Source organism: Streptomyces sp. CA-142005 (assembly GCF_050942335.1).
Lineage (GTDB): Bacteria > Actinomycetota > Actinomycetes > Streptomycetales > Streptomycetaceae > Streptomyces.
Window position 1 is genome coordinate 8212124 of the sequence record NZ_CP192078.1, and the last position, 115343, is coordinate 8327466.

Annotated in this window: 54 protein-coding genes and 1 pseudogene (2 of these 55 running past the window's edge); 39 read left to right on the plus strand and 16 right to left on the minus strand. The window is 71.5% G+C overall.

The genetic code is table 11. The annotated features are described in order from the left end of the window. From ACQPXS_RS38165 to ACQPXS_RS38175, 3 genes are all read right to left on the minus strand, one after another. Positions 1 to 13342 carry the 5' portion of an SDR family NAD(P)-dependent oxidoreductase gene (locus ACQPXS_RS38165; protein WP_433454002.1) on the minus strand. Its footprint begins 3407 nt before the window's first position, so the window shows 13342 of its 16749 coding nt (coding positions 1–13342); the start codon lies at positions 13340 to 13342; the stop codon falls past the left edge of the window. A gap of 535 nt (positions 13343 to 13877) precedes the next feature. Further along, positions 13878 to 16631, minus strand: a complete 2754-nt coding sequence (locus ACQPXS_RS38170) for a helix-turn-helix transcriptional regulator (RefSeq protein ID WP_433454003.1) — start codon at positions 16629 to 16631, stop codon at positions 13878 to 13880. A 350-nt stretch (positions 16632 to 16981) separates the two neighbouring features. Further along, entirely contained in the window at positions 16982 to 17638 is a 657-nt protein-coding gene (locus tag ACQPXS_RS38175) for an O-methyltransferase (RefSeq protein WP_356318019.1), read from the minus strand. A gap of 348 nt (positions 17639 to 17986) precedes the next feature. Between ACQPXS_RS38175 and ACQPXS_RS38180 the strand changes: the two genes are divergently transcribed. The 10 genes and pseudogenes from ACQPXS_RS38180 to ACQPXS_RS38225 all read left to right on the plus strand — a co-directional run bounded on the left by ACQPXS_RS38180 (position 17987) and on the right by ACQPXS_RS38225 (position 65546). Further along, positions 17987 to 18844, plus strand: coding sequence for a sugar phosphate isomerase/epimerase family protein (locus tag ACQPXS_RS38180; RefSeq protein ID WP_433454004.1), 858 nt, complete (start codon positions 17987 to 17989; stop codon positions 18842 to 18844). Positions 18845 to 18937: 93 nt separating this feature from the next. Then, complete coding sequence (locus ACQPXS_RS38185) at positions 18938 to 23605, plus strand: type I polyketide synthase (RefSeq protein WP_433456149.1); 4668 nt, start codon at positions 18938 to 18940, stop codon at positions 23603 to 23605. A 29-nt stretch (positions 23606 to 23634) separates the two neighbouring features. Continuing rightward, positions 23635 to 34323 carry an SDR family NAD(P)-dependent oxidoreductase gene (locus tag ACQPXS_RS38190; RefSeq protein ID WP_433454005.1) on the plus strand — a complete coding sequence of 3563 codons (10689 nt, stop codon included), beginning with the start codon at positions 23635 to 23637 and terminating at the stop codon, positions 34321 to 34323. A gap of 28 nt (positions 34324 to 34351) precedes the next feature. Beyond that, positions 34352 to 45574: pseudogene (locus ACQPXS_RS38195) on the plus strand (SDR family NAD(P)-dependent oxidoreductase); the annotation flags it as partial. Between the two features lie 335 nt (positions 45575 to 45909). Continuing rightward, entirely contained in the window at positions 45910 to 46809 is a 900-nt protein-coding gene (locus ACQPXS_RS38200; RefSeq protein WP_433454006.1) for a proline iminopeptidase-family hydrolase, read from the plus strand. Positions 46810 to 46839: 30 nt separating this feature from the next. Continuing rightward, entirely contained in the window at positions 46840 to 61218 is a 14379-nt protein-coding gene (locus ACQPXS_RS38205; protein ID WP_433454007.1) for an SDR family NAD(P)-dependent oxidoreductase, read from the plus strand. Between the two features lie 275 nt (positions 61219 to 61493). Further along, entirely contained in the window at positions 61494 to 62726 is a 1233-nt protein-coding gene (locus ACQPXS_RS38210; protein WP_433454008.1) for a cytochrome P450, read from the plus strand. A gap of 25 nt (positions 62727 to 62751) precedes the next feature. Continuing rightward, on the plus strand, positions 62752 to 63525 hold the full coding sequence (locus tag ACQPXS_RS38215; protein WP_433454009.1) for a thioesterase II family protein: 774 nt from the start codon (positions 62752 to 62754) through the stop codon (positions 63523 to 63525). 300 nt (positions 63526 to 63825) lie between these two features. Beyond that, the gene (locus ACQPXS_RS38220) at positions 63826 to 64647 is read left to right on the plus strand and encodes an esterase/lipase family protein (protein ID WP_433454010.1); all 822 of its coding nucleotides are present in this window, start codon (positions 63826 to 63828) and stop codon (positions 64645 to 64647) included. A 29-nt stretch (positions 64648 to 64676) separates the two neighbouring features. Beyond that, on the plus strand, positions 64677 to 65546 hold the full coding sequence (locus tag ACQPXS_RS38225) for a GNAT family N-acetyltransferase (protein ID WP_433454011.1): 870 nt from the start codon (positions 64677 to 64679) through the stop codon (positions 65544 to 65546). A gap of 87 nt (positions 65547 to 65633) precedes the next feature. Here ACQPXS_RS38225 and ACQPXS_RS38230 read toward each other — a convergent pair whose 3' ends face one another. Next, complete coding sequence (locus ACQPXS_RS38230) at positions 65634 to 66632, minus strand: hypothetical protein (RefSeq protein ID WP_433454012.1); 999 nt, start codon at positions 66630 to 66632, stop codon at positions 65634 to 65636. Positions 66633 to 66935: 303 nt separating this feature from the next. Next, entirely contained in the window at positions 66936 to 69413 is a 2478-nt protein-coding gene (locus ACQPXS_RS38235; protein WP_433454013.1) for a PQQ-dependent sugar dehydrogenase, read from the minus strand. A gap of 586 nt (positions 69414 to 69999) precedes the next feature. Between ACQPXS_RS38235 and ACQPXS_RS38240 the strand changes: the two genes are divergently transcribed. Then, complete coding sequence (locus ACQPXS_RS38240; protein WP_433454014.1) at positions 70000 to 70992, plus strand: TIM barrel protein; 993 nt, start codon at positions 70000 to 70002, stop codon at positions 70990 to 70992. Between the two features lie 92 nt (positions 70993 to 71084). On the opposite strand, the gene ACQPXS_RS38245 is transcribed toward ACQPXS_RS38240, so the two are convergent. The 3 genes from ACQPXS_RS38245 to ACQPXS_RS38255 all read right to left on the minus strand — a co-directional run bounded on the left by ACQPXS_RS38245 (position 71085) and on the right by ACQPXS_RS38255 (position 76892). Then, complete coding sequence (locus ACQPXS_RS38245) at positions 71085 to 71318, minus strand: helix-turn-helix domain-containing protein (protein ID WP_351807834.1); 234 nt, start codon at positions 71316 to 71318, stop codon at positions 71085 to 71087. Between the two features lie 263 nt (positions 71319 to 71581). After that, complete coding sequence (locus tag ACQPXS_RS38250; RefSeq protein WP_433454015.1) at positions 71582 to 75574, minus strand: ThuA domain-containing protein; 3993 nt, start codon at positions 75572 to 75574, stop codon at positions 71582 to 71584. Positions 75575 to 75923: 349 nt separating this feature from the next. Next, positions 75924 to 76892, minus strand: coding sequence for a multicopper oxidase domain-containing protein (locus ACQPXS_RS38255; protein WP_433454016.1), 969 nt, complete (start codon positions 76890 to 76892; stop codon positions 75924 to 75926). Positions 76893 to 77666: 774 nt separating this feature from the next. Between ACQPXS_RS38255 and ACQPXS_RS38260 the strand changes: the two genes are divergently transcribed. From ACQPXS_RS38260 to ACQPXS_RS38335, 16 genes are all read left to right on the plus strand, one after another. Further along, the gene (locus ACQPXS_RS38260; protein ID WP_433454017.1) at positions 77667 to 79493 is read left to right on the plus strand and encodes an OmpL47-type beta-barrel domain-containing protein; all 1827 of its coding nucleotides are present in this window, start codon (positions 77667 to 77669) and stop codon (positions 79491 to 79493) included. A 233-nt stretch (positions 79494 to 79726) separates the two neighbouring features. Next, the gene (locus tag ACQPXS_RS38265) at positions 79727 to 80908 is read left to right on the plus strand and encodes an ROK family protein (RefSeq protein ID WP_433454018.1); all 1182 of its coding nucleotides are present in this window, start codon (positions 79727 to 79729) and stop codon (positions 80906 to 80908) included. Between the two features lie 96 nt (positions 80909 to 81004). After that, positions 81005 to 82261, plus strand: a complete 1257-nt coding sequence (locus ACQPXS_RS38270; RefSeq protein WP_433454019.1) for a Gfo/Idh/MocA family protein — start codon at positions 81005 to 81007, stop codon at positions 82259 to 82261. A gap of 661 nt (positions 82262 to 82922) precedes the next feature. After that, positions 82923 to 84434: a sugar ABC transporter ATP-binding protein gene (locus tag ACQPXS_RS38275; RefSeq protein ID WP_433454020.1), complete on the plus strand. Its 1512-nt coding sequence runs from the start codon at positions 82923 to 82925 to the stop codon at positions 84432 to 84434. Further along, positions 84431 to 85492, plus strand: coding sequence for an ABC transporter permease (locus tag ACQPXS_RS38280; protein WP_365323089.1), 1062 nt, complete (start codon positions 84431 to 84433; stop codon positions 85490 to 85492). The genes ACQPXS_RS38275 and ACQPXS_RS38280 overlap by 4 nt, the downstream gene beginning before the upstream one ends. A gap of 133 nt (positions 85493 to 85625) precedes the next feature. Next, complete coding sequence (locus ACQPXS_RS38285; RefSeq protein WP_356310898.1) at positions 85626 to 86690, plus strand: substrate-binding domain-containing protein; 1065 nt, start codon at positions 85626 to 85628, stop codon at positions 86688 to 86690. 41 nt (positions 86691 to 86731) lie between these two features. Continuing rightward, a complete protein-coding gene (locus ACQPXS_RS38290; RefSeq protein WP_365323087.1) occupies positions 86732 to 87535 on the plus strand; it encodes a ThuA domain-containing protein in 804 nt (267 codons plus the stop codon). Between the two features lie 103 nt (positions 87536 to 87638). After that, complete coding sequence (locus ACQPXS_RS38295) at positions 87639 to 88145, plus strand: hypothetical protein (RefSeq protein ID WP_433454021.1); 507 nt, start codon at positions 87639 to 87641, stop codon at positions 88143 to 88145. Positions 88146 to 88219: 74 nt separating this feature from the next. Further along, entirely contained in the window at positions 88220 to 89386 is a 1167-nt protein-coding gene (locus ACQPXS_RS38300) for an inositol-3-phosphate synthase (RefSeq protein ID WP_433454022.1), read from the plus strand. Beyond that, positions 89383 to 90390, plus strand: coding sequence for an SCO3242 family prenyltransferase (locus ACQPXS_RS38305; RefSeq protein WP_433454023.1), 1008 nt, complete (start codon positions 89383 to 89385; stop codon positions 90388 to 90390). The genes ACQPXS_RS38300 and ACQPXS_RS38305 overlap by 4 nt, the downstream gene beginning before the upstream one ends. After that, positions 90387 to 91286 (plus strand): sugar phosphate isomerase/epimerase family protein, encoded by a 900-nt coding sequence (locus ACQPXS_RS38310; protein WP_433454024.1) that lies wholly within the window; start codon positions 90387 to 90389, stop codon positions 91284 to 91286. Before ACQPXS_RS38305 ends, ACQPXS_RS38310 begins: the two co-directional genes overlap by 4 nt. Beyond that, positions 91283 to 91975, plus strand: a complete 693-nt coding sequence (locus ACQPXS_RS38315; protein ID WP_433454025.1) for an EboA domain-containing protein — start codon at positions 91283 to 91285, stop codon at positions 91973 to 91975. The genes ACQPXS_RS38310 and ACQPXS_RS38315 overlap by 4 nt, the downstream gene beginning before the upstream one ends. Beyond that, the gene (locus ACQPXS_RS38320) at positions 91975 to 92841 is read left to right on the plus strand and encodes a TatD family hydrolase (RefSeq protein WP_433454026.1); all 867 of its coding nucleotides are present in this window, start codon (positions 91975 to 91977) and stop codon (positions 92839 to 92841) included. Before ACQPXS_RS38315 ends, ACQPXS_RS38320 begins: the two co-directional genes overlap by 1 nt. Positions 92842 to 92843: 2 nt before the next feature. Continuing rightward, positions 92844 to 94010: a metabolite traffic protein EboE gene (gene eboE / locus ACQPXS_RS38325; protein ID WP_433454027.1), complete on the plus strand. Its 1167-nt coding sequence runs from the start codon at positions 92844 to 92846 to the stop codon at positions 94008 to 94010. Next, entirely contained in the window at positions 94007 to 95404 is a 1398-nt protein-coding gene (locus tag ACQPXS_RS38330; protein ID WP_433454028.1) for an alkaline phosphatase family protein, read from the plus strand. The genes eboE and ACQPXS_RS38330 overlap by 4 nt, the downstream gene beginning before the upstream one ends. A gap of 48 nt (positions 95405 to 95452) precedes the next feature. Continuing rightward, the gene (locus ACQPXS_RS38335) at positions 95453 to 96460 is read left to right on the plus strand and encodes a sugar phosphate isomerase/epimerase family protein (RefSeq protein WP_356310912.1); all 1008 of its coding nucleotides are present in this window, start codon (positions 95453 to 95455) and stop codon (positions 96458 to 96460) included. A 70-nt stretch (positions 96461 to 96530) separates the two neighbouring features. On the opposite strand, the gene ACQPXS_RS38340 is transcribed toward ACQPXS_RS38335, so the two are convergent. Further along, on the minus strand, positions 96531 to 97583 hold the full coding sequence (locus ACQPXS_RS38340; RefSeq protein WP_433454029.1) for a LacI family DNA-binding transcriptional regulator: 1053 nt from the start codon (positions 97581 to 97583) through the stop codon (positions 96531 to 96533). 386 nt (positions 97584 to 97969) lie between these two features. Between ACQPXS_RS38340 and ACQPXS_RS38345 the strand changes: the two genes are divergently transcribed. Together ACQPXS_RS38345 and ACQPXS_RS38350 are read left to right on the plus strand one after the other, a co-directional pair. Beyond that, positions 97970 to 98344, plus strand: a complete 375-nt coding sequence (locus ACQPXS_RS38345) for an ATP-binding cassette domain-containing protein (RefSeq protein WP_433454030.1) — start codon at positions 97970 to 97972, stop codon at positions 98342 to 98344. Positions 98345 to 98457: 113 nt separating this feature from the next. Continuing rightward, positions 98458 to 98931 (plus strand): substrate-binding domain-containing protein, encoded by a 474-nt coding sequence (locus ACQPXS_RS38350; protein WP_433456150.1) that lies wholly within the window; start codon positions 98458 to 98460, stop codon positions 98929 to 98931. Between the two features lie 129 nt (positions 98932 to 99060). Here the strand turns inward: ACQPXS_RS38350 and ACQPXS_RS38355 are convergent, their stop codons facing one another. Next, positions 99061 to 100143 (minus strand): MerR family transcriptional regulator, encoded by a 1083-nt coding sequence (locus ACQPXS_RS38355; protein ID WP_433454031.1) that lies wholly within the window; start codon positions 100141 to 100143, stop codon positions 99061 to 99063. A gap of 160 nt (positions 100144 to 100303) precedes the next feature. Here ACQPXS_RS38355 and ACQPXS_RS38360 point away from each other — a divergent pair, with 160 nt between their 5' ends. Continuing rightward, positions 100304 to 101290, plus strand: coding sequence for a nucleotidyl transferase AbiEii/AbiGii toxin family protein (locus tag ACQPXS_RS38360; RefSeq protein WP_433454032.1), 987 nt, complete (start codon positions 100304 to 100306; stop codon positions 101288 to 101290). Between the two features lie 319 nt (positions 101291 to 101609). Next, the gene (fusA, locus tag ACQPXS_RS38365; RefSeq protein WP_433454033.1) at positions 101610 to 103667 is read left to right on the plus strand and encodes an elongation factor G; all 2058 of its coding nucleotides are present in this window, start codon (positions 101610 to 101612) and stop codon (positions 103665 to 103667) included. Between the two features lie 105 nt (positions 103668 to 103772). Here the strand turns inward: fusA and ACQPXS_RS38370 are convergent, their stop codons facing one another. Continuing rightward, positions 103773 to 105383, minus strand: coding sequence for an ROK family protein (locus ACQPXS_RS38370; RefSeq protein WP_433454034.1), 1611 nt, complete (start codon positions 105381 to 105383; stop codon positions 103773 to 103775). A 301-nt stretch (positions 105384 to 105684) separates the two neighbouring features. Between ACQPXS_RS38370 and ACQPXS_RS38375 the strand changes: the two genes are divergently transcribed. From ACQPXS_RS38375 to ACQPXS_RS38400, 6 genes are all read left to right on the plus strand, one after another. After that, entirely contained in the window at positions 105685 to 107001 is a 1317-nt protein-coding gene (locus tag ACQPXS_RS38375) for an ABC transporter substrate-binding protein (RefSeq protein WP_433454035.1), read from the plus strand. Positions 107002 to 107009: 8 nt separating this feature from the next. Continuing rightward, a complete protein-coding gene (locus ACQPXS_RS38380) occupies positions 107010 to 107999 on the plus strand; it encodes a carbohydrate ABC transporter permease (protein ID WP_433456152.1) in 990 nt (329 codons plus the stop codon). Between the two features lie 34 nt (positions 108000 to 108033). Beyond that, a complete protein-coding gene (locus ACQPXS_RS38385; RefSeq protein WP_433456153.1) occupies positions 108034 to 108873 on the plus strand; it encodes a carbohydrate ABC transporter permease in 840 nt (279 codons plus the stop codon). Between the two features lie 38 nt (positions 108874 to 108911). Beyond that, entirely contained in the window at positions 108912 to 110276 is a 1365-nt protein-coding gene (locus ACQPXS_RS38390; protein WP_433454036.1) for a GH1 family beta-glucosidase, read from the plus strand. Between the two features lie 88 nt (positions 110277 to 110364). Next, positions 110365 to 110631, plus strand: a complete 267-nt coding sequence (locus ACQPXS_RS38395) for a hypothetical protein (RefSeq protein ID WP_433454037.1) — start codon at positions 110365 to 110367, stop codon at positions 110629 to 110631. A gap of 37 nt (positions 110632 to 110668) precedes the next feature. After that, positions 110669 to 111172 carry a hypothetical protein gene (locus tag ACQPXS_RS38400; protein WP_433454038.1) on the plus strand — a complete coding sequence of 168 codons (504 nt, stop codon included), beginning with the start codon at positions 110669 to 110671 and terminating at the stop codon, positions 111170 to 111172. Between the two features lie 64 nt (positions 111173 to 111236). Here ACQPXS_RS38400 and ACQPXS_RS38405 read toward each other — a convergent pair whose 3' ends face one another. From ACQPXS_RS38405 to ACQPXS_RS38415, 3 genes are all read right to left on the minus strand, one after another. Beyond that, positions 111237 to 112142, minus strand: coding sequence for a YceI family protein (locus ACQPXS_RS38405; protein ID WP_433454039.1), 906 nt, complete (start codon positions 112140 to 112142; stop codon positions 111237 to 111239). A gap of 311 nt (positions 112143 to 112453) precedes the next feature. Then, the gene (locus ACQPXS_RS38410; protein WP_433454040.1) at positions 112454 to 113131 is read right to left on the minus strand and encodes a hypothetical protein; all 678 of its coding nucleotides are present in this window, start codon (positions 113129 to 113131) and stop codon (positions 112454 to 112456) included. A gap of 344 nt (positions 113132 to 113475) precedes the next feature. Next, the gene (locus ACQPXS_RS38415) at positions 113476 to 113670 is read right to left on the minus strand and encodes a hypothetical protein (protein ID WP_433454041.1); all 195 of its coding nucleotides are present in this window, start codon (positions 113668 to 113670) and stop codon (positions 113476 to 113478) included. Between the two features lie 22 nt (positions 113671 to 113692). Between ACQPXS_RS38415 and ACQPXS_RS38420 the strand changes: the two genes are divergently transcribed. Continuing rightward, entirely contained in the window at positions 113693 to 114112 is a 420-nt protein-coding gene (locus tag ACQPXS_RS38420; protein ID WP_433454042.1) for a DUF2326 domain-containing protein, read from the plus strand. Between the two features lie 70 nt (positions 114113 to 114182). Continuing rightward, a complete protein-coding gene (locus ACQPXS_RS38425; protein WP_433454043.1) occupies positions 114183 to 114410 on the plus strand; it encodes a hypothetical protein in 228 nt (75 codons plus the stop codon). Between the two features lie 30 nt (positions 114411 to 114440). On the opposite strand, the gene ACQPXS_RS38430 is transcribed toward ACQPXS_RS38425, so the two are convergent. Both ACQPXS_RS38430 and ACQPXS_RS38435 read right to left on the minus strand, forming a co-directional pair. Beyond that, positions 114441 to 114704: a hypothetical protein gene (locus ACQPXS_RS38430; protein WP_433454044.1), complete on the minus strand. Its 264-nt coding sequence runs from the start codon at positions 114702 to 114704 to the stop codon at positions 114441 to 114443. Positions 114705 to 114765: 61 nt separating this feature from the next. Beyond that, a protein-coding gene (locus tag ACQPXS_RS38435) for a PIN-like domain-containing protein (RefSeq protein ID WP_433454045.1) crosses the window boundary here: on the minus strand, positions 114766 to 115343 show its 3' end. The gene runs 715 nt beyond the window's last position; the window shows 578 of its 1293 coding nt (coding positions 716–1293); the start codon falls outside the window, past its right edge; the stop codon is at positions 114766 to 114768.

A 115343-nucleotide genomic window follows, 5' to 3' on the forward strand; every position in this document is an offset into this window, starting at 1 on the left:
GCCTGCGTCGGGGGGTGGGCGCGAGTCGTTTGAGCAGGGTGGGGAGTTCGTCGTGTTGGGCGAGTGTGGTGAGGGTGGTGCGGTTCCAGCGGGCGGGTGCGAGGAGGGGGGTGTCGAGGGTGAGGGCGGTGTCGAGGAGTGCGGTGCCGTCGCTGGTGGTCAGGGGGGTGAGTCCGGTGGCGGTCCAGCGGGCGGTTTCGGTGCTGGTGAGGGTGGAGCCCATGCCGTCGGCCCACAGGCCCCAGGCCAGTGAGGTGGCGGGCAGGCCCTGGGAGTGGCGGTACTCGGCCAGGGCGTCCAGGAAGGTGTTGGCCGCCGCATAGTTCCCCTGACCGGAAGAACCGAGCAGACCGGTGATCGAGGAGTAGAGCACGAACGCCGCCAACGGCTGGTCGAGCGTGGCTCGGTGCAGGTTCCACGCTGCGTCGACCTTGGCCGTGAGAACCGAGGTGAGCTGCTCGGGCTGGAGGCTGCTGAGCGTCGCGTCGGAGACCAGGCCGGCGGAGTGCACCACACCGGTCAGGGGGCCGGAGGCACTGATCTCATCGATCAGTTCACGGACGGCCTGGAAGTCGCTGACGTCGCAGGCGACCACCGTGGCCGGAGTCCCCGCAGCGGTGAGTTCCTCGACGAGTTCCCGGGCGCCGGGGGCCTCCACGCCCCGTCGCGACACGAGGACCAGGCGACCGACGTCCTCCCGCGTGGCCAGGTACCGGGCGGTGACGGCACCGAGCGCTCCGGTTCCGCCGGTGACAAGGACGGCCCCGTTGGCGAAGTCGGTGATGGCGGTGCCGGATTGCTCGGCGCTGACGGCCAGTTGCGGGCTGAGGACGGTGCCGTTGTGGACGGTGAAGTGCGGGGTCTGCGCGGCGATGGCCTGCCCGAGCGCTTCGACGTCGGCGGTGGCCATGGGCCCACGCGGAAGGTCGCCGTACGCGATGGTGTCGGGGTTTTCGGTGTGCGCTGTGCGGAGCAGGCCGGTGAGGGCGGCGTGGGGGAGGTTGAGGTCCTGGTGGGGGGTGGTGGCCGCGGTGGTCAGGACGGTGAGCCGGGTGTGGGTGAGTGCGGGCGTGGCGAGCCAGGTCTGGAGGGTGGTGAGGACGCCGGCGGTGATGGTGCGGGTTACGGCGGGGACGTCGACGGTGTCGTGGCTGCCGTCGGGGTCGGGGGCTTGGTAGAGGACGGTGGCGGGGGTGGGTGTGCCGTTGTCGAGTGCGGTGAGGAGGGTGTCGAGGTCGGGGTAGTGGGTGGTGATGCCCGGCAGGGGGCTCTCGCCGCCGATTTGCGTCCAGTCCTGAGGGAAGCCCTGGAAGGTTTCCGTCCGGGGAAGTCCGACCGGGACCCATTCCACTGCGGGGACGGGCACCGGTGTCTTGAGGGCTTGGCGGTTGGCGGTGGCCAGGGTGACGCCGGTGATGGTCAGGGCGGGGGCGCCGTTGGGGGTGTAGGCGCGCAGGGTGAAGGTGTCGGCCGAGTCGGGGTGTGCGGCGGCGTGGACGCGGAGGCCGGTCAGGGGCTCGGCGATGGGGTGGGTGGTGACGTCGGTGAAGGTGAAGGGCAGGCGCAGGGGGGTGTCGGGTCCGCTGGGGGCGATGAGGGCGTGCAACGCGGCGTCCAGCAGTGCCGGGTGGACGGTGTGGCCTGAGGCGTCGATGTCCTCGCCGAGTGTGATCTCGGCGTAGGTGTCGTCGCCGTGCTGCCAGGCCGCCTGCAGGCCGCGGAAGGCTGGGCCGTACTGGTAGCCGAGGTCGGCGAGGGTGTCGTAGAAGCCCGTCAGGTCGGTCGGTCGGCCCCGGTCCTCGGGCCAGGAGACCGGTTCGGGCAGAGCGGGTGTGGTGTCGGTGAGGGTGCCGGTGGCGCGCAGGGTCCAGGTGCGGTCTTCGTCTGTGTCCGGGGTGCGGGTGTGGACGGTGAAGGTGCGGTGGCCGTCGGTTGGGGGTTCGACGGTGAGCTGGAGTTGTGCGGGCAGGGTGATGGGGGACTGGAGGGTGAGCTCGGTCAGGTGCGGGTGGTTGAGGAATTCGCCTGCGTGGAGGGCTAGTTCGAGGAGGGCGGTGCCGGGGAGGAGGGTGGTGCCGGCGATGGTGTGGTCGGCCAGCCAGGGGTGCTGGGCGGTCGTGAGCGTCGTGGTGAACAGGTGCGAGCCGTCCGGCTGTTCACTTGCCGCGGCGAGCAGGGGATGCTCCGCGGGGCCGAGACCGATCTGCATCGCGTCCGTGCGGGGTTGGGGGGTGAGCCAGTAGCGGGTGTGGGTGAAGGGGTAGGTGGGGAGGTCGGCGGGGGGTTCGTGGTGGGTGGTGGGCCAGGTGAGGCCGGTGGGGGTGGTGGTGTGGAGGCGGGCGAGGGCGGTGGTGAGGGCTTCGGTCTGGCTGGTGCGGGGGTTCTGGATCGGGATGACCGTGGCGAGGTCTTCGCTGTGGTCTGTTTCGAGGGTGGTGTGGGTGAGGTGGGTGAGGGTGGTGTCGGGGCCGATTTCGAGGTAGGTGGTGACGCCGAGGTCGGCCAGGGTGGTGATGCCTTGGTGGTAGTGGACGGCGGTGCGGGCTTGGGTTGCCCAGTGGGCGGGGTCGGTGAGCTGGGCGGTGGTGGCGGGTTGGCCGGTGGTGTTGGTGATCAGGGGGATGGCCGGCGGGTGGTGGGGGAGGCGGCTTGCGATCTGGGTGAGTTGGGTGAGGTGGGGGTCGAGGTGGCGGGAGTGGAAGGCGCCGGAGACGGTGAGGTGGCGGTGGGGGATGCCGGCGTCTTGGAGGTCGGTGGCGAGGGCGGTGAGGGCGTGGGTGGTGCCGGCGAGGGTGGTGTGGCGGGGTGAGTTGTGTCCGGCGATGTCGATGTCGGGGTGGTGGGCGAGGAGGGTGTGCAGGTGGTCGGCGGGGGCGGTGGCGGTGAGCATGCCGGTGTGGGTGGGGAGGTGGTGCATGAGGTGGGCGCGGGTGGTGACGAGGGTGCAGGCGTCGTCGAGGGTGAGGGTGCCGGCGGCGTGGGCGGCGGTGAGTTCGCCGATGGAGTGGCCCATGAGGTAGTCGGGGGCCAGTCCGTGTTCGGTGAGGTAGTGGTAGAGGGCGGTTTCGAAGGTGAACAGGGCGGGCTGGGTGTAGAGGGTGTCGTGGAGCAGGTCGGCGAGCTGCGTGCCGTCCTCGGCCCACATCACTTCCAGCAGGGGGTGGGGGAGGTGGGTGTCGAAGCGGGCGGCGATGTCGCGCAGGAGTTCGCCGAAGCGGGGGTGGGTGTGGGCGAGTTCGCGGCCCATGCCGGGGTGCTGGGCGCCCTGGCCGGTGAAGAGGACGGCGAGTTTTCCGCCGGTGGGGTGTCCGGTGGTGAGTCCGGGGTGGGTGGTGTGGTCGGCCAGGGCGCGGGTCTGGGCGAGGAGGGTGTCGCGGTCGTCGGCGGTGAGTACGGCGCGGTGGGGGTGGTGCCGGCGGCGGGCGAGGGTGTCGGCGATCGCGGTGGCGGTCAGCTCCGGGTGGCAGGCGGCGTGGTCGGCGAGCCGTCCGGCGGCGCGGGCCAGTTCGTCCTCCGTGCGTGCTGACAGGAGCCAGGTGGTGGGGGTGGGGTGGGGTTGGTCGGTGTGTTCGCTGGTGGCGGGGGTTGGGGGTTCTTCGATGATGACGTGGGCGTTGGTGCCGCTGATGCCGAAGGAGGAGACGGCGGCGCGGCGGGGGGTGTCGGTGGTGGGCCAGGGCTGCGGCTCGGTGAGGAGCGTGAGTGACGTGCTGCTCCAGTCGATGTGCGGGGTCGGCTCGGCGGCGTGCAGAGTGGCCGGCAGCTGCTCGTGGCGGAGAGCTTCGATCATTTTGATGATGCCGCCGACACCGGCCGCGGCCTGGGTGTGACCGACGTTGCTCTTCAGACTGCCGAGCCAGAGGGGACGCTCGGCGGAGCGGTCGGCGCAGTACGCCTGCTGGAGGGACTGGGCCTCGATCGGGTCGCCGAGGGTCGTGCCGGTGCCGTGCGCCTCGATGACGTCGATGTCGGCGGGGGTGAGTCCGGCGGTGGCGAGGGCTTGGTGGATGACGCGTTGCTGGGCAGGCCCGTTGGGGGCGGTCAGGCCGTTGGAGGCACCGTCCTGGTTGACGGCGGAGCCGCGGATCACGGCGAGCACGGGGTAGTTGTGGCGCCGGGCGTTCGAGAGGCGGGTCAGGAGGAGAAGACCCGCGCCTTCGGCCCAGCCGGTGCCGTCGGCGTGAGCGGAGAACGCCTTGCAGCGGCCGTCCGAGGAAAGTGCCCGCTGGCGGCTGAATTCGATGAAGGTGTTGGGGGTGGCCATGACGGTGGCGCCGCCGGTGAGGACGAGGTCGCATTCGCCGGATCGGAGTGCTTGTGCTGCTTGGTGGAGGGCGACGAGGGAGGAGGAGCAGGCGGTGTCGATGGTGATGGCGGGGCCTTGGAGGCCGAAGGTGTAGGCGATGCGGCCGGAGGCGATGCTGGGCATGGAGCCGTTGGTGATGTAGCCCTCGAAGCCGGTGGGTGCGGGTCGGAGGCGGGCGCCGTAGTCGTCGTACATGATGCCGGTGTAGACGCCGGTGTTGGTGCCGTTGAGGGTGGTGGGGTCGATGCCGGCGCGTTCGAAGGCCTCGACGGTCAGCTCCAGCAGCAGGCGTTGTTGGGGGTCGATGGTGAGGGCTTCGCGGGGGCTGATGCCGAAGTGGGCGGGGTCGAAGTCTGCGGCGGTGTGGAGGAAGCCGCCGTGGCGGGTGGTGGAGGTGCCGGTGTGGTCGGGGTCGGGGTGGTAGAGCCGCTCGACGTCCCAGCCGCGGTCCGTGGGGAACTCCGTCACCGCGTCCACCCCGTCGGCCACCAGTCGCCACAGTTCCTCGGGTGAGGTCACACCACCCGGATAGCGGCAGGCCATCGACACCACCACTATCGGATCGTCCTCGGAGCCACGGTCGGCCGACCTCACCGGCGCGGGTGCCGTCGAAGTGCCGGTCCGCGCCTGGGTGATGTGGTGGGTGATGTGGGTGGCGAGGGCTTGGGGGGTGGGGTGGTCGAAGATGAGGGTGGCGGGGAGGCGGAGGCCGGTTTCGCGGTTGAGGCGGTTGCGGAGTTCGACGGCGGTGAGGGAGTCGAAGCCGAGCTGTTTGAAGGCCTGGTCGGTGGCGAGGTGGCCGGGTTCGGTGTGCAGGACGGCGGCGCAGACGCGGGTGACGAGGTCGTGGACGGCGGTGGTGCGTTCCAGGTCGGAGAGTTCGGCCATCCGCTCCCGCCAGGTGGCCGCGGACTCGTCCGTGGGCCTGCGTCGGGGGGTGGGCGCGAGTCGTTTGAGCAGGGTGGGGAGTTCGTCGTGCTGGGCGAGTGTGGTGAGGGTGGTGCGGTTCCAGCGGGCGGGTGCGAGGAGGGGGGTGTCGAGGGTGAGGGCGGTGTCGAGGAGTGCGGTGCCGTCGGTGGTGGTCAGGGGGGTGAGTCCGGTGGCGGTCCAGCGGGCGGTTTCGGTGCTGGTGAGGGTGGAGCCCATGCCGTCGGCCCACAGGCCCCAGGCCAGTGAGGTGGCGGGCAGGCCCTGGGAGTGGCGGTACTCGGCCAGGGCGTCCAGGAAGGTGTTGGCCGCCGCATAGTTCCCCTGACCCGGCGAACCCAGCAGACCCGCGATCGACGAGTAGAGGACGAAGTGGGTGAGGGGGTGGTGGCGGGTGAGGTGGTGCAGGTGCCAGGCGGTGTCGGCCTTGGGGGCGAGGACGTGGGCCAGGCGGTGGGGGTCGAGGTCGGTGATCAGGCCGTCGTCGAGGAGGCCGGCGAGGTGGAAGACGGCGGTCAGGGGCCGTTCGCCGGTGTGGGTGTCCAGGAGTGCGGCCAGGGCGGTGGGGTCGGTCAGGTCGCAGGCGGCCAGGTGGACGGTGGCGCCGAGGGCTTCCAGGTCGGTGGCGAGTTGGGGGGCGCCGGGTGCGTCGGGTCCGCGGCGGGAGGTGAGCAGGAGGTGGCGGGCGCCGTGGCGGGCGACCAGGTGGCGGGCGAGGAGGGCGCCGAGGCCGCCGGTGCCGCCGGTGATCAGGACGGTGCCCTCCGGATCCAGCTCACGCACCTCCGACACGGCAACCGTCCGCGTGGTGAGTTGCGGGGTGAACGCGGTGCCGTTGTGGACGGCGAAGTGCGGGATCGCGGTGGTGATGGCTTGGGCGAGGGTCTGGATGTCAGCGTGGGTGAGGGGGGTGGGTGGCAGGTCGGCGTGGGTGATGGCGTGGGGGTGCTCGGTGCTTGCGGTGCGCAGCAGGCCCGTGAGGGCGCTGTGGGCGAGGTTGGTGTGGTGGTGGGGGGTGGTGGCTGCGGTGGTCAGGACGGTGAGCCGGCTGTTGGCGAGGGTGGGGGTGGCCAGCCAGGTCTGGAGGAACGTCAGGACGGTGGTGGCGATGGTGCGAGTGGTGGCGGGAATGTCGGGGTTGTCGGTGTCGTGGCTGCCGTCGGGGTTGGGGGCTTGGTAGAGGACGGTGGCGGGAGTGGGTGCGCCGTTGTCGAGCGCGGTGAGGAGGGTGTCGAGGTCGGGGTAGTGGGTGGCGATGCCCGGCAGGGGGCTCTCGCCGCCGATTTGCGTCCAGTCCTGGGGGAAACCCTGGATGGCCTCGGTCTGGGGGAGGTGGACCGGGACCCATTCGACCGCGGATACAGGTGTGGGGGCCTTGAGCGTCTGGGGGTTGGCGGTGGCGAGGGTGACGGCGGTGATGGTCAGAGCGGGGCTGCCGTTGGGGGTGTACGCACGCAGGGTGAAGGTGTCCGCCGAGTCGGGGTGCGCGGCGGCGTGGACGCGGAGGCCGGTGACGGGCTCGGCGATGGGGTGGGTGGTGACGTCGGTGAAAGTGAAGGGCAGGCGCAGGGGGGTGTCGGGTCCGCTGGGGGCGACCAGCGGGTGCAGCGCGGCGTCGAGGAGGGCGGGATGGACGGTGTGTCCTGAGGCGTCGAGGCCCTCGCTGAGTGTGATCTCGGCGTAGATGTCGTTGCCGCGCCGCCAAGTGGTGCGCATGCAACGGAAGGCGGGGCCGTACTGGTAGCCGTGGTCTGCCAAGACGTCGTAGAAGCCGGTCAGATCCTCCGAGTTCCCCAGCTCATCGGCCGGCCAGGGCCGCGGGGAAGCTGCCGCGGGTGTGGTGTCGGTGAGGGTGCCGGTGGCGCGCAGGGTCCAGGTGCGGTCTTCGTCCGTGTCCGGGGTGCGGGTGTGGACGGTGAAGGTGCGGTGGCCGTCGGTTGGGGGTTCGACGGTGAGCTGGAGTTGTGCGGGCAGGGTGATGGGGGACTGGAGGGTGAGCTCGGTCAGGTGCGGGTGGTTGAGGAATTCGCCTGCGTGGAGGGCTAGTTCGAGGAGGGCGGTGCCGGGGAGGAGGGTGGTGCCGGCGATGGTGTGGTCGGCGAGCCAGGGGTGCTCGGCCGTTGTCAGCGTCGTGGTGAACAGGTGTGAGCCGTCTGGCAGTTCGGTCGAAGCGGCCAGCAGGGGGTGGTCGGTGGTGGTGAGTCCGAGGTGGTGGGCTTCGGTGCGGGGTTGGGGGGTGAGCCAGTAGCGGGTGTGGGTGAAGGGGTAGGTGGGGAGGTCGGCGGGGGGTTCGTGGTGGGTGGTGGGCCAGGTGAGGCCGGTGGGGGTGGTGGTGTGGAGGCGGGCGAGGGCGGTGGTGAGGGCTTCGGTCTGGCTGGTGCGGGGGTTCTGGATCGGGATGACCGTGGCGAGGTCTTCGCTGTGGTCTGTTTCGAGGGTGGTGTGGGTGAGGTGGGTGAGGGTGGTGTCGGGGCCGATTTCGAGGTAGGTGGTGACGCCGAGGTGGGCCAGGGTGGTGATGCCTTGGTGGTAGTGGACGGCGGTGCGGGCTTGGGTTGCCCAGTGGGCGGGGTCGGTGAGCTGGGCGGTGGTGGCGGGTTGGCCGGTGGTGTTGGTGATGAGGGGGATGGCCGGCGGGTGGTGGGGGAGGCGGCTTGCGATCTGGGTGAGTTGGGTGAGGTGGGGGTCGAGGTGGCGGGAGTGGAAGGCGCCGGAGACGGTGAGGTGGCGGTGGGGGATGCCGGCGTCTTGGAGGTCGGTGGCGAGGGCGGTGAGGGCGTGGGTGGTGCCGGCGAGGGTGGTGTGGCGGGGTGAGTTGTGTCCGGCGATGTCGATGTCGGGGTGGTGGGCGAGGAGGGTGTGCAGGTGGTCGGCGGGGGCGGTGGCGGTGAGCATGCCGGTGTGGGTGGGGAGGTGGTGCATGAGGTGGGCGCGGGTGGTGACGAGGGTGCAGGCGTCGTCGAGGGTGAGGGTGCCGGCGGCGTGGGCGGCGGTGAGTTCGCCGATGGAGTGGCCCATGAGGTAGTCGGGGGTCAGTCCGTGTTCGGTGAGGTAGTGGTAGAGGGCGGTTTCGAAGGTGAACAGGGCGGGCTGGGTGTAGAGGGTGTCGTGGAGCAGGTCGGCGAGTTCCGTGCCGTCCTCGGCCCACATCACTTCCAGCAGGGGGTGGGGGAGGTGGGTGTCGAAGCGGGCGGCGATGTCGCGCAGGAGTTCGCCGAAGCGGGGGTGGGTGTGGGCGAGTTCGCGGCCCATGCCGGGGTGCTGGGCGCCCTGGCCGGTGAAGAGGACGGCGAGTTTTCCGCCGGTGGGGTGTCCGGTGGTGAGTCCGGGGTGGGTGGTGTGGTCGGCCAGGGCGCGGGTCTGGGCGAGGAGGGTGTCGCGGTCGTCGGCGGTGAGTACGGCGCGGTGGGGGTGGTGCCGGCGGCGGGCGAGGGTGTCGGCGATCGCGGTGGCGGTCAGCTCGGGGTGGCGGGCGGCGTGGTCGGCGAGCCGCCCGGCGGCACGGGCCAGTTCGTCCTCCGTGCGTGCTGACAACACCCAGGAAATCGGCCCGGTGGACGCAATGCCCAGGGTCTGCAGCGCCTTGGCGAAGCTTTCGGTCTGGGTGGTGCGTGGGTTCTGGGTGGGGATGACGGTGGCGGTGCTCGACTGATCGTCGCCGTCGAGGGTGGTGTGGGTGAGGTGGGTGAGGGTGGTGTCGGGGCCGATTTCGAGGTAGGTGGTGACGCCGAGGTGGGCCAGGGTGGTGATGCCTTGGTGGTAGTGGACGGCGGTGCGGGCCTGGGTTGCCCAGTGGGCGGGGTCGGTGAGCTGGGCGGTGGTGGCGGGTTGGCCGGTGGTGTTGGTGATCAGGGGGATGGCCGGCGGGTGGTGGGGCAGGCGGCTCGCGACGTCGGTGAGTTGGGTGAGGTGGGGGTCGAGGTGGCGGGAGTGGAAGGCGCCGGAGACGGTGAGGTGTCGGTGGGGGATGCCGGCGTCTTGGAGGTCGGTGGCGAGGGCGGTGAGGGCGTGGGTGGTGCCGGCGAGGGTGGTGTGGCGGGGTGAGTTGTGTCCGGCGATGTCGATGTCGGGGTGGTGGGCGAGGAGGGTGTGCAGGTGGTCGGCGGGGGCGGTGGCGGTGAGCATGCCGGTGTGGGTGGGGAGGTGGTGCATGAGGTGGGCGCGGGTGGTGACGAGGGTGCAGGCGTCGTCGAGGGTGAGGGTGCCGGCGGCGTGGGCGGCGGTGAGTTCGCCGATGGAGTGGCCCATGAGGTAGTCGGGGGTCAGTCCGTGTTCGGTGAGGTAGTGGTAGAGGGCGGTTTCGAAGGTGAACAGGGCGGGCTGGGTGTAGAGGGTGTCGTGGAGCAGGTCGGCGAGTTCCGTGCCGTTCTCGGCCCACATCACTTCCAGCAGGGGGTGGGGGAGGTGGGTGTCGAAGCGGGCGGCGATGTCGCGCAGGAGTTCGCCGAAGCGGGGGTGGGTGTGGGCGAGTTCGCGGCCCATGCCGGGGTACTGCGCGCCCTGACCGGTGAACAACACCGCCAGCTTCCCGGCGGGAACGGGCGGCTCTTCGAGGATGACGTGGGCGTTGGTGCCGCTGATGCCGAAGGAGGAGACGGCGGCGCGGCGGGGGGTGTCGGTGGTGGGCCAGGGCTGCGGCTCGGTGAGGAGTTGGATGCCGCTGTCGTTCCAGTCGACCTGGGTGGAGGGGGCGTCGACGTGGAGGGTGGCGGGGAGCAGTCCGGCGCGCAGGGCGAGGACCATCTTCATCACGCCTGCGACACCGGCGGCGGCCTGGGCGTGCCCGATGTTGGACTTGATGGAGCCCAGGTAGAGGGGTTCTCCGGGTCGGGCCTGGCCGTAGGTGGCTGAGAGGGCCTGGACTTCGATGGGGTCGCCGAGGCGGGTGCCGGTGCCGTGGCCCTCGACGGCGTCGACGTCGGCGGGGGTGAGCCCGGCGGTGGCGAGGGCCTGCTGGATGACGCGTTGCTGGGCGGGGCCGTTGGGGGCGGTCAGGCCGTTGGAGGCACCGTCCTGGTTGATGGCGGAGCCGCGGATCACGGCAAGCACCGGATGGTTGTTGCGGCGGGCGTCGGAGAGCCGCTCCAGCAGCAGCATGCCGGCGCCCTCGCCCCAGCCGGTGCCGTCGGCGGCGTCGGCGTAGGACTTGCAGCGGCCGTCGGCCGACAGCCCACGCTGACGGCTGAACTCCACGAGCATGCCAGGCGACGCCATGACGGTGACACCGCCCGCCAGGACGAGGTCGCACTCACCGGACCTCAGCGCCTGTACCGCCTGGTGCAGGGCGACCAGGGAGGAGGAGCAGGCGGTGTCGACGGTGACCGCGGGGCCCTCCAACCCGAAGGTGTAGGCGACGCGGCCGGAGATGACACTCGGTGTGACGCCCGTCAGCAGGTGGCCGGCCGTGTCCGCGGAGGCGTCGGCGAGACGTGGTCCGTAGTCGAGCCCGGTCGCACCGACGAAGACGCCGGTGCTGGTGCCGTGCAGGGTGGTGGGGTCGATGCCGGCGCGTTCGAAGGCCTCGACGGTCAGCTCCAGCACCAGCCGCTGCTGGGGGTCCATGGAGAGGGCTTCGCGGGGGCTGATGCCGAAGTGGGCGGGGTCGAAGTCTGCGGCGGTGTGCAGGAAGCCGCCGTGGCGGGTGGTGGAGGTGCCGGTGTGGTCCGGGTCGGGGTGGTACAGCCGCTCCAGATCCCAGCCGCGGTCGGTCGGGAAACCGCTGATGGCGTCGACGCCGTCGGCCACCAGTCGCCACAGCTCCTCGGGCGAGGTGACACCGCCGGGATAGCGGCAGGCCATCGACACCAGCACGATCGGGTCGTCGTCGGCCGTGCGCGGAGCGGACACCGTCACGGAAGGAGAGGCGCCGGAGCTCAGGTCGGCCAGGTGCCGGGCGAGCGCGGCCGGTGTCGGGTGATCGAAGAGCACGGTGCTGGGCAGCGCTATGCCGGTGTCGGCCTGCAGTGCGTCGCTCAGTTCCACCGCGCCGATCGAGTCGAGTCCCAGGTCACGGAAGGTGAGGTCGGCGCCGACGTCCTCCGCGCGGGCGTGCCCGAGGATCCCCGCCGCGGCCTGCCGCACCCGGTCGAGCAGATCGCGCACGTCGGCGGGCGCCACCGTCACCGACCCCGAATCCACGACCCCGCCGCCGGCAGACGCCTGGGCCGCCTCTGTGGTGTTGCCATCGGCCGACGCCTGGGCCGCCTCTGTGGTGCTGCCATCGCCCGACGCGTGGGCCGCCTCCGTGGTCCCGCCGCCGGCCGGCGCGGGAGCCCCCTCCTCGCCTCCGCCGTCCGCCGAGACCCCGGCTCCCTCCACGGCCGTACGACCGGCCGACGCCCCGGCGCCCGCCGCCGCGCCGTCTTCCGTCGCCCCGTCCGTCGGTGTCCCGGGTGCCACCCCCGGCCAGTACCGCCCGCGGTCGAAGGCGTATCCGGGCAGCGCGACGCGAGCCGCGGTGAGTCCGCTGAACGCCGGTGTCCAGTCGACCGTCTCGCCCTCCTCGAACCGGGCGGCCGACGCCCGCAGTTCCGCGGGCGCCGGTGGCTGGGACGGCCGTACGCCACGGGCCAGCGCGGCGAGTGCCTCGCGCAGTGTGTCGCGGTCCTCGGCGAGTACGACGGCGCGGTGCGCGAAGGTCTCACGGGTGGTCGCCAGGGAGAAGGCGACGTCGGCCAGGCCGAGTTCGTCGGTGTCGAGCGCGGCGTGCAGTCGTCGGGCCTGGGCGCGCAGCGCGGTCTCGGTGCGGCCCGACAGGGGGAACGGCAGCGGGCCGGTGACCGGCGTCGTCGCACGCGGCGCGGGTGCGGGTGCCTCGCCGAGCACCAGGTGGCAGTTGGTGCCGCCCATGCCGAAGGAGCTCACCCCGGCGACGAGCGGTCCGTCGGGCGACGGCCAGGAGGTGAGGGACCGCTGCACCTCCAGCCCGAGCGCGGCGAGGTCGAATTCGGGGTTCGCCGTCTCGAAGTTGAGGCTGGCGGGCAGTCGGCGGTGGCGGATGCTCAGCACCGTCTTGATCAGGCCGGCGACGCCTGCCGCGCCCTCCAGGTGGCCGATGTTGGTCTTGACCGAGCCGACGTGCAGCGGTGCCGGCCGGGACGCCGCGTCGAACGCCATGCCCAGGGCGGCGGCCTCCACGGGGTCGCCTACGCGGGTGCCGGTGCCGTGCAGCTCGACGTACTGCACCTGGTCGGTCGACACGGTGGCCGCGGCGTGGGCGCGTCGCAGCACGTCGGCCTGGGCGTCGGGGCTGGGGACGGTCAGCCCTTCGGTCGCGCCGTCGTTGTTGACGGCGCCGCCGCGGATGACGGCGTGGATGCGGTCGCCGTCGGCGAGTGCGTCGGTCAGCCGCTTGAGCAGCACCACGCCGCCGCCCTCACCCCGCACGAAACCGTTGGCGCGTGCGTCGAAGGTGTAGCAGCGGCCGTCCGGGGAGAGACCGCCGAAGCTCTCGACGGCGGTCGCGGCGGCCGGGTCGAGCAGCAGGTTCACGCCCCCGGCGAGCGCCAGGGAGGCTCCGTGGGCGCGCAGGCTCTCGCAGGCGAGCTGGACCGCCACGAGGGAGGACGCCTGGGCCGCGTCCACGACCATGCTCGGTCCCTGCAGGCCGAGCGCGTAGGAGACGCGGTTGGCGATGAGCCCGCGGCGGGTTCCGGCCAGGGTGTGGCGGGTGACCGACTCGGGGGCGACACGGTGCACGATGGCGCCGAAGTCGTCGGAGAACGAGCCGATGAACACGCCGGTCGAGCTCTCCCGCAGGCTCGACGGGCGGACGGCGGCGTCCTCCAGGGCCTGCCAGCTGAGTTCGAGCACGAGCCGCTGCTGGGGGTCCATGGTGACGGCTTCCCGCGGGGAGATGCCGAAGAAGGCCGGGTCGAAGGTGTCGACGGACTGCAGGAAGCCGCCGAAGCGCAGCGGACCGTCCACGGGTGCCGGGGCGCCCGCCAGCTCGGCGCGTCCGGCCGGCAGGGTGCCGACGGCGCTCCGGCCGGTGCTGAGCAGCCTCCAGAAGGAGGCCAGGTCGGGGGCGCCCGGGAAGCGGCAGGCCATGCCGATGATGGCGATGTCGACCGGTGCGGACTGCGTCGCGTGCGTGTGCTGAGGCTCCATGGCGCCTGGCGGCCTTCCTGCGGGGAGACTGTGGCCGGCCGGACCTGGCGCCTGCGGATCACGGCGCCCTCGGACCGCCCTGCCCGAGAGGAGAGTGTCGTGCCGAGTGCAGCCCTGATCGTGGCCGATGGCCTGCGGACGTCACCACCCGTAGGCACCCCTAGGCCAGGCATCGCCCCGCAGACCGGCGGCGGCGCGGCGGCCGCCACCGGTCGCGGTTGCCCCAAGGGGGCGCCGGTGTTTCCGGGCCGAACGGGCGCAGGCGCGCCGGGCCGAGCGCGCTCGGCCACTGACTATCCACTGACTGCGGATCCACTGACTGCGGATCGAATGACTGCGGATCGAATGACTGCGGATCGAAAGCGCTTCATGGGTGTGCGAGTCGCACCACACGGCGCAGGCACGAGCCGTGCCGGTGCACCGGGCGATGACGACTCGGTGACCGGCACGGCTCGTGCCTGCGATGCTTCGTTACGGTCGTGTTACGCGCGTAGCCGTGGAGCAGGATGACCGGGGGACGGTGTGTGCGGCGGGGTCAGGCGGCGGAGACCCGGAGCTTGACGGGCAGGTCCTCGCGACTGCGTACCTTCATCTTCTTGTAGACGCGGGTGAGATGCTGCTCGACGGTGCTCACCGTCACGAACAGCTCCTGGGCGATCTCACGGTTGGTCAGGCCGCGGGCGGCGAGGGTGGCCACGCGCTGTTCCGACTTGCTGAGCCTGTCGAAGCCGTGGTCCTTCTTCGCGGGCCACTCCTCGGTCGGCTCCAGCGGGGAGGCGGCCACCATCAGTGAGTCGGGGACCGTGTCCGCGTGGCAGACCTTGGCCATCCGGCGGGCCCGCAGTCCGGCGGTGCGTGCCTTGTCCTTGTCGCCGATGGCCCGGTGCGCCGAACTCAGATCGGCCAGGCAGCGCACCAGTTCGTAACGGTCACCGCTGGACTGGAGCAACTGCATGGACTTGTTGAGGATGGTCAGGCGCTCCTTGAAGTCCCGGGTGGAGGCCAGCGCGCGCAGCGCCATGCCCCGTGCGCGGGTGCTGCCGAAGCCGCGCATCGCCAACTGCTCCTCCAGCAGGGTCGATGCCTTGTCCCGCTGGTCCAGGGAGAGCCAGGCCTCGGCCGCGCCGACCCGCCAGGGCACCAGGACGGGAGTGTCCAGGTTCCACTGCTGCATCTGCTCGCCGCAGGTCATGAAGTCGGCCAGGGCCGCGTAAGGGCGTCCGCCCGCCAGGTGGTGCTGGCCGCGGGCGTAGAGGTAGTGCAGGCCGGACCGGGTCTGGAACAGTGCGGGCGCGGCGGCCGTCGCGAAGCACTGCGCGGCCTTGTCGTGGTTTCCGATGGAGGTGTGCGCCTCGGCGAGGGTGGCCAGGGCCAGCCAGCCGTGGGTGTCCAGCGCCTGCGCCGGGTTGTCGGCGACCGCGGCCGAACTGTGCTCGACCGCGACGTCGAGTTCGCCGCGGCGCAGCGCGACCAGGCCCAGCAGGCCGCGCAGTACGGCGGTCCAGGCGCCGAGGCCGTGGTCCATCGCGTCCTTCAGGAAGCGGTTCGCCGCCTGCTGGGCGGAGTCCAGGGACGACGAGTAGACGAGCGTGAGGACGGCGGGCACCACGCACGCGCGGACCGAGCCGTCGAGCAGACTGCCCGTCTGCAGTGACTGCTCGGCCTGGGCGGCGATGTAGGCGTCGCCGTTGCCGGTCAGCACCGACAGCAGCGACTGGTGCGCCTGGAGTCTGGCCCGGACGGCGGGGGAGGCGGTGAGGGACGCGCCCGCGGGCGCCGCACCGGTGGCCGCCCGCAGCACGCCCGGAAAGCTGGAGGCGATCTGGAGTTCGGTCACCTGCATTTCCGCCGCGACATCGGGCCGGGCGACATCCGAGTGCCGGACAACGCTGTCGATGATCTGGACCGCGTCGTGCACCTGGGCGTTCCAGAGCATGGCCTGGGCCACCGGCAGCGCCGTTGCGGGCGCCATCAGGCCGGTCAGGATCGACGTCTTCAGCGACTGGTAGCGCGCGGTCGCCCGGCCGGCCGCCACCATGGAGCTGATCTCGGCGAGTTGGGCCTTGATCTCGTACCGGGTCGTGTCGTCGGTGCACGAGGCGTCGGCCAGCTTGAGGTAGCGCAGGCAGAGATCCACCTGGCCGGCGGCGAGGACGTGACGGGCCGCGTCGCGCAGCACCGGCAGGCCCCACTCGTCCTTGACGGGACCGGCCGCCAGCAGGTGGAAGGCGATCGCCTCGGGCGCGGCGCCGTGGGCGTGCAGCAGCCGGGCGGCACGGTGGTGCATCTCGATCAGCGTGGCGCTCGGGATGGTGCTCAGCACGATGTCCCGAACCCGCTCGTGCCGGAACACGCAGCCCACCACCAGCCCGCTGGCCTGGAGCCGTCGCAGCGCCGAACGGATCAGGCCGAGGGGTGCCTCGCACAATTCACTGAGCTGGTATTCGTCGGAACTCTCGCCGAGCAGTGCCACACCCTGGGCCACGATTCGGGCCAGTCGGCCCATACGGTGCAGGCAGACCTGAACGGCGCGCTGGAAGGCATCGCCCGCGCATGACCCCGTGCCGCAGCCCGGGGGATCGGCGTCGGAAGCGGGAGGCTGTGTCTGTCTGTCCTCCATGAGCGCCGATATCAGCAGCGGATTACCTCCGGTAATTTCGTGGTAATGCGTCGCGAGTCCCGTGTCCACCGGATCCGGAAGCGTTTCGGCAATCATTTCCGCGACCGCATCGGAATTCAAAGGCTCCAGCGAAATACTGCTCACATGGGATTCATAGAGCATTTCCAGGAGAATCGGCGAAGCGGATTCCACGCTCGCATCCCACGACACGAATACCGACAGCGGCAGCGATGCCGTGCGGGCGGTGAGGTGGCGCAGGCAGCGGATGGACTGCGGGTCCGCGTAGTGGATGTCGTCGACGACCAGGACCACCGGGCCGCGCTCGGCCATGCCGGCGAGGGCGAGTTGCGCCCGCTGGGCCACGTGCAGCCAGCCGGAGGCGCCGGAGAGGTCCACCGTGAGGCTCGTCAGAACCGCTTCGTCTCGGGTTTCCTGGGTGAACAGCTGCTGGATGAGGGAAAACGGTTCGTGACGGTCCTCCCTCAGGGCGCGGGCGCCGGAGACCGTGGCGCCCGCGGCCCGGGCCCGCGCGGTGAGGGCCCGCAGCAGCGTGCTCTTGCCGATACCCGTCGGCCCGCTGACCGCGGCCATTGTGCCGACCCCTGCGTCAAGCCGGCGGAGCAAGAAATCGATGTCTATTCGTGTGTAACCGCGACCCAGCAGCGTCATCACCAAACCTCACCTTCCCCGTCGCGTTGCCGGCCCATGTCTCGGGGGTGACCCGGCACACGCGCAGCCTGCCGCTCACGATTTCCCAGTAACCGCGGGATCCGTTGGTCAGTCAGTTCCGTGTGTGACTTCTGTATAGCCTGTACGCATCTTCGGTGGAGAGTCAATCTCTTTAGCCAATGTTTGCGTAACCTTGAATCAGGTCCGCGTTGTAACCTCGCGTATGGCAACCGTTATCTGTCGATCCTGACCTCGGTAAGCGGACAGCCCCCGCCAAAGAATGACGGGGGCTGCATAGGGGTTGTACGGCGAATTCCGGCCATGCCCTGGCATGGCCGGTTCCGCGTGGTTCAGCTCAGGCGGGTGGACAGGACCAGGCCGTCACCGATGGGAAGTTCAACAGTGAAATAGTCGGGTCCGTTGACGTGCTCCAGGTACGGCTCCCACAGCCACCGCGCGAGGTTGACGTCGTCGCCCAGCACCAGGGCGTTCGGGGCCAGCACCGGCTCGAGCATCTTCAGAACGGTCAGGTTGTCGTCCTTCCACGCGTCGAGCAGCAGAAGGTCGATCGGTCCCTCGAGATCCTTCAGCGTCTGCAGGGCGTCGCCCTCACGGATCTCGACGTACTCGCTCAGTCCGGCCTCGGCGATGTTGCGGTGGGCCACCTCGGCCTTGGCCGGCATCACCTCGGTACCGATCACCAGCCCCCCGCCGTTGTCCTTGACGGCGGCGGCCAGGTAGATCGTCGACACGGCGAACGACGTGCCGAACTCCACGGCCCGCCGCACCCCCCGGTTACGGCAGAGAAGGTACATGAGGTTGCCGATGTCCCGGTGAACCGGCAGATAGGCCTCGGCGAACATCTCGTTGAGGGCCTCGTGACCGATCTGCTCCGGCGGCCGCCCGTCGGCGATCAGCTTCTGGATCGGTTCCGCGTCCTTGACCTTCTCGTCCTCGTAGAGGCGATCGAGCAGGGCGCTGACGTTTGCGTCGTTGAGTGTCGTCATGCCACGCCTTTCGGGTGGTGGGGAGCTGGCCGGCGCGGCCAGTCCGGGCGGAGGTCGAATCGAGGGGAACCCGTCCGGGTCCGACCCGGCTGGATCGCATCCGTCTCGGTCAGTCCACCCGAGCGCCGGGTTCGCCGACGAGGCTAGGGCCCCCGAACCCCCACCGGACCTGTCCACGGGTGGTGTTAGGGGGGCCGAATCCCCTGATCTGGGGTCCGGTCCGCTGGCGCCCCCTTCCGCCCGGGTGGCTGAATGACCGTGGCCGGGACCGGTACGTCCGTCCCCGCCTCCCCCCGCATCGGACCCGCCCGGCGATGCGGCTACCGGAGCCGACGATTGGACCAACGAGTGGATCAACTGCGGAGCCGCCGGCTCTTCTTCGCCCACCACCACCTGACCGGATCACCCTGGGGACAACCCGCCGTCCACGCCTTCCCCGAACGCGCCGCCGCCGTGGCCGCGGTCGGCTCCACGGGCATCGGCTTCGACGCCCAGGAACTCACCCAGCTGCTCGCCACCCGCTCCGCCGACTGGGTCCGCGGCGTGCTCGACGAACATGGCCTGCACATCGGCGAACTGGAGGTCCTCACCTGGTGGTGGGGCACCCCCGAGGACGCCGACGCCTCCCTCCCCATGGCGGAGCCGATGTTCGCGCTGGCCGACGAGTTCGGCATCGGCCGGCTCAAGGCGTCCGCGGTCTTCCTGGAGCCCTCGGCCCGCCCGCCGCTGGACCTGCTCGCCGAACGGTTCGCCGTACTGTGCGACCGGGCGGCAGAGCACGGGCTGCGCATCGCGCTGGAACCGGTCGCCGCCTTCCCCCTGTTCACCTACGCCGACGCGGCCCAGGTCGTCCTCGACGCCGGCCGCCCCAACGGCGGCGTCGAGATCGACGCCTGGCACTTCTTCCGGGACCCCACCGGCTTCGCCGCCCTGGAACGGCTGGACGGCACACACATCACCGGCCTGGAACTCTGCGACGGAGTGGCCGAACCCCAGGTCTCCCTCATGGAGGACTCCGCGGACGGCCGACTGCTGCCCGGCACGGGCAGCTTCGACCTGCCCCGGCTGCTGCACGAGATCGAACGCCGGCAACCCGACGTCGACCTCTCGGTGGAGGTGCTCTCCGCCGAACTGCGCACCCTGCCCCCCACCGAGAACACCAAGCAGACGGTGGCGGCGGTGGACGCCCTGCTCGGCAGGCGCTGAACGGCACCCGGCCCGCTCCCCAGCACTCACGTCAGGACGGCTTCCATGACCCAGGAACACCAGCCTCAGCAGGACGACAGGCTCCGTGACTACCTGAAGCGGGCGACCACCGAACTGCAGAGCACCCGGCGCCAGTTGAAGACGCTGAGGGAAGCGGCACGCGAGCCGGTCGCCATCATCGGCATGTCCTGCCGGTTCCCCGGCGACGTCACCACCCCCGCCGAGCTGTGGCAGCTGGTCGCCGAGGGCCGCGACGCCGTCACGCCGTTCCCGACCAACCGCGGCTGGGACCTCGACGGCCTGTACGACCCGGAGCCCGGCGTCGAGGGCAAGACCTACACACGCGCCGGTGGTTTCCTGCACGACGCCGACCAGTTCGACGCCGACTTCTTCTCGCTCAGCCCCCGCGAGGCCATCGAGTCCGACGTCCAGCAGCGGCTCCTGCTCGAACTCGCCTGGGAGGCCTTCGAGGCGGCGGGCATCGAGCCCACCTCGGTCCGCGGCAGCCGCACCGGCGTCTTCGCCGGGCTCGTCTACCACGACTACCCGGGCAACGCGAACATGGGCTCCATCGTCTCCGGCCGGGTCGCCTACACCTTCGGCTTCGAAGGCCCGGCCGTGACGGTGGACACGGCGTGCTCGTCGTCCCTGGTCGCCCTGCACCTGGCCGCGCAGGCCCTGCGCTCCGGCGAGTGCACGCTCGCACTCGCCGGCGGCGTGAACGTCATGTCCGCCCCTGATGCGTTCGTGGAGTTCAGCCGCCAGCGTGGGTTGTCGCCGGACGGCCGGTGCAAGGCGTTCGCGGAGGCGGCGGACGGGACCGGTTGGGGTGAGGGTGCGGGTCTGCTGTTGCTGGAGCGGTTGTCGGATGCGCGTCGGTTGGGGCATCCGGTGTTGGCGGTGGTGCGGGGTTCGGCGGTCAATCAGGACGGTGCGTCCAATGGTCTGACGGCGCCGAACGGGCCGGCGCAGCAGCGGGTGATCCGGGCTGCGCTGGCGAACGGTGGTCTGTCGGCGGCGGATGTGGATCTCGTCGAGGGACACGGTACGGGGACGCGGTTGGGAGACCCGATCGAGGCTCAGGCGTTGTTGGCGACGTATGGGCAGGGCCGGGAGGGCGGGGCACCGCTGTATTTGGGTTCGTTGAAGTCCAACATCGGTCATGCGCAGGCGGCTGCGGGTGTGGCCGGCGTGATCAAGTTGGTGGAGGCGATGCGGCATGGGGTGATGCCGCGGACGCTGCATGTGGATGCGCCGTCGTCTCAGGTGGATTGGTCGGCGGGTGCGGTGGAGTTGCTGACCGAGGCCCGGGAGTGGCCGGGGGTGGGGGACCGGCCGCGCAGGGCTGCGGTCTCGTCGTTCGGTGTCAGTGGCACCAATGCGCATGTGATCGTGGAGCAGGCTGCGGAGGCCGAGGAGGGTGTCGCCTCGGAGGCCGCCTCGGTGGTGGGGCCGGTGGTGGTGGCGTTGTCCGCTCGTAGCCCTGAGGCCTTGACCGAGTCGGCGGGACGGCTTGCGGATTGGTGGTCGGGGCGGGAGGACGTCGAAGTCACCGAGGTGGCTTCGGCGTTGGTGCATGGCCGGGCCGGGCTTGAGCATCGGGCTGTGGTGGTGGCGTCCTCGCGTGAGGAGGCGATCGGGTCCCTGTCCGCTTTCGCAGCGGACGGTACAGCCGCCGTAGTTGGGCGGGTGTCGTCTGGTCGGACGGGGTGGTTGTTCACGGGTCAGGGCTCGCAGTGGCTGGGGATGGGCCGGGAGCTGCACGACGCCAACCCGGTGTTCGCCGAGGCGTTCGACCAGGCGTGCGCGGCCCTGGATGTGCATCTGGAGCGGCCGCTGCGTGAGGTGATCTGGGGCCAGGACGCGTCCTTGGTCGATGCCACCGTGTTCACCCAGGCCGGCTTGTTCGCCGTACAGGCGGCCTTGGTCGCCGTACTACAGCACTGGGACATTCCCGCCGACGTGTTGGTCGGGCACTCGATCGGCGAGATCTCCGCGGCCTATGCCGCCGGTGTCCTCTCGTTGGAGGATGCGGCACATCTGGTGGCGGCGCGGGGGGCGTTGATGCAGGCGCTTCCCGCGGGCGGTGGCATGCTCGCCCTGGCCGCCGGCCCCGAGCAGACCGAGCAGCTGATCGCCGGCGTGCCGGTGGACGTCGCGGCGGTCAACGCCCCGGCCGCGGTGGTGGTCTCCGGAGCGGTGGAGGACTTGGAGACGGTGCAGGCCCGCGCCGAGGAGCAGGGGATAAGGGCGACCCGGTTGTCGGTCTCCCATGCCTTCCACTCCCGGCTGATGGAGCCGATGCTGGACGCGTTTGCGGAAGTGGCCGCCTCTCTCACCTACCGTCAGCCGAACACTGCTGGCGTCTCCAACGTGACCGGTCAGCTGGTGTCGGAGGAGCTGACGGATCCGGCGTACTGGGTGCGGCACGTCCGCCAGCCGGTCCGCTTCGCCGACGGCGTCCGTACCGCCCGCGAGCTGGGCGTGACGCGTTTCGTGGAGGTGGGCCCGCAGGCGGTGCTGACCGCCCTGACCCGCCAGACCCTCGACGAGGAGGCCGGTGAGCTGGTCTTCGCGCCGCTCATGCGCCGCCCCCAGCCGCTCCAGGAGGACACCGCTCCCACCACACTGCTGACCGCTGCCGCCACCCTTCACACCACCGGCGTCCCGGTCGACTGGCACCTGCCCGCCCCCGCCCGTCACCTCGACCTGCCCACCTACCCCTTCCAACGCCATCGCTACTGGGCCGACGCCCCGGTGTCCGCTCAGCAGCCAGACGAGCGTGAGCGGCAGCTCCTCGACGGGTGGCGTTACGAGGTGGGCTGGGAGGAGCTGGCTCCGAAGGGCACTTCGGAGCTGGGCGGTGAGTGGTGGCTGCTCGTACCGGCGGGGAGTGACGACACGGTCGGCTGCCATGTGTTCAACGGCATGGGGCGCCGCGCGGCCCGGCTGACCGTCATCGACGTACCGTCGGCGGACCGTGACGAGATCGCCGGGCTGTTGCGTGCCGAGGCGGCCGAGCGGGGAACACCCGCGGGAATCCTCTCGCTGCTCGGCGGTGAGCGGCGTGCCTGGGACTCCGCCGCGGCCTCGCACGGCCTGCTGGCCACCGTTGCCGCGGTGCAGGCCGTCGTGGACACCGGGCTCACGACTCGGCTGTGGTGCCTGACGACGGGGGCCGTCGCGGTCTCGGGCCCGGAGGAGATCACGGCGGTGGACCAGGCGGCGCTGTGGGGCGTGGCCGTCGGCACCGCCCTCGACCACCCCGACATCTGGGGCGGAATCGTCGACCTGCCCCCCGCGTCCACGGACGCCGAGGTCGGCGCGCTGTGCCGCGTACTCTCCGACGGCGGCGAGGACCAGGTCGCCGTGCGCGAGGGAAAGGTCTACGGGCGCAGGCTGCGGCACGCCCGTGTCGCGGACCCGATCACGTCGGCCTGGCGGCCGCGCGGCACCGTCCTGGTCACAGGCGGCACCGGTGGCGTCGGCGGCGAGGTCGCCCGATGGCTCGCCGCGAACGGCGCCGAGCACATCGTGCTGGCCAGCCGCCGCGGCGGAGCCTCGCCCGGGGCCGCCGCGCTCGCCGACGAACTCACCGCCGCCGGTACACCCGTCACCGTGGCCGCCTGCGACGCCGCCGACACCGACGCCCTGCGGCGGCTGATCGACGGCCTTCCCGACGACCTGCCCCTCACCGCGGTGGTCCACGCGGCCGGCCAGTCGCAGCGCCTGGCGCCGCTGACGGAGCTGGACGCCGAGGAGTTCGTCGACGTGATCCGCGCCAAGGTGGCCGGCGCGCTGGCCTTGGACGAGGCGCTGGGGGACCGGCCGCTGGACGCGTTCGTCGTCTTCTCCTCCGGTGCCGCGGTGTGGGGAAGCGTCAACCAGACCGCATACAGCACCGGAAACGCCTTCCTGGACGGCTTCGTCCAGGATCGGCGGCGCCGCGGCCGGCCGGCCACCGCCCTGTCCTGGGGACCGCTCGACACCGGCATGCTCGACGCCGAGGCCGAGGAGTACATGCGCCGCATCGGCGCACCGCCGATGGCCACCGCCACGGCCCTGCGGGCACTGCGCCACGCCGGCGCCGCGGCCCCCGCCCACCAGGTGGTGGCCGACTTCGACTGGGCCCGGTTCGCACCGACCTTCACGCTCTCCCGTCCGCGCCCGCTGCTCGACGCTCTGCCCGAGGTCGCCGACGCGCTGGGCGGACCGGCCCCCGAGCAGGGCGGCGCCCCCGAACTGGTCGGCAGGCTCGCCGCCTTGCCGCCCGCCGGTCAGCTGAGCGCCGTTCTGGACGTCGTGCGCAGCCAGGTGGCCGCCGTCCTCGCGTACTCCGACCCCGCCACGCTCAACCTCGAACGTCCTTTCACCGACCTCGGCTTCGACTCGGTCGCCGCCGTCGAACTCCGTGGCGGCCTGGGCCGGGCTACCGGTCTGGCCCTGCCCAGCACCCTCGCCTTCGACTTCGCCAGCCCCGCCGCCCTGGCCGAGCACCTGCGCGCACTGCTCTGTCCCGATCCGGCCGAACAGGCCGTCGCGCTGCTCGACGAGCACCTGGCCGGCCTGGAACGGGCGATCGAGGCGGTCTCACCGGACGACCTGGCGACCTCCGGGGCGGTGACCCGGCTGCGGTCCGTGCTCGCACGACTCGACAGCCCCTCCGAAGACGGCGCAGTCGCCGACCGCCTGGAGTCCGCTAGTGCGGACGACGTCTTCGACTACATCGACAGCGAGCTCGGTCTGGGCGCGAGCAACTGACCTGAAGCCTGAAGGAAGCGGCGGAACCGATGTCCACTGACGACAAGCTCCTCGACTACCTCAAGCGGGTCACGGCCGACCTCGCCCGGACCCGGCAGCGCCTGGCCGAGGCCGAGTCCCGGGACCAGGAGCCCATCGCCATCGTGGCGATGGCCTGCCGCTACCCGGGCGGGGTGCGCTCGCCCGAGGACCTGTGGCGGCTGGTCCGCGACGGTGTCGACGCGACCTCCGACTTCCCGTCCGACCGCGGCTGGCAGGTACCCCTCGCGGACCCGGCCGACACCGCGGTGGCGGACGCGGAGACCGATGAGCCGGCGGAAACGGCCGAACCGGCGGCGAGCACGGGGACGAGCTACGTCACCCGCGGTGGGTTCGTCACCGACGCCGCCCTTTTCGAACCCGGTTTCTTCGACATCTCGCCGCGCGAGGCCGTCGCGATGGACCCGCAGCAGCGACTGGTCCTGGAGACGGCCTGGGAGGCCTTCGAACGCGCCGGGATCAACGCCCACACCCTGAAGGGCAAACGAGTCGGCACCTTCATCGGCTCCGGCCTCCAGGACTACGGCTACCTGCTCGAAGGCGCCCCCGAGCTGGCCCAGACGTACCAGACGACGTCGACCGCCGCGTCCGTCCTCGCCGGCCGAGTCGCCTACACCTTCGGCTTCGAGGGTCCGACCCTGACGGTGGACACGGCGTGCTCGTCCTCCCTGGTCGCCCTCCACCTGGCCGCGCAGGCGCTGCGCTCCGGTGAGTGCACGCTGGCCCTCGCCGGCGGCGTCATGATCATGTCGACGGCGGGCGCCTTCGTGGGCTTCAGCAAGCAGGGCGGGCTGGCGGCCGACGGCCGTTGCAAGTCCTTCGCCGAGGCCGCCGACGGGACGGCCTGGTCCGAGGGCGTGGGTCTGCTGCTGGTCGAGCGGTTGTCGGATGCGCGTCGGTTGGGTCATCCGGTGTTGGCGGTGGTGCGGGGTTCGGCGGTCAATCAGGACGGTGCGTCCAATGGTCTGACGGCGCCGAACGGGCCGGCGCAGCAGCGGGTGATCCGGGCTGCGCTGGCCAACGGCGGTCTGTCGGCGGCGGATGTGGATCTCGTCGAGGGACACGGTACGGGGACGCGGCTGGGGGATCCCATCGAAGCTCAGGCTCTGCTGGCCACGTATGGGCAGGACCGCGATGTCCCGCTCTATCTGGGTTCGTTGAAGTCCAATTTGGGTCATGCGCAGGCGGCTGCGGGTGTGGCTGGTGTGATCAAGTTGGTGGAGGCGATGCGGCATGGGCTGATGCCGCGGACGCTGCATGTGGATGCGCCGTCGTCCCAGGTGGACTGGTCGGCGGGTGCGGTGGAGCTGCTGACCGAGGCCCGCGGGTGGCCGGGGGTGGGGGACCGGCCGCGCAGGGCTGCGGTGTCCTCGTTCGGCATTTCCGGCACCAATGCGCATGTGATCCTGGAACAGGCTGCGGAGGCGGAGGAGGGTGTCGCCTCGGAGCCGGTGGTGGGTCCGGTGGCGGTGGCGTTGTCGGCACGGTCGCCGGAGGCGCTGGCCGAGTCGGCTGGACGGCTTGCGGATTGGTGGTCGGCGCGGGAGGACGTCGAAGTCGCGGAAGTGGCCTCGGCGTTGGCGCATGGCCGGGGTCGGCTTGAGCATCGGGCTGTGGTGGTGGCGTCCTCGCGTGAGGAGGCGATCGGGTCCCTGGCGTCGTTTGCGTCGGACGGGACGGGTGCCGTTGTCGGCCGGGTGGGCTCTGGTCGGACGGGGTGGTTGTTCACGGGGCAGGGCTCGCAGTGGCTGGGCATGGGCCGGGAGCTGTATGACGCCGATTCCGTGTTCGCGGAGGCGTTCGACCGGGCGTGCGCGGCCCTGGATGTGCATCTGGAGCGGCCGCTGCGTGAGGTGATCTGGGGCCAGGACGCCTCCCTGGTCGATGCCACCGTGTTCACCCAGGCCGGTCTGTTCGCGGTGCAGGCGGCTTTGGTGGCGGTGTTGCGGCACTGGGGCATTCCCGGGGATGTGTTGCTGGGGCATTCCATCGGTGAGATCTCCGCGGCCTATGCCGCCGGTGTCCTCTCGTTGGAGGATGCGGCGCGTCTGGTGGTGGCGCGGGGGGCGTTGATGCAGGCGCTGCCCGCGGGTGGGGGCATGCTCGCCCTGGCCGCCAGCCCCGAACAAGCAGAACAACTCATCGCCGGCCTGCCGGTGGACATCGCCGCCGTCAACGCGCCAGCCGCGGCCGTGGTTTCCGGAGCGGTGGAGGATCTGGAGACGGTGCAGGCCCGCGCCGAGGAGCAGGGGATAAGGGCGACCCGGTTGTCGGTCTCCCATGCCTTCCACTCCCGGCTGATGGAGCCGATGCTGGAGCCCTTCGCCGAGGTCGCCGCATCCCTGACCTACCGTGAGCCGACTGTCCCGGTGGTCTCGAACGTCACTGGTCAGCTGGTGTCGGAGGAGCTGACGGACCCGGCGTACTGGGTACGGCATGTGCGTCAGCCGGTCCGTTTCGCCGACGGAGTCCGCGCCGCCCGCGACCTGGGGGTGACGCGTTTCGTGGAGGTGGGCCCGCAGGCGGTGCTGACCGCTCTGACCCGCCAGACCCTCGACGAGGAGGCCGGTGAGCTGGTCTTCGCGCCGCTCATGCGCCGCCCCCAGCCGCTCCAGGAGGACACCGCTCCCACCACACTGCTGACCGCGGCGGCCACCCTCCACGCCACCGGCGTTCCGGTCGACTGGCACCTGCCCGCTCCCACCCGTCACCTCGACCTGCCCACCTACCCCTTCCAACGCCACCGCTACTGGGTCGAGCCCACCGTCTCCACCGCCGACGTGGGCGCGGCCGGACTGGAGGCGGTCGGGCATCCGCTGCTCGGTGCGGCGGTGACGGTGGCCGACACCGGGGGCGCGCTGCTCACCGGGCGGCTGTCGGTCGAGACGCAGCCGTGGCTGGCGGACCACCGGGTCGGCGACGAGGTGTACTTCCCGGGGACCGGCCTGCTCGAACTGGTGGTGCGCGCAGGGGACCAGGTCGGCTGCCGACGGGTCGAGGAACTGACTCTGCACGCGCCGCTGGTGCTGCCCGAGCCGGGGGCCGTCCAGATCCAGGTCACGGTCGGTCTGGCCGACGAGCACGGCCTGCACCCGGTCGCCATCCACTCGCGGTCCACCACCCCGGACGCCCCCGAACAGTGGACACGGCACGCCACTGGCACGCTCTCCGCCGCCGCGTCGGCTCCGCGTGAACCGGACGGCGATGCCGAGTGGCCGCCGACGGGCGCCCACCCGATCGAGATCGACGCCCTTTACACCGACCTCGCCGAGTCGGGGCTCCGCTACGGCCCCGTGTTCCAGGGCCTGCGCCGGGCCTGGCGGTACGACGACGAGGTTCTCGCCGAGGTGGCGCTGACGGACGTACAGGACGGCGCCGGATTCGGTCTGCACCCGGCCGTGCTCGACGCGGCGCTGCACGCGGTCGCCCTGTCGTCGGCCAACGGCGGCACCGCCGCGCTGCCCTTCAGCTGGTCGGGTTTCGAGCTGCACAGCAGCGGAGCCGGCGCCCTGCGCGTGCGGATCACGCCGCTGGCTGCCAACGAGGTCGCCCTGCACATCGCCGACCAGTCGGGGCACCCGGTGGCCGTCGCCGACTCGCTGTGCCTGCGTCCACTCGCGAGCCTCGACCAACGGCAGGACGGCGTCCCGCCCCTCTACCAGCCGGTCTGGATGCCGGTGCCGACGCCGCGCGAGCCGGTCACCGTGACGGAGTGGGAGTCGCTCTCCCGGGATGCCGTGGCGCCCGGTGTCGTGGTGCTGCGTGACACCCGCGTCCGTGACGAGGGCAGCGACGTCGACGTTGTGCCGGACCTCCACGCGCGTACGGCGCGCGTCCTCGCCGTCGTACAGCAGTTCCTGTCGGACCCGCGCTTGGCCGAGACCATCCTGGTCGTGGCCACCGAGGGGGCGGTCAGCGTCGCCGGTGAGGCGGTGACCGACCTGGCGGGAGCAGCCGTTTGGGGACTGGTCCGCTCCGCACAGTCGGAGAATCCGGACCGTCTCGTCCTCGTCGACACCGACAGCGACACCGACACCACGGTCGACACCGTTACCGGCACCGCCAACGGGGCCGGAGACGACGGCGTCGGCGCCGATCTGATCGCTCTGGCCGCCGCGGCGGACGAGCCCCAGGTCACGGTGCGCGACGGGCGGCTGTTCGCTGCCCGGCTCACCCCACTCCCCGTCCCCGCCGCATCGGCGCCCGTGTTCACCGAGCACGGCACCACGCTCGTGACCGGAGGATTCGGCGCACTCGGCGGCCGCGTGGCCCGCCATCTGGTGACCGTGCACGGCGTACGCCGCCTGCTGCTGGTCGGCCGACGCGGCGCCGACACCCCGGGCGCCACGCGACTGCTGGCCGAGCTGGCCGAGCTGGGCGCCGAGGTCAGCGCAGCCGCCTGCGACCTGTCCGACCGTGCCGCGGTGGGCCGCCTGCTGGCCGCGATCCCGGACGACGCACCCCTGGCCGCCGTGATCCACACCGCCGGCGTCCTCGACGACGGCGTGATCACCGCCCTGACCCCGGAGCGACTGGACACCGTCCTGGCCGCGAAGGCCGACGCGGCCCTCCATCTCCACGACCTGACCCGCGACGCCAACCTGTCCGCGTTCGTTCTGTTCTCTTCCGCCTCCGGCCTGCTGGGCGCACCCGGCCAGGGCAACTACGCCGCCGCGAACACCCTCCTCGACGCCCTGGCCGAGACCCGGCGCGCCCAGGGGCTGCCCGGTCTCTCTCTGGCCTGGGGCATGTGGGCCGTCGGCGACGGCATGGCGGACACCGACGCACCCGCCGCCGGCGACGCGCTGCTCGGCCACACCGCGGAGCAGGGCCTCGCCATGCTCGACGCCGCCCTGCGCTGCGACCGGTCCCTCGTCGTGCCGCTCCGGCTCGACCTCCCCGCACTGCGCCGCGACGCGGAGTCGCTGCCCCCGATGTTCCGCGCCCTGGCCCCCGTACGGCGCCGCCGGGCCGGTGGCGGCCGGACGACCGGCGTGTCCGCCCTGCGCCGGCTCCTGCAGGACGTGCCCGAGGCCGAATGGGAGCAGACCCTGCTCACGCTGGTCCAGCGGGAAGCGGCCGCCGTACTGGAGTACCCGGACCCCGCCGCCATCGAGGCGACCAAGGCCTTCCGGGACATGGGCTTCGACTCCCTGGCCGGTGTCGAACTGCGCAACCGCATCAACACCGCCACCGGCCTGCGCCTGCCGGCCACCCTCGTCTTCGACCACCCCGAACCCGCGGTACTGGCCCGCTTCCTGCGGGAAGAGGCAGTAGGCACGGCCGCTGCCGCACCCGTCGGTGTACAGGCACGCCGAACCGGCGCCCTCCGAGACGACGACCCGATCGTCATCGTGTCCATGGCGTGCCGCTACCCGGGCGGGGTGTCCTCCCCGGAGGACCTGTGGCACCTGGTCGCCGACGGCCGTGACGCCGTCACACCGTTCCCCGGCAACCGCGGCTGGGACAGCGCCCGACTGGTGGACCCGACCCGCACCCTGCCGGACACCTCCTACGTCGGCACCGGCGGCTTCCTGCACGACGCCGACCGGTTCGACGGCGACTTCTTCGGCATCAGCCCCAACGAGGCCCTGATCATGGACCCACAGCAGCGACTGCTGCTGGAGACGTCCTGGGAGGTGTTCGAGCGGGCCGGTATCGACCCGGTCGGGCTCAAGGGCAGCGACACCGGAGTCTTCACCGGCGTCATGTACCACGACTACCCCCACAACACCGCGACCGGCGCCGTCGCCTCCGGCCGCGTGTCCTACGTCTTCGGTTTCGAGGGCCCGTCGATGACCATCGACACGGCCTGCTCGTCGTCCCTGGTCGCCCTGCACCTGGCCGCGCAGGCGCTGCGCTCGGGTGAGTGTTCGCTGGCGCTGGTCGGTGGCGTGACGGTGATGTCGACGCCGGAGACGTTCGTGGAGTTCAGCCGGCAGCGGGGCCTGGCGGCCGATGGCCGCTGCAAGTCCTTCGCGGACGCGGCCGACGGGACGGGGTGGTCCGAGGGTGTGGGTCTGCTGTTGGTCGAGCGGTTGTCGGATGCGCGTCGGTTGGGTCATCCGGTGTTGGCGGTGGTGCGGGGTTCGGCGGTCAATCAGGACGGTGCGTCCAATGGTCTGACGGCGCCGAACGGGCCCTCACAGCAGAGGGTGATCCGCGCCGCCCTCGCCAACGCCGGGCTGTCGGTCGCGGATGTGGATCTGGTGGAGGGGCACGGTACGGGGACGCGGCTGGGGGATCCCATCGAGGCTCAGGCTCTGCTGGCCACGTATGGGCAGGACCGCGATGTCCCGCTCTACTTGGGTTCGCTGAAGTCCAACATCGGTCATGCGCAGGCGGCTGCGGGTGTGGCTGGTGTGATCAAGTTGGTGGAGGCGATGCGGCATGGGGTGATGCCGCGGACGTTGCATGTGGATGCGCCGTCGTCTCAGGTGGACTGGTCGACGGGTGCGGTGGAGCTGCTGACCGAGGCCCGCGGGTGGCCGGGGGTGGGGGACCGGCCGCGCAGGGCTGCGGTGTCCTCGTTCGGGATCTCCGGCACCAATGCGCACGTGATCCTGGAACAGGCCGCTGAGCCCGAGCAGCCCCCTGGTGAGCCGGAGCCGGTGGTGGGTCCGGTGGCGGTGGCGTTGTCGGCACGGTCGCCGGAGGCGCTGGCCGAGTCGGCTGGGCGGCTGGCAGATTGGTGGTCGGGGCGGGAGGACGTTGAAGTCGCCGAGGTGGCTTCGGCGTTGGCGCATGGCCGGGGTCGGCTTGAGCACCGGGCTGTGGTCGTGGCTGCGTCCCGCGAGGAGGCGATCGGGTCCCTGACCGCTTTCGCAGCGGACGGCTCTGGTGCGGTGACCGGGCGGGTGTCGTCTGGTCGGACGGGGTGGTTGTTCACGGGGCAGGGCTCGCAGTGGCTGGGCATGGGCCGGGAACTGTATGACGCCGACCCGGTGTTCGCGGAGGCGTTCGACCGGGCGTGCGCGGCGTTGGATGTGCATCTGGAGCGGCCGCTGCGTGAGGTGATCTGGGGCCAGGACGCCTCCCTGGTCGATGCCACCGTGTTCACCCAGGCCGGTCTGTTCGCGGTGCAGGCGGCTTTGGTGGCGGTGTTGCGGCACTGGGGCATTCCCGGGGATGTGTTGCTGGGGCATTCCATCGGTGAGATCTCCGCCGCGTATGCGGCCGGGGTGTTGTCGTTGGAGGATGCGGCGCGTCTGGTGGCGGCGCGGGGGGCGTTGATGCAGGCGCTGCCCGCGGGTGGGGGCATGCTCGCCCTGGCCGCCAGCCCCGAACACGCAGAACAGGTGATCGCCGGTCTGCCGGTGGACATCGCCGCCGTCAACGCGCCGGCCGCGGTCGTGGTCTCCGCAGCGGTGGAGGATCTGGAGACGGTGCAGGCCCGCGCCGAGGGGCAGGGGATAAGGGCGACTCGGTTGTCGGTCTCGCACGCCTTCCACTCCCGGCTGATGGAGCCGATGCTGGAGCCCTTCACCGAGGTCGCCGCCTCTCTCACCTACCGTCAGCCGAACACAGCTGTCGTCTCCAACGTGACCGGTCAGCTGGTGTCGGAGGAGCTGACGGATCCGGCGTACTGGGTGCGGCATGTCCGCCAGCCGGTGCGTTTCGCCGACGGAGTCCGCGCCGCCCGCGAGCTGGGGGTGACGCGTTTCGTGGAGGTGGGTCCGCAGGCGGTGCTGACCGCTCTGACCCGCCAGACCCTGGCCGACGACACCAGCGAGCTGGTCTTCGCCCCCCTGATGCGCCGCCCCCGCAAGCCGCAGGAGGACGACTCCGCCACCACACTGCTGACCGCGGCCGCCACCCTCCACACCACCGGCGTTCCGGTGGACTGGCACCTGCCCACCCCCGCCCGCCACCTCGACCTGCCCACCTACCCCTTCCAACGCCGCCGCTACTGGCTGGACTCCATGCCCACCGGCAGTGATCCCCGGCAGATGGGCCAGTCGCCCGGCGGGCATGGGTTGTTGGTGGCGGCGGTCTCCACGGCCGACGGTTCGGCGACGGTGTTGACCGGGCGGCTGGGTGTGGGGCGCCAGGCGTGGCTCGCGGGGCATCGGGTGGCCGGGCGGGTGTTGGTGCCGGGGGCTGCGTTGGTGGACATGGCGCTGCACGCGGCGGACGTGACCGGTTACGACGGCATCGGGGAGCTGGTCGTAGGCCGGCCCTTGGTCTTGCCGGAGGCGGGGGAGGTGGACGTGCAGGTGCAGGTGACGGCCGCCGGTGAGCGGGCGGAGGTGAGTATCCACTCGCGCCCCGCCGAGGCGGCCGCGCAGGCCCCGGGCCCGGACACGTCCTGGACCACCCACGCCACCGGCACCCTCACCACCACGGCCACCACAGCCGGCACCCCGACCACCACCCCCAACCTCACCCCCTGGCCCCCACCCGAGGCAGTCCCCGTAGAAGTCACCGGTGGATACGAGGAATTGAGTGAGCTCGGGCTGGACTACGGCCCCGAGTTCCAGGGGCTGCAGGCGGCCTGGCGGCACGGGGACGACGTGTACGCGGAGATCGCGCTGCCCGAGGACATCGACGTTTCCGCGCACACCGTTCACCCGGCGCTCCTGGACGCCGCCCTGCATGCCGTGGCGCTGCTGGGCGGCCAGGATGGCGGGGCGGCCGTACGGCTGCCGTTCGCATGGTCGGGTGTCGTGTTGCTGGCCGCGCAGCCGACCAGGCTGCGCGTCCGGCTCACCTTCAGTGGTTCGGGGGTGCGACTGCAGGCCTGGGATCCGGCCGGGCAGCCGGTGCTCTCCGTGGACTCGTTGGTGCTGCGGGAACTGGCGGCGGGGTCGCTGGAGGAGGAGGCACCCACCGGCGACAACCTCTACGAGCTGAGCTGGGTCTCGCGCGGACCACTCGCGTTGTTCGGCGGGCCGACGGCCGGGGAGCCGGTGCCGGTGCTCGGCCTCGACGAGCTGCCGGCCGAGGGCGGGTTGCCGGGCGTCGTCGTCCTGCGGGCCGGTGGCGGGGAGCCGCGTGCCGCAGTGCAGGCCGCTCTGGCCTCGGTGCAGGACTGGCTCGCCGACCCGCGGACGGCCGGGACGACCCTGGCCGTCCTCACCAAGGGGGCCGTGCCGGTCGGCGACGAGGACGTACCGGACCTCGCCGGCGCCGCGGTTCGCGGACTGATCCGTTCGGCGCAGGCGGAGAACCCGGGGCGCATCCTGCTGGTCGACCTCGACGAGGACACGGACGTCGACGACCTCCCCTGGGACGCGCTGACCGGACTGGACGAGTCACAACTGGCGGTCCGCGCGGGTGAGGTCTTCGTCGCCCGTCTGCTGCGCACCACCGCGGAACCCGCCCCGCCGCATCCGGTCGCGGGATTCGGCGACGGCACCGTGCTCGTCACCGGCGCCACCGGCAATCTCGGACAGCTCTTCGCCCGGCACCTGGCCACCGAACGGGGCGTACGGCGACTGCTGTTGCTCGGACGCCGGGGCGCGGACGCGCCCGGCATGGCGGAACTCGTCGAGGAGCTCACCGCCCTGGGCGCGCACGTCCGGGTGGCCGCCTGCGACATCACCGACCGTGCGGCGCTCGCCGAGGTGCTGGACACCATTGCGGACGACGCCCCGCTCACCGCGGTCGTGCACTCCGCCGGCGTACTCGACGACGGTGTCGTCTCCTCGCTGTCACCCGAGCGCATCGACACCGTCTTCCGGCCCAAGGCCGACGCGGCCCTGCACCTGCACGAGCTGACCCGGGACGCGAACCTGTCCGCCTTCGTCCTGTTCTCCTCCGCCGCGGGCGTGCTCGGCGCTCCGGGACAGGGCAACTACGCGGCTGCCAACGCCCTCCTCGACGCCCTGGCCGCGCACCGCCGTGCCACCGGGCTGGCCGGCCAGTCGCTGGCCTGGGGCCTGTGGTCGCTCGACGGCGGCATGGCCGGGGAGCTGAGCCAGGCCGACCTCCAGCGGCTCCGCCGCGCCGGGATCGAGCCCCTCTCCGAGAAGACGGGCACCGAACTCTTCGACCGCGCGGACGCACTCGACCGCCCTCTGCTCGTGCCGATGCTGCTCGACACCTCCTCCTCCGGACAAGGCGAGGTGCCCGATCTGCTGCGCGCCCTGATACGGGTACCAGGCCGCCGCCAGGCCGCCGGGGCCGGTGCCGACCACGGAGCCGCGCTGCGCGAGCGGCTCTCGCCCCTCACCGCCGCGGAGCGGCTCGACCGCCTGTCCGAGCTGGTGCGCGGCCAAGCGGCGACCCTGCTCGGCTATCCCGGCGCCCAGGCCATCGACCCCCAACGCCCCTTCGGCGACATGGGATTCGACTCCCTGGCCGCCGTCGAGTTCCGCAACGGGCTCGGTACGGCCACGGGCCTGCGGCTGCCCGCAACCCTCAGCTTCGACTACCCGACTCCGGCCGCTCTGGCCGCCCATCTGGCCGAACAGCTCTTCCCCGAGGGCGCGTCCGACGACGTTGCCGAACGGGACGTGCGGTCGGCCCTGCAGAGCATCCCGCTCGCCCGGTTGCGTGACGCCGGACTGCTCGACACCCTGCTCCAACTCGCCGGCCACTCCGGCACGGACACCACCGCCCCGTCCCCCGACCCCGACGGCACCGATGCCGTGGACGTCGACGCCATGGACGCGGACGCGCTGATCAACCTGGCGCTCGAGGGCGCCGACTTCGACGACGTCGCCGAGGATGTGTGAGGCTCCGATGACCGGAACCGACGAGAAGCTCGTCACTGCGCTGCGCTCCTCCCTCAAGGAGACCGAGCGGCTGCGGGGGCAGCTGCGCATGGTCACCGCGAAGAGCCGCGAACCGATCGCGATCGTGTCGATGGCGTGCCGCTACCCCGGCGGGGTGTCGTCCCCGGAGGACCTGTGGCGGCTGGTCGCCGAGGGCCGCGACGCCGTCACACCGTTCCCGGCCGACCGAGGCTGGGACGTGGACGGCCTGTACGACCCCGAGCCGGGCGCCGAGGGCAAGTCCTACACCCGGGAAGGCGGTTTCCTCCACGAGGCGGCCGCCTTCGACCCGGCCTTCTTCAACATCAGCCCCAACGAGGCCCTGATCATGGACCCGCAGCAGCGGCTGCTGCTGGAGACGTCCTGGGAGGCCTTCGAACGCGCCGGCATCGACCCCGGCACGCTGCAGGGCAGCGACACGGGTGTCTTCACCGGCGTCATGTACCACGACTACCCGTACAACTCCGCGACCGGCGCCATCGCCTCCGGCCGCGTCTCCTACGTCTTCGGCCTGGAGGGGCCGGCGGTGACGGTGGACACGGCGTGCTCGTCGTCCCTGGTCGCCCTGCACCTGGCGGTCCAGGCACTGCGCTCGGGTGAGTGCTCGCTGGCGCTGGTCGGCGGGGTGACGGTGATGTCGACGCCGGAGACGTTCGTGGAGTTCAGCCGGCAGCGGGGCCTGGCGGCCGACGGCCGCTGCAAGTCCTTCGCGGACGCGGCCGACGGGACCGGGTGGTCCGAAGGCGTGGGTCTCCTGCTGGTCGAGAAGCTGTCGGACGCGCGGCGGCTGGGGCACCCGGTGCTGGCGGTGGTGCGGGGCTCGGCGGTCAACCAGGACGGTGCGTCCAATGGTCTGACGGCGCCGAACGGGCCGGCGCAGCAGCGGGTGATCCGCGCCGCCCTCGCCAACGCACGAGTCGGCGCCGACCAGGTCGACTTGGTGGAGGGGCACGGGACCGGCACACGGCTCGGGGACCCGATCGAGGCGCAGGCGCTCCTGGCCACGTATGGGCAGGACCGGGAGGGCCGGGCGCCGCTGTATCTCGGCTCGCTGAAGTCCAACATCGGCCATGCGCAGGCGGCTGCGGGTGTGGCCGGCGTGATCAAGTTGGTGGAGGCGATGCGGCATGGGGTGATGCCGCGGACGCTGCATGTGGATGCGCCGTCGTCGCAAGTTGACTGGTCGGCGGGTGCGGTGGAGTTGCTGACCGAGGCCCGCGGGTGGCCGGAGGTGGGGGACCGGCCGCGCAGGGCTGCGGTGTCGTCCTTTGGTATTTCCGGGACCAATGCGCATGTGATCGTGGAGCAGGCTGCGGAGGCGGAGGAGGTTGTCGCCTCGGAGCCGGTGGTGGGTCCGGTGGTGGTGGCGTTGTCCGCGCGTACCCCCGAAGCCTTGAGCGAGTCGGCCGGGCGGCTGGCGGATTGGTGGTCGGGGCGGGAGGACGTCGAAGTCGCCGACGTCGCTTCGACGTTGGCCCATGACAGGGCTCAACTTGAGCATCGGGCTGCGGTTGTGGCTGCGTCCCGCGAGGAGGCGATCAGGTCCCTGTCCGCTTTCGCAGCGGACGGTACAGCCGCCGTAGTTGGGCGGGTGTCGTCTGGTCGGACGGGGTGGTTGTTCACGGGTCAGGGCTCGCAGTGGCTGGGCATGGGCCGGGACCTGTATGACGCCGATCCCGTGTTCGCCGAGGCGTTCGACCGGGCGTGCGCGGCGTTGGATGTGCATCTGGAGCGGCCGCTGCGTGAGGTGATCTGGGGCCAGGACGCCTCGCTCGTGGATGCGACCGTGTTCACGCAGGCCGGGTTGTTCGCCGTGCAGACGGCGCTGGTCGCCGTACTGCGTCACTGGGGCATCCCGGCCGACGTGCTGCTGGGGCACTCGATCGGTGAGGTCTCCGCCGTGTATGCGGCTGGGGTGTTGTCGTTGGAGGATGCGGCGCGTCTGGTGGCGGCGCGGGGGGCGTTGATGCAGGCGCTTCCCGCGGGTGGGGGCATGCTCGCCCTGGCCGCCAGCCCCGAGCAGGCCGAGGAGCTGATCGCCGGTCTGCCGGTGGACATCGCCGCCGTCAACGCGCCGGCCGCGGCCGTGGTTTCCGGTGTGTTGGAGGATCTGGAGACGGTGCAGGCCCGCGCCGAGGAGCAGGGGATACGGGCGACCCGGTTGTCGGTCTCGCATGCCTTCCACTCCCGGTTGATGGAGCCGATGCTGGAGGCGTTTGCGGAGGTGGCCGCCTCCCTGTCCTACCGTGAGCCGGCTGTCCAGGTGGTCTCCAATGTCACCGGTCAGCTGCTGTCGGAGGAGCTGACGGATCCGGCGTACTGGGTGCGGCATGTGCGTCAGCCGGTGCGTTTCGCCGACGGAGTCCGCGCCGCCCGCGAGCTGGGCGTGACGCGGTTCGTGGAGGTGGGCCCGCAGGCGGTCCTGACCGCCCTGACCCGCCAGACCCTGGCCGACGACACCGGTGAGCTGGTCTTCGCCCCGCTCATGCGCCGCCCCCGTAAGCCGCAGGACGAAACCGCCCCCGTCACTCTCCTCACCGCGGCCGCCACCCTCCACACCACCGGCGTTCCGGTGGACTGGCACCTGCCCGCTCCCACCCGTCACCTCGACCTGCCCACCTACCCCTTCCAGCACCGCAACTACTGGCACCACTCGCTCTCCACCGGCGGCGATCCCCGGCAGGTGGGCCAGTCGCCCACCGGGCATCCGTTGCTCGGTGCGGCGGTCACGGTGGCGGACAGCGGTGGTGTCGTGCTCACCGGGCGGCTGTCCGCGGACAGCCAGTCCTGGCTGGCCGACCACGACATCAACGGAACGATCATCTTCCCGGGCACAGGTTTCGTGGAACTGGCCGTACGGGCGGGCGACGAGGTCGGTTGCACCGTGCTGGAGGAGCTGACCCTACGGACCCCGCTCGTCCTTCCGCGCTCCGGCGGAGTCCAGGTGCAGGTCGGCGTCGGTGTTCCGGACGGTTCGGGGCGGTGCGCCCTGGCCGTCCACTCGCGTCCCGACGACGGTGACGACGCCGGTGAGTGGACGTGCCATGCGCAGGGCGTGCTGTCGACGGCGGAGTCTGCGCCCGACTTCGACCTGGTGGCCTGGCCGCCGGCCGAGGCCGAGCCCATCCCGGTCGACGGCGGCTACGAGCGGCTGGCCGAGCGCGGCTACCGCTACGGACCGAGCTTCCGCAACCTGCGAGCCGCCTGGCGACGCGGTACCGATGTGTTCGCCGAGGTCGTCCTGCCCGACTCGGCCGACGGCGACAGCTACGGACTGCATCCGGCGCTGCTGGACTCCGCCCTGCACATCGACCTGATCGCCGGGGACGAAGAGGCCGAGGGGCAGGCGTTCCTCCCCTTCGCGTGGACCGATGTCACGCTGCACGCTTCCGGATCGCGGGCGCTGCGGGTCATGATCCGACGGCAGGAGGGGCAGCCGGCCTCGGCGGTGTTCGTCGCCGACCAGAGCGGGCGGCCGGTGGCCACGATCGGTGCGGTGGCCTCCCGCCCGATCGCACCCGATCACTTCTCGTCCCCCGCTCCCGCCGCCGACGCTCTTTTCGGCGTGGTCTGGAACCCCGTCACGGTCGGCACCGCGACGGACGCCGAACCGGTCCCGACCGTGGAGCCCGCCCGACTGGCCGACACCGCGGGCCCGATCGTGGTCTGCGACTGCACCCCGCCCCAGGGAGCGGTTCCCGACGCCGCGGCCGCCGCGGCCGGGGGCGCGCTGGAGGCCGTACGGACCTGGCTCGCCGGAGGCGAGGGGACGGACCGCACCCTGGTGGTTCTCACCCGGCGCGCGCTGGGGCCGGACGGCTCGCCCGCTCCGGCGGGAGCAGCCGTCTGGGGGCTGGTGCGGGCCGCGCAGGCCGAGAACCCCGGACGCTTCGTCCTGGCCGACGTCGACGACCCCGCCGCCGTCGACCCCGCCGTGTGGCGGGCCGTCGTCGCTTCCGGCGAGACCGAACTCGCCCTGCGCGACGGCATCTGGTCCGTCCCCCGCATGGAACGCCTCGCCACGTCTGCTTCGGGTGGTGGTGTGGATTGGGGTGGGGGGACGGTGTTGATCACTGGGGGTACGGGTGGTCTGGGTGCGTTGGTGGCGCGGCATGTGGTGGCTGTTGGGGGTGTGGGGCGTTTGGTGTTGGTCAGTCGTCGGGGGTTGGGGGCTCCGGGGGCTGAGGGGTTGGTGGAGGAGTTGTCCCGGGCGGGGGCTCGGGTGGATGTGGTGGCGTGTGATGTGTCGGATCGGGTGGCGTTGGCGGGGGTGGTGTCGCGTATCGGTGATCTGACGGGGGTGGTGCATGCGGCGGGGGTGGCGGACAACGGGATGGTGTCGGGGATGACGCCGGTGCGGTTGGCGGGGGTGTTGGCGGCGAAGGCGGATGCGGCGTGGCATCTGCATGAGGTGACGGCCGGGTTGTCGTTGTCGGCGTTTGTGTTGTTCTCGTCGGTGGGTGGGTCGTTGCTGGCGGGTGGGCAGTCGGCGTATGCGGCGGCGAACGTGTTCCTGGACGCGCTGGCCGCTCACCGGCACGGGCTGGGCCTGCCCGCCACCTCCATCGCCTACGGACTCTGGCTGAACGAGGGCATGGGCAGCACGCTCGGCGAGTCGGACGTGCAGCGGCTCAGGCGCCTCGGCCTGCCCCCGCTCGACACGGACACCGGCCTGGCCCTGCTCGACGCCGCCCTCGGCTCCGGACGGGCGCAGGTCCTGGCCACGCCCGTCGACCCCGCCGCGCTACGACGCCGCACCGACGAGATACCCGCGCTGCTGCGCGGCCTCGTACCCGCCACCCGGCGCAAGGCGGCCCGCGCCGCCGTCCAGGCCTCGTCCGCCCTCGGCACCGAACTGGCCGGGCTGGACCCCGAGGCCAGGCACCGGCGCCTGCTGGATCTCGTCCGCGGCCACGTGGCCGCCATCCTCGGCCACGCCGGAGTGGACGACATCGAGCCCGACCGCCCCTTCTCCGAGCTCGGCTTCGACTCCCTCGCCGCCGTCGAACTGCGCAACCTGCTGACCGCCGCGACCGATCTGCGCCTGCCGGCCACGCTCGTCTTCGACCACCCGAACGCCTCCGCCGTCGCCGCGCTGCTCGCCGAGATGCTCGTGGGCACCTCGCCCGACGACACGCCTGCGGCCGTCGTGCGCACCACCGGTGATCAGGACGACCCGATCGTCATCGTGTCGATGGCGTGCCGCTACCCGGGCGGAGTCTCCTCCCCAGAAGACCTGTGGCGGCTGGTCGCCGAGGGCCAGGACGCCGTCGGGACGTTCCCCGTCAACCGCGGCTGGGACCTGGACGACCTCTTCAACCCCGAGCCCGGCGCACCCGGCAAGAGCTACACCGACCGCGGCGCGTTCCTCCACGACGCGGACCAGTTCGACCCGGTCTTCTTCGGCATCAGCCCCAACGAGGCCCAGATCATGGACCCCCAGCAGCGGCTGTTCCTCGAGGCCGCGTGGGAGGTCTTCGAGCGCGCCGGCATCGACCCGGCCACCCTCAAGGGCAGCCGTACGGGCGTCTTCGCGGGCGTCATGTATCACGACTACGGCGACCTCAGCAGCGGCGGCAGCGTGGTCTCGGGCCGCGTGTCCTACTCGTTCGGCTTCGAAGGGCTGGCGGTGACGGTGGACACGGCGTGCTCCTCGTCCCTGGTCGCCCTGCACCTGGCGGTGCAGGCGCTGCGCTCCGGAGAGTGCTCGCTCGCGGTCGCGGGTGGCGTGACGGTGATGGCCACACCGGCCATGTTCGTCGAGTTCAGCCGCCAGCGAGGCCTGTCCGTGGACGGCCGCTGCCGCTCGTTCGCCGAGGGCGCGGACGGGACGGGGTGGTCCGAGGGTGTGGGTCTGCTGTTGGTCGAGCGGTTGTCGGATGCGCGTCGGTTGGGTCATCCGGTGTTGGCGGTGGTGCGGGGTTCGGCGGTGAACCAGGACGGTGCGTCCAATGGTCTGACGGCGCCGAACGGGCCGGCGCAGCAGCGGGTGATCCGGGCTGCGCTGGCGAACGGCGGTCTGTCGGCGGCGGATGTGGATCTGGTGGAAGGGCACGGTACGGGGACGCGGCTGGGGGATCCCATCGAAGCTCAGGCTCTGCTGGCCACGTATGGGCAGGACCGCGATGTCCCGCTCTATCTGGGTTCGTTGAAGTCCAATTTGGGTCATGCGCAGGCGGCTGCGGGTGTGGCTGGTGTGATCAAGTTGGTGGAGGCGATGCGGCATGGGGTGATGCCGCGGACGCTGCATGTGGATGCACCGTCGTCGCAAGTTGACTGGTCGACGGGTGCGGTGGAGTTGCTTACCGAGGCACGGGAGTGGCCGGAGGTGGGGGACCGGCCGCGGCGTGCCGCGGTGTCGTCCTTTGGTATTTCCGGGACCAATGCGCACGTGATCGTGGAGCAGGCGCCGGAGGCCGAGGAGGGTGTCGCCTCGGAGGCCGCCTCGGTGGTGGGTCCGGTGGCGGTGGCGTTGTCGGCGCGTACGCCCGAGGCGCTGGCCGAGTCAGCGGGACGGCTTGCGAATTGGTGGTCGGGGCGGGAGGACGTCGAAGTCGCTGAGGTGGCTTCGGCGTTGGTGCATGGCCGGGCTGGGCTTGAGCATCGGGCTGTGGTGGTGGCTGCGTCCCGTGAGGAGGCGATCGGGTCCCTGGCGTCGTTTGCGTCGGACGGGACGGGTGCCGTTGTCGGCCGGGTGGGCTCTGGTCGGACGGGGTGGTTGTTCACGGGGCAGGGCTCGCAGTGGCTGGGGATGGGCCGGGAGCTGTATGACGCCGATTCCGTGTTCGCGGAGGCGTTCGACCGGGCGTGCGCGGCGTTGGATGTGCATCTGGAGCGGCCGCTGCGTGAGGTGATCTGGGGCCAGGACGCCTCCCTGGTCGATGCCACCGTGTTCACCCAGGCCGGTCTGTTCGCGGTGCAGGCGGCTTTGGTGGCGGTGTTGCGGCACTGGGGCATTCCCGGGGATGTGTTGCTGGGGCATTCCATCGGTGAGATCTCCGCCGCGTATGCGGCCGGGGTGTTGTCGTTGGAGGATGCGGCGCGTCTGGTGGCGGCGCGGGGGGCGTTGATGCAGGCCCTGCCCGCGGGTGGGGGCATGCTCGCCCTGGCCGCCAGCCCCGAACAAGCAGAACAACTCATCGCCGGCCTGCCGGTGGACATCGCCGCCGTCAACGCGCCGGCCGCGGCCGTGGTTTCCGGAGCGGTGGAGGATCTGGAGACGGTGCAGGCCCGCGCCGAGGAGCAGGGGATAAGGGCGACCCGGTTGTCGGTCTCGCACGCCTTCCACTCCCGGCTGATGGAGCCGATGCTGGAGCCCTTCGCCGAGGTCGCCGCCTCTCTCACCTACCGTCAGCCGAACACAGCTGTCGTCTCCAACGTGACCGGTCAGCTGGTGTCGGAGGAGCTGACGGATCCGGCGTACTGGGTGCGGCATGTGCGTCAGCCGGTGCGTTTCGCCGACGGCGTCCGCGCCGCCCGCGACCTGGGGGTGACGCGTTTCGTGGAGGTGGGCCCGCAGGCGGTCTTGACCGCCCTGACCCGCCAGACTCTGGCCGACGACACCAGCGAGCTGGTCTTCGCCCCCCTGATGCGCCGCCCCCGTAAGCCGCAGGACGAAACCGCCCCCGTCACTCTCCTCACCGCGGCCGCTACCCTCCACACCACCGGCGTTCCGGTGGACTGGCACCTGCCCACCCCCGCCCGCCACCTCGACCTGCCCACCTACCCCTTCCAACGCCGCCGCTACTGGCTGGACTCCATGCCCACCGGCAGTGATCCCCGGCAGATGGGCCAGTCGCCCGGCGGGCATGGGTTGTTGGTGGCGGCGGTCTCCACGGCCGACGGTTCGGCGACGGTGTTGACCGGGCGGCTGGGTGTGGGGCGTCAGGCGTGGCTCGCGGGGCATCGGGTGGCCGGGCGGGTGTTGGTGCCGGGGGCTGCGTTGGTGGACATGGCGCTGCACGCGGCGGACGTGACCGGTTACGACGGCATCGGGGAGCTGGTCGTAGGCCGGCCCTTGGTCTTGCCGGAGGCGGGGGAGGTGGACGTGCAGGTGCAGGTGACGGCCGCCGGTGAGCGGGCGGAGGTGAGTATCCACTCGCGCCCCGCCGAGGCGGCCGTGCAGGCCCCGGGCCCGGACACGTCCTGGACCACCCACGCCACCGGCACCCTCACCACCACGGCCACCACAGCCGGCACCCCGACCACCACCCCCAACCTCACCCCCTGGCCCCCGGCGGACGCCACTCCGATCGACACCCAGGACCTGTACGACGAACTCCTAGACCAGGGTTATGCGTACGGCCCGGAGTTCCAGGGCCTGCAGGCGGCCTGGCGGCACGACGACGACGTGTACGCGGAGATCGTGCTGCCGGAGGACATCGACGTGTCGGCGCACACCGTTCACCCGGCGCTCTTGGACGCCGCCCTGCACGGCCTCCGTTTCGGCGTGCACGGCGACCTGGAGCCGGGCTCGCGGCCGGTGCTGCCCTTCGCCTGGCAGGACGTACGGCTGATCCGTACCGGGATGCGTGAGCTGCGGGTGCGGCTGTCGGCCGGTGCGGGCGACGCCGTGCGCGTCGAGCTGGCCGACCGGAGCGGGCAGCCCGTCGGCGTGGTCGACTCCCTGGTGCTGCGGGAGGCCGGAGAGTCGGTCGTCCAGGCTTCCGAGACGCTCTTCGAGGTGACGTGGGAGCCTGCCGCGGTGACCCCGCTCGCCGGCGCCGAGCCGGTGCCGGTGGTCGCGGCCGCCGCGCTCGATGGCGCCCATGGACCGGTGGTCGTCGCCGACTGCGTACCGACCGGCGACACGGTCCCGGCGGCTGCCTTCGATATGGCGGCCACGGTGCTCGACGCCGTACGCCTCTGGCTGGACGACCCCAGCCGCGCCCAGTCGACCCTGGTGCTGGTCACCCGGGGTGCCGCCGGCCCGCAGGGCGAGGCGCCGACCGACGTGGCGGCCGCGCCGGTGTGGGGACTGGTGCGAGCCGCGCAGTCCGAACACCCCGGACGCTTCGTGCTCGTGGACGCCGACGACCCCGGCGCGGTGGACCCCGCCGTCTGGCGCGGCCTGGCCACCTCCGGTGAGCCCGAGTGGGCCCTGCGCGACGGCCGCTGGTACCACGCCAGGCTCGCCCGCCTCGCCACGTCTGCTTCTGGTGGTGGTGGTGTGGATTGGGGTGGGGGGACGGTGTTGATCACTGGGGGTACGGGTGGTCTGGGTGCGTTGGTGGCGCGGCATGTGGTGGCTGTTGGGGGTGTGGGGCGTTTGGTGTTGGTCAGTCGTCGGGGGTTGGGGGCTCCGGGGGCTGAGGGGTTGGTGGAGGAGTTGTCCCGGGCGGGGGCTCGGGTGGATGTGGTGGCGTGTGATGTGTCGGATCGGGTGGCGTTGGCGGGGGTGGTGTCGCGTATCGGTGATCTGACGGGGGTGGTGCATGCGGCGGGGGTGGCGGACAACGGGATGGTGTCGGGGATGACGCCGGTGCGGTTGGCGGGGGTGTTGGCGGCGAAGGCGGATGCGGCGTGGCATCTGCATGAGGTGACGGCCGGGTTGTCGTTGTCGGCGTTTGTGTTGTTCTCGTCGGTGGGTGGGTCGTTGCTGGCGGGTGGGCAGTCGGCGTATGCGGCGGCGAATGTGTTCCTGGATGCGCTGGCCGTTCACCGGCACGGGTTGGGCCTGCCCGCCACCTCCATCGCCTACGCGCTGTGGCAGACCGAGACCGGCCTCAGCCAGTGGCTCTCGGAAATCGACCTGCAGCGCATGCGCCGCAGCGGCATGCCGCCACTGACCGAAGAGGAGGGTCTCGCCGACCTCGACACCGCGGTGGCCTCCGGACACCCGGCCGTGCTCTCCATGCATCTGGACCTCCCGGCGCTGCGCCGCCTGCCCGACGTGCCGCACCCCATGCTCTGCTCCCTGGTCCCGGCGCCGCGGGTCACCCGCGCGGTCAGCGGACCGGAGCAGGAGGAGACACTGCGCCTGCGGTTGCACGACCTGTCCGGCCCCGAGCAACTGGCCGAGCTCCGCGGCCTCGTGCGCGCCCGGGTCGCCGCCGTGCTCGGCTTCGACGACGCGAACGACGTCGATCCCCACCGGGACTTCCTGGAGTCCGGCTTCGACTCGCTGGCCGCCATCGAACTGCGCAACCAGCTGAACAAGGCCCTCGGTCTGCAACTCCCGGCCATGGCCGTCTTCGACGGGCAGAACCCGGAGCAGCTGGCCGCCCTCATCCAGACCGAGCTGACCCAGTCGGCCCCGGCCGGCAAGGGCGACACCACCACCTCCGCATCCGCCGAACAGTCCACCTCCGCCGAGACCGGCCCCCGCACCTCGACCGAAACGGTCGGCCCCTCCGAGCCGGACGGCGCCGACTCGCTCAGCACGCTGTTCCGCGAGGCGGTGCTGTCCGGCAAGGTCGGCAAGGCGTTCGGCGTGCTGCGCGCGGTGGCCGAGCTGCGCGACACCTACGACGCCGGCGACGCCACGACCGTCCGGCTGCCGTCGGCCAGGCTCGCCGACGGACCGGCAGACCCGCGCATCGTCTGCGTCTCGACGCCCATGGCCGGCGGTGGCCTGCACCAGCACGCGCGGCTGGCCTCGCACCTGCGGGGCACGCGATCCGTCTCGGCGCTGGCCCTGCCCGGATTCGGCACGGGCGAGCCCCTGCCCGCCTCGGCGGAGGCCGTCGTACAGGCCATGGCCGCCAACGTCCTGGCCGCCGCCGAGGACGAGCCGTTCGTCCTGCTCGGCTACTCCTCCGGCGGGCTGATCGCCTACGCCACGGCCCACCACCTCGTGCAGGCGCACGGCGTGGCACCGGCCGGCGTGGTGCTCCTGGACAGCTACCGGGTCCAGGACGAGGCGATGGTGGTCGGCATGGACCGGCTCGCCCGCAGCCTGCTCGAGGTCGAGAGGACCGTCGGCCGGTACGACAGCACGCGGCTGTCGGCGATGAGCCGCTACTTCGACATCCTGCCCGACTTCAAACTCGACGCGGTGCCCGCGCCCGTGCTGTTCGTCGCGGCGACCGGTGACTTCCTCGACCGTACGGAGTACGACGGCGACCCGGCCGAGCTCAAGGCCGAGCCCTGGCATCCGGACCACGAACTGCGCCCGGCGCCCGGCAGCCACTTCACGCTCATCCAGGAGGACGCCGAGACCACCGCGGCCATCGTCGAGGACTGGATCCGCGAGCGCACCGCCCGGAACTAGCCGACCGCCGGGCCCACGGCTCTGCGGGGCTCCGGTTCCGCGAGCCTCCGGCTCGGCGGACCTCGGCTTCGGCGGACCCCCGGTTGGGCGGACCCCCGGTTCGGCGGACCTCCCGGTTCGGCGGACCTCCGTACCCCGGCCTACCCGGTGGCGTCGGGCTCTTGTAGGGGGAGCGCCGCCCCCTACAGGGGGCCGCAGCGGGTCCGCGGGCCCGCCTCCGTCATTACCGTCACATGCGAGGTCGGGCCGGTCGGCCGGCCGGGCGCACCGCGCCGATCCCGCCGATGCCGGCCTCGCCCGTACCGCACCGCATCCCGATCGGAAGGGGAAGTCGTATGGCGCCGGCACCGAGTGCCCGCGGGACCGTGGCCTTCGGCCCGTACCGGACCTGGTACCGGGTGACCGGGGACCTCCAGTCGGCGCGGCCGACGGTGGTGCTGGTGCACGGCGGACCCGGCAGCACCCACGACTACCTGCTGAGCCTGGCCGCACTGGCCGAACACGGCTGGCCCGTCGTCCACTACGACCAGCTCGGCAACGGCGGCTCCACGCACCTGCCGCAGGCGGGCGCCGACTTCTGGACCGTGGAGCTGTTCCTCGGTGAGCTCGACAACCTCCTGCACTCCTTGGGCGTCGCCGACAACTTCGTGCTCCTCGGACAGTCCTGGGGCGGCATGCTCTCCGCCGCCTACGCCGCCCGGCAGCCGGAGGGCCTGCGCGGACTGGTCGTGGCGAACTCGCCGGCCTCCTATCCCCTGTGGACCGAGGAACTCGCCGTCCTACGGAACCAGTTGCCACCCGGAGTCAACGAGACGCTGCTCGCCCACGAGGCCGCCGGTACCACGGACAGCCCCGAGTACCTGGAGGCCATGAACGTCTTCTACGACCGCCATGTCTTCCGGCTGCCGGAGAAACCCACCGAGCTGACGGCGTCGATGATGGAGATCGCCAACGACCCGACCGTCTACTTCACGATGAACGGACCGAGCGAGTTCCACGTCGTCGGCACCCTGCGGGACTGGTCCGTGATCGACCTCCTGCCGCGCATCCAGGTCCCCACCCTCCTCCTCTCCGGACGCCACGACGAGGTGACCGTCGGCGCGGTGCAGCCCTACTACGACCTGATCCCCGACGTGCGCTGGGAGATCTTCGAGGAGTCGAGCCACGGCCCCCACCTCGAGGAACCCGCGCTGTTCATGAAGGTGCTCGTCGAGTACCTGCGTTCGCTGGACTGAGCCAAGACCCCGAGCAGAACACGAGGACCCGTGGACACCCAGGTTGACCAGCTGGTCGAGGCCCTGCGCAACTCCCTGATCGAGAACGAGAAGCTGCGCGAGGCTCACGACGCGCACCTCGCCGCCGCCCGGGAACCGATCGCGATCGTCTCGATGGCCTGTCGGTTCCCCGGCGGTGTGGGCACCCCCGAGGAGCTGTGGCAACTCGTCGCCGAGGGGCGCGACGCCGTCACGCCGTTCCCCGTCAACCGCGGCTGGGACCTCGACGGCCTGTACGACCCCGAGCCGGGCGTCGACGGCAAGTGCTACGCGCGCGAGGGCGGTTTCCTCCACGACGCCGACCGGTTCGACCCGGGATTCTTCAACATCAGCCCCGGCGAAGCCCTCGTGATGGACCCCCAGCAGCGGCTCCTCCTGGAGGTCGCCCAGGAGGCCTTCGAACGCGCCGGCATCCCGCCCCACACCCTCAAGGGCAGCCGCACGGGCGTCTTCGCGGGCGTCATGTACCACGACTACGCCCTCGGCGACGACGACGGCAGCACCAGCGGAGGCAGCGTCGTCTCCGGCCGGGTCGCCTACACCTTCGGCCTGGAGGGGCCGGCGGTGACGGTGGACACGGCGTGCTCCTCGTCCCTCGTAACCCTGCATCTGGCGGTGCAGGCGTTGCGTTCGGGTGAGTGTGGGTTGGCATTGGCCGGTGGTGTGACGGTGATGTCGACGCCGGAGACGTTCGTGGAGTTCAGCAAGCAGCGGGGGTTGTCGCCGGACGGCCGGTGCAAGGCGTTCGCGGAGGCGGCGGACGGGACCGGCTGGGGTGAGGGTGCGGGTCTGCTGTTGCTGGAGCGGTTGTCGGATGCGCGGCGGCTGGGGCATCCGGTGTTGGCGGTGGTGCGGGGTTCGGCGGTCAATCAGGACGGTGCGTCCAATGGTCTGACGGCGCCGAACGGTCCCTCGCAGCAGCGGGTGATCCGTGCCGCGCTGGCCAGTGCCGGTCTGTCCGGTGGTGATGTCGATCTGGTCGAGGCGCATGGGACGGGGACGCGGCTGGGGGATCCGATCGAGGCTCAGGCGCTGCTGGCCACATATGGGCGTGAGCGTGGGGATGGAGCGCCGCTGTATCTGGGTTCGGTGAAGTCGAATCTGGGGCACACGCAGGCGGCTGCGGGTGTGGCCGGCGTGATCAAGTTGGTGGAGGCGATGCGGCATGGGCTGATGCCGCGGACGCTGCATGTGGATGCGCCGTCGTCCCAGGTGGACTGGTCGGCGGGTGCGGTGGAGCTGCTGACCGAGGCCCGCGGGTGGCTGGGGGTGGGGGACCGGCCGCGCAGGGCTGCGGTGTCGTCCTTTGGCATTTCCGGCACCAATGCGCACGTGATCCTGGAACAGGCAGATGAGTCCGAGCAGCCCGCTGGTGAATCGGAGCCGGTGGTGGGGCCGGTGGCGGTCGCGTTGTCGGCACGTACGCCTGAGGCGGTGGCCGAGTCGGCGGGACGGCTTGCGGATTGGTGGTCGGCGCGGGAGGACGTCGAAGTCACGGAAGTGGCCTCGGCGTTGGCGCATGGCCGGGGTCGGCTTGAGTATCGGGCTGTGGTGGTGGCGTCCTCGCGTGAGGAGGCGATCGGGTCCCTGGCGTCCTTTGCCTCGGACGGTACGGCTGCCGTTGTCGGCCGGGTGGGCTCTGGTCGGACGGGGTGGTTGTTCACGGGTCAGGGCTCGCAGTGGCTGGGGATGGGCCGGGACCTGTATGACGCCGACCCGGTGTTCGCCGAGGCGTTCGACCGGGCGTGCGCGGCGTTGGATGTGCATCTGGAGCGGCCGCTGCGTGAGGTGATCTGGGGCGAGGATGCCTCGCTGGTGGATGCGACCGTGTTCACGCAGGCAGGCTTGTTCGCGGTGCAGGCGGCGTTGGTGGCGGTGTTGCGGCACTGGGGTATCCCCGGGGATGTGTTGCTGGGGCACTCGATCGGTGAGATCTCCGCCGCGTATGCGGCCGGGGTGTTGTCGTTGGAGGATGCGGCGCGTCTGGTGGCGGCGCGGGGGGCGTTGATGCAGGCCCTGCCCGCGGGTGGGGGCATGCTCGCCCTGGCCACCAGTATCGAGCAGACCGAGGAGCTGATCGCCGGCCTGCCGGTGGACGTCGCCGCCGTCAACGCGCCGACCGCGGTCGTGGTCTCCGCAGCGGTGCAGGACCTGGAAACGGTGGCATCGCGCGCCGAGGAGCGGGGGATAAGGGCGACCCGGTTGTCGGTCTCGCACGCCTTCCACTCCCGGCTGATGGAGCCGATGCTGGAGCCCTTCACCAAGGTCGCCGCCTCTCTCACCTACCGTCAGCCGAACACCGCTGTCGTCTCCAACGTGACCGGCCAGGTCGTATCCGAGGAGCTGACGGACCCGGCGTACTGGGTACGGCATGTCCGCCAGCCGGTCCGTTTCGCCGACGGAGTCCGTACCGCCCGCGACCTGGGCGTGACGCGGTTCGTGGAGGTGGGCCCGCAGGCGGTGCTGACCGCTCTGACCCGCCAGACCCTCGACGAGGAGACCGGTGAACTGGCCTTCGCGCCGCTCATGCGCCGCCCCCAGCCGCTCCAGGAGGACACCGCTCCCACCACACTGCTGACCGCCGCGGCCACCCTCCACACCACCGGCCTCCCGGTCGACTGGCACCTGCCCACCCCCACCCGCCACCTCGACCTGCCCACCTACCCCTTCCAGCGCCGCCGCTACTGGCTGCCCGCGGCGGAGCGTGGGATCGACGCGGTCAGTCGTGGTCTGATCGCGGTGATCCACCCCCTGTTGGGTGCGGCCGTGTCGGTGGCCGACACCGGGGGGATGATCGTCACCGGGCGCCTGTCGCTCGAAGCGCAGCCCTGGCTCGCCGACCATGCGGTGAACGGCACCGTGCTCTTTCCGGGCACGGCCTTCGTGGAGCTCGCACTGCGGGTCGGGGAGGAGGTGGGCTGCGACCGTGTGGACGAGGTCAGCATGGTCGCGCCCCTTGTCCTGCCCGAGCGGGGCGGGGTCCAGATCCAGGTCGTCGTGGGCGCGGCCGATGAGGAGGGGCGGCGGGAGCTGTCCGTCCACTCGCGCCGGGACGCGGCGGACTGGCTGTGTCATGCGCAGGGGTTCGTGTCGGCCGGGGACACCACGCCACCGGACTTCGACTTCGCGGTCTGGCCACCCGCCGGCTCCGAACCGGTGAACACGGGAGATGCCTATACGGCCCTCGCGGCCGACGGCTACGACTACGGGCCCGTGTTCCAGGGACTGCGGCAGGTGTGGCGGCGCGGCGACGAGCTGTTCGTCGATGTCGTACTCCCCGAAGAGGCGGACGGTGGTGCGTTCGGCCTGCACCCGGCGCTGCTCGACGCGGCGCTGCACGGTGTGCACCTCGGCCGCCCCGAGCCGGCGGACGGGCCCGCCCTTCCGTTCTCCTGGCGGGGAGTCACCCTGTGGGCGGCGGGCGCGTCCCGGCTGCGGGTGGCCGTGGACGCCGCCGGGGGCCTGCGCCTCGCGGACGCGGACGGCCGTCCGGTCGGCGCGGTGGAGGAACTCGTCGTACGCCCGGTCGCGACCGCCGATCTCGTCGGTGCCGACGTGCTGCACCGGCTCGAGTGGCGACCGACCCCGCTGCTCCGGCCCGCGGAGGGAGCGGAGGCCGACCCGGGGGCCGTGGCCGTGGTCACGGCGGACGCCCTCGCGGACGTGAGCGGCTCACCGGTCGTTCTCCGTACCGGGAGGACCGACCCGGTCGTCACCGTCACCGCCGCCCTGCAGCAGTGGCTGGCGGAAGAGGGACGGGAGGATGCCGTACTCGTCGTGGCGGCCGGCGGCACGGCGGACGCGCCGCTTCGAGCCGCCGTGGCGGGTTTGGTCAGGGCGGCACAGGCCGAGCACCCGGGACGCTTCGTGCTGGCCGACGTGGACGATGTGGACGCCGTGGACGACGCGTCGTGGCGCGCCCTCGCGGCTTCCGGTGAACCCGAGTGGCGGCTTCGGGACGGCGTCTGGTCGGTGCCGCGGCTGGTGCGCGCGACACCGCCAGCCGCCGAGCGGCCGGACTGGGGCACGGGTGCGGTGCTCGTCACCGGCGGCACGGGCGGGGTCGGGGCCGAGATCGCCCGGCACCTCGTTGCCGACCACGGTGTCACCGAGATCGTCCTGCTGTCCCGTTCGGGTGCCGACGCGCCGGGCGCGGCCGAACTGGTCGCGGAGCTGACCGCGGCCGGAGCCCGCGCACGGGCCGTCGCGGGCGACGTGGCCGACCGAGCCCGGCTGGCGGAGATCCTGAAGGGCATTCCCGACCTCGGCGCGGTGGTGCACGCGGCGGGCATCCTCGACGACGCCGTACTCACCGAACTGACGCCTCAGCGGCACGAACGCGTCCGCCGTCCGAAGGCGACGGCGGCCGAACATCTCGCCGAGCTCACCCGGGAACGGGACCTGTCCGCGTTCGTCCTGGTGTCCTCCGTGGCCGGTGTGCTCGGCGCGGCAGGACAGGCCAACTACGCGGCGGCCAACGCCTACCTCGACGGGCTGGCCGAACAGCTGCGGCAGGACGGACGTCCCGCCACCTCCGTCGCCTTCGGGCTCTGGCGCGAGGTCGGCATGGGCGCGTCGCTCGACGAGGCCGAGGTCCGCCGCACCGAGCAGGCGGGACTGCCGGCGCTGACCCGAGCAGAGGCCCTGGAGGCCCTCGACCAGGCGGTCGCGGGCGCAGGCGGCGCCCTTCTCGCCGCCCGGCTGCTGCCCCAGCTGGCGCAGCACGCCGGACAGCGCGCGCCGCTGCTCGCCGAGCTCTTCGGCGGCACCGGCCGCCGGACCGCCCGGGCGGCAGCCGGTGACTCCCGTGCGCTCGCCCGCCGGCTCGCCGAGGTCGCCCCCGCCGAGCGGCTCGGCGTCGTGCTCGACCTGGTCCGTACCCAGGCCGCCACTCTGCTCGGATACGACAACGCAGCCGCCGTCGATCCCGAGCGGCCCTTCTCGGAACTCGGCTTCGACTCGCTCACCACGATCGAGATGCGCAACCGGCTGGGCGCCGCCACCGAACTCCGACTGCCCGCCACCCTCCTGTTCGACTACCCCACCCCCCAGGTCCTGGCACGGCACGTGCTGGACGAGATCGGCGGGCGGGTCCAGGCGACGACCGAGGCCGTCCCCACCACCGCCGTCCAGGACGACGAGCCGATCGCCATCGTGTCCATGGCATGCCGCTACCCCGGTGACATCACCACACCGGAACAGCTCTGGCGGCTGGTGGTGGAGGGCCGCGACGCCGTCTCCGGCTTCCCCACCGACCGGGGCTGGGACCTCGACGGCCTGTACGACCCCGAGCCGGGCGTGGAGGGCAAGACCTACTCCCGGTACGGTGCCTTCCTGCACGACGCCGACCGCTTCGACGCAGCCTTCTTCAACATCAGCCCGACCGAGGCCGTGACCATGGACCCGCAGCAGCGACTGCTGCTGGAGACGTCCTGGGAGGCCTTCGAACGCGCCGGCATCGACCCGGTCGCCCTCAAGGGCAGCCGCACGGGCGTCTTCGCGGGCGTCATGTACCACGACTACGGACCGGGAACCAGCAGCGGCGCCATCGTCTCCGGCCGCGTGTCCTACGTCTTCGGTTTCGAGGGCCCGGCCCTGACCGTCGACACGGCGTGCTCGTCATCGCTGGTCGCCCTGCATCTGGCGGTGCAGGCGTTGCGTTCGGGTGAGTGTGGGTTGGCGTTGGCCGGTGGTGTGACGGTGATGTCGACGCCGGAGACGTTCGTGGAGTTCAGCAGGCAGCGGGGGTTGTCGCCGGACGGCCGGTGCAAGGCGTTCGCGGAGGCGGCGGACGGGACCGGTTGGGGTGAGGGTGCGGGTCTGCTGTTGCTGGAGCGGTTGTCGGATGCGCGTCGGTTGGGGCATCCGGTGCTGGCGGTGGTGCGGGGTTCGGCGGTCAATCAGGACGGTGCGTCCAATGGTCTGACGGCGCCGAACGGTCCCTCGCAGCAGCGGGTGATCCGTGCCGCGCTGGCCAGTGCCGGTCTGTCCGGTGGTGATGTCGACTTGGTCGAGGCGCATGGGACGGGGACGCGGCTGGGGGATCCGATCGAGGCTCAGGCGCTGCTGGCCACATATGGGCGTGAGCGTGGGGATGGAGCGCCGCTGTATCTGGGTTCGGTGAAGTCGAATCTGGGGCACACGCAGGCGGCTGCGGGTGTGGCCGGCGTGATCAAGTTGGTGGAGGCGATGCGACATGGGCTGATGCCGCGGACGCTGCATGTGGATGCGCCGTCGTCCCAGGTGGACTGGTCGGCGGGTGCGGTGGAGCTGCTGACCGAGGCCCGCGGGTGGCTGGGGGTGGGGGACCGGCCGCGCAGGGCTGCGGTGTCGTCCTTCGGGATCTCCGGCACCAATGCGCACGTGATTGTCGAGCAGGCGCCGCAGAGCGAGGAGGGTGTCGCCTCGGAACCGGTGGTCGGCCCCGTGGCGGTCACGTTGTCCGCGCGTAGCCCTGAGGCCTTGACTGAGTCGGCTGACCGGCTTGCGGATTGGTGGTCGGGGCGGGGGGACGTCGAAGTCGCGGAGGTGGCTTCGGCGTTGGTGCATGGCCGGGCCGGGCTTGAGTACCGGGCTGTGGTGGTGGCGTCCTCGCGTGAGGAGGCGATCGGGTCCCTGTCCGCTTTCGCAGCGGACGGCTCTGGTGCGGTGACCGGGCGGGTGTCGTCTGGTCGGACGGGGTGGTTGTTCACGGGTCAGGGCTCGCAGTGGCTGGGCATGGGCCGGGAACTGCACGCCGCCAACCCGGTGTTCGCCGAGGCGTTCGACCGGGCGTGCGCGGCGTTGGATGTGCATCTGGAGCGGCCGCTGCGTGAGGTGATCTGGGGCCAGGACGCCTCGCTCGTGGATGCGACCGTGTTCACGCAGGCCGGGTTGTTCGCCGTGCAGACGGCGCTGGTCGCCGTACTGCGTCACTGGGGCATCCCGGCCGACGTGCTGCTGGGGCACTCGATCGGTGAGGTCTCCGCCGTGTATGCGGCTGGGGTGTTGTCGTTGGAGGATGCGGCGCGTCTGGTGGCGGCGCGGGGGGCGTTGATGCAGGCGCTTCCCGCGGGTGGGGGCATGCTCGCCCTGTCCGGCAGTATCGAGCAGACCGAGGAGCTGATCGCCGGTCTGCCGGTGGACGTTGCCGCCGTCAACGCCCCGGCCGCGGTGGTGGTTTCCGCAGCGGTGGAGGACCTGGCGACGGTGCAGGCCCGCGCCGAGGAGCAGGGGATACGGGCGACCCGGCTATCGGTCTCGCATGCCTTCCACTCGCGGCTGATGGAGCCGATGCTGGAGGCGTTTGCGGAGGTGGCCGCCTCCCTCACCTACCGTGAGCCGGCTGTCCCGGTGGTCTCGAACGTCACTGGTCAGCTGGTGTCGGCGGAGCTGACCGACCCGGCCTACTGGGTACGGCACGTCCGTCAGCCGGTCCGCTTCGCCGACGGCGTCCGTACCGCCCGTGAGCTGGGTGTGACCCGGTTCGTGGAGGTGGGCCCGCAGGCGGTGCTGACCGTCCTGACCCGCCAGACCCTGGCCGACGACACGGGAGAGCTGGTCTTCGCGCCCCTGATGCGCCGCCCCCGTAAGCCGCTCGAGGATCCCGCCGCCACCACACTCCTCACCGCCGCGGCCACGCTCCACGCCACCGGCGTTCCGGTGGACTGGCACCTGCCCGCCCCCGCCCCCGCCCGTCACCTCGACCTGCCCACCTACCCCTTCCAACGCGACCGTTACTGGCAGGACTCCATGCCTACCAGCGGCGATCCCCGGCAGGTGGGCCAGTCGCCCACCGGGCATCCGTTGCTCGGTGCGGCGGTCACGGTGGCGGACAGCGGTGGTGTCGTGCTCACCGGGCGGCTGTCCGCGGACAGCCAGTCGTGGCTCGCCGACCATGAGATCAACGGCTCGGTCGTGGTGCCCGCCTCGGTGCTCGTCGACTTCGCGCTGAGGGCCGCCGAGGAGGTGGACTGTGCGGCTGTGGAGGAGTTCACCGTGGGCACCCCGCTCGTACTGTCCGGCACCGAGGGTGTGCCGGTGCAGGTGAGTGTGGGTGCGGCCGACGACTCCGGCAGGCGAGGTCTCAGCGTGCACCTTCTGCCCGCGGGTGGGACCGAGTGGGTGCGGTGTGCCTCCGGGACGCTGAGCGGCGATGGTCCGGCTCTCTCGCCGACGGCGTGGCTGCCGCCGGGCGCCGTATCGCTGGACCTCGACGCCGTGGACGGCGCGTTGGCTGCCCGTGGACAGCACCACGGTCCGGCCTTCCGTACCGTACGGGCCGCCTGGCGGGACGGATCCGATGTGTACGTCGAGTTGGGGCTGCCCGAGCGGGCCGACGGCCGGGCCGCCTCGCCGGCCTTCGCCCTGGATCCGCGCCTGCTGGAGGGCGTCTGTCAGGTGCTCGTCGCGACGAGTGACTCCAGGGAGCCGGCGGACGCGGACACTCCGCTGCTCGCGGCAGCCTGGCGGGGCATCTCGGTGGTGCCGGGCGGTGCGGAGCCGGTACGGGCGGTGGTCCGCGGCGGCCGGCTGGCCCTCCTGGACGCGGAGGGCGTGACGGTCGGCGCGGTCGACTCGCTCGCGCTGCGGCCGATGAGCCGCGCCGAGCTGACCGCGGCCACGGCGGCTGCCGACTCGTTGTATCTGCTGAACTGGGTGGCAACGCCGTTGCCCGACTCCCAGGCGACCGGTACGCTTCCGGTCGTCGGACTGGCGGAGGTCGCCGCCGCCGAGGAAGCCGACGTCGTGGTGTGCGACTGCCCGCTGCCGGCGACGGCGGACGCGGACGCGGCCCGGACCCTGACGGCCGAGGTGCTCGCCGCTCTGCGGGACTGGGTGGCCGACCCCGCCAGGGACGGCGGCACGCTGGTCATCGCGACGACCGGCGAGGACGCGTCGGGCGTCTCGGCACCCGCCGCCGAGGCCGTGGCGGGACTCGTACGGGCCGCGCAGGCCGAGCATCCCGGACGCTTCGTCCTCGTCGGCACGCAAACCGGCGCGGGCACCGTCGACGCGGCGACCTGGACCGCCCTGGCCACCGCAGGCGAGCCGGAATGGCGGCAACGGGACGGTGACTGGCAGGTGCCCCGGCTGGCCCGCGCGTCCCGCGCCGAGTCCGCCCCGGACTGGGGCGACGGCACAGTGCTGATCACCGGCGGAACCGGAGGCCTGGGCGCGCTGGTCGCCCGCCGCCTGGTGGCCGGGCACGGAGTGCGCAGTCTCGTCCTCGTCTCCCGGCGCGGCGGGACGGCCCCGGGTGCGCCGGAGCTCGTGACCGAACTGCGCGCCGCGGGCGCCGAAGTACGGGCCGTGGCATGCGACATCGCCGATCGGGAGGCCCTCGCCGGGTTGCTGGCCGACATCGACGACCTGACCGGTGTCGTGCACGCGGCCGGCGTACTGCACGACGCCGTACTGACCGAGCAGACCGAGGCGCGCCTCGACGACGTGTGGATGCCGAAGGCGGAGGCGGCCTGGCATCTGCACGAGCTGACCGAGCGGCTGCCGCTGCGCGCGTTCGTCCTGTTCTCCTCGGTCGCGGGTGTGCTCGGCTCCGCCGGACAGACCAACTACGCCGCCGCCAACGGCTTCCTGGACGGCCTGGCCCGACTCCGGCGCGCCGCGGGCCTGTCCGCGCTGTCGATCGCGTACGGCCTGTGGCAGGACGCCGGCATGGGCACCGCCCTCGGCCCGGCCGAGCAGGCCCGCACGGCGAGCGTCGGCATGCCCGCCCTCGGCACCGAACAGGGGCTCGCGCTGCTTGACGCCGCGGTCGCCGGAGACGAAGCGGCCGTCGTCGCCACTCCGCTGCTGCCCGCGGTGGTCGACCACGCGGGCCAGCGGGCTCCGCTGCTGTCCGGTCTGTTCCGTGCCGCGACGGCACGCGCCGCGGCACGGCGCGCAGGGGGCGGCCGGCTGGCCCGACGTCTTGCGGATGCGGCCGAGGCCGAGCGAGTCGACATCGCGCTCCGTGCCGTCCAGGAACAGGCCGCCTTGGTGCTGGGGCATCCGGAGGGTACGGTCCTCGAACCCGACCGGCCGTTCACGGAGTTCGGCTTCGACTCGCTCACCACGATCGAGATGCGCAACCGACTCGGCGCGGCAACGGGTCTCCGCCTGCCCGTGGGACTGCTGTTCGACCACCCGACCTGCCGGGCGCTGGCCCGCCACCTGGTCGCGGAGGTCTCCGGCACCGCACCCGCAGCGGCGGCCGTCGTCCACCGGACCGTCGCGGTCGACGAGCCCATCGCCATCGTCGCGATGGCCTGCCGGTTCCCGGGCGGCGTGGGCTCGCCGGAGGACCTGTGGCGGCTGGTCGCCGACGGTGTCGACGCGGTCACCGGCTTTCCCACCGACCGCGGCTGGGACCTCGACGGCCTCTACGACCCCGAGCCGGGCAAACCCGGCCGTACCTACGCCCGCGGGGGAGCCTTCCTGACCGGCGCCGACCGCTTCGACCCCGCCTTCTTCAACATCAGCCCGGTCGAGGCGCTCGCCATGGATCCGCAGCAGCGCCTGTTCCTGGAGACGACCTGGGAGGTCCTGGAACGCGCCGGGATCGACCCCGCCACTCTGGTCGGCAGTGACACCGGTGTGTTCACCGGCACCTCGTACCAGGACTACGGCTCCCGCCTCCCGCACATTCCCGACGAGGTCGCCGGCTACGTCGGCAACGGCACCCTCGGCAGCGTCCTTTCCGGCCGGGTGTCGTACGTCTTCGGTTTCGAGGGCCCTGCGGTGACGGTGGACACGGCGTGCTCGTCGTCCCTGGTCGCCCTGCACCTGGCCGCACAGGCCCTGCGCTCCGGTGAGTGCACGCTGGCCCTGGCCGGCGGCGCCACGGTGATGTCGACGCCGGAGACGTTCGTGGAGTTCAGCCGACAGCGGGGTCTGGCACCGGACGGCCGGTGCAAGGCGTTCGCCGAGGCCGCGGACGGAACCGGCTGGGGCGAGGGCGTCGGTCTGCTCCTCGTCGAGCGGTTGTCGGATGCGCGTCGGCTCGGTCATCCCGTGCTGGCGGTGGTACGGGGTTCGGCGGTCAATCAGGACGGCGCGTCCAATGGTCTGACGGCGCCGAACGGTCCCTCGCAGCAGCGGGTGATCCGCGCCGCCCTCGCCAACGCCGGACTCTCGGCCGCAGACGTGGACGTGGTCGAGGCTCACGGAACCGGCACGCGCCTCGGAGACCCGATCGAAGCACAGGCCCTGCTCGCCACGTACGGACAGGCACGGCGGGATCACGAGCCCCTGTACGTCGGGTCGGTGAAGTCGAATCTCGGGCACACGCAGGCGGCTGCGGGTGTGGCTGGTGTGATCAAGTTGGTGGAGGCGATGCGGCATGGGGTGATGCCGCGGACGCTGCATGTGGATGCGCCGTCGTCTCAGGTGGATTGGTCGGCGGGTGCGGTGGAGTTGCTGACCGAGGCGCGGGAGTGGCCGGGGGTGGGGGACCGGCCGCGCAGGGCTGCGGTGTCCTCGTTCGGGATCTCCGGGACCAATGCGCACGTGATCCTGGAACAGGCCGCTGAACCCGAGCAGCCCGCTGGTGAGCCGGAGCCGGTGGTGGGGCCGGTGGCGGTGGCGTTGTCGGCACGTACACCTGAGGCGCTGGCCGAGTCGGCGGGACGGCTTGCGGATTGGTGGTCGGCGCGGGAGGACGTCGAAGTCGCGGAAGTGGCCTCGGCGTTGGCGCATGGCCGGGCTGGGCTTGAGCATCGGGCTGTGGTGGTGGCGTCCTCGCGTGAGGCGGCGATCGGGTCTCTGGCGTCGTTTGCGTCGGACGGGACGGGTGCCGTTGTCGGCCGGGTGTCTTCTGGTCGGACGGGGTGGTTGTTTACGGGTCAGGGCTCGCAGTGGCTGGGCATGGGCCGGGAACTGTACGACGCCAACCCGGTGTTCGCGGAGGCGTTCGACCGGGCGTGCGCGGCCCTGGATGTGTATCTGGAGCGGCCGCTGCGTGAGGTGGTCTGGGGCGAGGACGCGTCCCTGGTGGATGCCACCGTGTTCACGCAGGCTGGCTTGTTTGCCGTGCAGGCGGCTTTGGTGGCGGTGTTGCGTCACTGGGGCATCCCCGGGGATGTGTTGCTGGGGCATTCCATCGGTGAGGTCTCTGCCGCGTATGCGGCGGGGGTGTTGTCGTTGGAGGATGCGGCGCGTCTGGTGGCGGCGCGGGGGGCGTTGATGCAGGCGCTTCCCGCGGGTGGGGGCATGCTCGCCCTGGCCACCAGTGTCGAGCAGACCGAGGAGCTGATCGCCGGTGTGCCGGTGGACGTTGCCGCCGTCAACGCGCCGGCCGCGGTCGTGGTCTCCGGAGTGGTAGAAGATCTGGAGACGGTGCAGGCCCGCGCCGAGGGGCAGGGGATAAGGGCGACCCGGTTGTCGGTCTCGCACGCCTTCCACTCCCGGCTGATGGAGCCGATGCTGGAGCCCTTCGCAGAGGTCGCCGCCTCCCTGACCTACCGTCAGCCGAACACTGCTGTCGTCTCCAACGTGACCGGTCAGCTGGTGTCGGAGGAGCTGACGGATCCGGCGTACTGGGTGCGGCATGTCCGCCAGCCGGTGCGTTTCGCCGACGGAGTCCGCGCCGCCCGCGAGCTGGGCGTGACGCGTTTCGTGGAGGTGGGCCCGCAGGCGGTGCTGACCGCCCTGACCCGCCAGACCCTCGACGAGGAGACTGGTGAGCTGGCCTTCGCGCCGCTCATGCGCCGCCCCCGCAAACCCCAGGACGAAACCGCCCCCGTCACACTGCTCACGGCGGCGGCCACCCTTCACGCCACCGGCGTCCCGGTGGACTGGCACTTGCCCACCCCCGCCCCGACCCGCCACCTCGACCTGCCCACCTACCCCTTCCAACGCCGCCGGTATTGGCTGTCGGCTCCGGTGGGGTCGGGTGTGGTGGGAGTGGGTGCGGCCGGTTTGCGGGAGGCCGGGCATGGGTTGTTGGTGGCGGCGGTCTCCACGGCCGACGGTTCGGCGACGGTGTTGACCGGGCGGCTGGGTGTGGGGCGTCAGGCGTGGCTCGCGGGGCATCGGGTGGCCGGGCGGGTGTTGGTGCCGGGGGCTGCGTTGGTGGACATGGCGCTGCACGCGGCGGACGTGACCGGTTACGACGGCATCGGGGAGCTGGTCGTAGGCCGGCCGTTGGTCTTGCCGGAGGCGGGGGAGGTGGATGTGCAGGTGCAGGTGACGGCCGCCGGTGAGCGGGCGGAGGTGAGTATCCACTCGCGCCCCGCCGAGGCGGCCGTGCAGGCCCCGGGCCCGGACACGTCCTGGACCACCCACGCCACCGGCACCCTCACCACCACGGCCACCACAGCCGGCACCCCGACCACCACCCCCAACCTCACCCCCTGGCCCCCCCAAGAAGCCGAACCCCTGGACCCGGACGAGCTCTACAACCGCCTCGCGCGGCAGGGCCACCGCATCGCGCCGCAGTTCCAGACCGTCCAGGCGGCCTGGCAGCGCGAGGGTGAACTGTTCGTCGAGGTCGCCCTGCCGGACGATGCCGACAGCGACGGCCACCGGATCCACCCGGCGCTGCTGGACGGCCTGTGCCAGCTGCTGGCGGTGGACATGGCGGCCGAGCCGGGAAGTGCTCCGGTCGGTGCCACGTGGCGCGGCCTGCGATGGGAGTCGGACGAGTCGCCGTCCGCGCTGCGGATGGCCTTCACGGCGCAAGGCCTGAGCGTGTCGACCGTTTCCGGGCGACCGGTGGCGTATGCCGACTCGGTGATCCTGCAGCCCGTACCCCTGCCGGAGGCTCCGGTGGCCGGCGAACCGCTCCCGGAGGCGGAGGCGGAGGCGGAGGACGGCGGCGAAGGGCGATCGGGGGAGCGGCGCAGGCGCGCCCGGCACGGCGATCCCGAGCGGTTCGTTCGCGAACTGCGCGAGCAGGACGACGAGACCCGGATCCGGCTGCTCCTGGAGCTGGTGCGGGAGCAGGTGGCGCAGGTGCTGGGGCACTCCGACGCCGAGTCCGTCGACCCCGACAAGGCGTTCTCCGAGCTGGGTTTCGACTCGATGGCCGCCGTCGAGGTGCGCAACCGGCTGAGCCGGCATACCGGGCTGTCGCTGCCGAGCTCGCTGGTCTTCGACCACCCCACGGCGCGGAGCGCCGCGGACCGGCTCGACGCGGAGCTGCGGCCGGCGCGGGAGGACGGCGCGGACGCCCTGCTGGCCCGGATGAGCCGGCTCGACGCCCTGCTGGCGAGCGCCTCGCCGACGCCGGAGGAGCAGGAGGCGATCCAGACGGCCCTGGAGTCGCTGGTGCAGCGATGGCGGTCGCGGACCGCGCCGGACGCGCACGGTGACGCGGCGGCGGCCACCCTGGACGACGCCAGTGACGACGAGCTGTTCGCGGTGCTCGACGCGGAACTCAGCGGCGGGTGACCGGCCAGGGGGTGCGGGCGGATGCGCCGGCCCGGGCCGCTCCAGGCCCGGGCCACCCCGACCGTGCGGTTCCCGACCGGCCGGCATCCCCGTGACCCCGTCCGTGGGACGGGGCCGTTCCCCCGGCACGGGGAGTGGCCCCGACTCAGGGGAGGGTAGGGGTGTTTCGGCTCGGCACGCCCGCCCTAGCGTGGGCCTCGCCCGCGCGGAACCGCGCAGACCCGCCCCCGACGCGCGCCTGCTCCATCGCGCCGAGACGCCATGGGAGATCCACGATGACGACCGAGCTGAACACCGTGACGCCGGACGACGCGGTGATCGAGCTGTTCAGTCCACCGCAGCCGGCGAACCCGTTCCCCCTCTACGACGTGCTGATGGACACCAACCGCGTCTATCGGAGCCCCTCCCTCGGTCTGTGGGCCGTGACCGGTTACGCCGAGGCCTCGGCGATCCTGCGCGCCAACACCACCCGCAACGGGCCGCGCGCCGCGAGCACCATGCGGACCGACTGGGCGGAGCACGAGGCGCTGCGCATGTACCTGAACGCGCTGATCACCCTGGACCCGCCGGACCACACCCGGGTGCGCGGCCTGGCCGGCCGGGTGTTCACCCCGGCCGCGGTGCGCGCGCTGGGTCCCAGCATCGAGCGGCTGATGCGCCGTCACCTGGACGACATCGTCGAGCAGTCGGCCGGTGGCGCTCCCGTGGATCTGATCAAGGCCCTGGCCAGTCCGTTCCCGGTGGCCGTGATCAGCGAGATGCTGGGCGTGCCGGACGAGGACGGCATGCACTTCTACCACGTGGCCAACAACTGGTCCCGGGTGTGGGCGGGCGGCTACTACTCGGAGGATGACCTGGAGCGCGCCGACGAGGCGGCGGTCGAGCTGCGCGAGTACTTCGAGGGCATCCTCGACGCCCGCCGCAAGAGCCCGCGCGAGGACCTGCTGTCGACCCTCGTGCGGGAGGGCGACAACGCGCGCCTGTCGCCGGAGGAGACGATGTCGCTGGCGACGTTCCTGTTCGTCGCCGGCTTCGAGACGACCACCTCGCTGATCAGCGCGGGTCTGATCTCCCTCCTGGAGCACCCGGACCAGCTGGAGCTGTGGCGCCGGGACTCCTCCGTCACGCAGACGGCGGTCGAGGAGCTGCTGCGCTTCAACACGCCGATCACCGCCGCCAGCCGGGTGATGAAGGAGGACACGCCGCTCGGCGACCAGACGGTCCCGGCGGGCAGCCTGGTCGTCGCGCTGCTGGCCGCGGCCAACCGCGACCCGCGGCAGTTCACCGATCCGGGCAGGCTGGACCTCACCCGCAGCGAGGGCGCCAACCTGGCCTTCAGCGCCGGTCCGCACTTCTGCATGGGCGGCAATCTGGCCCGCCTGGAGGCCGCGGTGCTGTTCCCGGCCTTCCTCGAGCGCTTCAGCAGCATCGAGGTGGTGGGCACGCCGGTGCGACGGGACGCCATCGGGCTGAACGGCTACGAAGAGCTCCAGCTGGTCCTGGCCTGAAGTCCGCGTTCCGGAAGGGGACCCGATGTCATCACCCGACCCCGCCGTGTGGCTTCGGCGGTACCACCCGGTCGACGCCCCGGTGCCACGGCTGATCTGCTGTCCGCACGCGGGCGGGTCGGCGAGCTACTACTTCCCGTTCTCCCGCGCGGTGGCCGGCACCGGCGCCGCAGAGGTGAGCGTGGTGCAGTACCCGGGGCGCCAGGACCGCCACCGGGAGCCGTTCCTGACGGATCTTCAGGAATTGGCGCGCTGCGTCGTGGAGGCCGTGCTCGCCGGCGACGACTGCCGCCCGGTGTCCTTGTTCGGTCACAGCATGGGCGCTCTGCTGGCGTTCGAGGTGGCCCTGCAGCTGCGGGAGCGGGCGGCGCTCCAGGCCGACCGGCTGTTCGTCTCCGGCCGGCGTTCGCCCAGCAGCCCCACGACGGAGAACGTTCACCTGCGTGACGAGCAGGGTCTGCTGCGCGAGGTGCGTGCCCTGGACGGCACCGGCGCCTCGATGCTGGACGACCCGGACGTGCGGGCCATGATCCTGCCCCCGCTGCGGGCCGACTACCAGGCGCTGGAAACCTACCGTTACCGTCCGTCACGCAGGCTGGCGGTCCCGGTGACGGCCGTCGTCGGCGACAGCGACCCGCGCACCCCGGTCGACGACGCCGGGAAGTGGGGAGAGGTCACGGCCGGTGACTTCGACCTGCATGTGCTGCCGGGCGGGCACTTCTACCTGGTCGACCAGTGGCCGACGCTGACCGAGCTGCTGGCGGGCAAACTCGCGGGAACCGGCCGCGTCCCGCTGTGAGAGGGCATGGTTCCCGGCCGCTGTCGGCCACATGGCGGACAGCGGCCGGGAACGGGCGGAGACAGCAGGCGAGGGTGACCGGTCCGCACGGCCTCAAAAGAGGCTCAGGGGGACGTTTCCGCAGGTCAATGGTCTCGGCCTCATGGTGGTGGCCCTCGCTGTGCTGTTCCGGGACTTCCGGTGGGGAATCGGGCCGGGACATGGAGTGTTAACGTCAGGTGAACAGGGGGATGGAAGGGCAGGTGAGCCGCCACGGGTACTCCCTTCAGGACGCAGTTGTCGGTGCCTGGGCTCTCGCCAGTGCGTGGCGTCGGCGCCGAGGCCGGCAGGGCGGCCGTACGGCTGGCCCGGCTCCCCTTCGACCTCGCGGTGGAGGGCGTGGGGCAGCTGACCGGGTTGCTCGGACACGCCCAGCCCTCGCGGTCCACGGTCGACGGTGAACCGGCACAGGCCGAGTCGGGGGTCCCGGTCCTGCTGGTGCACGGCCTGGCCGACCGGGAATGGGTCGTCTCGTCCCTGCAACGTGGACTGGGCGGCTGCGGGGCCGGCCCGTTCGTGCCCGTGACGTACAACGGGCTGAGTCCGGACATCCGCGCGGCAGCCAGGGTGCTCGGTGAACAGGTGGAGCTGACGGTCGGCCGGTGTGCCGGGCAGCCGGTGGTCCTGATCGGGTACAGCCTGGGCGGGCTGGTCGCCCGCTACTACGTGCAGCGCCTCGGCGGGCACGCACACGTACCCCTCGTGATCACCCTGGCGACACCGCACGGGGGGACCGCCACGGCCCTGCTGGCCCCGCCGCATCCGCTCCTGCGCCAGCTGCGGCCCGGCAGCGAGGTGCTGACCGAACTCGCCGCGCCGGCCGCGGGCTGCCGGAGCCGGTTCGTGGCCTTCTACAGCGACCTGGACGAGGCCGTCGTGCCCGCGGCCAGGGGCCGTATCGATCACCCCGACCTGAAGGCCCGCAACGTGCTCGTGCCGGGCGTGGGCCACCTGACGCTTCCTCTTCACCAGCCGGTCATCGACGAGGTGCGGGCACTGCTGACGGCGGTCGGGCAGACCGGCTTCGCCGTGGCCCGGCCCGGCCGTGACAGCCGGGGCAAAACGGAGGACGCTGGGACTTAGCCGGTAAGAACACCTGCGCGGAGCCAAGCATGGCTTTTTCGCCCAGTTCCTGCAGCAGCGCGACCGTACGCCCGTATCGCCCCCAGGACGAAGCGGGAGTGCGCGGGCTGATCGATGCCGACCGCCTGCCGGGTCAGCAGCCCTGTGCGCCGCAGCAGCTGGCCGCGGCCAGGCGTGGCGCGCCGGCCCTGGACGGCTGGTCCGTGCCGGCCCGGCCGCGGATCAGCGTGCTGGCCGACGCCGCGGACCGTCCCCTTGGCGTTGTCGCGTTCCTGTCGTGGGCCGACGTCCACAGCGGCGTGATCTGCTGGCTGTACGCCCGGGAGGATCCGCCCACCCTGCGTGCCCTCCTCGGCCACGCATGTGCCGAGCTCGCCTGGTGCCGGCAGATCGAGGCGTTCGTCGGCGCTCCACCGGGTCCCCTGGGGCCGGGCGGACTGCCGCGCATCCGCCGCGCCGCCACCCACGAGGCGCTGATCGAAGCCGGTTTCACGGGCCGCCGCCAGGGCGCCTACCTGCACTGCCCGCTCTCGGGCGAGCCGTCACCGGCGAAGCTGGTCGCCGACGTCTTTCCCTGCGACTTTCCCCCGGGGCATCGGCTGATCGTCCGTGACGGGGCCGAGCCGGTCGCGGAGGCCGTGGTGAGCGTCGGACCGGACCGCATCGCGACCGTGTACTGGATCGAGACCCGCCGTACCCACCGGGGCAGGGGCCTGGGCCGCAAGCTGCTGGGACAGGCTCTCGCCCTGCTGGCCGAGCAGGGTGCCGTCGAGGCCGCGCTCGTCATCGACGACTTTCCGCCCCGCACCACGGAGAACAAGGCCGCTTCCCGGCTCTTCGACTCCTTCGGCTTCACCCTCGTCGACGAGCTGTGGACCTACCTGTGGCGACATCCATGAGCCCCGCGGCCGGCCGCGGGGATGCGGCGGCACGACCGCACGGCCGGCCGGGGCCCGGCGCCGGTTCGCCCGCCGCAGCCGGAGGGGTCAGGCGGGGACGCGTTCGGCGGCCCGCTCCGCGGCGCGGAGGATGGTGGTACGCGCCTGATGGCGGCGCTCGTAGTCCAGCACCCGGCGGCAGTGACCGGGTTCGGCGTCCCCCAGCCGTTTGAGGATCTCGTCCGCCGTCATGCTGTCGTAGCCGGGCCAGGGCACCGGTCCGAGCAGTTCGGCCACCCGCCTCAGGACGGCCGGGCGGCGCGCGTGACACCGCTCGTAGGCGCCGATGACGGCCAGGTCCGTCTGCGGCAGCTGCGGCAGCCGGTCGTTGATCGTCTTGGTGCTGAGGCGTCGGTAGTCGGGGATCGGCAGCTCCTCCTCGTTGATGAGGGCTCCCCGGGGTGCGGCCTGGAGCCGCTCCGCGCCCGGCATGCGTTCGGCCGTCTCCCGCAACCAGCTGCTCCACTCGCGGACCGCCTGCGCCGCGCCGCCGACGCTCGGGCCGTCGGTGGTCCCGGCGGACGCCGCCACCGCGTTCTCGGCATGCTGTTCGAGGGCTTCGGCGAACTCCTCCAGCGCCTCCTCGTCGTCCCGGCGGATGGAGCCGAGCAGTTCCGCGCTGACGGCGTCCTCGGCCTCCTGGGCGATGCGCTCGGCGGCCCGGCACAGGGCCAGCGCCAGCGCGGTGACCGCGTACTCGTCCTCGGCGTTCTTCAGCAGCTGGTACTCCGTGGCCATCCGCCGGTTCCGGAACACGACGCCCGGGACGGATACGGCCATGTCGATGGGCAGCCGGGCCGCCTGCCCGGTGAGTTGCCAGGCGCCGACGAGGACGCTGTGCACCAGCCCGCGGGGCTGCAGCGTTCCCAGGCGTTCGTCGATGCGGTAGACGTGGCCGCGGGCGTCGCCCATGCGGCGTTCCAGGACATCCCGGTGTTCACCGGGTGGCGTGGCGGCGAGGTGGGCCCTGAAGCGGTCGGCGAGCGCCGACTTGGCCTCACGGACCTCGCGCAGCGCCGGAACGAGCAGATCTGTGGCTACGGACATCACGATTCCTTCGGATGCTTCGGGAAGAAATAGCCGGAACCCGGCCCCACCCCGCACCCACCGTGCCCCGAAACAGTCACCCCCGCATCTTCCCGCCCGCCATTCCCGCTACCCCGTACCCCGTTGAGCCGCATACGAGCGCCATCCGTGGTATCCGCCGAACGAGTGGCGGGCTCCTGCGAAGGGCCGGTGGCTCGCCGTCCGGGTTGCCCGGCTCCCGTGCAAACGGACCGCCCCGCCGGGCCGTCGGTGACGGCTCGGCGGGGCAGGGACGGCTGGTGCCGTGTCAGCTCGTCGTGCGGGTCAGCTCATCGTGAAGGAGTCCAGGCTGAACAGGTCGCCGCTGCCGCCCTTGAAGGCGAAGTACAGCTTGTGCGTCCCGCCCGGGTCGGTCACCGGCGCGCTGACCGTCGTGAAGGCGCCGGAGGTGTCGCCCACCGTCGCCGTGCCGGCCAGCGGGCCGTCGGGGGCGTCGGTGCGGACCTCGATGGTGCCGCCCGCACCGCTCGACGCGGCCCGGAAGTCGATCTTGCTCACATCCTGGAGGTCGTACGGGTCGAACTCGATCCAGTCACCGTTGTCGATCGACGTGACCGCCTTGCCTCCCTGGGCGCCGGCGACGGAGCTCGTCTGCACGCCGGACTGCGTGCGGTAGAACTCCGCCTGCCTGCCCTTGGGCTGCAGGACGATCTGCGTCGTGCCGGTGAGGTCGGGGACCCCGGCGGTCGGGGAGGTGTCGGTGTAGCTCGCGGACAGGATGGCGTAGAAGTCGTCGGAGTCCGTGTGGCCCGCCGTGGTCATGGAGAACGTACCGCTGCACCCCGTGGCCTGCGAGAGGTTGTGGGAGTGCATGTCATGGCCGAGCGAGTAGCCGACCTGGACCTTGGAGCAGTCCACCGGGGTGCCGTCCGGGTCGGTCGCGTCGATCTTCCACGCGACCTGGTCCCCGTCCTTGAACGTCAGCCCGTTCGGCGGCTCGGAGAACTTCAGTACCGGCGCGGAGTTGCCCACCGTGACCAGGACGGCGGCGACGCCCGTCCTGCCGCTCGGGTCGCTGACCGTGAGTTTGGCGTGGTACTGCCCGTTCGCGGTGTAGGTGAACGACGGCGTGGCGCTCGTGGAGTCGGTCTTGCCGTCGTTGTCGAAGTCCCACGCGTAGGTGAGTGTGTCGTTCTCGGGGTCGGTCGAGCCCGTCCCGTCGAACTTGACCGTCAGCGGGTTCTTGCCCGACGTGGTGTCCGTCGTGATCGCCGCGGTCGGCGCCTTGTTGCCCGGCGCGTACTCGATCTTGTAGAGCCCGGCGTCCAGGGAGCCGCCGAACCACGCGCTGCCGTAGTCGAGCACGTACAGCGAGCCGTCCGGGCCGAACTCGGTGTCGATGGGCTCGACCAGGTGGGCCCAGTCGTTGCCGTTGGTCAGCGTGTCGATCGACTGGATCTTGCCGCTGCCGTCGGATGCGATCGGCTTGATCCAGTGGGCACCGAACTCGTAGGCGAAGAACTTCCCGTCATAGCTCTCGGGGAACTTGACCTGCGACTTCAGCGCGGAGTCGTAGTGGTACACGGGGCCGCCCATCGGCGCGCCCTCCCCGCCGAGTTGCGGGAACAGCGGGTTGCCCGCGTAGTGGTTCCAGATCCAGGCCGGCTGGGCCGGGGGCAGGTCCTTCAGACCGGTGTTCAGGGGAGCGTCGTTCACCGGGTGGGCGCAGTCGAAGGGCTGCCCGGACTCCCCGGTCGCGAAGTCGTACTGGACGTACGGCGTGTTGTTGCCTATGCAGTACGGCCATCCGAAGAAGCCGGGCTTGGTGATCCGGTTGTACTCGACCGTGTTCTCCGGACCGCGCTTGGGGTTCGCACTGCTGGCGTCCGGGCCGTAGTCGGCCAGGTAGATCACGCCGGTCTTCTTGTCGACGTTGAACCGGAAGGGGTTGCGGAAGCCCATCGCGTAGATCTCGGGACGGGTCTTGGGCGTGCCCTTCGGGAACAGGTTGCCATCCGGGACCGTGTAGGTGCCGTTGTCGTGCACCTTGATCCGCAGCAGCTTGCCCCGCAGGTCGTTGGTGTTGGCCGTGGAGCGCTCGTTGTCGAAGACGGGGTTGCGGTCCGGTCGCCGGTCGATGGGCGCGTAGCCGTCGGATTCGAACGGGTTGGAGTCGTCGCCGGTGCTCAGCAGGAGGTTGCCGTCGCCGTCGAAGTGCATGTCGCCCGCGACGTGGCAGCACTGCCCGCGGTCGGTGTCGACCCGCATGATCTTCTTCTCGCTGGACAGGTCCAGCTTGCCGTCGGTGAACGTGAACCGGGACAGCTGGTTGTAGCCCTTGTACGGCGCGAAGTCGGCGGCCGTCCCGTTCTCCGGGGCGTCGGTCATGGGGGTGTCGAGCTTCGGCGCGTAATACGCGTAGACCCAGTGGTTCTTGGCGAAGTGCGGGTCGATCGCGAGGGTCTGCAACCCGTCCTCGTCATGGGTGTACACCGAGAGCTTCGCCGCCACCTCGGTGAGGCCGTCGAGGGTCGTGTAGTAGACGGTGCCGTCACGGGAGCTGTGCAGTGCGCTGCCGTCGGGGAGCACCGCGAGCCCCATCGGCTCGCCCACCTGGTCCGGTCCCTTGGCCAGGGTGACCTGTTGGAAGTCGGACGTCGCGGCGGCGGAGGCGGCCGCGGCCGTTCTGTCCGGTGCCTGGGCGCGCGCATGCGCGGACGTCGTCGCTCCGGCCACCGCGACCCCCACGCCGAGCATGGTGCTCAACGCGGCGGTGAGTAGCCGGCTTGCTGGTTTACGCACGTACTGCCTACCTCTCTTGGGGCGCTGCGGGAGACATGGCGTGAGCGGTCATGTCGCGCGGGACCGGCCGGGTTCGGATGCCCGGGCCGGCGCCGGCCGTTCGATCGGTGGAGCGGGCGGGTGGCCGTGGGAGGAAGAGAGGGGGCTCGGAGGGGTTCGCGGCCCCCTGGGGAAGCGTCATGAGCGTGGCTCCACGACCATGGCCCGTCAAGGAGGTACTGCCCAGTAGCAGCGTTTTGCGCCCTGAAGTGGACACATCTTTTGCTCATCTGGTGAAAAGTAACGCAGGTCTGTGCTCAACTATCGACGGCTTCAGGCGTTCATCGTCCTCCAGGGATTCGTCTAGGCGCTCCTGCTGCCAACGCGCGAGCCGTGGGGAGTTGCGTCCTCGGCAGGCCGCACCGCCCTCGCGCACCGGGGGCGACTCCGGTCGCCCCGCCACCAGTTCCGCCGACCGCCTGTCCGCCTGGTTCAGGCCGATGAACGCCCCGTACCACCACGCCGCCCGGACACCGGGCGAGGCGGCGCCTCCTGACGGCGCCTCGCCGCCGCCCACCGCGGCCAAGTGCTTCACAACGAAGGAGTGATGATGGGTCAGTTCGCCCATGACTTCGACCGCAGAGGCTTCCTGCGTGCGGCAGCCGCAGGCACCGTGGCCATCGGCGCGGCAACCCTCGCCGGCGCGGTCCCCGCCGCCGCCCAGACGCCCGCCCCGGACGCCCCGCCCCACGGCGCCAGCCTGAGCATCCCCAAGAACGCCATCGGCATCCAGCTCTACAGCGTCCGCGACAAGGTCTACCAACTCGGCTTCCGCGTCGTCTTCGAGGAACTGTCGCGGATGGGCTTCAAGGAGGTCGAGTTCGCCGGCTACACCCAGGACCCCTCCATCCTCGGCCGGCAGATCACCCTCCAGGAGATCCGCACACTGCTCGACGACAACGGCCTGCGGGCCATCGGCAGCCACATCGGCATCGGCAGCTTCCGCGGCAACCTGCAGCAGGAGCTCGACAACGCCGAGATCCTCGGCATGCCGAACATCGGGACCCCGAACGCCCCCTCGGACACCCCCACGGTCGCCGGGTACCAGGCGGCCGCGGAGGACTTCAACCGCTGGGGCGCGGCCGCGTCGGCACGCGGCCTCAAGCTCTACCAGCACAACCACTGGGCCGAGTTCGCCTTCGCCACCGACCAGCCGGCGGTGCGCCTGTACGACGTGTTCCTGCAGAACACCGACCCGGCCCACGTGTACCTGGAGATGGACGTGTACTGGGCCTTCGTCGGCCAGTTCCGCTACCCCGGCTTCGACCCCGCCGCGTATGTGCGCAACCACCCCTACCGCTACACGCTGTTCCACATGAAGGACGGCAAGTCCGACCCCAACGCCGGTGACGGGTACGACATGACCGAATTCGGCGCCGGTGACATGCCCTACCAGCGCTTCATCCACGCGATCGGTCCGTTCGGCAACCACCACGGCATCTGGGAGCAGGACACCGCCCCCGACACCAAGCCCAACCCGCCCGGCTCGTTCGGCGCCGCCCAGCGCAGTTACACCGCGCTCGCGGACCTGCTCTCCTGACCCACCGTCGGTTCCACGCCCTGCCGCAGCCCAGAAGGCTCGGCAGGGCGCGGACGCGTGTGGTGCGGGAGTTCAGGGTCTCGGGGGCGGGTTCAGATCAGTCCGCGTCGCGCGGCCCAGGCGACGGCCTCGATGACGCTGCTGACGCCTATCTTGTCGCACACGCCTCGGTAACGTCGTCGCACGGTGCGGGGGCAGACGTGGAGTCGCCGGGCGACGGACTCGACCGGCAGGCCGGTCGCCAGCAGCGACAGCAGATGCACCTCGTCGCTGCGCAGACAAGGGTTGTCGGGCTGGGGCCGCCGGTCCGTCTCGTAGCTGAGCATGGACACTTTCGTCCTCCTTCGCCGAGTGCGGCCGGCAGGGAACGCGGGGAAGGCCGCCGCCCGGATCGGCGGCCAGAACCCGTGATCGACCGCGGGGTCGTCAATCGCTTTCACGTTTCAAGTAGCTTGGGTAACTGATCACATGCGCACAATCAAGAGGGTGCGCAGCCGCACTGATGTGGTCTACATGAAAGGTTTCACCTCGGTTCGCGCCAGAGCCGGGCCCGGGGCCGCGCCCCGAGCCCGGCATGGACCGCCGCTCCTTACGTCAGGTCCCGCACCCGGATGTTGCGGAACTCGATCAGGTCGTTGTCACTGTGGTTCTGCAGTCCCACGTAGCCGCGGACGAACTGACGCAGGTCCGTGGGCGGATCGCCCGCACGCGACGACGACTTGCCGGGCGTGTTGTCGAACTCGTTGATCACCACGCCGTTGCGGATGATCGTGTAGTGCTGCCCGACGACGCGGATCTCGTAGTCGTTCCACTGGCCCTTCGGGGTGACCTTCGCATGGTCCAGGTCGAGTGGATCGAAGTTGTACACCGAGCCGGTCTTCTGGGGCTCACCGGTGTCGCCGTCGTAGATCTGGATCTCGTTGCCGCAGTAGATCGCCACCCACTCCGGAGCGGTGCGGGCTGCCCCCGTCGTGCTGCAGCCCTCGGGCCGCTGGTCCAGCGGCGTCCGCGGATCGGGGAACCTGACGAACACACCGCTGTTGGCCCGGTGGCCGTCGGGAGCGGCATCCCGGAACTGCAGCCGGATCGAGTAGTCCCCGAACTGCTGCTTGCTGTACCAGAGCATGCCCATGCCGCCGGAGCTGCGCATGGTGCCGTCCGGCAGGAGCGAGAACCCGCCCGCGCCCGCCTGGCTCCAGCCGGCGAGGCTGGCCGCCGATCCGTCGAAGAGGGGCTTGTACCCGGGAGTCTTGCCGATGGCCGACTGGGCACCCTCCTTGCTGAGCGTCGCCGCCTCGTGGTTGTCGATGACACCGTCCTTGCGGAACTGGTCGACCAGGTCGTTGAGGTTGCTGACGAACGCGCCGTGGCTCGGCCAGGTGCCCTCGTCGTCGATCAGGTCGTTGATGGTGCATCCGCCGCCGGCCTTGTGGTTGGCCACACCGGTGTCGGTGTCGAGCAGCCAGACCGTGGAACGGGCGTCGGGCGCCGTGCAGCCCGCCGTCACGTCGATCTTCCCGGTGGCGTGCTCACCGTCCGCGTAGGTCACCTTCAAGGTGGCGTGGTAGGTGCCGTAGGAGGCGTAGGTGTGCGTGGGGTTGGCCTCGTGCGACGGCTGGCTGCCGTCGCCGAAGTCCCACTCCCAGGAGACGCCGCCCGCCTTCGCGGCCGAGAACTGGATCGTCCGCGGCTTGCTCTGCGCGACGGCGCGACCCGAGGCGTCGCTCGGGTTCGGCGTGGCCGGGCCACCGTGGTAGGTGACGCGGACCAGCTTCTGGTTCGGGTCCAGGCTGAAGAAGCCGCCGGCGTAGTCGAGCAGGTAGAGCGCGCCGTCCGGGCCGAACTTGGCGTCCATCCAGCTCTGCACCTTGCTGTCGCCGGTGCCGCCGGGGAGGATCTGGCGCAGGTCCTCGCCGAAGGCCGGCTGGGACTGGTCCTTGACGTTGTCCGGGGTGACGGTGACCGCGACACGGTTGTTGGCGTTGGACTCGTCACCGATGAACCACTTGTCGTCCCAGTACGAGGGCCAGGCGACACCACTGCTCGTGTCCGCCTCCGAGCGGTGGTAGGTCGGGCCGTCCATGATGGCCTGGCCGCCGCCCTTGAGGTAGGGCTCGGTGTACTTCTCGTCGCTCTGCACGTACGTGGGCAGCCCGCTGCCGTCGCCGCGCTTCGGGTAGACCACGCCGCCGCCCTGCGGCGAGTACCAGATCATGTTGCTGCGGATCGGCGGGAGGTCCACCAGTCCGGTGTTGCGGGGCGAGGTGTTCTTCGGGTGGTCGCAGTCGTACCAGCCGGTCAGCACGCTCGCGTCGGTGTTGCTGCGGTCGCGGTAGGGCTGCTTGTTGCCCATGCAGTACGGCCAGCCCTGGTTGCCCGCCGAGGTGATGACGGTCGCGGTCTCGTACTTGGCCGGGCCGAGCTCCGGGTCGGGCGTCGGAGCGTCGGGGCCGACCCAGGCCGCGGTCAGCCAGTTGTGGGTCTTGTCCCAGGCGATCCGCGCGATGTTGCGGACGCCCATGACGTAGATCTCCGGACGGGTCTTGCCCCCGCCCTCCTCGTTGCCGGTGAAGAGATTGCCCTTGGGGATCGTGTACGTGCCGTCGGGCTCGGGGTGGATCCGCAGGATCTTGCCGTTGAGGTCGTTGGTGTTGCCGGCCGTACGGCGGGCGTCCTGGAAGGACAGGCCCTTGTAGTCCTTGGTCCAGTTGTTCCCGGAGTAGCCGGCCCCGGCTCCCTGGGAGGAGTTGTCGTCACCGACGCCGACGTAGAGGTTGCCATCGTTGTCGAAGGTCATGCCCCCACCGGTGTGGCAGCAGCTGTGGATCTGCGCGGTCCAGTGCAGCAGGTCCTTGCGGGTGCTCTTGTCGATCGACTGGTTCTTGAAGTCGTAGGTCAGGCGCGAGATGGTGCGCTGGCCCGTCTGCTTGTCCCGGTCGACCGACTCGTGCGGCATCCAGTAGATGTAGATCCAGCCGTTCTGCTCGAACTCGGGGTCGAGCGTGATGCCGACCAGACCCTCCTCGTTCTTGACCAGCTCGTCGCCGCTGCCGCGGTTGCCCATCACGTCGAGCGTGGTGAGCAGCTTGACCTGCTTGGTCTTGGGGTCCCACTGGTGGATCGTGCCGCAGCCCAGGCCCACCTTCGGGTCGTTCCAGTCCGGGATCGGACCGCTCGGGCAGGCCGCCTTGCCGATGTAGAAGACCTTGCCGTCGGGGGCGATCGTCAGACCGTGCGGCTCACCGATCTGGTCGAGTTGGCCCTGCTGGTTCTTGCCCGTGAGCCGTTCGACCGAGTAGTTCGACGCGATGGTCGCCTGGCAGTCGCCGCGCACCATGCCGGTCGTCCACTCGATGGCGCCGAGCAGATGACTCTGGAACTTGGCGTCCGAGGTGTAGCTGTCCTCGGTGCGGCCCATGCCGGTGTAGAAGGACCGGCCGCCGTCGTAGTCCCGGCACCAGGAGACCGGGTGGAAGGGGCCGTTGCCCGCCGGTCCGGCGTCGTAGGAGTTCTCCTCGACCTGGGCGACCGTCTGCACCTTGCCGTTCGGGTTCGGGTCCCAGTTCATCCACTGGTCGGACCGGGTCCACTTCAGCGGCAGGCCCTTGTTCGCCGGGTGCTGACGGTCGATCACGTCCACGACCGCCTGCTGCACCTTGGTCTCCGGCGCGGGCGCCGGGTCGGCGCCGAACAGCCGCAGCTCGGCCAGCTGGGTCAGCGGCTCACCGGAGTTGGCGGTGATGTTCAGCCGGTAGTACTGGTAGGCCGTGGTGTTGGAGAACTTGTACTGCTTGGTCTGGAAACGGTCCGGGAAGCTCTGCCCGGACTGGGTGTCCAGCGTCTTCCAGTCGTTCCCGTCCTGCGACCCCTGGAGCGACCAGTCCTTGGGGTCCCGGCCCGGGTAGTCGTTGGCCGACGTCAGCGCGTACTGGGCCACCGCGACCGGATGGTCCATCTTCGCCGTGACCCACGCGGTGTTCTGGTGCGCCAGCCACTTGGTGGTGTTGCTGCCGTCGAACAGCTTGGCCTTCGTCTCGTTCGGCGGGTTGTCGTCGCTCGCCGTGACGTCCGAGACCTTCTCGGAGGCGGGCAGGCTGGCGGCCGGGCGCGTGCCGATCAGGCCGGTGAACCAGTCGGAGCCGGCGTCCGCGCGCGCCGCGTCGTGGACGCCGACGAAGCCGCCGCCGCCCTTGACGTAGGCCTGGAACGCGGACTCCTCGTCGGAGGTGAGGGACACGCCCTTGGCCGACAGGAAGACCACGCCCCGGTAGTGGGCGAGGCGGTCGGGGGTGAAGTCGGACGGATCGTCCGACTCGTCCACGGAGAAGCCGTTCTTCTGCCCCAGTTCCTTGATCGTCGAGACGGCGGTCGTGACGGGGTCGTCCTGCTGGTCGGCCGGCCCGTGGAAGACCAGGACGTTCACCGAGGCTTCGGCCCCGGCGTCCTGGTCCTGGTTGGCCGCGGACGGCGTCTGCGCCTGTGCCTGCACGGCCGGCAGCGCGGCCAGTCCCAGTGCCAGCGCCGAGCCGGACAGCAGGACGACCGCGCGGCGCCAGGCCGGTGCCCGGCGGGGATCCCGCACGGACGGCGACGGTGGTGCCCCGCTTCGTCGGGACAGGGTGAACCGGTCTCTTCGGCCCATTGTTGCTCCTTGACTCGATCCGACAACGGAAGAGTGGTCAGGTGGTGGAGCCGGGCTGCCGCACGGGCCTCGCACGGCGGGTGCCGGGCGAGACGGATTCGGATCGGCCGTCGGGACATCCGGAGACGGCCGGGGCGCCGGAGCCGGTGAGGTCGCGGACGCCACGGGACCGCACGATCCGGGGCCGACCGACCGGCGGCAGGGTGGTACACGCCCGTCGGACCGTCCGGTCAGGTCGGACGGGCGTGGGTTCGGAGGCGGAGGACGGGACGGGCACGGGGCGCCCGGGCTACATGGGCATGCCGCCGCCGGGGACCGTGCCGTCGGCCTCGGTCACCAGGAACACGCCGGACATCCCCATGTCCGAGTGGCTCTGGACGTGGCAGTGGTACATCCAGGCGCCCGCGCCGACGCGTTCACCGGCGATCACCTGGAACCCGAAGGAGTCCGCGGGGCCGGTCGTCTTGGTGTCGATGACCCGGCTGACGTCCTGCGGACCGTCCAGGATCCCGGTGCGGTTGTCCACCCAGCGGTGGCCGTGCACGTGGAAGGTGTGGAAGAAGTCGCCGTGGGTGATCACGACGAACTCCACCCGCTCGCCGCGGACCGCCTTGAAGGTGGGGGTGGCGGGAGCGACCCTGTTGTTGATCGTCATGTCGTTGAAGACGACCGTGAACTGCTTGTCGGGCAGCACATCGCCCTTGCGCCGCACCACCACGGGGCCGTACAGCCCCTTCTTGATCCCGCCAGTGCCGTGCTCGGTACCCACGTTGTGGTCGTGGTAGTGCCAGTAACCGGCGCTTCCCGCCTCCCACGTGCCGTCGTGGCGTCTGCCCGGGGCGTGGGTGCGCCAGACGTAGGTGCGCCGGTCGCCCGGCTGGACGACGCTGTCGTTCATCTTGGTGCCGTCGCTCGCGACGTCGTAGTCCAGGCCGTGCACGTGCAGGCTGGCGGCGACGTCGAGGTTGTTGACCACCTCGATGTTCATGGTGTCGCCCTCGGTCAGCTCGATGAGCGGGCCCGGAATCGTCGCCTGACCGGGGTGGAGGCCGTAGCCCATCTCCCCGTTCGGCAGCTTCTCCATGTACAGCGTCAGGTTGCGGACCTCGCCGCCCTTGTCGTCCGCGGCGGGCTTGTCCGAGGGCGCGGCGGCGGCGGTGCCGCCGAGCACCGCGGGGGCGACGGCCGCCGCCACAGCCGAGGTGGCGAACGCTCGGCGGGACAAGAGGCGTCTCGTGCCTGCGCCTGAGTCGGTCATCGCTCTCCAATCCGCGACAGGCGTCGGTGCCTGCAGGCGTTTTGTCGTCGTGAGGTGCGCCGTCCCGGGCAACACCGCGTCCAGGCACGGCGGTTCGCGGTGGTGCGCCGGGCGTTGGGCCCCGCGGGGCCCGCAGATGAGTCGTCGGTGGGTGGCGCCGATCCGGTGCCGACCGGACGGCGGGTGCGGCGGTACGGCCGAGACCGGCTCGGCACCGCGAGGCGAACTGCGGCTCGGAACGGCCTCACCGTAACGGTGCTTCACCAGTTTTTCCAGACTCAGGTCAAAGTTGGTCGGGTTGCGGTCATAGACCTTGGCGGGCCGTCAAAAGACGGTTAGCTTCCCAGCATTGGCGCAATCCGAGAGAGCTGGGTGACCCCGCGCAACGGGCCCGCGGCAGCGCCGCTCCGGCACGGGGCGGAGCGAACGCCGCTCGCCCGTACGCGTGACCGCGGCCGGCCGCCGTCGTCACGCCCCGGTGATCACCCGCAACCGACTCACCGTGCCGTCGAGTTCAGGGTGCCGGTCAGGTGACGGACCGTGCGCCGTCGCCGCCTGGGACCGAGCTCCGCGCGGCACCCGGCCGGACGGGCCACGACACGGTCGTCCCGGCGGCCGGCCGACCACCCGGCGGGACCGCCGATCCGTGCGCGGTACCGCAACAAGCGATTCGCGAAAGGTGCAGCGGTGTTCAGAAGACTGCTCCATGCCCAGACGGATCCGCCCCCCTCCAGATCCGCGCGACGGGGCCGGTTCAGCCCCCACCCGGCGTTGGTGGCGCTCGTGGCCCTGGTGCTCACGGCGTTCTCGCTGGCCGCGCCGGCCGCGTACGCGGCGATGAGCCGGGACGCCGCCGCGGCACCGGCCCAGGTGCTCACCTGGACGGCCGGCGACGGCTACATGGGCTATACGTCCGCCCCCACCACCGCGGTGGCCGGCCCGGCGACGATCGTGTTCGAGAACAGCGCGGCCACCGGGAACACCACCGGGATGCCGCACACGCTGACGTTCGACACCTCCAACCCCGACTACAACACCGACGTCAGCCTCAACATCCAGGCGAGCCCGTCCGACTCCAGTGGAGGCCGCCACACGGCGGAGGTCACCCTGACCCCCGGTGTCTACCACTACTACTGCGCGATGCCGGGTCACATGATGTCGGGCGAACTGACCGTCACCGCGGCCCCAGGGAACGACACCACCGCCCCGGACACGTCGGCGTCCGTCTCGGGTACGAAGGACGCCTCCGGTAACTACGTGGGCAGTGCGACGGTGACGGTCTCGGCTTCGGACGCGGAGTCGGGCGTGGCCAAGATCGAGTACTCGCTCGACAACGGCGCTTACGCGGACTACAGCGCGCCGGTGCAGGTGAGCGGTGTGGGTCAGCACACGGTGGCGTACCGGGCGACGGACAAGGCGGGTAACACGTCCGCGGTGAAGTCGGTGTCGTTCACGGTGGTGGCCGCTCCGCCCGAGGACACGACGGCGCCGGAGACGTCGGCGACGGTATCGGGTACGAAGGACGCCTCCGGGAACTACGTGGGCAGTGCGACGGTGACGGTGTCGGCTTCGGACGCGGGGTCGGGTGTCGCGAAGGTCGAGTACTCGCTGGACGGCGGGGCTTACGCGGATTACAGCGCGCCGGTGCAGGTGAGCGGTGTGGGTCAGCACACGGTGGCGTACCGGGCGACGGACAAGGCGGGTAACACGTCGGCGGTGAAGTCGGTGTCGTTCACGGTGGTGGCCGCTCCGCCCGAGGACACGACGGCGCCGGAGACGTCGGCGACGGTGTCGGGGACGAAGGACGCCTCCGGTAACTACGTCTCCGGTGCGACGGTGACCGTGACGGCTTCGGACGCGGAGTCGGGTGTGGCGAAGATCGAGTACTCGCTCGACAATGGCGCCTACAAGGACTACAGCGCGCCGGTGCAGGTGAGCGGTGTGGGTCAGCACACGGTGGCGTACCGGGCGACGGACAAGGCGGGCAACACGTCCGCTGAGCAGTCCGTGTCGTTCACGGTGGTGCCCGCTCCGCCGCAGGACACCACTCCGCCGCAGGTGTCGGCCTCCGTCTCGGGCACGAAGGACGCCTCCGGGAACTACGTCGGCAGCGCGACGATCACGGTGACGGCCTCGGACGCGGAGTCGGGCGTGGCCGCGACCGAGTACTCCCTGGACGGCGGCCCCTACCTGCCGTACTCCGCGCCGGTGGCGGTGAACAGGGCGGGCAGCCACACCTTCCTGTACCGGGCCACCGACAAGGCCGGCAACACGTCCACGGCCAAGTCGCTGACGCTGACCATCGTCGACAGCAAGCCGCCCACCGACTGCCCTGAGACGGACGACCGTTCGACGGTGTACGTCGGCACGGTCAACACGGGCATCCCGAACCGCGTCACGACCAACGGCTGCACGATCAACGAGCTGATCGAGGACCACCGGGCCTGGGCCGGTCACGGCGTGTTCGTGTCGTACGTCGAGAAGCTCGTCGCGGATCTCCGGCACGAAGGCGTCGTCGACCAGCGGGAGGCGGGCGACATCAAGAAGGCCGCCGGCCGTTCCGACGTCGGCAAGCCGCACACCACGCGCACGGAACCGTGAGCCGACGGCCGCGACGGACTTGATGGGGTGACACCGGCCGACCGGCCGGCATCCCATCGGGTCTGCCCGGCTTCAACCAACCTTTGTCCACTGCAAGATGAAAGTGCATCGGAATGCTGCACAAGTTCTTTCGTGTTCAGCACGACGGTGCTACGGTTTTTTTGAAAGTCGCGCCCCAAAGTGCCGGGCGTGTGCACGACTTCGGCGACGACGGGAGGGGCGGCGTGAGGCGTATGACGGCTCGACCGGCCAATGTCCATCAGGCCGGGCTGCTCCGCCTGCTGCGCGACCTCGGTCCGCAGTCCCGGGTCGCCCTGGGTGACCGGGTCGAGCTGTCACGCTCCAAGCTCGCGGTGGAGATCGACCGGCTGCTGGAGACGGGCCTCGTCGTCCAGGACGGCCTCGCCGCTTCCCGCGGCGGTCGCCGCTCGCACAACGTCCGGATCGCGCCCTCCCTGCGGTTCCTCGGCGTGGACATCGGCGCCACGTCGGTGGATGTCGCGGTCACCAACGCGGAGTTGGAGGTCCTCGGCCACCTGGCCGAGCCGCTGGACGTGCGCGACGGTCCGGTGGCCGTGTTCGAGCGGGTGCTCGCCCTGGCCGCCAAGCTGCGCGAGGCCGGACTGGCCGAACACTTCGACGGCGCCGGGATCGGCGTGCCGGGACCCGTCCGGTTCCCCGAGGGCGTCCCCGTCGCACCGCCGATCATGCCCGGCTGGGACGGCTTCCCCGTCCGCGAGGCGCTGAGCCAGGAGCTCGGCTGCTCCGTCCTCGTCGACAACGACGTGAACCTGATGGCGCTGGGCGAGCAGCAGGCCGGTGTCGCCCGGTCCGTACGTGACTTCCTGTGGGTCAAGATCGGGACCGGCATCGGCTGCGGCATCGTGGTGCGCGGCGAGGTCCACCGCGGTGTCACCGGCAGCGCCGGCGACATCGGACACATCCAGGTGGACCCGGACGGGCCGCCGTGCGCCTGCGGCAACATCGGTTGCCTGGAGGCGTACTTCGGCGGCAACGCCCTGGCGCGCGACGCGACCGCGCTCGCCGAGTCGGGCCGCTCGGTGGAGCTGGCCGGACGGCTGGAGGCGACCGGGCGGCTGACCCCCGAGGACGTGTCGGCGGCCGCCGGCGCCGGGGACGCCGCCGCCCTCGAACTGATCCGCACGGGCGGGAGCCGCATCGGCCAGGTCATCGCGGGTCTGGTCAGCTTCTTCAACCCGGGCCTGGTGGTCATCGGGGGAGGGCTCACCGGGCTGGGGCACACCCTCCTGGCCAGCATCCGCACCCAGGTCTACCGGCAGTCCCTGCCGCTCGCGACAGGCAACCTGCCGATCGTTCTCGGCGAGCTCGGTCAGGCCGCCGGCGTCGTCGGCGCCACCCGGCTGATCAGCGACCACATCTTCTCACCGGTCTGACGCGCCCGCGCGCGGCCGGAAGGAATCCGTTCCCCGCGAACGGACGCGGTCCCCGCGTCCGTTGCCCGCGCCCACCAGCATTCCTCAGGAGCGCCTATGGACAGTCAGCACGGCTCGCCCGCGATCGGGGTGGGCATGATCGGGTACGCCTTCATGGGCCGCGCGCACTCGCATGCCTGGCGCACCGCAGCCTGCGCCTTCGATCTGCCCATGCGCCCGGTCATGGCCGCCCTGGCCGGACGTGAGCGAGCGGCCCTGGAAGAAGCCGCCCGACGCCAGGCCTGGGCGGCGACCGAGACCGACTGGCGGGCCCTGATCGCCCGCCCCGACGTGCAGTTGGTGGACATCTGCACTCCCGGTTCCAGCCACGCCGAGATCGCGATCGCGGCGCTGGAGGCCGGCAAGCACGTGTTGTGCGAGAAGCCGCTCGCCAACACCGTCGAGGAGGCGGAGGCGATGGCTGCCGCCGCGGCCGCGGCCTCGCGTCGCGGCGTGCGCTCCATGGTGGGGTTCAGCTATCGGCGCACACCGGCGCTCGCCCTCGCCCGCCGGCTCATCGCCGACGGCCGCCTCGGCGCCCTGCGGCACGTACGGGCGCAGTACCTCCAGGACTGGATCGTGGACCCGGAGTTCCCGCTGGTGTGGCGGCTGCAGCGGGAGCACGCCGGCTCCGGCGCGCTGGGCGACATCGGCGCCCACATCGTCGACCTCGCCCAGTTCCTCGTCGGGGAGCCCCTGTCGGGAGTCTCCGCCCTGACCGAGACGTTCATCCGCGAACGTCCCTTGCCCACCGCGTCGTCGGGGCTCGCGGCCGTCACCGACGGGGCCGCGCGGCGCGGACCCGTGACGGTGGACGACGCCGCCCTGTTCACCGGCCGCTTTCCCGGCGGCGCCGTCGCGTCCTTCGAGGCCACGCGGGTCGCCGCCGGCCGCAAGAACGCCCTGCGCATCGAGATCAACGGCGACCGCGGCAGCATCGCCTTCGATCTGGAGCGCCTCAACGAACTGGACTTCCACGACCACACGGAGCCGGCCGCCACGGCGGGCTTCCGGCGGATCCTGGTCACCGAACCGGACCACCCCTATCTCGAAGGATGGTGGCCGCCGGGGCACGGACTCGGCTACGACCACACCTTCGTGCACCAGGTGCGCGACCTGATCCACGCCATCGCCGAGGGCCGGGACCCCGAGCCGTCCTTCGCCGACGGACTGCGGGTGCAGCAGGTGCTGGCGGCGGTGGAGCACAGCGCCGCTAACGGGAGCGTCTGGACGCCCGTCGCGCACGCGGAAGACGAGCAGGGGAGCCCGCCGATGCGGTCCGGCACCGGCGACCCCGTCGCGGTCGCTCCATGAAAAGGAGGATTTCTGGGAAACCCCTGACGGGAATCACATAAAGGCACACCTTTTTTCACGCCGGTCGATGCGGCCGGATGTGACGCACCGGGGTCGATCGCCGTACGACAGGCGCCGGTAGGACAGGCGTTGGCAAAAGCCGGGGCATATTCGACCGTGTGCTCCGGAAATACCTGCCTGCCTCGGTTTAAGGTCCGCGCATCACTCGCGCCTGATATTCCGGGTACTCAAGGGTAACGGGCAGGCGGGAGGGGTGCCCGGCCTCCTCGATGCCGGTTGCCCAAAAGTGTTACACCAGTTGCCGCATCCGGCCACGATGCGCATGAACGGTTCGCGGACCCTTTTCAAACCGCGCGAGGAGAACTACCTTCCTCTCAGCCCGCCGGGCGACAGAGGGCGGCCTGTTCCGGAAAAACCGGTACGCACGCTCGGAGTCAAAGGGAAACACCCTGACCCGGACCACCGAAGTCCACCGACGAGGAAATTTGCCAAGGATCCACGACGGGTCTCGTCCCGCATCCCGGATCACCTGCCTCCACGACACGTCGGGCCCCTCACGAGCCTCCTCACCGAGGCCGTCCGCGAGGGCTCGGTGACGAGAAGCCGAAGAACCGCCACAGGCCCTGTGCGGGCCGGCGGACACCGCACCAGAGGGAGACCCATGAGTGCCCCGCTGCTCGAGATGCAAGGCGTCGTCAAGGAGTTCCCCGGCGTCCGGGCCCTCGACGGTGTCGACCTCGACGTGGTCGCCGGAGAAGTGCACTGCCTGCTGGGCCAGAACGGCGCCGGCAAGTCGACACTCATCAAGGTCCTCGCCGGCGCCCACCAGCCCGACGAGGGACACATCACCTGGGAGGGCGAACCGGTGGCCCTCCCGACCCCGACGGCCGCCATGCGCCACGGGATCGCCACCATCTACCAGGAACTCGACCTGGCCGACGGCCTGTCGGTGGCGGAGAACATCTACCTGGGACACGAGCAGTCCCGGCTGGGGTTCAGCCGGCGCTCGCGGATGCACGACGCCGCCCGGCAACTCCTGCGCAGGCTGGGGCACCCGGAGATCCCCGTCACGCGTGAGGTGGGCGAGCTGTCGGCGGCCGGCAAGCAACTGGTGTCCATGGCACGCGCCCTCTCGCACGACGCGCGGCTCATCATCATGGACGAGCCGTCCGCCGTCCTCGCCCACGACGAGGTGGACAACCTCTTCCGCATCATCGGCGACCTCACCGCCGCCGGCGTGGCGGTCGTCTACATCTCCCACCGCATGGAGGAGATCCGCCGGATCGGGGACCGCGTCACCGTCCTCAAGGACGGCCGCACGGTCGCCCGGGGTCTGCCCGCGCGCACCACCCCCACCTCCGAACTGGTCTCGCTGATGACCGGCCGCACCGTCGAGTACGTCTTCCCGCCCCGGCCCGAACGCCCCGGCCCGGACGAGCGGCCGGTGCTCCTGGAGGTCGAACACATCAGCCGCCCGGGGGAGTTCCACGACATCTCCCTCACCGTCCGGGCCGGCGAGATCGTCGGGCTGGCGGGCCTGGTCGGCTCCGGCCGCTCGGAGATCCTCGAAACCGTCTACGGAGCGAGGCGACCGGCCGCCGGGCGCATCAGCGTCGCGGGATCCGCCCTGCGGCCCGGCAGTGTCACCGCCGCCGTCCGGGCGGGCCTCGGGCTCGCCCCGGAGGAACGCAAGAGCCAGGCGCTGTTCCTGCAGTCCTCCATCGCCCACAACGTGTCCATGTCCTCGCTGCGACGGTTCGCCCGCGCCGGATTCCTCGACTCCCGCAGCGAACTGGCCGCCACGACCGAAGCGGTCCGCAGCCTCGACCTGCGGCCCCCCGACCCGACCCGGCCGGTGCGCACGCTCTCCGGCGGCAACCAGCAGAAGGCCGTCGTCGCCCGCTGGTTGCTCAAGGACTGCCGGCTGCTGCTGCTGGACGAGCCCACCCGCGGCGTGGACGTCGGAGCGCGGGCGGAGCTCTACATGCTCATCCGGCGGCTCGCGGACTCGGGAGTCGGTGTGCTCCTCGTCTCCAGCGAGGTGCCCGAGGTCCTCGGCCTCGCCGACCGCGTCCTCGTGATGCGCGAGGGGCGGGTGGTCCGCGAGGCCGCCGCCCAGGACCTCGACGAATCGAAAGTGCTCGACCTCGTCATGGAAGGGAGCTCCGCGTGAGCCAGCAGACCAGTCCCCCCGGCGGGAGCGGTCCGCTGCCCGCCACCGGCCAGGGATCACCGGCCGGATCCGTCCGGCAGACCGGCACATCCCCCGGGAAGAGCGGCAGACCCTCCTTCCTCGGGCACATGGGCAGGGTGCGCAACCTGGGCCTGTTCGCCGTCCTCGTCCTGCTCTGCGTCATCGGCGCGCTGACCTCGGGCAACTTCGCGACCCGCCAGAACGCCCTGGTCATCCTCACCAGCGCGGCCGTCATCGGGGTCATCACCATCGGGCAGACCTTCATCATCATCGGCGGCGGCATCGACCTGTCCGTCGGCGCCATCGTGGCGCTCGCATCCGTGTGGTGCACCACCGTGGCCACCCAGTCCTACGGACTCGGCGGCATGGTCTTCTGCGCGCTCGCCGTGGGCGCGGTCGTCGGCCTCGTCAACGGCCTGATCATCGCCTACGGCAACATCGTGGCGTTCATCACCACCATCGCCATGATGGCGAGCGCCCGCGGCCTGGCCGAGCGGATCTCCGACCGGCAGTCCCAGGTGGTGACGGTCGAGTCGTTCAACTCCATCGCCTCCACCAAATGGCTCGGCATTCCGCTGCTGGTCTACATCCTGGCGGTGGCCGTGCTCGTCGGCTGGGTGCTGCTCAACCGCACCACCTTCGGCCGCCGGACGTTCGCCATCGGCGGCAACCAGGAGGCCGCGCGCCTCGCCGGCCTCGACGTACGCCGTCACACCGTGGTGCTGTACGTCCTGTCCGGGCTGTGCTGCGGCATCGCCGCCATCATGCTGACCGCGCGGACCACCTCCGGGGCCAGCAACCTCGGCGACCTGTACGAACTGGACTCGATCGCCGCGGTGATCATCGGCGGAACCCTGCTGACCGGCGGCCGCGGCTCGCTCGTCGGCTCGATCCTGGGCGTCCTGGTGTTCACCACGATCACCAACATCTTCGTGCTGAACAACCTCACGACCGACATCCAGCAGATCGCCAAGGGCCTGATCATCGTCGCCGCCGTGCTGGTCCAGCGACGCGGACGCAGCACCGCCACCCCGTAGCAGCGGCGCGGACGGCGGCTCCGCCCCCGCTGTCGCCGCCCGCGCCGCCCCAGGCCCAGCCGCGCGGCACGTCCGCATCGACCACGGCAGGCACAACCCAGGCAGGACCCCGTGACTGGAAGGACTCAGCGAGATGGACAAGCGCGGACTCGGCGGACTGGACCGTAGAAGGCTCCTCCTCAGCGGCGCGGTACTCGGCGGCGGAGCCCTCGTCGCCGGCTGCACCAGCAACAAGAGCGACGCCTCCACCGACGACGTCAAGGCGGCGACCAAGGCCGGCACCGACAACGACAAGCCGGGCAAGGCCGTGTCGATCGGGTTCTCGGCGCCGGCCGCCGACCACGGCTGGATGGCGGCCATCACCAAGAACGCCATGGCGCAGGCCAAGCAGTACTCCGACGTGCACTTCGAGGCCGTCGAGGGCACCAACGACGTCAACGCGCAGATCAGCCAGGTCCAGACGCTGATCGGCAAGAAGGTCGACGCCCTGGTGATCCTGCCCTTCGACGGCAAGGCGCTGACCGCCGTGGCCCAGCAGGCGATGGACGCCGGCATCCCCGTGATCAACCTCGACCGTGTCTTCGACTCACCCCTCGCCTATCGGACGTGGGTCGGCGGCGACAACTTCGGCATGGGCCTCAACGCCGGCCTCTACATCGGCAAGGCCCTCAAGGCCAAGGGTGTCTCCTCGCCCGTGATCGGCGAGATCGCCGGGATCGACAACCTCGAACTCACCAAGCAGCGCAGCGCCGGATTCAAGCAGGGCCTGGCCAAGTACGGCTTCCGCGTGGGCATCCGGCAGGCCGCCAACTTCACCGCCGACTCCGGCCAGCAGGTGATGAGCAACGTACTGCAGGCGCGCTCGCACCTCGACGCGGTGTGGAACCACGACGACGACCAGGGCATCGGCGTCGAGGCGGCCATCAAGCAGGCCGGCCGAAGCGAGTTCTTCATGGTCGGCGGCGCCGGCTCAAAGCACGCCATGCAGGAGATCAAGGCCGACAACTCCGTGCTCAAGGCCACGGTCGTCTACCCGTCGAACATGTCCGCCTCGGCCATCAAGCTCGCCCGGCTCATCGCCCAGCACAAGGGCATGAGCGACCTCGTCGGGCAGGACCTGCCGTCCTCGCTGACCCTGTTCTCCGCCACCGTGACCAAGGAGAACGTCGACCAGTACCTTCCCGGCGCCTTCAGCTGACCCGGCACCCACCGTCCCCGCACCCAGGTCACGAAAGGTTGATGATGTCCCGCAGAGGTATCGTCGCGCTGCTCTCGGCAGCCGCTCTGGCCCTGCCCCTCGCCGCCACGAGCGCCGCCACCGCACACGCCGCGACACCGGCGTTCAAGGTGCTGGTGTTCTCCAAGACCACCGGCTACCGGCACGCCTCCATCCCCGACGGCGTCGCGGCGATCGAGAAGCTCGGCCAGGACAACGGCTTCGCGGTCGACGCGACCGAGGACGCCACCCAGTTCAACGACGCCAACCTGGCCAAGTACCAGACGGTCGTCTTCCTCTCCACCACGGGCGACCCCTTGGACCAGCAGTCCGAGAAGGACGCCTTCCAGCGCTACATCGAGCACGGCGGCGGCTACGTCGGCATCCACGCCGCCGCCGACTCCGGCTACACCTGGGCCTGGTACGGCGGCCTGGTCGGCGCGTACTTCAAGGACCACCCGTCGATCCAGCAGGCGACCGTGAACGTCGCGGGCCAGGGCACCGCGGCCACCAGGGACCTGCCCAACCGCTGGATCCGCACCGACGAGTGGTACAACTACCAGTCCAATCCCCGTGCCGACGTGCGCGTCCTGGCCACGCTGGACGAGCGGACGTACAACCCGGTCGGCTACAACGGCGGCTCGATGGGCGCCGACCACCCCATCTCCTGGTGCCACCCCTACGACGGCGGCCGCTCCTTCTACACCGGCATGGGCCACACCTCGGAGAGCTACACCGAGCCGCGGTTCCTGTCGCACATCCTCGGCGGCATCGAGATGACGGCCGGCGCGGCGAAGTTCAACTGCGACCCGGACAGCACCGACTGACCGGCGCCGACGCACCCCGGCGCGGCCGCCGTCCGAGCGGGCGCGCCGGGCAGGCGGTTCCCGCCCACCCGCACGTCGGCACAGCACAGCGAAAGGACCCACTTTGCCGTCGTCAACGACCGCCCGCCGCCGCACGGCACCGGTGAACCCGGACGCCACCCGCCCCGGGCTGCTCATCGGCACCGGCACCGGCCTCGGGCTCGTCCAGCCGGCGGGCCCGGCGGCGGTTCCGGTGACGGCAGGGCGTACGGCCTCCACCGGCCCGGCCCGGCAACCCGCCGACCGTGTCCGCCCCCAGGACGCCGCCCGCGACACCCGGCAGGTCAAGGCGCTCACCGCACAGGCGACCGCCATGCCCGCGCTCGACAGCGCCGTGAACTCCCGCCGGCAGGGACTCGCGGCGCCCGACCCCCTGGCGCGGCCGCTCACCGCCGCGACGGCCTCGCAGCGGCACAGGGCCGTCGACGTCCGGTCGATCGAGGCCACCGAACCCGACGCGATCGACATCGACGCCGGGCCGGGCCACCAGCACGTCTTCCTGCGGATGACCCCCGACGGCCAGGCCCCGACCACCCCGCACGACCGGCCGGAGGGGAGCGGAAGCAGGTGACCGGGGACGGCCACATCGACAGCGAGGAACGAAGCGGCCGGGCGCGACCGCGTCCGGCCGACGGAGGTGACGACATGTCAGATCAACGCAGTCGTACGGGCATATGGCTGGCGGGGGCGCGCGGTTCGGTGGCCACCACGGTCATCGCCGGCACGGCCGCTATACGGGCCGGGCTGACCGGGCCGACCGGGTGCGTCACCGAGCAGCCGGGCTTCCCCGACGCCGGCCTGCCCGCCCTGTCCGACCTGGTCTTCGGCGGGCACGACGTGGCCTGCACGCCACTGCCGAAGCGGGCCGAGCAACTGGTCGCGGCAGGCGTGCTGCCCCACGGGCTGCCGGCTCTCGTCCACGACGACCTGGCCGCCGCAGACGCCGAGATACGCCCCGCCCCCCTCCCGGACGCGGACATGAGCCGGCTGGACGCCGTGGAAGCGACACGGGCCGACATCGACGCCTTCCGCGAGCGGCACGGCCTCGCACGGGTGGTCGTCGTCAACGTGTCCTCGACCGAGCCGGTCCTGACGCCGCGCCCGGCACACACCTCGGCCGGGGCCCTGCGCGCCGCGCTGGCCGCCGGCGAGGACGTGCTGCAGCCCAGCTCCCAGTACGCCCTGGCGGCGATCACGGCCGGGTGCGCCCACGTCGACTTCACGCCGTCCACCGGCATGCGGATCCCGGCCCTGCGGGAACTGGCCGAGGAAGCCGGACTGCCGTACGCCGGGAACGACGGCAAGACCGGGGAGACCCTGCTCAAAGCGACCCTCGGGCCGGTGTTCGCCGCCCGGGGCCTGCGGGTACGGAGCTGGTCCGGCACCAATCTGCTCGGCGGCGGCGACGGCGAGACGCTCGCCGATCCGGCCGCGATGGCCAGCAAGGCGGCCTCCAAGCAGCGGGTGCTCGACGAGACGCTGGGACACCCCGTCGAGGGCGAGGTCCACATCGACTACGTGCCCTCCCTCGGCGACTGGAAGACCGCCTGGGACCACGTGACGTTCGAGGGGTTCCTGGGCGTGCGGATGAATCTCCAGTTCACCTGGGCCGGTTGCGACTCGGCACTGGCCGCGCCCCTGGTGCTCGACCTCGCCCGGCTGACGGCCCGGGCCCAGGAGCGGGGCATCTCCGGTCCCCTCGGCGAGCTGGCCTTCTTCTTCAAGGACCCCGTCGGCACCGACGAGCACGCCGTGATGACCCAGTACGAGACGCTGCGGACCTTCGCCGCCGGGCTCGGGGACCGGCGGTGACGCGCCCGCCCGTGCTCCGGTCCGGCCCGGACCCCGTCCGGAGGGGAGACGGGGACACAGGGCCGGCCGGGATCGCGCGCCCCGGATCCGCGGCCCCGGCGCCCGCCGGGGCCGCGACGTCGCCGGGCCGCCGCCTGCGCGACCTCGCCGAACTCGTGCGCGCCCCGGCCGCGTTCACCGTGCCGGGGGACGTCCTGGCCGGAGCGGCCGCCGCGGGCCGCCGCCCCGGCCCGGCCGTGGCCGGCCTGGCCGCCTCCTCGGTCTGCCTGTACTGGGCCGGGATGGCGCTCAACGACTGGGCCGACCGCGATCTCGACGCGGTGGAACGCCCCGAGCGGCCGATCCCCTCCGGCCGGGTGGCCGCACCCGTCGCCCTGGGCACCGCCACGGCCCTGACCGCGGCCGCCCTCGGCCTGGCCGCGGTCGCCGACGGCCGTCGCGCGCTGACGGTCGCCGTGCCGCTCGCGGCGACCGTCTGGGCCTACGACCTGTGGGCCAAGTCCCGTCCGGTGGGCCCCGCGGTGATGGCGGCCGCCCGGGGACTCGACGTCCTGCTCGGTGCCCGCGCGGGCCGGCTGCGGCCCGCCCTCCCGGCGGCCGCGACCGTCGCCGGGCACACCCTCGCCGTCACAGCGCTCAGCCGCGCCGAGGTCACGGGCGCGGATCCGCGCCTGCCCGGGGTGACCCTCGCCGCCACCGGCGCCGTCGCCGCCGCGACGGCGCTCCGCGCCCGCCCGGCCCGCCAGGGCACCGGCCGCCGGCACCACCTGGCCGTCGCGGGCGGGCTCGCCGTCTACGGCGCGACGGCCGGCCGCGCCCAGGCGCACGCCGTCGCCGATCCCTCGCCGGCAAAGGTCCGCAGGGCCGTCGGCGCGGGAATCCTCGGCCTGATCCCGCTGCAGGCCGCGCTCAGCGCGGGCGCGGGCGCGGTGCGCTCCGCCCTGCCGCTCGCCGCGGCCTTTCCGCTCGCCCGGGCCCTGTCGAGGAGGGTGTCCCCGACATGACCGCATCCCGCCACGGCGACGACACGCCCGCCGAGCCCGTCCTGCGCTACGGGTTCGGCACCAACGGCTTCGCCAACCACCGACTGGAGGACGCCCTCACCGTCATCGCCGGACTCGGCTACGACGGAGTGGCCCTCACCCTCGACCACCACCACCTCGATCCCTTCGCGCCCGGCCTGGCCGCGCGGACGACGGCCCTCGCCCGGCGGCTGGACCGGCTCGGGCTCAGCGTGGTGATCGAGACCGGAGCACGCTATCTGCTCGACCCCTGGCACAAGCACGAGCCGACCCTGCTCGCGACCGAAGGACGCGCACGCAGGGTGGATTTCCTGCGCCGGGCGGTGGCCGTCGGCGCCGACCTCGGCGCGCAGGCCGTCTCCTTCTGGGCGGGCGTCCGGCCCGCGCACCTCGATCCGCGGACGGCCTGGGACCGGCTGGTCGCCGGATGCGCGGAAGTCGTCGAGGCGGCGGACAAGGCGGGCGTCCCGCTGGGCTTCGAACCGGAACCGGGGATGCTCGTGGAGACCCTCGACGAATACACCAGGCTGGCCGCGGCGCTCGGCGACCCGGCACCGTTCGGCCTGACCCTCGACATCGGCCACTGCCGCTGCCTGGAGCCGTACCCGGTGCCCGAGTGCGTGCGCCGGGCCGGCAGCCGGCTGGTCAACGTGCAGATCGACGACATGCGCCGGGGCACCCACGAGCACCTGGAGTTCGGCAGCGGCGAGATCGACTTCCCGCCCGTGCTCGGCGCCCTCGACGAGGCCGGCTACCGCGGGCTGGTCGCCGTCGAGCTGCCCCGGCACAGCCATGACGCCCCGGGGGTGGCCCGCCGCTCCCTGGACTTCCTGCGGTCGTGCGACCCCGCGGTCCGTCGCGAGGAGGAGATGGCATGACACCCGACGACCTCAGAACCGCCCTGACCGACCGGATGACCGAGAAGGGCTGGAAGTGGCTCACCGGTGCGTGCGCCTCGGTGGCCGCCGACCCCGCGGTCGTCGGCGGCCTGTTCCCGCTGGCCGGACGCCGATGCGGACGCGTCCGGCTGGACCCCGGCGACCCGTACGGCTGGACGGTGGACGACGCGGCCCGCTGTCTCCTGCTGGCCGCGCTGCCGCTGACCGGCACCCCGTTGCTGGAGCGGATCGGGGCGCTCTACCGGACCGGTGACGCGGCCGAACGGCGTGCCGTGCTGCGCGCCCTGCCGGTACTGCCCGTCGGCGACGCCGCGCTGCCCCTGGTGCGGGACGCCCTGCGCACCAACGACACACGGCTGATCGCGGCCGCCCTCGGCGACTACGCGACCGACCACCTGGACGCGGAAACCTACCGCCAGGGCGTGCTCAAGTGCGTCTTCACCGGCATCCCGCTGACCGCGCTGCCGGGCCTGCCCGGCCGGGCGGACGCCGAAATGGCCCGCATGATGGCCGCGTACGCCCACGAGCGGACCGCGGCGGGCCGTGAGGTGCCCGCCGACATCGGACCGATCCTCGCGCTCTTCCCGGACGTACCGGCGCCCGGCCACGGGGACCTGGAACCCGTCCCGACCGCGACCACCGACCGCCGAAGCCCCCGGGAGGCGTGATGCGCATCTTCGACCCGCACATCCACATGACCTCGCGCACCACCGACGACTACGAGGCGATGCACGCGGCCGGCGTACGCGCCCTGGTGGAGCCCGCGTTCTGGCTCGGCCAGCCGCGCACCTCCGTCGGCAGTTTCCTGGACTACTTCGACTCCCTCATCGGCTGGGAGCCGTTCCGCGCCGCCCAGTTCGGCATCCGCCACCACTGCACCATCGCCCTCAACCCCAAGGAGGCCAACGACCCGCGCTGTACGGAGGTGCTCCAGCACCTCCCGCGCTATCTGCTCAAGGACGGCGTGGTCGCCGTCGGCGAGATCGGCTACGACGCGATGACGCCCGAGGAGGACGAGGCGTTCGCCGCCCAGCTGCAGCTCGCCGTGACCCACGACCTGCCGGCGCTGGTCCACACACCGCACCGCGACAAGGCCGCGGGCGTCGACCGCACCCTCGCCGTGGTGAAGGAATCGGGCATCGCCCCGGAACGGGTCCTCGTCGACCACCTCAACGAAGTGACGGTACGTCAGGTGATCGACTCGGGCTGCTGGATGGGGTTCTCCATCTACCCCGACACCAAGATGGACGAGCGCCGCATGGTCGCCGTGCTCCGCGAGTTCGGCACCGAGCGCATCCTCGTCAACTCGGCCGCGGACTGGGGCAGGAGCGACCCCCTGAAGACCCGGAGGACCGGGGACGCCATGCTCGCCGCCGGCTTCAGCGCCGACGACGTGGACACCGTCCTGTGGCGCAACCCCGTCGCCTTCTACGGCCAGAGCGGCAAACTGGAGCCGGCCGAGACGGAGACGCCCGGCGCCGACGCCACCTTCGAGGGCAACTCGGTGCTGCGCGGCGTTCGGGCGGAGGTGTAGCCGTGCGTCTGCTCCACCCCGACGGCACGGTCGTCCACATGGCGTACTGCACCAACGTCCACCCCGCCGAGGACTTCGACGGGGTGCTCGCCCAACTGGCCCGGCACGCCGAGCCGGTACGCGAGCGGCTGGGCGTGCCCGTCCTCGGGCTGGGCCTGTGGCTGGCCCGCGACGCGGCGGCGGCCCTCGCCGCGGACGGCGGCGCGGTCGGCCGGCTCCGCCGGGAGCTGACCGCTCGCGGTCTGGAGGTCGTCACCCTCAACGGCTTCCCCTACCGCGGCTTCCACGACCCCGTCGTCAAGCACGCCGTCTACCGGCCGGACTGGACCACGCCCGACCGGCTGCACTACACCCTGGACCTCGCCCGCGTGCTCGCGGCCCTGCTGCCCGACGACGCCGCGTACGGCAGCGTCTCCACCGTGCCGCTGGGCTGGCGGACCCCGTGGACGGCCCGGCAGGCCGACGAGGCCGCCCGTACGCTCGACACGCTGGCCGGCGGCCTGGCCGCCCTCGCCGCCGGCACGGGCCGCACGATCAAGGTCGGCCTGGAACCCGAGCCGGGCTGTGTCGTCGAGACCTCCGCCGAGGCCGCCCGGCACCTCGCCCGCGTGGACACCGACCGCATCGGCATCTGCCTGGACGCCTGCCATCTGGCGGTCGGCTTCGAGGAGCCGACCGCCGCACTCGCCCGCCTGGACGCGGCCGGACTCACGGTCGTCAAGACCCAGGCGTCCTGCGCCCTGCAGGCCGACGACCCCTCCGATCCGGCGACGCGAGCGGCTCTGGCCGCCTTCACCGAGCCGCGCTTCCTGCACCAGGTCCGCGAGCAGGGCACCCCGCCCCGGGCCGTGGACGACCTGGACGCCGCCCTCGCCGGCGGGCTGCCCGGCCGCGACCCCTGGCGCGTCCACTTCCACGTGCCGCTGCACGCCGACCCGGAGCCCCCGCTGACCACGACCCGCCCCGAACTGGAGGCGACCCTCGCCGCCCTGCTCGGCGGAGACACCGCCAGAACCGCACACGTGGAGGCCGAGACCTACACCTGGGGAGTGCTCCCCGAGGCCGCCCGCCCGCAGGGCCCCGAGGCCCTCGCCGACGGCATCGCCGCCGAACTCGCCTTCACCCGCGACCACCTGATCGCGCTCGGCCTGAAGGAGGTCGCCCCATGAGCCCCACACCCCTGCTCGTCCTGGACGTGGTGGGCATGACCCCCCGGCTGCTCGCCCACATGCCCCGGCTGCGCGCCCTGGGCGAGACGGGCTTCGCCGCACGCCTGGACACCGCGTTCCCCGCCGTCACCTGCACCGTGCAGTCCACCCTGCTCACCGGGCAGCCCGCCACCGGCCACGGCATCGTCGGCAACGGCTGGTACTTCCGCGAGCTCGGCGACGTGCTGCTGTGGCGGCAGCACAACGCCCTCGTCGGCGGGGAGAAGCTGTGGGACGCGGCACGGCGCTCCCACCCCGGCTACCGCGTCGCCAACATCTGCTGGTGGTACGCGATGGGAGCCGACGTCGACCTGACCGTCACCCCACGCCCCATCTACTACTCCGACGGCCGCAAAGAGCCAGACTGCTACACCTACCCCCCGCACCTGCACGACGAACTCACCGAAAAGCTGGGCACGTTCCCGCTGTTCACCTACTGGGGGCCCACCGCCTCCCTCACCTCCTCCCGGTGGATCGCCGACGCCGCCCGGCACATCCTCACCACCCACGCCCCCGACCTCACGCTCGTCTACGTCCCCCACCTCGACTACGACCTGCAGCGCTACGGCCCCGACGACCCCCGCGCCGCCGCGGCCGCCGCCGACGTCGACCGCGTCCTCGCCCCCCTGCTCGACGCCGCCGCCGCACGCTCGGTCACCGTCGTCGCCCTCTCCGAGTACGGCATCACGGGCGTCTCCAGGGCGGTGGACGTCAACCGCGTCCTGCGCCGGGCCGGACTGCTGCACGTCCACACCCAGGACGGCATGGAATACCTCGACCCGTGGACATCGGCCGCCTTCGCCGTCGCCGACCACCAGGTCGCCCACGTCTACGTCGCCGACCCGGCCGACACCGAGCGCGTCCGCGAACTGCTGGCCGGCACCGACGGCGTGGCCGAGGTGCTCACCGAGGCCGGCAAGAAGGCGTATGGCATCGACCACCCGCGTGCCGGGGACCTGGTCGCGGTCGCCGAGCCCGACGCGTGGTTCACGTACTACTACTGGCTCGACGACGACCGCGCCCCGGACTTCGCCCGCCTGGTCGAGATCCACCGCAAACCCGGCTACGACCCGGCCGAGCTGTTCATGGACCCCAAGGACCCCACGGTCAAACTGCGCGCCGCCGCCGCGCTCGCCCGCAAGAAACTCGGCATGCGCTACCGCATGAGCGTCGTCCCCCTCGACCCGTCCCCGGTACGCGGCAGCCACGGCCGGCTGCCCGACCACCCCGACGACGGCCCGCTGCTGCTGTGCTCCCGACCCGGCGAGGCGCGCGACCACTACGGCGCCACCGAGGTCAAGGACCTGCTGCTGCGCCTGGCCGGACTCTCCCCGGGCACTTCCCCGACGCCCTGACCGCCGAACCGAGTCACCACAGAGCGACGAACCACCGGAGGAACCGAGATGCCACGCCCGATCACCCTGTTCACCGGTCAGTGGGCCGACATGCCGTTCGAGGAGGTGTGCCGGCTGGCCGCCAAGTGGGGGTACGACGGGTTGGAGATCGCCTGCTGGGGCGACCACTTCGAGGTCGACAAAGCCCTGGCCGACGACGACTACATCCCGCGCCGCCGCGCCCTGCTGGAGAAGTACAACCTGCGCTGCTGGACGCTCTCCTGCCACCTGACGGGCCAGGCCGTGTGCGACCACCCCATCGACGAGCGCCACAAAGGCATCCTCCCCGCGCGCATCTGGGGCGACGGCGAGCCGGAGGGCGTACGGCAGCGCGCCGCGCAGGAGGTCAAGGACACCGCGCGCGCCGCCGCCGCGTTCGGTGTGAAGACCGTCGTCGGGTTCACGGGGTCCTCGATCTGGCACACGGTGGCGATGTTCCCGCCGGTCCCGCCGGAGATGATCGAGCGCGGCTACGCGGACTTCGCCGAGCGGTGGAACCCCATCCTCGACGTCTTCGACGAGGTCGGCGTGCGCTTCGCCCACGAGGTCCACCCCTCGGAGATCGCCTACGACTACTGGACGACGGTGCGCACCCTGGAGGCGATCGGCCACCGCGAGGCGTTCGGGCTCAACTTCGACCCGTCGCACTTCGTCTGGCAGGACCTGGACCCGGTCGGCTTCCTGTGGGACTTCAAGGACCGCATCTATCACGTGGACTGCAAGGAGTCGGTCAAGCGGTTCAACGGCCGCAACGGCCGCCTCGGTTCCCATCTGCCGTGGGCCGACCCGCGCCGCGGCTGGGACTTCGTCTCCACCGGGCACGGTGACGTGCCCTGGGAGGCATGCTTCCGGATGCTCAACTCGATCGGGTACGACGGACCCATCTCGGTGGAGTGGGAGGACGCCGGCATGGACCGCCTGGTCGGCGCCCCGGACGCCCTGCGGTTCATCCGCGGGCTGGTGGCGATCGAGCCGTCGGCCCAGTCCTTCGACTCGGCCTTCTCCTCGGGCGACTGACGACCGGCCCTTCGAACACCGGCTGAGACCCCTGTTCAGCAGGGGTCTCTTGCGTGCCAGGAGGGTCGGCTCAGGCGGCCCCCTCGGCTCGCACCGGCCCCGCCGTGGTCTGCCTCACCTGGAGGGAACTGCGCAGCACCACGGTGCGCAGCGGCTGCTCCTTGCCGGCGATCCGGTCCAGCAGCAGGCCGGCCGCGGTCCACCCCAGGTCGTACGAGGGCACCTGGACCGTGGTCAGACCGGGCCGTGTCAGCGGCGCCCAGGGCACCTCGCCGAACGACAGGACCCCGATCTCCGGCGGTTCGAGACCCGCCTCGCGCACCGCCTGCAGCGCCCCGACGGCCATCAGGTTGTTGGCTGCGAAGACCGCGTCCGGTGGCTGCGGCAGCGCGAGCAGGTCGGCCATCGCCGTGTACCCGCCCTCGACCTTGAAGTCGGCGTGCCGGGTGTAGTCGCGCAGCAGGTCCACGCCCTCGGCCGCGGCAGCCGGATCACCCTGGTCGCCGGCGAGGAACTCCTGGAGCGCGCTGCGGTAGCCGGCGAGCCGTTCCTCGGCGGTGGAGGCGCCCTGCGGGCCGGTGATGCAGGCGATGCGCCGGTAGCCGCGGGCCAGCAGGTGGGCGGTGGCGGCCGCGCTGCCCTCCTCGTTGTCCACCAGCACGGCGTCCACCCCGGCCCCGCGGGGGCGGCGGTCCACCGCGACCACCGGGATGCCGCGGCTCTGCAGGGCGGACACGTCGGTGCGGCCACGGGACGCGGCGGCCACGATGACGCCCGCCATCCGCTCGGCGATCGCGATGTCCAGATAGCGCCGTTCCTTGTCGAGGTTCCCGTCGGTGTTGCACAGCACCACCGAGTAGCTGGTCCGCTGGGCGGCGTCCTCGACGCCGCGGGCCAGCGCCGTGAAGAACGGGTTCTCGATGTCCGGGATGATCAGTCCGATGACGCTGCTGCGCTGCATCCGCAGCGAACGGGCGACCCGGTTGGGGGCGAAGCCCAGCTCGGCCGCCGCGCGCCGCACCCGTTCCGCGCGCTCGGCCGTGACGCGGCCCCCGTTCAGGACCCGGGAGACGGTCGCGGGGGAGACCCCGGCGGCCTGGGCCACGTCGTTGATCGTCGTCATAGGTCCTCCGACCTCTTGCCCGACCCGTACAGGACTCTTGACACTCTCGGAGATCAAACCCTACGTTCTCTCTGAAAAGGATTTCAAGGGCAACGGCAGGTCAACGGCCACTGCAAGGCAGCCTTTATGAACCATTTCTCCTGTATAGGAGGAGCTTGCTGCGCGGTCAATTGAAATCGATTTCTAAGGTTTGACTCGCCCGCATGCGTCCCCGGCCCTGCCGCCGGGGACGCCCGAAACCCATTCCTACTAGGTCACCTGTGCAACATGGAGGTCCGCAATGGTGCGGATGAACGCGGACGGCCCGGCATGAGCGGCGCACTGCCCGCCCTGCTGCGAATGCGAGGCATCAGCAAGGCGTCGAACTGACCGTCCACCCCGGCGAGGTGGTGGCGCTGCTCGGCGAGAACGGCGCCGGCAAATCGACGCTGATGAACATCCTCGCCGGAGTCCACGCCGACTACACGGGCACCATCGAGATCGACGGCGAGCCGGTGCGGATCCACTCGCCGAAGCACGCCCAGCAGCACGGCATCGCGATGATCCACCAGGAGCTCAACCTGATGCCCGAGCTGTCCGTGTCCGACAACGTCTTCCTCGGCCGCGAACTGCGCACCGCACGCGGCACATTGGACCGCGCGGCGATGCACGCCCGCACCGCGGAACTGCTGGCCGACCTCGGCCTCACCCTGCCCCGGGGCGGCTGGTCCGCGACTGCCGCATCGCCGAGCAGCAGCTCGTCGAGGTGGCCAAGGCACTGAACGGCACCCTGCGGATCCTGGTGCTGGACGAGCCGACGTCCGCGCTCGCCGACGGCCTTCATCGGCGGCGACAACTACAAGATCGGCAAGATGGCCGGTGAGGCCGCGGCACCCTGTCCGACCAGCCGCAGATCGACCGCGACAAGGGCTTCAGAGACGCCATCGCCGGACACGGCATCACCGTCGTGTACCACCAGGAGGCGAAGTGGCTGAAGGTCAACGCCACCGCGATCACGCAGCGTTGGCTCGCCCAGAACAAGAAGATCGACCTCGTCTACGGCGAGAACGACGACATGGCCCTCGGCGCCGTCCTCGCCGCCCGCGGCGCTCACAAGGCCGACGGCATCAAGTTCATCGGCATCGACGGCCTCGCCATCCCGACCGGCGGCATCCGCGCCGTCCAGCTCGGCCAGATGTACACCACCTTCATCTACCCGACCGGTGCCCAGGAGGCGGCGGCCACCGCCGAGGCCATCGCACACGGCAAGACGGTCGACAAGAAGCAGACCCTGCAGACCGCCCAGATCACCAAGGACAACGCCGCCGACATCTACACGCAGTACGACATGTCCGCCAAGCTCGGCTGAGCCGACCCGCCCTCGGACACCTGGCGGGAACCCATGGCCGCCCGGCCGCGGGTTCCTGCCACGGACCATGAACCTCCGACCACAGTCACGACAGGGACGTGAGGCGAAGCAGTCGTCGGATCGGCGCGGCTAGTCTTCGAGACGGACCGGCATCAAGATCGAGAACGTCTGCTCGTCGTCGGGCCGGCGGACTGCCAGCGGGGCCGTGGGCGCGCCCACTTCCAGGATCAGCTCGCTCCGGGCGCCGGCGGTGAGCGCCTCCAGCAGGAACGTGCGGTTGACACCGACGTCGTCCTGGTCGTCCTCACCGTCCTCGCAGAGGGTCACCGTGCCGTCGTCCGCCAACCTGAGCACGCTGACGTCGTAGGACTCACCGTCCTGCTTGCGCACCCGGCCGGCGCGGACCGGACCGGCCTCCAACGCCTCCCGGAAAGCAGCGACATCGACCAGGGCCCGGCGGCCGGCCGGCGGATGAACCAGACGACGGTAGTCGGGGAAGTCGAGGTCGAGGCACTGGCCGGCCGCCTGGCGGTCGTCGGACTCCAGCGACACGCGGCCACCGTCCACCGTGAGCCGCACCGGTTCCCCGCCCCGCAGCAGGGCCCGCATCGCATCGGCGAGCGGCAGCGGCACGATGACCTGAACGCGCGGCCCGTCGTACCCCGAGGCGGCGGCCTGCGCGACGGCCATCCGGTAGCGGTCCGTGGCCACCACGGTCAGCTCGTCGGCCGCCAAGTCGAACAGGATCCCGTCGAGCATCGGCAGATCCGGGTCGGTACCGGCCGCGAAACGGACCGCGTCCAGTGCTGCGGCGAGCTGCGGCGCGGAGACGGACAACCGGGCGTTGGTGCCGTGGAGCGAGGTCATGGGGTTCTCCCTGTGGTCGAGGAGGGCTCGGAGTGCGGAGAACTCGTTGCGGGCGTCGGCCAGGCCCAGTTCGAGGCGGCGCAGATGCGCCTGGAAGAGTCCGCGCACCAGGTGCGTGTCCACGCTCGACCAGCCGGCCAGTACCAGACGGATGTCCGCGAGTGGCATGCCGGCCCGGCGCAACCGGGCCAGCAGCCGGGCTTCTTCGAGTTGCTCCGGCTCGTACCAGCGGTAGCCGCTGACCGGATCCACCCAGGCCGGAACCAGTACACCGGCACGGTCGTAGAACCGAAGCGCGCTCACGCTCAGTCCGCTGTCCCGGGCCATCTCTCCAATACTGCGCATCTCGCTCTCCACACCCGGAACTCTGAGGCCTCGACAAGGTCGAGGGTCAACCTCGGCCCGAAACCGTCACTCCGGCAAGGCGATCCTGCCCCCTGACCCGAGACTCTGCGGTTCCCGCCCGCCCATGGCGTTGTCGGTGGCGACCGCTAGCGTCTCCCTCGTGACCCCAGACCGACGCCACGGCGGGCCCGACGAGACGACGCATGCCCGGCGCGCCGCGCTGGACCACCTCCTGCGCCTCATCGCGGACGCACCCTGGAGCGGAACCCTGGTCCTGCGCGGAAGCATGGTCATGCTGGCCTGGGTGGGGGACGCGGCGCGCCAACCCGGCGACCTGGACTGGGTGGTGCTGGAGGAGCCCGTCGGAGTGGATGTGCTGGACCCCTATCCGTACGTCGACCGGCTGGACGTCGTCCAGCAGTGGCCCGAGGCCGCCGACGGTGCCGCACGCTACGAGATGTGGACGTACGAGGAGTTCGACACCGGCGGGCAGCGGCCGCTGCTGCCGCCCGAGGGGCTGCACTGGCTCCCCGAGGAGGACGCCGTGGAGACCGAACCCCCTTACCTGGACCTGCTCGAACGCGTGGCACGGCACCCGGAGGCCGCCCCCGGCCTCCTCCTCGACGCGGAGAAGGCGCGCGTCGACGGCACGTGGACCTACGCCGCCTACGACACACCGGGCGTGCGCCTGCTCATCCCCTGGCACGCCGACGGCCTGCCGTCCGGGGAGGTACGGCTGGACTTCGCCCGGGACGAAACACTGCCCGAACCCCCCGTCTGGACCCTGATACCGCGCGGCGACGGCGGGAGCCCTGTCCCGGTGCGCACGGCGAGCCGGGAGCTGTCCCTGGCCTGGAAGCTGCTCTGGCTGCACAACGACAGCCGGGACGGAAGCCGCGCACAGGGGAAGGACCTGTACGACGCGGTCCTCCTCGCCGAGACGGTGGACGACGGGCTCCCACCGCGCCTGTTGCGGAAGGTCTTCGACCGGGCGGCCGGCCCCTCGGACCCGCACTCCGCCCTCGACCCGGCCGCGGTGCTCCGCTGGGACGTGGACTGGGAAGCGTTCCGGGAACGGTATCCGGCCGTCCGGGGAAGCGCGCAGGACTGGCTGCGCCGTCTCGCCGGGGCGCTGGCTCCTTCCTGAGGCCGTACCGGAAAATCACGTGCCCCCGGCCACGACCCTCTCGTACCGTCATCCCGTACCGAGCGCCGCCACGACCGTACGGCGGTGCCTTTCGTCCGACACAGAGGGGAGCCCGGCCGTGCGCGCACGCACCGCTGTCCTCGCTCCCCGTTCCCGGTACGAGGTGATCCTCGTGTCCCGGTGGTGCCGGTGCCCGCTGCGCGGCCGGCACCGGACGCCCGTGACGCCCCGCTGACCCCGGACGCACGGGTAATCGCGCTGCCCTTTTTCCCGATTCGGGCCTCGATGTCAGGCCCGATCCCCAGAAAGGCCCTGGGCCGTGCGCACTCACACCACCACCCTCGCCGCCGTCCGCAACCTCGGCATCCTCGCCCACGTGGACGCGGGCAAGACCACCGTCACCGAGCGGATCCTGTTCGCGACGGGCACCACCCACAAGCGGGGCGAGGTGCACGACGGCACCACCGTCACCGACTTCGACCCGCAGGAACGCGACCGCGGCATCACCATCTTCGCCGCCGCCGTCAGCTGCGCCTGGGACGGGCACCGCATCAACCTCATCGACACCCCCGGCCACGTCGACTTCGCCGACGAGGTCGAGCGCTCCCTGCGCGTCCTCGACGGGGCGGTGGCCGTGTTCGACGCCGTCGCCGGGGTCGAGCCGCAGAGCGAGTCGGTGTGGCGGCAGGCCGACCGGCACGGCGTGCCGAGGATCGCGTTCGTCAACAAGATGGACCGGGCCGGCGCCGACCTGGACCGGGCCGTCGCGTCCATCCGGCGGCGGTTGCACCCGGTACCGCTCGTGGTCCAGTTGCCCATCGGCGCGGAGGACGGGTTCACGGGTGTGGTGGACCTCGTACGGATGCGCTCGCTGGTCTGGGCCGACGGCGCGGGTACGGCCGTGGAGGGACCCGTGCCCGAGTCGCTGCGCGAGGAGGCGGTACGGCGGCGCCGGGCGCTGGAGGAGACCGTGGCGGAGCTGCACCCGGCCGCCCTGGAGGAGTTCTGCGACCGGGAGACGCTGGGCGCCGACACCCTCGCCGCCACCCTGCGCGACCTCACCCGCACCGGGGACGGCGTGGTCGTCCTGTGCGGCTCGGCCTACCGCAACCGCGGCATCGAACCGTTGCTCGACGCGGTCGTGGCCTACCTGCCCTCTCCGCTGGACGTCCCCGCCGTACGCGGCGTCCACGAGGGGACCGGGCAGGAGCGCGTCGCCGATCCCGAGACGCCTTTCGCGGGGCTCGTGTTCAAGGTGAACGCGAGCGCCACCGGGCGGCTGGCCTACGTGCGCGTGTACTCGGGCACGATCGAGAAGGGAGACACCGTGTGGGAGCCGGGCACCGGGCGCACCGAGCGCGTGGCACGCATCGTGCGGGTCATGGCGGACCGGCACGACCGGCTCGACCGGGCGGTCGCCGGGGACATCGTCGCGCTCGCCGGGGTGAAGTCGGCGCGGGCCGGCTCCACGCTGTGCGACCCCGGCGCGCCGCTGCTCCTGGAACCGCCGGTGGCCGCCGAGCCCGTGGTGTCCGTCGCGGTCGAGGCCCGGCGCGCCACGGACACCGGCCGGCTGGCGACGGCGCTGGCGCGGCTGGCCGAGGAGGATCCCTCGCTGGTGGTGCGCACCGACACCGAGACCGGGCAGACCGTGCTGTCCGGCATGGGCGAACTGCACCTGGAGGTCGCGGTGGAGAAGATCCGCCGCGACGGGGGACCGGAGGTGGCCGTGGGCCGGCCTCGGGTCGCCTACCGCGAGACGGTCGTCGAGGGCGTGACGGGGTACGTGTTCCGGCATGTCAAACAGGACGGCGGCGTCGGCCAGTTCGCGCATGTCGTGCTCGACGTGGAGCCACTGGGGCCCGAAGTCGGCGCCACCGGCTTCGAGTTCCGTTCCGCCGTGGTCGGCGGGGCGGTGCCGCAGGAGTACGTGCGCGCGGTGGAGGCCGGCTGCCGGGACGCGCTCGCCGAGGGTCCGCTCGACGGGCACCCGGTGACCGGGCTCCGCGTCACGCTCACCGACGGATCCACCCACGTGAAGGACTCCTCCGACACGGCCTTCCGCACCGCCGGCCGGCTCGGACTCCGCGAGGCCCTGCGCGCCTGTACGACGGCCCTGCTGGAGCCGGTCGCCGAGGTCACGGTGACCGTGCCGGAGGACGCCGTCGGCTCGGTCCTCGGCGACCTGGCGGCCCGGCGCGGCCGGGTCGGCGGCTCCGGGAACCGGGGCGGCGCGGCGGTCCTGACGGCGACCGTGCCGCTGGCCGAACTGTTCGGCTACGCAACCCGGTTGCGCAGCCGCACCCAGGGCCGCGGCACCTTCACGACCCGTCCCGCCGGTTACGCCCCGGCACCTCGACCGGTGCCGGTCCGCTAGCGGACCGGGGCCCGCACCACCAGCCGACCGGGCGAGCGGTGGTGCGGGCCCTGCGTGGGGGTGCCGGCGGAATCCTCCACCACCCATCCCACCCACAATCACCCCTCACACCAACCTCCCCTCCACCGCCGCCCGCCAAGCCGGTGCCGTCTCCCCGTCCGGCGCCGGCCGTGGGCGTCGGCCGCCGGACGAGAAGAACGCGGCGAGGGGGAGGACCGCCGCCCCCACGGTCACCGCGTCAGGGCCCAGCCTGCCCAGTTCGATGCGGACGCGGCCCGCGGGGTGGCGAAGGGCTCGGGCCAGGGCGTGGGTGCGGACCTGGTCCAGGAAGGCGCCACCGAGTTGGAGCCCGGCCCAGCCGCCGATCAGAACGCGCTCGGGCTGGAAGAGGTTGATCAGATCGGACAGACCGGCGCCGAGGTACTCGGCGGTCTCGTCGAGCACGGCCACGGCCACCGGATCGGGTTCGCGGTTGCCGCGGGGCTCGGCTACGGCCGCCGGGTAGCCGGTGTCGCCGCAGCCAGGGCCTGCCGTGGCCGCGGGGTCGCCCGTGTTGCTGCCGTCAGGGACTGTCGTAGCCGTGAGGCCGACTGTGTCGCTGCGGTCAGGGCCGGTCGTGGCCGTCGGGTCGCTCGCGTTGCCGCCCTCACGGCCTGCCATAGCCGCAGAGCCGACGGTGTTGCCGCCGCCAGGCTCGACCGCGGCCGTCGGGTTGGCCGGGTTGCTGCTGGCACGGCCTGCCGTAGCCGCAGAGCCGACGGTGTTGCCGCCGCCAGGCGCGACAGCGGCCGTCGGGTTGGCTGGGTTGCCGTTGGCGGCCGTCAGGCCGGGCGGGTTGTTGCCGTCAAGCCCCGCCACGGCCGTGACGTCGGTCGCCCCGCCGTCCTCGGCCCGGGCCGCCGCCAGCAGTTCGGTCAGTGCCTGTTCCTCGTCGGCCCCGGCCGAAGGCCGCCCGCCCGCCTCCCGCCAGCGCGCCACCAGCGCCGACGCCCCCGCGTACGCCTCCAGGCAGCCGAGCGACCCGCACCGGCAGCGGCGCCCCCCGACCCGTACCGTCAGATGCCCCCACTCCACCGCCCGGCCCCGCGCCGCCTCCTCGGTGACCACGCACGCGCCGACGCCCGAGCCGAACAGCACCACCACGGCGTTGCGGGCGCCGCGACCCGCGCCGAACCACATCTCCGCCTGCCCCAGCGCCTTGGCGCCGTTGTCGATGAAGTAGGGGATGTGCGAGGGGAGCGGGACCGAGGCCCGCAGCAGCCGTTCCAGCGGTACCGCGTCCCAGCCGACCGTCTGCCCGTGCACGACGGCGCCCTGCCGCCCGGTGTCCTCGACGATGCCGGGCACGCCGATGCCGACGCCGAGCAGGTCCGAGCCGGGGACTCCGGCCACCTTGAGCACATCGGCGATCCCGTCCGCGACATGGCCGACGACGGCCTCGACGTCGTATCCGCGCGGCCCCAACGGACGCTCGGCGCGACCGAGTTCGGCGAGCCCGAGGTCGAGCAGTTCCACCCGGACCCGGGTCTCGCCGACGTCCACCCCGATCAGCCGTCCGCTGTCCGGCCGTATCCGCAGCAGGCGGCTCGGCCGGCCCGCGTCCGTGCCGACCACGCCCGCCTCCTCCAGCAGGCCGTCGGCGAGCAGTCCGGTCACGACGTTGCTCACGGAGCCCGAACTCAGGCCGGTCGCCGGGCCCAGCGCGTGCCGGCTCATCGGCCCATCGACATACAACCGTTGCAGAACGGCGCTCCGGCTCTCCCGTCGCAGGTCACGCACCGTACGGCCGCCCACCGCTGCCACCTGGCCTCCCTGTTTCCCGGCGTTTCTCCGCGCTTTTCCGGCCTCTGCGGCCGTTTGCCGTTGCCGCATCTCTTGACGAGCGTTTCTCTTGAGGTTTAACTCACGTCCTAAATTAAGCCATGAGGGGCTTCGGGAGCCGAACGGGTCCGCACAGGTGCCGGCTTCCGTGAGCAGCCTCGGGGTTCTCGACTCCCGGAAAGGGACACCAGGAGCCATGCGCAGCATCCGAGCCGCGGCCACAGGCGCCGTCACCCTGTCTCTCGTCCTCGCGGCCACGGCCTGCGGAGGCGGCTCGTCCAGCGGCGGCGGGTCCAACGACTCGCCGAAGACGCTGACGTACTGGGCCTCCAACCAGGGCGCCAGCATCGCCGTCGACAAGCAGGTCCTCCAGCCCGAACTCGACAAGTTCCAGAAGCAGACCGGCATCAAGGTGAAGCTGGAGGTCGTGCCCTGGTCCGACCTGCTCAACCGGATCCTCACCGCGACCACCTCGGGCCAGGGCCCCGACGTGCTGAACATCGGCAACACCTGGAGCGCCTCGCTGCAGGCGACCGGCGCGCTGCTGCCGTGGGACACCAAGAACTTCGCCAAGATCGGCGGCAAGGACCGGTTCGTCGACTCCGCGCTCGGCTCGACCGGCGCGGCGGGCAAGGACCCGGCCGCGGTCCCGCTGTACTCGATGGCCTACGCCCTCTACTACAACAAGAAGATCTTCGCCGACGCGGGGATCGGCAAGCCGCCGGCCACCTGGGACGAACTGGTCGCCGACGGCAAGAAGATCCAGGCCAAGGGCAAGTCCGCGCTCGGCGCCGAGGGCTCGAACCTGTCGGAGAACATCCACCACGTCTTCGTCTTCGCCAAGCAGCACGGCGCCGACTTCTTCACCGCCGACGGCAAGCCGGACTTCACCAACCCCAAGGTGGTGGAGGCGGTGAAGAGTTACGTCGATTTGATGGCCAAGGACAAGGTCATACCGACCGGCGACGCCGAGTACGCGCAGAACCAGTCCGTCAGCGACTTCGCCAAGGGCAAGCAGGCGATGCTGCTGTGGCAGTCCGCTGCCGCCAACCTCAAGTCCCAGGGCATGAGCGAGGACGCCTACGGCATCGCGCCGGTCCCGGTGATCTCCGGCACCCCCGGCACCGGCACCCAGGTCAACTCGATGGTCGCGGGCATCAACCTCGCCGTCTTCAAGAACACCCACAACCTCGACGGCGCCACGAAGTTCGTGAAGTTCATGACCTCCGACGACGAGCAGAAGATCCTCAACACGGCCTACAGCTCCATCCCTCCGGTCAAGTCGGCCCAGTCGGACGCCGCGTTCAGCGCCCCCGCCACCGCCGTGCTGAAGAACACCCTCGCCACCAGCGCGGCCGCGCTGCCGCAGGTCGCGTCCGAGTCGCAGTTCGAGACGGCGGTCGGTACGGCCGTCAAGGACCTGTTCGCCGACGCCGCCGCCGGCCGCGCCGTGACCACCGACTCGGTCAAGGCCGCGCTGCAGAAGGCCCAGCAGCAGATGCCGGCGGCGTGAACGACAAGATGACGACCACCGCCTTCGAGGAGCCGGTGACGCAGGCCCCGTCCGGGGCGACGGCGCGTGAACCCCGCCGCCGCCCCGGGCGGCTGCGCCGCGTCTCCCTGCCGTATCTGCTGCTCCTGCCCGCCCTGCTGCTCGAACTCCTCGTCCACCTGGTGCCGATGGTCATCGGCATCGTGATGAGCTTCAAGGAACTCACCCAGTTCTACATCCGCGACTGGTCCAGCGCCCCCTGGTCCGGCCTCGGGAACTACAAGGTGTCGGTGGACTTCAACGCGCCCGTCGGGGACGCGCTGCTGCACTCCTTCTTCGTCACCGTCGGCTTCACCCTGCTGTCGGTCGGCCTGTGCTGGCTGATCGGCACCGCCGCCGCGATCTACATGCAGGACACCTTCCGCGGCCGCGGCCTGCTCCGGGCGCTTTTCCTGGTGCCGTACGCCCTGCCGGTCTACGCGGCCGTCATCACCTGGGTGTTCATGTTCCAGCACGACAACGGCCTGGTGAACCACGTGCTGCACGACCAGCTGCACCTCACCGGCAAGCCCTCCTTCTGGCTGATCGGCGACAACAGCTTCTACGCCCTGCTGACCGTGTCGGTGTGGAAGGGCTGGCCGTTCGCCTTCCTCATCGTGATGGCCGGACTGCAGAACATCCCCCGGGAGCTGTACGAGGCCGCCGCGCTGGACGGCGCCGGGTTGTGGCAGCAGATCCGCCGCATCACGCTGCCCTCGCTGCGTCCGGTCAACCAGGTCCTGGTCCTGGTGCTGTTCCTGTGGACCTTCAACGACTTCAACACGCCGTACGTGCTGTTCGGCAAGTCCGCCCCCGAGGCCGCGGACCTCATCTCGGTCCACATCTACCAGGCGTCCTTCGTCACCTGGAACTTCGGCACGGGCTCCGCCATGTCGGTCCTGCTGCTGCTCTTCCTGCTCGTCGTGACGGGCGTGTACCTGCTGTTCACCTCGCGCGGACGGAGGACTGCCGATGTCTAGCCCGCCCCTCGCCCCGCCGGGGCGCAACTCGCCGATGGCGCCACCGCGTTCGTTCCTGTGGTCGCGGCGGATCTTCCTCACCCTGCTCACCGGTTTCGTGCTGATCCCGGTGTACGTGATGGTCTCCAGCTCGCTGAAGCCGCTCGCGGACGTCACCGGCAAGTTCCGCTGGCTGCCGAGCGATCTGACCATCCGCCCGTACATCGACATCTGGTCGACGGTCCCGCTCGCGAAGTACTTCACGAACTCGCTGATCGTGGCGGGCGCGGCGACGATCTGCTCGGTGGTGATCGCGGTGTTCGCCGCGTACGCCGTCAGCCGCTACGAGTTCCGCGGCAAGCGGGTCTTCACGGTGACGGTCCTGTCGACCCAGATGTTCCCGGGCATCCTCTTCCTCCTCCCGCTGTTCCTGATCTACGTCAACATCGGCAACGCCACCGGCATCGCCCTGTTCGGCTCCCGCGGCGGCCTGATCCTGACGTACCTGACCTTCTCCCTGCCCTTCTCCATCTGGATGCTGATCGGCTACTTCGACTCGGTGCCGCGCGACCTGGACGAGGCGGCGCTGGTGGACGGCTGCGGCCCGCTCGGCGCGCTGCTCAGGATCGTCGTACCGGCCGCGATCCCCGGCATCGTCGCGGTCGCCGTCTACGCCTTCATGACCGCCTGGGGCGAGGTGCTCTTCGCGTCCGTCATGACCAACGACGCCACCCGCACCCTCGCCGTCGGCCTCCAGGGCTACTCCACCCTCAACGACGTCTACTGGAACCAGATCATGGCCGCCTCGCTGGTCGTGAGCGTGCCGGTGGTCGCCGGCTTCCTCCTCCTGCAGCGCTATCTCGTCGCCGGTCTGACGGCAGGCGCCGTCAAGTGACCCGAGCGGCCCACACCCCTGATCCCGAAGGGACTTCCGTGTCCGAACGCATCGACCTCGCCGCACTCCCGCACGACTTCCTGTGGGGCACGGCCACCGCGGCGTACCAGATCGAGGGGGCCGTCGCCGAGGACGGCCGTACGCCCTCGATCTGGGACACCTTCTCGCACACCCCGGGGAAGATCGCGAACGGCGACACCGGCGACGTCGCCTGCGACCACTACCACCGCTGGCGCGAGGACATCGCCCTGATGCGGCAACTCGGCGCCAACGCCTACCGGTTGTCGGTGGCCTGGCCACGTGTCGTCCCCGGCGGCACCGGCCCGGTGAACCCCAGGGGCCTGGCCTTCTACGACGAGCTGGTGGACGCCCTGCTGGAGGCCGGCATCACCCCGTCCGTCACCCTCTACCACTGGGACCTGCCCCAGGTGCTCCAGGACCGCGGTGGCTGGCCCGAGCGGGACACCGCCTTCGCGCTCGCCGAGTACGCCTCGGCCGTCGCCGCCCGCCTGGGCGACCGGGTCAAGCTCTGGGCGACCCTCAACGAGCCGAGCTGCTCGGCCTGGATCGGCCACCTGGAGGGCAAGATGGCCCCGGGCTGGACCGACCTGACCGCCGCCGTACGCGCATCCGCCCACCTGCTCCTCGGGCACGGCCTCGCCACCCAGGCGATCCGCGCCGAGGCCCCCGGCGCCCAGGTCGGCATCGTCAACAACCTCTCCACCGTGCACGCGGCCACCGACCGCCCCGAGGACATCGCCGCCGCCCACCGCCACGACGGCCATGTCAACCGCTGGTGGCTCGACCCGGTGCACGGCCGCGGCTTCCCGGCCGACATGGTCGAGACCTACGGCGTCGAACTCCCTCTGAAGACGGGCGACCTGGAGACGATCGCGACGCCGCTGGACTGGCTCGGCCTGAACTACTACTTCCCCGCGTACGTCGCCGACGCCCCCGACGCCCCGGCGCCGTACGTCCGCGCGGTGCGCCGCGAGGGGGTGCCGCGCACCGGCATGGACTGGGAGATCGACGCGAGCGGCATCGAGACGCTGCTGCTGCGGCTCACCGAGGAGTACGGCGCCCGGAAGATCTACGTCACCGAGAACGGTTCCGCCTTCCCGGACGTGGTCCGCCCCGACGGCAGCATCGACGACCCCGAACGCCAGGACTACCTGGAGCGCCACCTGGCCGCCTGCGCCTCGGCCGCCCGCAAGGGCGCCCCGCTCGCCGGCTACTTCGCCTGGTCCCTGCTGGACAACTTCGAGTGGGCGTACGGCTACGACAAGCGCTTCGGCCTGGTCCACGTCGACTACCGCACCCAGGTGCGCACGATCAAGGGCAGCGGACACCGGTACGCGGACATCGTCCGCGTCCACCGCGGCCAGACACGCCGGGCCGCCTGAGCCGGGCCCGGCCGGCCGGTGGGCCCGGGAAGGGAGCCCGCGCCCACCGGCCCCACAACTCGACCTGTGGCTCAGCCGGCGCAACCGTATGAGCGAGGGCGACCGCCTGTGGTTCTTCTTCAGCGCGCCGGAGTCGGCCGTCGCGGCGGTGGCCGAGGTCGACGGCGAGCCGTACGAGGATCCCGAGGATCCCGACTTCTCGTACCGGGTCGAGGTGACCCTCCTGCCGGAGGAAACCGACTCGATGTACCGCGCCCCTGTGCGGCGAGAGGAACTGGGCTTGGGACAGGTCCGCTTCGTCCAGAAGGTGAAGCCGGAGGCACTGCCCGTTCTGCTGGCGAGGGCGAGCCTCTGACCGGGCCTGTCAGGTCAGTCCGGCCATCGTGGTCGGCATGCCGTCGTCGCACCTGCTGATCATCGGAGACCGGGCCGCCCTGAGCTGGGTGGTGACCGAGCAGCGGATGGCGTTCCCCGCAGGAGGGGCGAAGGCGGCCCGGGCGCTGGAGGAAGGCGATGAGAATTTCCTCTACACCACGCGGGGCTGCTTCCGGAACCCGACGCGGGACCGCGGGCGGATCGTCGGCCGGGCCACGATCGCCGGCCCGGTGCGGGCCCTGGACGAGCCAGTCGTCCTCGGCGAGCGACCTTCCCGGAGGACTGCCGCCTGGAGGTGTCCGGCCTGGCCCGCTTCCGCGAGGGACTCGGTCCTGCGCGACCTGGTACCGCGCCTGTCGGTGTTGCCCGACCCGGCCACGTGGAGCGTCCGCATGCGGCGTGCGTCGCTGACGCTGCCCGCGGCCGACGCCGACCTGGTGCGCACGGAGGTGGAGCCGCTGCTGCGCCCTTACGACGAGACGGCCGAGGGCTACCGCTGGAAGGAACGTGTGCGGGGTTAGCCCAGTTGTTCACCAGGAGACCGGCGTCTCCGGGCCGGCGGGGCACGGCGGGCCGGTCTGTCGCCTACTCCGGGGGCGTGGGCGTCTCGGGGGTCCGGTACATCGCCTGGACGTCCAGCTCCAGTTGAACGGTCGGCCCGACGACCGCGATGCCGCGGGCCAGCATCGAGCGCCAGTTGAGGGTGAAGTCCTCGCGGTGCAGTTCCGCCTTCGCCAGTGCCGCGCATCGCAGTTCCTGTTCGTAACCGCCGTTCACGGTACCGAGATACGTCGTGTCCAGGCCCACGGAGCGACTGGTGCCATGCATGGTGAGCGTGCCGTTCAGTGTCCACCTGGAGCCGCCGCGGTAGACGAACCGGGTACTGGTGAAGTCGATGTACGGGTAGCGCTCGACGTCGAGGAAGTCCGCGGAACGCAGGTGGTTGTCGCGGGTTCTGTTGCCCGTGGCGATGCTGGCGGCGTCGATGCGCACCGAGACCTGGGAGTCGGCCATGTCCGGCGCGATACGGATGCCGCCGTTGAATCGGGTGAAGCGGCCGTGGACGTGGGCCATGCCCACATGCTTGGCGATGAACCGGATCGCGGTGTGCGGCGGGTCGAACAACCAGGTGCCGGGCGGCGGGAGTTCCAGCTGACGGGCGGGTGGCAGCGCGATGCGCGTCGGGGAGAGGACGACTCCGGCAGCTATGTCGACGTTCTCGCGAGTGGGCGTGAGCCCGTCCGCCGTGGCCATCACGCTGTAGGAGCCGGACGGCAGCATTGCCATGAACAGGCCGTACGGATCCGTGGTGCCGCGGGTAACGACGCGATGGCTGTCCAGCGCGGTCACCGTGACTTCGGCGCCGCCCATGGGCTGCCCCATGGGATCGACGACCTCGCATCCGTATGCGCCCGCGCCGGCCGGCAGGGGAACCGAGAGGCCCGGCGCGGCGCTGCGGGAACGCCGACGCCGGAGCAGTCCGAGGGCCATGCTCCTCACCTTTCTTCACCCGAATCACCACCGCGAGCCTCGCAAACATGCCGACGTCCACGTTCGGCCAGATCTTCCGGAGACTGGTTGCAGGCGCGATGAGATCAAATTTTCAACGATCATAGAGCAGGTGATGCGGAGCAGTTCCTCACTGATGTCGACATGCGACAAGGTGTTCCAACGCGTCCGGCCACTGCCAACGGCCGTATTCCCGGGCCTATATGGCGACTCCCTTGCTTCGCGCTTTGCATCACTGCTGTGGCGAACGGCACCCAGAATTCCGCGAGGTTTACGCACGGCTCGCCGTTCCCTCACGCAGCCCTCACATCCTGCGCACGTCGGGACGGCTCAGAGCCGGGCCGGAACCCGTGGGTGGGTCCGGGCCCGGCACAGTCCGGCCGCAGGCGCCGCATGGCCGCACGACGCGCACGTAGGCCACGGCCTGACCCGCTGTCGGGCCGTGTCTCGAAGTCGGTGACCGCTGAGGGGAGGTGGTCGCCCCGCGCATTGGTGACCGCGATCCGCAGTAGGCGGGCCGTGGGGTCGAAGCAGAGGGCCAGGCGGAAGTCGCGGCCCTGAACCCGGCCGTGCAGCGCCGCGTTGGCCGCAAGCTCCGCAACGATCTGCTCCGCCGGTGTGTAGTACGTCCCCGTTCGCCGCCGCAGCTCGGGGTCGTAGGCACTCAGGAAGCCCTCGTACAGGTGGAGGTAGGCGTCCCCCGTCTCGTCCTTGAACATCTCGGGATCGACGGCGGATATGACATCGATCATCGTGTCGATGACCCCCCGGAGATCGTCCAGGGCTTCGTCGGTCAGGACCGCCAGCGCCTTGCCCATCTGGGAGTGCTGTTTGCCCAGTCGGACGGCGACGTCGGGAAGGGAAAGCTTCTCCAGATCGATGCGTTCGAGACGGGCCAGCAGGATGGCGAAGGTCAGGGTCTGACTGTAACGGTCGGCGAACTCCTCCGGTTGCGCGTCGGGAAAGAGCAAGTCCTTCCAGTTTCCCGCGAGGCGAGAAGGCAGCGTCGGCCTGCCCGTGTTCCTCGCGGGTCAGGCGTTCGGTCACCTCGTCCCGCAGCAGTGCGCAGATGCCGGCGATGCGCCGGACCAACTCGTCGACACTGCCGTGGGTGACAGGCGCCGGCGTGAAGAAGTGCGTGAGCGCGCGCTCGAATGCGTCGTCAGTGACGACGAGTTGGCGACGGCCGGTGTCAAGGTCCCCCACCAGGCGCCCGGTCTGGCCGCACTGCACGCCGAAACGGTAGACCGCCCAGTCGTACGCGTCGGTGTACAGGACGTTGGGGAGCGCCTTGACCTTCTCCCACTGCTTCCGGTCATGGCTCTTTCGGGGACCACTTCTGCGGATCGACTCCTTTGCCCGGCTGTTTCAGCTCGACGTGCCCGATCGTCCTGCCGCCAGTGCTGATGGCGAAGTCGGGTCGTATCCCGAGTCGCTTGACACGGCTCTGGCCGTGGGCAATCAGCTTCATGTGCTGACGAGCGGCCATACCGCGCAGCAGATGCTCCACCGGTGCTGTGAGGCTCTCCTCCTTGCTGCTGACCGCCCCGGCGGGACCTTGCAGCTTGGCTCTGACCTCCCAGCCGAACTGGGCGACGAGTTCGGCGACCGATCGAGTGGTGCTCTTTCCGCGTACGAGCTCTTTCCGTCACGCTCGTGATCTTCTGCCTCGACCTCACGGTCGCGGTCATCGCCCGCCGTCACGGACGCGGGCCGACTTCCTGATACACGACAGCCACCTCTTCGACGGCGTCGGCGACCCGCAGATCGCTTCCGCGCTCACGGTGGCGGCCGAGGCTGCCGAGGAAGAGGGCATGCACTACATCGTCAGCCTCAACTCCGATTACCCTTCTGAGGCGGCCCAGGGTGGCTTCAGCGTCGAGGACTGCATCACCGACCTCCGGCTGACGGACGCAAGCGAGGAAGGCGGTCTTTTCGGTTTCCGCTTCTGAGCTGGTCCGGCCGGCGGGAGCCGTGCCGCCGCGTGTCATGCTGTGGCGATTTTCGACAGGGGAGGGTGAGATGATCGAGAAGCCGATGACGCACAAGCAGGCGCTCGCCGCGGTGATCCAGGTGCTGGGTGGCACCTGGGACACGGAACGTGCCGTACTGGCCCTACGAGTCGCTGGATATCGGCCGGCGAACGACGAAGCCGCGGGCAAGGAAGCCCGCCACAACCTGCGCGAGCTCGCCAAGGACGGTCTGATCGTGAGGCCGGATCCGGATCAGGCCGTGTATCGGCCGGCGTAGTCGCCACCGCAGGGTTGCGGCACCGACCCGTCAAGGGATGACGGGCTCCTGGAAGCCGTAAGTGGTGATGTGGGCGATGGCTGATGGGTGGCTGGTCAGCCACTCGCCGCACACCCGCCAGCGGGGATTGGTGCCGTCGCTGAACTCGGGGCGTACCTCCGCGACGAGCTTGTTGTCGCACGCGCCGCGCGATGCCATCGAGCAGATGACCTCGCCCTGTTGCTCAACGGCCGATATGTATGGGTGGACCGCCAGGATCGGAGAGCGCATTTCCCGCGCTGCTGCATGGGGCATAGCGCGGAGAGTAGCAATGCGACTCCGTCGGGCGCTTACGCGCCGTGCGATGTTTGGTTGGTCACGACTCGTCCTCGTCTCCCAGCTCGTTGACGAGCGGTACGAGGAGCGGGTGGACGGAGAAGCCGGACGCGGGGCCGGGGCCCGCGTCGTATTCGGCCTTCAGGACCTGGACGGCCGACTCCGGGATCTTACCCAGGTTGCGCAGCAGGCCGGTGATGCGCGTGACCGGTTTGGTGAAGCCTCTGAGGGAGCGGCCCTCGGGGTAGTGACAGATGTCGTAGACGCTCTTGGCGTCCGCGACACCGTCCATCTCGGCGGCGTACTTGATGACGGCGACCCTGTCCTCGTAGTTCTCGTACGTCAACCGGTCGAAGAGTTCCTGGAGCGCATCGGTCGTCCAGCCGCCGTGGGCTCCGTCGTCGGTTCCGATCCGCTCGACGCGTTCGATGTCCTCGACGGATCCTTCACGGAGACCGAACTCCAGGATCGGCGCGGCGACCTCCAGGAACCGCTTGGGGGTGAGCATGAAGAGTCGCCCGCCACCTCGGGTCCTGAGCTCCTCGGTCAGTTCCGGCCGGGGGCCGCGGTTGAAACCGTGCTCCTTGCGCCACCAGTCCTCCTTGACATCCGCCGTCA

Coding starts and splice junctions, on each gene's coding strand:
- ACQPXS_RS38170 (WP_433454003.1), bottom strand. CDS start 16,631: ATGACGCTGCTGGGTCGCGGTTACACACGAATAGACATCGATTTCTTG.
- ACQPXS_RS38175 (WP_356318019.1), bottom strand. CDS start 17,638: ATGACGACACTCAACGACGCAAACGTCAGCGCCCTGCTCGATCGCCTC.
- ACQPXS_RS38190 (WP_433454005.1), top strand. CDS start 23,635: ATGTCCACTGACGACAAGCTCCTCGACTACCTCAAGCGGGTCACGGCC.
- ACQPXS_RS38200 (WP_433454006.1), top strand. CDS start 45,910: ATGGCGCCGGCACCGAGTGCCCGCGGGACCGTGGCCTTCGGCCCGTAC.
- ACQPXS_RS38210 (WP_433454008.1), top strand. CDS start 61,494: ATGACGACCGAGCTGAACACCGTGACGCCGGACGACGCGGTGATCGAG.
- ACQPXS_RS38215 (WP_433454009.1), top strand. CDS start 62,752: ATGTCATCACCCGACCCCGCCGTGTGGCTTCGGCGGTACCACCCGGTC.
- ACQPXS_RS38225 (WP_433454011.1), top strand. CDS start 64,677: ATGGCTTTTTCGCCCAGTTCCTGCAGCAGCGCGACCGTACGCCCGTAT.
- ACQPXS_RS38230 (WP_433454012.1), bottom strand. CDS start 66,632: ATGTCCGTAGCCACAGATCTGCTCGTTCCGGCGCTGCGCGAGGTCCGT.
- ACQPXS_RS38240 (WP_433454014.1), top strand. CDS start 70,000: ATGATGGGTCAGTTCGCCCATGACTTCGACCGCAGAGGCTTCCTGCGT.
- ACQPXS_RS38245 (WP_351807834.1), bottom strand. CDS start 71,318: ATGCTCAGCTACGAGACGGACCGGCGGCCCCAGCCCGACAACCCTTGT.
- ACQPXS_RS38255 (WP_433454016.1), bottom strand. CDS start 76,892: ATGACCGACTCAGGCGCAGGCACGAGACGCCTCTTGTCCCGCCGAGCG.
- ACQPXS_RS38265 (WP_433454018.1), top strand. CDS start 79,727: ATGACGGCTCGACCGGCCAATGTCCATCAGGCCGGGCTGCTCCGCCTG.
- ACQPXS_RS38270 (WP_433454019.1), top strand. CDS start 81,005: ATGGACAGTCAGCACGGCTCGCCCGCGATCGGGGTGGGCATGATCGGG.
- ACQPXS_RS38275 (WP_433454020.1), top strand. CDS start 82,923: ATGAGTGCCCCGCTGCTCGAGATGCAAGGCGTCGTCAAGGAGTTCCCC.
- ACQPXS_RS38285 (WP_356310898.1), top strand. CDS start 85,626: ATGGACAAGCGCGGACTCGGCGGACTGGACCGTAGAAGGCTCCTCCTC.
- ACQPXS_RS38290 (WP_365323087.1), top strand. CDS start 86,732: ATGATGTCCCGCAGAGGTATCGTCGCGCTGCTCTCGGCAGCCGCTCTG.
- ACQPXS_RS38300 (WP_433454022.1), top strand. CDS start 88,220: ATGTCAGATCAACGCAGTCGTACGGGCATATGGCTGGCGGGGGCGCGC.
- ACQPXS_RS38310 (WP_433454024.1), top strand. CDS start 90,387: ATGACCGCATCCCGCCACGGCGACGACACGCCCGCCGAGCCCGTCCTG.
- ACQPXS_RS38315 (WP_433454025.1), top strand. CDS start 91,283: ATGACACCCGACGACCTCAGAACCGCCCTGACCGACCGGATGACCGAG.
- ACQPXS_RS38320 (WP_433454026.1), top strand. CDS start 91,975: ATGCGCATCTTCGACCCGCACATCCACATGACCTCGCGCACCACCGAC.
- ACQPXS_RS38330 (WP_433454028.1), top strand. CDS start 94,007: ATGAGCCCCACACCCCTGCTCGTCCTGGACGTGGTGGGCATGACCCCC.
- ACQPXS_RS38335 (WP_356310912.1), top strand. CDS start 95,453: ATGCCACGCCCGATCACCCTGTTCACCGGTCAGTGGGCCGACATGCCG.
- ACQPXS_RS38340 (WP_433454029.1), bottom strand. CDS start 97,583: ATGACGACGATCAACGACGTGGCCCAGGCCGCCGGGGTCTCCCCCGCG.
- ACQPXS_RS38355 (WP_433454031.1), bottom strand. CDS start 100,143: ATGCGCAGTATTGGAGAGATGGCCCGGGACAGCGGACTGAGCGTGAGC.
- ACQPXS_RS38370 (WP_433454034.1), bottom strand. CDS start 105,383: ATGAGCCGGCACGCGCTGGGCCCGGCGACCGGCCTGAGTTCGGGCTCC.
- ACQPXS_RS38375 (WP_433454035.1), top strand. CDS start 105,685: ATGCGCAGCATCCGAGCCGCGGCCACAGGCGCCGTCACCCTGTCTCTC.
- ACQPXS_RS38380 (WP_433456152.1), top strand. CDS start 107,010: ATGACGACCACCGCCTTCGAGGAGCCGGTGACGCAGGCCCCGTCCGGG.
- ACQPXS_RS38385 (WP_433456153.1), top strand. CDS start 108,034: ATGGCGCCACCGCGTTCGTTCCTGTGGTCGCGGCGGATCTTCCTCACC.
- ACQPXS_RS38395 (WP_433454037.1), top strand. CDS start 110,365: ATGAGCGAGGGCGACCGCCTGTGGTTCTTCTTCAGCGCGCCGGAGTCG.
- ACQPXS_RS38400 (WP_433454038.1), top strand. CDS start 110,669: ATGCCGTCGTCGCACCTGCTGATCATCGGAGACCGGGCCGCCCTGAGC.
- ACQPXS_RS38405 (WP_433454039.1), bottom strand. CDS start 112,142: ATGGCCCTCGGACTGCTCCGGCGTCGGCGTTCCCGCAGCGCCGCGCCG.
- ACQPXS_RS38425 (WP_433454043.1), top strand. CDS start 114,183: ATGATCGAGAAGCCGATGACGCACAAGCAGGCGCTCGCCGCGGTGATC.
- ACQPXS_RS38430 (WP_433454044.1), bottom strand. CDS start 114,704: ATGCCCCATGCAGCAGCGCGGGAAATGCGCTCTCCGATCCTGGCGGTC.